The sequence below is a fragment of the Streptomyces sp. NRRL B-1140 genome, from assembly GCF_001280065.1.
Lineage (GTDB): Bacteria > Actinomycetota > Actinomycetes > Streptomycetales > Streptomycetaceae > Streptomyces.
The window spans coordinates 227,213-342,555 of record NZ_LGEA01000001.1 but is presented as its reverse complement, the minus strand read 5'-3'; the positions used below and the strand labels follow the sequence as shown (position 1 = coordinate 342,555).

Here is a 115,343-nt window from a genome sequence, read left to right as displayed (position 1 = left end):
CGCGGCCTGACCCTGCGCAACCGGGTCGTCGTCTCACCCATGGACATGTACTCGGCCGTCGACGGTGTCCCCGGCGACTTCCACCTGGTCCACCTGGGGGCCCGGGCGCTGGGCGGGGCCGGACTGGTGATGACCGAGATGGTGTGCGTCAGCGAGGAGGGCCGGATCACGCCCGGCTGCGCCGGCCTCTACACCGGCCGGCAGGCGGAGGCCTGGAAGCGGATCGCGAACTTCGTGCACGCTCGGGCGCCCGGCACCGCCCTCGGCGTGCAGCTCGGCCACAGCGGCCGCAAGGGTTCCACGAAACCGATGTGGGAGGGCATGGACGAGCCGCTGGAGGAGGGCAACTGGCCGCTCGTGGCCCCCTCGGCGCTCCCGTACAAGCCGTTCAGTCAGACGCCGCGCGAGTTGTCCCGCGCCCAACTGACGGACATCCGCGAGCAGTTCACGGCGTCCGCGGTCCGTGCCGCCCGGGCCGGCTTCGACCTGCTCGAACTGCACTGCGCGCACGGCTACCTGCTGTCCGGCTTCCTCTCCCCGCTGACCAACCGGCGCACCGACGCCTACGGCGGCTCCCTGGAGAAGCGGCTGCGCTTCCCCCTGGAGGTCTTCGACGCCGTACGGAACGTGTGGCCGGGGGAGCGGCCCATGACCGTCCGTGTCTCCGCCACCGACTGGGCCGAGGGCGGCACGAGTGCCGAGGACGCCGTCGAGATCGCCCGGGCCTTCGCCGCGCACGGCGCCGACGCCATCGACGTGTCGACGGGTCAGGTCGTGGCGGACGAACGGCCGGAGTACGGGCGGTCGTACCAGACACCGTTCGCCGACCGCATCCGCCACGCCACCGGCATCCCGGTGATCGCGGTCGGGGCGATCTCCAGCTGGGACGACGTGAACTCCCTGATCCTCGCGGGCCGCACCGACCTCTGCGCTCTCGCCCGCCCCCATCTCTACGACCCTCACTGGACCCTGCACGCCGCGGCCGAACAGGGTTACACGGGACCGGGCGCGCCCTGGCCGGCCCCGTACCGCGCGGGCAGCCGCCGCCCCCGGACGGGCCGCCTGGACGCCCCCAAACCACGACTTGATCTCGGAGGTGGTGACGCACCCGGCCGCTAGGATCCGTGGCATGCCCCTGACGCTGGACGACGTGGACCGGTTCGAAGCCTCCCGACCGCGCCTGGAGGCCGTGGCCTATCGGATGCTCGGGTCGGCGAGCGAAGCCGAGGACGCCGTCCAGGAGACGTTCCTGCGCTGGCAGGCCGCCGACACCGACCGCATCGAGGTCCCCGAGGCCTGGCTGACGAAGGTGCTCACCAACCTGTGCCTCAACCAGCTCACCTCGGCCCGGGCGCGGCGTGAGACCTATGTGGGGCAGTGGCTGCCCGAGCCGCTGCTCGCCGGGGACCCGATGCTGGGGCCCGCCGACACCGCCGAGCAGCGCGAGTCGGTCTCGTACGCGGTGCTCGTCCTGCTGGAGCGCCTCTCTCCGAACGAGCGCGCGGTGTACGTCCTGCGGGAGGCCTTCGACTACCCGCACCGCGAGATCGCGGAGATCCTCGACATCACCGAGGCCTCCAGCCAGCAGATCTTCCACCGGGCGAAGAAACACGTCGCGGACGGCAGGGCCCGCACCCGCACCGAGATCGACGAGGCCGCAGCCCGGCGGATCATCGACGAGTTCCTCGCGGCCGCCTCCAGCGGCCGGACCGAGCCGCTCGTGCAGCTGCTCACCGGGGACGCCGTCGCGGTCGGCGACGGCGGCGGGAAGGTCCCGGCCCGCGCCAGGGCGTTCGAGGGTGCTCTCGCGGTCGCGAAGTTCATGCGGGGCCTGTTCAAGCCCAGCTCCGCCAAGCGCGCCCTGGTCGGCGGCTCACCCGACGTCTACGCCTGGAGCGCCAACGGCGACCCCGCCCTCGTGGTGGTCCTCGACGGCCGGGTCATCGGCGTCATGTGCCTGGAGGTCGCCGACGACGGCATCATGGCGTTCCGCAACCAGGTCAACCCCGACAAGCTCGAACGCGCGACCCGCCTGTGGGCCGCAGGCGATCACGGGGAGCCCCTGCTCAGGGTCTTCTGATCCGACCTCTCGTGATGTGACGTGGATCACATCGCGCTTCTGTCAGGAAACGGCGGGCCGCCCGGTTCAAGAGGCGAACCCGCTGAAGACAGCCGTCATGACAGGAGTCACGCCATGCAGCACCGCATCGTCGTCCTCGGAGCCGGCTACACCGGAGCCACCGCCGCCGGGCGCCTCGCCAAGCGACTGCACCGCGAGGACGTAGCCATCACCCTCGTCAACGCCGAGCCCGACTTCGTCGAACGCGTCCGGATGCACCAGCTCGCCGCCGGCCAGGACCTCACGCCCCGGCCCTTCGGTGAGATGTTCGAGGGCACCGGCGTCGCACTCAAGCAGGGGAAGGTCGCCGCCGTCGACGTGGACCGCAGGACGGTCACCGTCGCCGCCCCCGACGCGACCGGGGAGGCGAAGGACGAGGAGCTGGGATACGACACCCTGGTCTACGCCCTCGGCAGCGGCTGGAACGACCAGGGTGTGCCCGGTACCGCCGAACACGCTTACGAGATCGCAAGCCGTCCCGGCGCGCTCCGGCTGCGCGAGCGTCTGGCCGGCCTGACCGCCGGAGAGTCCGTGGTCGTGGTCGGCGCAGGCCTCACCGGCATCGAGGCGTCGACCGAGATCGCCGAGGCCCGGCCGGACCTGGATGTCGCCCTCGCCGTCCGCGGCGGATTCGGCGACTGGCTCTCGCCCAAGGGCAGCGGACACCTGCGCAAGACCTTCGACCGGCTCGGCATCACCGTCCACGAGCACACCGCCGTGACCGCCGTCGGGGCCGACCGCGTCACCACCGCCGACGGCACGGTCCTCCCGGCCGCCGTCACCGTGTGGACCACGGGATTCGCCGTCCACCCGATCGCACAGGCCACCACCCTGGAGGTCTCCGGCACCGGCCGGATCGTCGTCGACCGGACCATGCGCTCGGTGTCGCACCCGGACGTGTACGCCGTCGGCGACGCGGCCCTGGCGATGGGCCCCGGGGACAAGCCGCTGCGGATGTCGTGCGCCTCGGGCGTCCCCTCCGCCTGGCAGGCCGCCGACGCCATCGCGGCCCGCCTGACGGGCCGGAAGGTCCCCAACGTGCCGGTGCGCTACTTCAACCAGTGCATCTCGCTGGGCCGCAAGGACGGCCTGATCCAGTACGTCACCGCCGACGACCGCGCGAAGCCCGCGGCCCTGACCGGCCGGCTCGCCGCCCTCTACAAGGAGATCATCTGCAAGGGCGCGGCCTGGGGCGTCGCCCACCCGACGGTCGTGCCGGTGCGGCGCCGCCGCGTCGTGCAGGAGACCGCCGTCGCCCCGGAGGGCGCGCCGGTCGGGACGGCGGCCTGACCCGTGGGGACGCCGGCCGTCTCAGACCGGGTAGGCGTGGGTCTGCGCCGCCTTCACGGTGGCCCAGACCTCCGCGCCCGGGTGGAGGCCGAGCTCGGCCGCCGCGACGGTCGTGAGGTCGGCCGCGAGGGGCAGTTCACCGGTGAGGTCGGCCCGGATCTGGTCGCCGTGGGTCTCCAGACCGGCCACCTCGCACCGCCACAGGTTGCGGGCGCTGGAGCCGGTGGGCCGCTCGCGGTGCAGGGTGACCGCGCTCGGCGGGAACGCCACGAAGACCGGGCCGGACAGGACCTCGGTGGTGGTGAGGGACGGCCCGTCGGCCAGCCGGACGGCGTGGCCGTCCGCCTCGCCCCGGTAGAGGTTCAGGCCGACCAGCCGCGCGATGTAGTCCGTGCGGGGGTGGCGGGCGATGTCGGCCGGAGTGCCCTCCTGCACGACCCGGCCGTGCTCCACCACCACCAGCCGGTCGGCCAGCACCATCGCGTCGAGCGGATCGTGGGTGACGAGCACGGCCACCGCCTCGAAATCGGCCAGATGGCGTCGCAGCCGGGCACGGACCTCCAGCCGGGTGCGGGCGTCCAGGGCCGCCAGCGGCTCGTCGAGCAACAGCAGCCGGGGCCGGGTCGCCAGGGCACGGGCGAGGGCGACGCGCTGGGCCTGCCCGCCGGAGAGCCTGCGCGGTTTGGCACCGCTGTGCGCCGCGAGACCCAGGCGCTCCAGCCACTCGGCGGCCTGCGCCCGGGCCTCGGCCTTGGTCGCGCCCTGGCAGCGCGGACCGAAGGCGACGTTGTCGAGGGCCGTGAGGTGGGGGAAGAGCAGATAGTCCTGGAAGACCACCCCGACCGGGCGGGCCTCCGGCGGCGTACGGTCCAGCTCCGTGCCGTCCAGCCGCAGATGGCCGTCGGTGAGCGGGGTCAGACCGGCCAGGGCCCGCAGCGCGGTGGTCTTGCCGGCGCCGTTGGGCCCGAGCAGAGCGACGACCTCGCCGGGCGCGGCGGTCAGCGCCACGTCGAGGCGGAAGCCGCCGCGGTCCACGACGAGCCGGGCGTCGAGCCCGTCCGCCACCGGGGCCGCGTGCGGGTCCTGTTCGTGGGTCTCGGTCATCCGGCACGCATCCAGCGGTCGCGCAAACCCGCCAGCACCGCGATCGACACGGCCAGCAGCACCAGGCTGAGGGCGATCGCGGCCTCCGGGTCGCTCTGCAGGGCCAGGTAGACGGCCAGGGGCATGGTCTGGGTGCGGCCGGGGAAGTTGCCCGCGAAGGTGATCGTCGCGCCGAACTCGCCCAGCGCCCGGGCCCAGGCCAGCACCGCGCCCGCCGCCACACCCGGCGCGATCAGCGGCAGCGTGACCCGGCGGAACGCGGTGAAGCGGGACGCGCCCAGCGTGGTGGCGGCCTCCTCGTAGCGCGGGTCGGCGGCCCGCAGGGTGCCCTCGACGCTGATGACGAGGAACGGCATCGCCACGAACGCCTCCGCGATCACGACGCCTGCCGTGGTGAAGGGCAGCGTGACCCCGAACCACGAGTCCAGCCACTGCCCGACGATGCCGTTGCGGCCGAGCGCCATCAGCAGCGCCACACCCCCGACGACCGGGGGCAGGACGAGGGGCAGGGTGACGAGGGCGCGCACGAGTCCGCGGCCGGGAAAGTCGACGCGGGCCAGCAGCCACGCCAGCGGCACGCCGACGACCAGGCTCACCGCGGTCGCCCCCGTGGCGCAGAGCAGGGACAGTCTGAGCGCCTGCCACACATCCGGGCTGGTCAGCTGCCCGGGCAGGCTGTGCCACGGGGTCCGCACGAGCAGGGCGACCAGCGGCACGGTCAGGAAGGCCAGGCCGGTCAGCGCGGGGATCAGCAGCGGCAGCGGGACGCCCCTGCGGACGCGCCGGCGCCGCGGGCGGCCCCGGAGGGTGCCGTCCGTGGCGCGGGGCCGGTCGGTGGGGTGGCTCACGGCTTGAGGAATCCGGCCCCGCTCAGGACCTTCTGGCCTTCGGCGGACCGCACCAGCGCGATGAACGCCTTGGCGGCCTCGGTGTTCCGCGCGTCCTTGAGCAGGGCGATCGGGTAGTCGTTGACGGCGTCGGCCGACTCGGGGAACTCCACGCCCTCCACCTTGTCACCCGCCGCCCGCACGTCCGTCCGGTAGACGACTGCGGCGTCGGCCTCCTTCAGCTCGACCTTGGTCAGCGCGGCCTTGACGTCCTGTTCGTAGGAGACGGGCGTGAGCTTCAGCCGGCTCGCGCCGAGGGCCTTCCGGGCGGCCGCGCCGCACGGCACCTCCTTGTCGCAGAGCACCACCTTCAGGTCCGGGCCGGTCAGGTCCCGGAGGCCGGTCACCTTGTGCGGGTTGCCCGGCAGGGTGGCGATCTCCAGTTTGTTGCGGACGAAGGTCGCGGGCGGCCCCGAGGCGTCTCCGGCACCGGTGACGATCTTCATCGTCTTGGGGCTGGCCGCGGCGAAGACGTCGGCCGGGGCGCCGCCGGTGATGCTCGCGGCGAGGGAGTCGCTGCCGCCGAAGCTGAAGGTGACCTTCGTGCCGGGGTGCTCCTTCTCGAACCGCTCGCCCAGCGTCGTGAAGCTCTCCTTCAGCGAGGCCGCGGCGAACACCGTCACCTCGCCGGAGAGCCTGCCCGTCCCGGAGGAGTCCGGTTTCGCCGAGGAGTCGGCACCGGAGGACGAGCAGCCACTCAGGGCCAGCAGGGCGGCGGTTCCCACGGCGGCCACCTGGAGCGGCCGTCGGGTCCGGCGCACGGTACGGGTCTTCACGGGTCTTCTCCCTCGGCTGGGCGTGCGCCGATGATAATGCCGCAGATGCGAGCCAAAACACCCCTGTCGATTCGCATGAGCGGCGGCTTGCACCCCCAGGGGCGGCATGTGCGTTTCTACGGAAGAGTGCGGTCTACCCGGTGCGGACCCGGTGCCCGTGGTGCTCCAGGGCCCAGCGGCCGAGGAGCGCCCCGCCGTAGACGACGAAGCCCACGCCGATGAGCCAGGACTCCACCACGAGGACGACGCCCATCGCTCCGTAGCTGATCGCGTTGGTGACGATGAGAGGGGTGAAGACGAAGTAGGAGAACATGCGCAGGCCGCCCAGCCCCAGCATGGTGGCCAGCGCGCCCGGGAGCAGATCGCGCCAGCGGACCTGCCCGCCCAGCAGGAAGCGCTGCCCCCACCAGAAGAACAGCACTCCGGACGCCGAGCTCAGCGCGATCCGCTCCGGTCCGGAGACGAGGCTGCGCGTCTGCACCTCCTGGTAGAGGTAGGCGGTCATCGCGATCATCCACACCGCCTGCCGCCACACGCGGTGCCAGGGACCCGAGGGCAGGCCCCAGATGCGCTCGTAGCCGTTCTGCACACTCCCGCCGAAGGCGACACCGAAGACGGCCAGCGCCACCCCGCCGAGCACGCTCGTGGTGCCGATGACCTTGCGCGGCGGGCTGATGATGTCCGTGAGCAGCCGTGCGGACCGCCCGGACAGCCCCATGCCGTCGGCCAGCCACGAGGCGAAACCGCCCCGTCCCAGGGGGTCGGCGGCGGCCACCACGATCAGCAGCGGCGCCAGCGTGACCAGCGCGAGCGTGGCGAACCCCGTGGCCCGGTGCATCAACTCCAGGTCGCGGCCCTGCCGCAGGAGGGTGTGCGCACCGGCCCGCCGCCACCCGCCGTGCACCGAGCGGCCCAGCCGTCTCACCGGAGCCGGTCCGCGCGGGCGCCCGCCGTGCCCGGTGGTGTGGTGACGGTCATGCCTCGGCCCGCCTCCCGCTCCGTGCTCCGTCCGCTCGCGGACATCGTTGACCGTTCCGTGACGGGGCAAACCCGGCGAACCGGGCGGTGCCCGCGTGGGTCAGAGCCCCACGAACCCCGCCCCGGCGTCCCGCAGCCGCTCGTGCAGCCCCCGGAACACGGCCGCCGAGCGGACCCCCGGCCAGTCGGCGGGCAGCAGCTCGGACGGCAGGCCCGGGTCGGTGTACGGGAGGTGGCGCCAGGAGTCCAGCGCGAGGAGGTAGTCCCGGTAGGCCTCCTCGGCGGGGGTGTCCTCGCGCTTCTCCCAGTCGCGCAGCACGCGCGCGTGGCGGTCGAGGAACGCCTCGTGCTCCTTGGCGATGGCCGCCAGGTCCCACCACCGGGCGACGGCCTCCGCGGTCGGGGCGAACCCGAGGTGGTCACCGCGGAAGAAGTCGACGTACCCGTCGAGCCGCAGCCGCTGGAGCGTGTGCCGGGTCTCCTCGTACAGCCGGGCCGGCGCGATCCACACCCCCGGGGCGGCGGTGCCGAAGCCGAGCCCGGCCAGCCGGGAACGCAGCACGTGCCGCTTCTGCCGCTCCGACTCCGGCACCGAGAACACCGCGAGCACCCAGCCCTCGTCCTCGGGCGGGGCCGAGGCGTAGATGCGGCGGTCGCCGTCGTCGAGCAGCTGGCGCGCGTCCGGGGACAGTTCGTAACCGGCCGCGCCCTGGGCGGTGCGGGCCGGAACGAGCAGTCCGCGTCTCTTCAGCCGCGACACTGAGGAGCGTACGGACGGGGCGTCCACGCCGGCCGCGGCCAGCAGCCGGATGAGCTCGGCCACCGGCACGGGGCCCGGCACGAAGCGGCCGTACGCGCCGTAGAGCGTGACGATGAGAGACCGTGGTGCATGCTGGTCGGACACGTTGATCATCTTAGGTCGTACGGATCATTCGCGGTCGCGTTCCGGTACCCCGGGGGCGCGCAGTCTGAACCGCTGGAGTTTGCCGGTGGGAGTGCGCGGGAGCGCGTCCAGGAAGACGATCTCACGCGGGCACTTGTACGGCGCGAGCTCGCCCTTCACGAAGGCGCGCAGCGCCTCGGCGTCGTGTTCCGCGCCCTCCTTGAGGACGGTGAAGGCCAGCACGACCTGTCCGCGGGCCTCGTCGGGCCGGCCCACGACCGCCGCCTCGACCACGTCCGGGTGCCGCAGCAACGCCTCCTCCACCTCGGGGCCGGCGATGTTGTAGCCGGCGGAGATGATCATGTCGTCGGCGCGGGCGACGTAGCGGAAGTAGCCGTCGGGATCGCGGACGTAGGTGTCGCCGGTGACGTTCCAGCCGCCGCGCACGTAGTCCCGCTGCCGCGGGTCGGCGAGGTAGCGGCAGCCGACCGGCCCGCGCACGGCGAGCAGCCCCGGCTGCCCGTCGGGCACGGGATCGCCGTCCTCGTCCTGCACGCGCGCGTGCCAGCCCGGAACCGGAACGCCCGTGGTCCCGGGCCGGATCCGGTCGTCGGCCGCGGAGATGAAGATGTGCAGCAGCTCGGTGGCGCCGATGCCGTTGATGACGCGCAGGCCCGTGCGCTCGTGCCAGGCCTGCCAGGTCGCCGCGGGCAGGTTCTCGCCGGCCGAGACGCAGCGGCGCAGCGACGAGAGGTCGTGCCCGTCGAGCTCGTCGAGCATCGCGCGGTACGCCGTCGGGGCGGTGAACAGCACGGAGACCCGGTGCCGGGCGATGGCGGGCAGCAGTTGCCGGGGCCCGGCCTGTTCGAGCAGCAGCGCGCTCGCCCCGGCCCGCAGCGGGAAGACCACCAGCCCGCCGAGGCCGAAGGTGAAGCCCAGCGGGGGACTGCCCGTGAACACGTCGTCGGGCACGGGCTTCAGGACGTGCCGCGAGAAGGTGTCGGCGATCGCCAGGACGTCCCGGTGGACGTGCAGACAGCCCTTGGGGCGGCCGGTGGTGCCGGAGGTGAAGGCGATCAGCGCCACGTCGTCGGCCGCGGTCGCGACGGCCTCGTACGGGGTGCCGGGGGCGGGGCGCTTCAAAAGGTCGTCCGGGGCGTCGCCGCCGTAGGTCGTGATCCGCAGGCCGGGGACCTCGGCCTTGGCGAGGTCGTCGACGGCCCGGATGTCGCACAGGGCGTGCCGCGCGCGGGCGATCTCGCACATCGTGCTCAGCTCGTGCGGGCGCTGCTGGGCCAGCACCGTGACCGCCACGGCCCCCGCCTTCAGCACCGCCAGCCAGCACGCCGCGAGCCAGGGGGTGGTGGGGCCGCGCAGCAGCACCCGGTTGCCGGGGACGACACCGAGTTCGCCGGTGAGCAGATGGGCGATGCGGTCCACCCGGGCGCGCAGGTCGCCGTACGTCCACGGCTCGCCGGTGCCGGTGAGGAACGCCGGGCGCTCGTCGGGCGGGCCGTTCAGCAGCTCGGCGGCGCAGTTGAGCCGTTCGGGGTAGTGCAGCTCCGGCAAGTCGAAGCGGAGCTCGGGCCATTGGTCCGGGGGTGGGAGGTGGTCCCGGGCGAAGGTGTCGACGTGGGCCGTGCCCCGTGGATTCATACGGTTCGCCCCCTTGGCGTGGTGGGCTCGCCTCTGGAGCGTATCGTGTTGGTGACGGCAGTCAACGGTCCGCGATAACCTCGGAGTGGCCCCGCCGGAACGCAGGGTGGCGGAGAAGGGACCGGCGATGACCGCATTCTCACTCGAACCGTCACAACTCGCCTGGTGCGCCGAACTGCGTGCCCTGGCCGCGGAGCGGCTCCGCCCGTCGGCCGACAAGGGTGAACCGGGGCGGGTGAACCGCGCCCTGGTGGCCGAGCTGGGCAGCCTCGGCCTGCTCGGACGGCTGTTCACCTCGGGCGCGCTCGACCTGTGCCTGATGCGCGAGTCCCTGGCCTACGCCTGCACGGAAGCCGAGACGGCCCTGGCCCTCCAGGGCCTCGGCGCCCATCCCGTCCACGCCTGCGGCACACAGGCCCAACGCGACCGCTGGCTCCCCCGGGTGACCGCCGGCACGGCGATCGCGGCCTTCGCCCTGAGCGAGCCCGGCGCGGGATCGGACGCGGTGGCGCTGCAACTCCGGGCGGAGGCGGACACGGACCTATGGGCCGGCAGGTCGTCGGACGCGGCGGGGCGGGCGCTGCGGGTGGGAGAGACGGGCGGGGATCGGGAGGGCGGCCGGTCGTCGGACGTGGTGGCGGGCGCGCAACGGGCTCAGATGGACGCCGGACTGCGGGCCGGTCCTGCGCCGGACGCGGCAGGGCGGGCGGACGCGCAGGCCGACCCGCGGGACGACCCCGCGTCGCAGGCGTCGGCGCGGGCGCTGCGGCCGGGCGCGCGAGCTGCCTCGCGGGACGGCCGCGGCTCGGAGGGCACCGCGCTCACCGCCGCCCCCGACGGCCCCGCCCGCTGGCGGCTCACCGGTGAGAAGTGCTGGATCTCCAACGCCCCCGAGGCCGACTTCTACACCGTCTTCGCCCGCACCACCCCGGGCGCCGGGGCCCGGGGGGTCACCGCCTTCCTCGTGCCCGCCGACCGCCCGGGCCTGACCGGCCGCGGTCTCGACATGCTCTCGCCGCACCCGATCGGCGCACTCGACTTCGACGCCGTGCCGGTGACCGCCGACGACGTGCTCGGCGAGCCCGACCGCGGCTTCCGCGTCGCCATGGGAACGCTCAACCTGTTCCGCCCCAGCGTCGGCGCGTTCGCCGTCGGCATGGCGCAGGCGGCCCTCGACGCGACGCTCGCCCACACCGCCGGGCGGGACGCCTTCGGAGGCAGGCTGAAGGACCTGCAAGCCGTCGCGCACCAGGTCGCCGAGATGGCCCTGCGCACGGAGGCGGCCCGGCTGATGGTCCACGCGTCGGCGTCGGCGTACGACGCGGGCGCCCCCGACGTGCCCCGGCGCTCCGCCATGGCGAAACTGCTCGCCACCGAAACCGCGCAGTACGTCGTCGACGCGGCCGTCCAGCTGCACGGCGCCCGGGCCCTGCAACGGGGCCATCTGCTCGAACACCTCTACCGCGAGGTGCGCGCCCCGCGCATCTACGAAGGGGCGAGCGAGGTGCAACGCGGCATCATCGCCAAGGACTTGTACGCCCGTCAGGAGGCCCGGTGAGCACCGAGCGCGTCAACCCGCCCGAGCTGTCCCCGCCGGCCGGCTTCTCCCACGCCGTGGTGGCCTCCGGGTCACGGGTGGTGTTCCTGGCCGGCCAGACCGCCCTCGACGCCGACGGCAAGGTCACCGGCCGCACCCTGCCCGAGCAGTTCGAAAGGGCCCTCGCCAACCTGCTGACCGCCCTCACCGCGGCCGGCGGCACCCCCTCGGACCTGGCCAGGGTCACCGTCTACGCCACGGACGTCGAGGCGTACCGCGCGCACGCCCGCGAACTCGGCCGCCTGTGGCGTGAGATGGCCGGACGCGACTATCCCGCCATGGCGGTCGTCCAGGTCGTCCGGCTGTGGGACGCGGAGGCGATGGTGGAGCTGGACGGCTTCGCGGTCCTGCCGTAGCGACACCGCCGTGCCGCCGTGAAGGGGCCTCGGGTCAGGCCGCGACGGCCAGTCCCTGCGCCGTCACCCGGCGGGGCTGCACCACGCGCCCGTCGGGGAGCAGTTCGCCGGTGTCGTCGAAGACGACCGTCCCGTCGCACAGCAGGCTCCAGCCCTGCTCGGGACGGGCCGCCACGACGTGCGCGGCGGGGGAGGGGGAGTCGGTCGCGGGGCACTGGGGCTGGTGGGCACACATGGCGCACCTCCACGTCGGTAGGGCCATCCGAAGGATTCGTATGACGCGTACAGACAGACCATCCTCCCGTCCCGGGCGCGGTGGAACGGCCCGGCGGGAAGCGTGACACGCCCCGTACATTCCCAGGACGGTTCCACGACGGCCGGTTCCCACTCGCCACCGAAGGGTGAGCATGACGGGCGCCCGGGCCGTGGGACCGGTACGAGTGGAAGCCCCGATTCCATGCTTCCCCGGAGGTTTCCCTCATGCGTGTACGTTCCCTCCTCGGCGCGGCCGCCGGTGCCGCGCTGCTCCTGCTCACGGGCGCGGGCGCGGCGCCCGCCACCGCGTCCGCCCTCGCCCCCACCGGATCCGTCACGGTCGACGCCGTGGGCCGGATCACCGCCGACGGCACCATCACCCTGTCCGGCACCTACCGCTGCTCCGGCTCCAGCGGCCCGGTCTTCGTCAGCTCCTCCGTGAGCCAGGGCTCCTCCACGACCCGTTACGGCATCGGCGGCACCCGGGCCGTGTGCGACGGCGCCGAGCACCGCTGGGTGAACTCGGGCCGGGTCGGGTCCGGCGCGCTTGCGGCCGGTCCGGCCCACGTCGAGGCCACCGTGGTGGAACTGCGCAGCTTCGGCGGCCTGCCGCTGCCCGTCTTCCACGCGGTCGACAACCAGGACATCACCCTGACCCGGAGCTGAGCACGGCGGTGGACGGAACCGGTGAGCGCCCCGGGTTCACGGGGCCTCACCGGTTCAAGAGCCAAGCGACACAGAGCAGTCGTTCATGGCGCATGTGACAACGATCTGCATGCCGGTCAGCGGCTCAGTGGTCGTCCCAGTGGCCCTCATGGGCGGCGTGGCGGTGGCCGTCGTGCACGTAGTCGGTGTGGTCGCCGTGCCGTACGGCCAGATGGCCGCAGGCGTCGCCGTGCTCGTGATCGTGGTTGCGGTGCACCGTGTGGCCGGCGTTGGCGCACTCGTCGGCGTGACCCTCGTGCATCCGGTGGATGTGGCCGTCGTGGGCGTAGTCGGTGTGGTCGCCGTGGGTGAAGGCGAGATGACCGCAGTCGTCGCCGTGGGTGTGGGCGTGGTTGTCGTGGGGGGCGTGCTCGGCGGTGGTCATGGGGGCTCCTCGCGTGTGCGCGTGGCCGCTCGCGGCGCTTCCGCCGAGACCGGCATGGGAGGTCGGCAGAGAGCGGTCTCCGCATGAAGTGTCGGAGCGCCCGCCCGCCGCCGCACCCCGTGTGGGGCGCGCGGGTGAACACGCGGCTAGCGCACCGCCACGACCACGCAGCTGTCGCCGTACTGCCACACCGGTCCGGCCTGGTCGAAGCCGGCCCGCCGGAGCAGTTCCAGGTGGGCGGGGAGCGGGAGTTCGGCGGGGCGGCCGGTGTCGGGTGCGGCGCGGCGGCGGCGCTCCGCGAGCAGGTCGGTCAGCTCCGGGTCGTCGCCGGCAGCCGCCCACCAGGAGCTCCAGTCCTCGTGGGCGAACACGCGCTGCCGCTCGGCGCGGCACCGCCCCACGTGGGCGGCGATCCCGGCCGGGCCCGTCTCGCCCTGGGGGAAGTGGTCGCCGTTGACGAGGACGCCCCCGGGGCGCAGCAGCACGGCGAGCTGCCGGTAGGTCGCCAGCAGGGTGTCGCGGTCGAGATAGTGCAGGGCCGTGGTGGAGACCGCCGCGTCCAGGGGCCGGTCCAGATCCAGGGCCCACGTCCAGCCGGGCGCGCCGATCTCGGCGTCGACGTAGCGGGCCGCGTCCGGGTGGTGGGTGCGGCCCAGCTCCAGCAGGAGGGGGTCCCGGTCGACGGCCACGATCTCCGCGTCCGGCAGCCGCCGGATCAGCCGGGCCGCGAGGGAGCCGGGCCCGCAGCCGAGGTCCACGACGAGGGGTGGAGCCGCGCACCCGGCCGTGGCGTGCTCGACGACGTCGGCGATCACCGTGAACCGCTCCTCGCGGTCGACGGCGTACCGCTGCTGCTGGAGCTCCCAGCGCTCCACCCATCGCTCCGCCGTCGCCAGACTCAGCCCCATCCGGTCGCGCCACCTCGCCGTATCGCACCTGACTCCTGCCGGTCAGAGCCTACAGGTGGAAACGGTTCCCATTACGCATAGTCGGCCATGTCAGGGGAGTGAGGCGAGAACCGACAGCAGCCGGTCGATCTCCTCCGCGGTGTTGTACACGTGCAGACTCACCCGCACCGAACCGGTCTTCTCGCCCGCGTCGCCCTGGCAGTGATGGTCCGAGCGGACCATGAACCCGTGGCTGAACAGGATGAACCCCAGGTCGCCCGAGTCGATGGCGCGGTGCCGCAGGGTCACGATGCCCCGGCGGCGCTGCACGGTCGTGCCGGCCGCCAGGCTGAGCGGGCAGCCGAGGATCTCGTAGGCGTCCAGCCGGCGCAGCCCCTCCGTGAGGCGGGTCGCGAGATCGGCCGTCCAGCGCTCGATCCGGTCGACACCGGCCGCGTCCAGCCAGTCCAGGGCCGCTTCGAGCGAGGCGATGCCCACGGTGTTCGGTGTGCCGCTCCAGCCCCCGGGCGCGAACGCCGGCCCCCGCGCCTGCCGGGCCCACACCGCCCCGGAACCGGGCAGGGCCAGCGCCTTGTGGCCCGAGAACACGACGAAGTCCACGTCCAGTTCGGCCACGGAGACGGGCAGATGGCCGACGCTTTGCGCGGCGTCCAGGCAGATGACCGCGTCCGGGCCGACGGCCTCGCGGATGCGCTGGACGTTCATGTCGCCGCCGTAGACGTGGTGCACATGGGTGGTGGCGACGAACCGGGTGCGCGGGCCCGCCCGTTCGGCCAGGGCGCGGTGGTCGTAGTCCCCGGAGCCGCTCTGGTACGGCATCGGCACCACCCGCACGTGCACGCCCTCGCGAGCGAGCAGCCGCTGGGCCTCCAGCCACGGCACGATGTTCGCCTGGTGGTCGGCGTCCGGGACGACGATCTCGTCGCCGTCGCGCAGGAAACCCGGCAGCCAGTCGCGGGCGATGGTCCGCAGCCCCTCGGTGGTGCCGGAGGTGAAGTGGACGGCGGAGCGCTCCGGCCGCGCGTCCCCGAGGAACCGGGCGACGCGCTCACGGGTCCGCTCGACGAGCTCCGTGGTCCGGTTGGCCCAGGTGTAGGTGCCACGCGCGGAGTTGGCGTTGGACGTCGTCAGGTACCTCTGCACGGCGTCCAGCACGGCCTGCGGCTTCTGCGCCGTGGCCGCGCTGTCCAGGTACGCCAGCTCCGGATGCCCGGTGACGATGGGGAACTGCGCGCGCAGCGCCCGCTGCCACGGGCGCGGATCCTCGCGGGTGAGCGGTGCGGTCATGCCGGTCAGTCCCGCACCAGGGGCGCACCCGCGTCCCGCCAGGCGATGACGCCACCGGCCAGGCTGCGCACGTCGGGGTGGCCCATCCGGGTCAGCAGTGCCGCGTAGCGCGCCGACTGCTCACCGACCGGACAGGCCAGCAGTACCGACTGCCGCTTGCTGAACGGCAGGCCGCCCCGGACCAGTTCGGCGAACAGCTCGTCGACGATGTTGACAGACCCGTCGATGTGCAGCGCCGCATACGCGTACGGGCTGCGCAGGTCCACCACGAGCGGCCGGTCGCTGTCGATCCAGCGCCGGGCGTCGGCCACGGTGACCGACGGTGCCCCGGCGACCTCGGCGTCGGACAGGTCGGCGGGCGAGTTCTTCCGGGGCGGCCGGCCCAGCAGATCGGGGCGCCGCTGCCGGACGTAGCTCATATAGCTCTCCACCCGGTCGCAGACGATGAAGACGGCCGTCCGCCGCTCCTCCGACTCCTCGTCCAGCGCCCGCAGATGACGGACCGCGCCGAAGTAGGCCGCCCCTCCGGTGGGCCCGCCGAGGATGCCGCAACGGCGGTTCAGCGTCAGCATCCCCTCGATCGCCTCGTCCGCGCCGACCGACTCCAGGGTGTCGTACGTGTCCGGGTCGAACAGGCCGACCTCCTGCACCTCGTCGATGGTGCGGATTCCCGGGATGAAGTCGGACTTGGCAGCCACGAGCCCGACCACCCGCACCGACGGGTCCTCCTCGCGCAGGGCTCGGGCGACGCCCGTGGAGGAACCGGCGGTGCCCACGCAGGCGACGAACCAGTCCGGGACCCGGCCGTCCAGGTCCTTGACGATCTCCGGCCCCGTGCCGGTGAGATGGGCCTCGGTGTTGCGCGGGTTGAAGTACTGGTCGGTGTGCAGACAGGCGCTCCCGGAGGCGGACAGTGCGCGGTGGAACAGGGTCAGCGGATCGTCCGTGGCGGTCGGGTCCAGGCACTCGCTCTGCCCGGGCAGCTCCTCGATCTCCGCGCCGAGCAGCAGAAGGAGGTCCTTGATCTCCGGCACCCGCATCCGGTTGGTGACGCTTCTGAAGCCCAGGCCGTGCATGCCCGCGATGACCGCGAGGGCCTTGGCCGTGTTGCCGCTGGACAGCTCGACCACCTGGCTGCCCTGTTGGACCGCCTCCGCCAGCAGGGGCCCCGCCATGCTCCAGGCGGCCCGGTCCTTGACCGAGCCGAACGGGTTGAGCATCTCCAGCTTGGCGTACAGGTCGATGTTCCGAAGGCCGTGCACGGCCGGGTCTATCCGCACCAGAGGGGTGTTGCCTATCGCCTCGGTGATGCTGTCGTACTTCACTGGGCTCCCCCCGAGGGCGTGATCGGCCAGAACTGGTCGTCCAGGCACCAGCGCCAGGCGTCGCCGTCCTGCCAGGCCGCGACCTTGCGGGCGGCGGGCTGGTGCTGGGCGCGCGTGGCGTGGAAGTCCATGGCGTAGCCCGCGGTGTTGGCGAAGGCCAGCAGGTCGCCGCGTTCCGGGCGACGCGGCAGGAACACCGTGCGCCGGGTGATCAGGTCGCTCTCCAGACAGAGGCTGCCGAAGAGGTGCACGGCGACGGGCCCCCCGCCCGGCCCGGCTCCGCCGCGGGGGAGGACGACCGGGTCCATCAGCACGCCGTGGTCCTCCAGGGCGATGTCGTCCGCCTTCGCCGCCAGGCGTACGAGCAGGGGCCCTTCGGCCTCCCGGCCGCGGACCTCCAGGACCCGTGCCAGCGACAGGCCGCACTGGTCCAGCAGAGCCCGGCCGGGCTCGGTGTACAGGTCGTAGAGGTGCTCCAGCAGCAGCGCGGCCAGCGGGCGCCCGCCGAGTGCGGCGGCGGGCTGGGCCAGCAGCTCCTCCAGGTAGGCGGCGCCGGCGACGGGCCGGTGGGCCGGGTAGAGGCCGAGCGTGCCGCGCAGAGTGCCCGACTCGTCGCGCAGCCCGTAGCCGTGCCCGCCCCACGTCAGCGGCGGACGCCGGCCCAGCACGGCCGCGGTGAGCCCGCTCGTGTACGCCTCCCACTGCTCCCGCTCGGCGAGATAGCCGACGCCGAACCCGCCGCCGATGTCCACGGCCCGCGGTCGCAGCCCCCGGCTCCGGCACGTCTCCAGCGCGGCCAGACACCCTTCGAGGGCGGTCGCCTTCTCCGTGACGCTCGTCGTGTCCAGATGGAAGGCCACCCCTGCCGGTTCGACGGCGTCGGCATGCCGCTCGACCGCCTCCAGCAGCGACTCCAACTCCGCTACGGGAGTGCCGAAGCGGCTGCGCCGGCTCAGCACCTTCACCCCGGAGGTCTCGAATCCCGACAGCCGCAGCAGTACCCGCACCGGCGCGAGCGCGTGCTTGCGCACCAGGGCGGCGAGCCGGTCGAGTTCGGCGGCGCCGTCGACGCCGACCGTGACGCCCGCACGGGCCGCCAGCCACAGGAACTCGGGGTTCTTCGGACCCGTGGCCATGATCCGGCCGGCGTCGAACCCGGCACCCAGCGCGTGCTGCAACTCGTCCAGCGACGCCACGTCCACGCCCGCGTCCGTCGCGGCGAGCCGCCGCAGCAGCGCACTGGACCGGTTGGCCTTGTGGGCGTAGAAGACCTGCCCCGGCAGATGGTGCGCCCGGTACACCGAGCGGAACCGCTCCAGGTTCTCGACGATCTGGTCCGGCACCACGACGTGCAGAGGTGAGCCCAGCGCGTCGACGAGCGAGTGCAGCGTGTCGTGCGCCGCCATGAGCGACCTCAGCCGGGGCTCCAGCCGCGGTTCGAGGTACAAGGGTTCCGGCTGCGGTCCGACGTGCAAGGGCCGGCCGTCCATGCGCGCTCCCTCCCCTGAAGCCGCAGCACCCGGCATCCGGGCACGTCGGACACTCCTCGCGTATCGCCGTATGACCCCTATCCATTCTTCGGTCGCTTTACGCCCTGTAAGGCCCGGGCCCGGGCCTCCGGTCGGTGTGAAGCGGATCACGGGCGGGGCAGCGGCGCGCGCCGGGCGCGAGGTGGCGGCATCCGCGGTCCGAGGCCCGTCACGGGCATCGGGTGCCGCACGCGTGTGCCTCTCGCCCCGGGGGTACTCCGGGCCGGGAACGGCAACCGACCCGCCCGAGGAGGGACGTGGACTGGCATCCGCTGCGGCTCACCACCCCCGTCAAGCAGCACGCCTTCGGCGGCCGGGCCATCGCCCGGCGGCTGGGCCGCACTGGGCTGCCCGACGGGCCGGTCGCCGAGACCTGGGAGGTCAGCGACGTCGGGGGCGATGCCTCGATCGTCCTCGACGGTCCCCTCGCCGGGAGCACCCTGCGGCAGATCATGGCCGGACACCCGGTCGAACTGCTCGGTCCACGGCTCCCGCCCGGGCCGCGTTTCCCGCTGCTCACCAAGTTCATCGACGGCCGCGGGGCGCTTCCTGTACATCTGCACGCAGACGACACCACGGCCCGCCGTCTGGAGGGCGAACCCCACGGCAAGACGGAGGCCTGGCACGTCCTGGACGCCGCACCGGGAGCCACCGCCCTGGTCGGCGTCCGCGCCGGCGTGGACCGCGACACCCTGCACCGGGCGCTGCTGGCCCAGGACTTCGACGCGGTCATGCGCCGCCTGCCGCTCCGCGCCGGGCAGACCGTCTTCGTCCCCGGCGGCACTCTGCACAGCTTCGGCCCGGACACCCTCGTGTACGAGATCGAGCAGACGTCCGACATCCAGCAGCACGCCATGCGCCACCGCATGGAGGACGGCTCGCCCGTCCCCGACCACGAGTGGCACGCCAACCTGGACCGCCTGCTCGACGAGTGGCGTCCCGGTCCCCGACCGGAGTTCCACTCCGGCCTGAGTGTGCGCCAGGACGACGGTGTCGTACGCACCGTGCTCTGCGCCGGCCCGCACTTCGCCCTCGAACGCTGGTCCGCCGGCGCGGCGACGCCCCTGTCGTACCGCTTCTCCACCGTGCGGATCCTCACCAACGCCGGCGCCCCGGTCACCGTCACCGCCGGCCCCTGGACCGGCCTCCTGGACCGCGCCCGAACCCTCCTGCTGCCCGCCGTCCTCGGCGAGGTCCGCATCCAGGGCCCGGCCGACGTCCTGATCGGCTACGTGCCCGACCTGGAGCACGACATCCGTACCCCTCTCCTCGCCGCCGGCCACGGCCCCGCCGCCGTCGCCGCGCTCGGGGAGGGGCTCGGCCCGCGTGTAGCGGAGCGGTGACAATCGGAACGGATCCGTGGCAGGCCCACAGGGCAACGGTCGCGGCGGGTGGCGGGTCATACGGGGGGCAAGGGCAAAGGCCCGCGCATCCGGCCGGGAAAGCCGGGGGAAACCGATGGGGGAGACCATGAAGATCCGTAACCGAGGCATCCGTACCACCGTGGCCGCGCTGGCAGCCGTCGCCGGTGTCGCCGCGGCCGCCGTGCCGGCCGTCGCGGCCACCGCACCGGCCTCCGACACGCCCCGGTTCCTGGAGCCGGCCGAGCTGCCGCCGCACCCGGCCTCTCCCTGGTACGCGGGGCCGGTCACCGCCGGCCAGCCCGACCCGCTGCCGATGTGCGTGGGCGACGCGCTGCCGTCCATCACCACGCACCGGGAGTACTGGACGGAGTACGACACGAACGCCCAGCAGCTCACGGTCGAGGGGCGCAGCGAGCAGTGGGCGAAGGACTTCGCGGCGCTGCTGCGCAAGGACCTCGCCGGCTGTGCGAAGAAGCTGATGCAGCAGGACCCCGACATCACGGCGACGCAGAAGTACTACGGCAAGCTGAACGTCGAGGAGGGCGCCGACGTCTACGGCATCCACACCGTCTCCGCCTGGGGCTCCTCCGACATCAACCTCTTCTCGGTCGGCCGCGACGGCGCGACCGTGACGGTCGTCCGCTGGGGCCAGATGGGCAACTTCCAGCACGCCCAGGTGGCGGACTTCAAGGCGACGACGGTGACGGCGGTGAACAAGCTGTACTGACGGGCTCAGCCCCGGGGCGGCTCGGTGGGGGCGTCGTACACGAGGAGCCCGTCGTCGCGCAGACGGGCTCCCGGTGTCGGCGCATGCGCACTCAGCCGCCCGTCGTGCATGAGGTGCCGGGCGGGGACGCCGCGGGCCAGCACCGCGAAGTCGGCGATGAGACGGCGGTGACAGCGCCACCAGACCGCCTCGCTGCACATCACGGCGGTTCGTGCGCCAGCCGCCTCCCGCAGCAGCCGGTCCATCGCGGTCACGAACTCGGGGGAGCGGGTGTGGGCGGCGTACCCGCGGAAGGACTCGTTGCGCCAGACGACGTCCGGGCTGTCCGCGGGCAGCGGGCGGAACCCGCCGAGGCCGGGTTCCCACCGGTAGGCGATGCCGGCCGCCGGCATCCACTCGGCGAGCCGCTCCCGCAGCAGATCGGGGTTGCGGCGGCTCCCGGGAGCGGTCCGCACGTCGACGACGGCGGACACACCGGCATCACGCAGCAGCTCGCCGATCCGGTCCCGGCCGGCGGTGCTGTGCCCGAAGGTCACCAGGAGCGCGTCCACAGGGGCGGACTATCCCGTTACGGCGGGGCCCACACCTGAGGGCGCGCTCCTGCCGTGTCCCGGAGGCGACAGCAGGCGCTGTGACCTGCGACGCTCCGCCGGTCAGAGCATCCGACCCGCGCGAATGCGCCTTCCGGTCGTCTCGCGGGCACGCCCCTCCACGCGGCGGCAGGTCCCAGGAAAGGCGCCTGCGGCCGGGTCGCTCCCCGGCGGACTCGACGGCGGTGCCGCATTCGCTGAGGGCGCCCTCGCCGAGCGCACAAAAAGGACGCCGATTCCTGTTCACGCCGCACCCGAACCGAACTCTTGGCAATTGCTCATCAAGTTCTTGTGCCTCCCTTTACATAGGAGGGTGATAGCTTCTCGCCCGTCCGCGGATATCGCACTGCGAAAAAGGCATGTGTACACCGCAACTGACACTGTGTCACCGACGCCGGCGTGGCGTTGGTGGGGGGAGGGGCTCATGACAGTCAAATCTGCCCGCAGCAAGCTGGCTGCGGCTGGAACGGTCCTTGCCGCGGGTGCGTCGCTCTTGTTCGGCGCCGCACCCGCCCAGGCGGCCACCTACAACGTCACCGACAACTGCGACGTTCCGTGGATCACCTGCTCGTACGGTGATTTGTGGCTGTTCTACAACTCGAAGGACATCGCCATCCAGGACGGCTACTACAAGTCGGCGTTCACGACGTTCTACGGCAACGTGTCCGACCACTGGGGCACAAGCCAGTACGAGGGTTCGTCGCTGTCGACCTACCGGTACGTCTTCGGCAACGGCGGCTATGGAAACGGCCAGTACATGAAGAACAACGCGGCGTCCGTTCAGAACTGCGCCGAAGACGACAACTACCGCGTCTACTACAACTCCGGCTACGGCGGCACCTCTCAGTACTTCGCGAAGAACGGGCCTTACGGAGACTGCAACATCACCGACCTGATCTCCGCCCTGAAGAACAACAACGCCTCCTCCCACTTCGCGTAAGAAGGAACTTCCGTGCAGAACACCAAGCGGACCGCCACCGCCGTAGCCCTGGCCGCTTCAGCTCTCCTGGTCAGCGCCTGCTCCGCCGTCACGAGTGCGCACACCACGCAGAACACGGCTGACGGCAGACCGATCGTGAACAAGGAGAACTGGCCCGAAAAGGTTCCCACCCGTGGCCTGACGAAAGGTCTGACCCTCCCGCTGGAGGCGTACATGGACTCCTACGAGGACCAGGTCGCCGTGGAGCAGGCCGCCGATGATCTTCAGCAGTCCTGTATGAAGGACTACGGCATCGACCTGACGCTGCCGCGAGCAGGCGCCAACCCGCCCCCCAGCGACAACGATGCCAACATCGAACGCCGTTACGGCATCACCGACCGGGCCGATGCCGAGAAGTACGGCTACGAGCTCCCCCCGGCGCTGCAGGAGCACACCACGCAGCCCATGCGTGATCTGTCCGATGCCGAGGTCGAGGTCCTGACCGGCCACACCAAGCCCGAACCGCCGCACACGGTCAAGGCGGGAGAGCCGGTCGCCGCGCCGAACCAGGGCACGAAGCCGGCTCGGGCGGAGTACAACGGGAAGAGGCTGAAGACGGGCGGCTGCGTCGGATGGTCCAAGGAGCAGCTCGGCGTGCAGGGAGCCGACCCGACCTTCGTGGCGCAGCTCGCCGGTGACAGCCTGGAACAGTCCCTGAAGGACGACAAGGTCGTCAAGGCCGTCGCCGCCTGGTCCTCATGCATGGACGGCAAGGGGCACTCAGGGCTCGCCGACCCTTACAAGGCCATGGACCAAGGGGTCACCGACGACGGGAAACCGACGCAGGAGTCCATCGCGCTGGCGGTCGACGACATCGACTGCAAGACGCAGACGGACCTGGTGAAGATCTGGTTCGGCGTGGAGTCGGCCATCCAGAACAAGCAGATCACCGACAACAAGAGCCGGCTGACCGGCATCAAGGAGCAGCACGACAGGGAAGTCGCCGCCGCGAGCAAGCAGATGGCGGATTCCGCCCGGTGAGAGCCGGTGCAGTGGCGCCCGGACCGTGGCTGACCCGGGCTCTGTACCTGACAGCGGCATGCCTGCTGGCCACCGGATGTACGGACGGCGCCGCCGACAAGGCCCCCGTGTCGCGGCGGCCGGTGACTCCGGGCGCTGAGCGGAGCAGTCCGCAGGCACGTCCCTCGCCTGTTCCGTCGGTGCACTCCGAAGGCCGTACGCGTGTCCTGGTGTACGGAGATCTGACCGTGCGCGCCACACCGGAGAACAGCGGTGTGCGTACCGAGATCGAGGTGGCCAACACCTACGAGCGGCGTGCGACGTACTCGGTCCAGATCAGCATTGCCGACGGTGCGGGCTGGACCGCGTACAACCGGTTCTGGCTTCAGGACGTTCCTCCGGGAAAAACCGGGCGGGATGACGCGCTGATCGGCTCGAAAGACATGGGTCCGGTTCCGCAGGTACCGAAGATCTACGTCGATGAGTTCACTCCCGTCGTCGATCGGAAGTAGGAAGCCGGCGGGACGCCCGACCGGGGTCGTCGGTCGAGTGCTGCGCGTGGGCGAGCCGGCCGTCCCCACTCACATAAGAACCGGGAAAGCAGGGGATTTGCGTCTTGAGACCTCGACGAAGAATTCACAGACCTTTGATCGTCATAGCGGCGTGCACCGCGTTGGGAAGTGGCCTGCTGAGCTCGGCCCCCGCATTCGGCACGCCGGGCGGCGCAGCCGGCGCGAAAACGAAGTCCGGTCACAACCTCTGGTCGGATATCCCTTCTTCCAAGGATTCCGCGCCCGCGTTGTCCTCCGGCCGGATCAAGGATCCGGGCAAGAAGCTCGGCAAGGGGTGGAACACTTCCCGGGACCGGGCGGTGACGGCCGCCGCGGACGCGGACGGCCTGCACATCCTGGTCGCCGACTCGAAGAACGCGTACGCGTGGAAGACCGCGGCGATCCTGGCAGAGCCGGGCCTGCCGGCCGATTCCTGGATCGGCAACCAGTGCCTGATGGACCGTGACCACGCTGCCGTCGTCTACGCGCCGCGTACGTTCACGAACAAACCCGACCTGTTCCAGGGCGGAGCCTTCACGGCCGTCGTCAACACCAGCACGGGCTCGGTCACCAAACTCGGCTTCACCGCGTCGCTCGCCTACTTCGACCCCACGTGCAACACCTCAGCGCACACGGCGGCGTTCACCACCTACCGGGACATGAACGACCCGGCCAGGACGAAGAGCCGCGTGGTCACCGTGGACACGGCGGGCAGGCAGCTGACCCAGGCGTCGGTGAAGGGCGAGGTCACCTCGGCCGCGCCGGTCACCGGCGGGGCCGTCGGCGCACTGGGCCGCAACCTGGTCCGCCTCGGCGACACGGGCAAGAGCACGTCGGGCAGGACGACGAAGGTGACGTCCGCGGACGCGGTCGCCTTCGACATCCGGCCGCTGGACGCGGACGGCAGGAGGATCGCCTTCGTCGAACGCGGCACGAAGAAGCACACGGCGAAGATCTGGCGCGGTCACGGCAAGGCGGCCACGGTGGCCTCCGGCAGGCCCGGTGCACTCGACCTGGCCGCAGGCGGGCCCGGCAAGGCGTATCTGACGGGCAGGCTGTCCGGTGCCGTGCACACCCGGGGCACGGGCATCACCCGGCTCGATGTGCCGGCCGGCACCGATGTGTCCACGCAGGGCCGACTCGCCGTCGACCCGGTCCTCACCCCCGGCATGAAGGCGGGGCTCGACCGCATCCAGAAGGCCGGACGAGGTTTCACCAAGGCCGGACAGAACAAGGCGGCGCCGGGCACGGACACGCCGGCCGTTTCGCCGAAGACGCTGGCGAAGACGGAGCCGACCACCATCACCGCCACCGCCGCCACCACGGGCACCGCGGTGACCCAGAAGGTGGCGCCGCAGGCCGCCGCGGGCACCGAGAAGCCCTCGCCCGCCCTGGGCACGGGCAGCAAGCCGGTCACGGAGAACGCACCGGCGGGCCTGCAGACACAGTTGGAGCGCACGGCGCTCGCCACCACGACGACGGCCACCGACCCGGCACACGACCCGACCGACCCGGACCGCTGGTGCTCGGTCTCCCGCAACGATGTGGGTGCACAGGCGCTGCAGCCGACGCCGAACCAGGTCGAGTGGGCCGTGGACATGGCCGTGCGCGGTGATCTGACCTCCGGTTACATCCGGCAGGGCGGCTACCGCGACCAGGCGGGCCTGGGGACGGTCGACCCGCAGGGCCTCTTCCCGAAGCCGACGCTGAACGGCGCCGCCGGTGCCCGGATCCCGGTCAACGTCATGCTCGGCATCCTGGCGCAGGAGTCGAACCTGTGGCAGGCCGAGTCCGGCGCCATCCCCGGCCAGATGGGCAGCCCGCTGGCGGCTGTGGACGGCTACTACGGCCACCAGAGCGGCGGCACGCTCGCCGACTACTGGAAGATCCACTGGGACAAGTCCGACTGCGGCTACGGAGTGGGCCAGGTCACCGACGGCATGCGGATGGCCGGGCACGAGAAGGACAACGAGACATCTCTGTCCCCGGGGAAGCAGAAGATCGTCGCCGTCGACTACGCGAGCAACATCGCAGCGTCGATGAAGATCCTCGCCGACAAGTGGAACGAGGTGCACACCGCCGGCCAGACGGTCACCGTCAACAACGACGACCCGGCCAAGGTGGAGAACTGGTTCACCGCCGCCTGGAACTACAACCTGGGCTTCAACGCCCCCGGCGCTCCCGGCACCCCCTGGGGTCTCGGCTGGTACAACAACCCCGCCAACCCGGTGTACAAGAACGACAAACCGTTCATGGACACGACGGTCGACCCGGACGCCAACCACGACGCGGCACATCCGCAGGACTGGCCGTACGAGGAGAAGGTGATGGGCTGGGCCGCCTGGTCCATAGACACCGGCTTCTCCTACGCCACCTCGGGCCGCCAGGACTGGGCGGGCGAGGCAGGCTTCTCCTCGGCGGGCTTCCGCCCCGCCTGGTGGATCAACGACGTCCAGCGCTCCCTGGTCTCCCCGCCCAAAAGCACCTTCTGCAACGTCCACAACGGCTGCGACCCGGCCAGCCCGCCGGACTGCCCGGATGCCGCCTGCTACGCGCAGTACTGGTGGAACCAGTCGAACGCGACCTGGAAGGACGACTGCGCCACCACCTGCGGCAACGAGAACATCAAGTACCAGACGCTGATCTCCGAGCCGGGCCGCGGCTACCGTCTCAAGAACGGCACCCCCGTGTGCAGCGGCGCCCCGTCCGGCTCCACCGTCGTCGCCTCCGTACCCGACGGCACACCGACCTGGAGCGACTGCGGCGCGATACAGTCCGCCGGCACCTTCCGCTTCACGTTCTACGCGGACGCCGACCAGCACTACGAGGCCAAGGCGGACCTGCACCAGATCGGCGGCGGCTACGGCGGCCACTTCTGGTACACGCACACCCGCAACGACGCCCATCTGGGCGGTACGACCTCCGGCCCGATGACGATCCGCGGCACGTGGATCCCCGACGGCACCTTCGACCTCGCCAAGGTCTACGTGCACGTACCGGACACCGGGGCGCAGACGAAGCAGGCGCATTACAGCGTCTCCGGCGTGGCGGGCGGCACCCGCGACGTGGTCGTCGACCAGGACGACAACAGCAACACGTGGGTGTCGCTCGGCGCGTACAAATTCACCGGCACCCCCAGCGTGACGCTGGTGAACTACGCCGACGACGGGAACGCCGACCAGGACGTCGCCTACGGCGCCGTCGCCTTCCAGCCGGTGCAGGGCTCGTACGTCTCGGACACCGTCGAGGCGGACGCGTTCTTCGACGAGGACCAGAACATCGACGTCCGCCCCGAGTCGAGCCTCTTCAACACCCCGCTGAAGTCGCGTCAGGCCCTGCACGACTGGGCGCTGGACGTCTCGGGGAAGATCATCGCCCTGCCTACCTGCATCGACACGGTGGGCTCCCCGACCTGCGTCAAGCCGGAGACCAAGGCCGCCGCCCAGCGGTGGCACGACGAGGTGACACAGGCCGGCACCAGCACCACCGATCACCCCGACGGCTCCAGCGTCCCCGCCTGGATGCACTTCGCCAACCCGTACACCAAGCGGCCCACGTCCGACAGCAGACCGGACTGGTTCGGCACGGACGACGGCGCGTACAAGATGTACAACAAGGCCACCGTCTCGTACGTGAAGACCGACGACGGGAAGATCATCCAGGGCAGCGAGAGCGTGTCCTACGACGACCGCACCGCCGACACACACATCCCGGACTTCGTGCGGGAGTTCTTCGCCGCGCTCCAGACGGACTACGGCATCACACCGCCGGACCTGGACTACACCACGACGAACCTGAACGTCCACGACGGAAGGACGACCACCACCGCGACCGACAGCAACGGCATCCTGCCCGGACGCGCGTACAAGTCGATCGGCGTGAAGCCCGTGATCACCGACAACGACGACAACGTGGTCACGGACGCCGGCGGCACCTGTGTCGCGGTGATGCACACCGCGGGCGGCTCGATCGGCTATCGCAGCGCCCTGGCGGACAAGGGGCTCACCGACAGCGTGCAGGACTGGGTGAACCGGGTCTCGAGCGACACCGGCTCGTCCGACAATCCCATGGCGCTGATGTCCCAGGAGATCCGGAACATGTTCTTCAAGCCGGGCGTCACCGGGTCGATCTTCGGCGAGGCCCCGCCGATCTGGCAGGAGCTGGACTTCAAGAGCTGTGCCGACGGCACCCTCAAGCAGGTCAGCGGTGCCTCGATCCTGCGCTCCAGCTACATGCCGAACCAGTACCTGTACCGCAACGACAAGGCCATCGACCTGAGCGGTGCCTTCACCGGCTCCAGCGCGCCGATCACGACGGGCGACTTCTACCACTTCAGTGGTCCGGCCTCCCCGCCGGGCACGGACGACCCGTACGCGAACTGCACCATGTCCGGCGGCCATTCCGGCAACCCGTGGGACATCGTGGTCTACGCGCCCGACCCGAACCCGGGCATCGACCCGGACACGGCGCACTTCTGCAACGCGCCGGACAAGACGCCCGACGCCCCGTACACGCGGTAGTCGCGCGACAGGACTGAGCCTGGTCGCCCATGGCGTCCATGCAGAGGCTCGATAAAGTGACGGTGGCCCCCGAGGCAGGGGGCCACCCCTCCTTGCGAGAGACGAGCGAGGTGCCCGCCATGGCCGCCGCAGTACTGCTCATAGGCTTCGCCATGTTCTTCTTCGCCCCGGTCGTCCCGTGGCTGCTGTTCCCGATGCGCCGCCGGGCAGGGGCCGCCGCCGCGACGGCATGGGGGGCGGCGCTCCTCATCCTGACCACGGTCGTCTGGGACGGGGCGTTCCTCGCGCCGGCGCTCCTGACCGCCTTCTCGTGCTGTGTCCGCCTCGTGCTCGAGGCCCTCGGCACCCTGGAGGAACCCCGTGCCCGGCGCCGCGCCCGCCACGCGGAACGCCAGGGGGCGCGTGTCGCTTGACACCCCAGCGGGCCGGACGGGGGTCGGCGGCATCCGCTCGTCAGATGTCCCGAAACGTCTCGATCTGCGCCCCCACCGAGTTCAGCCGCTCCGCCAGCTCCTCGTAACCCCGGTTGATGACGTACACGTTGCGCAGCACCGACGTGCCCTCGGCCGCCATCATCGCCAGCAGGACGACCACCGCGGGGCGCAGGGCCGGCGGGCACATCATCTCGGCGGCGCGCCAGCGCGTCGGGCCCTCGACCAGGACGCGGTGGGGGTCCAGGAGCTGGAGCCTGCCGCCGAGGCGGTTGAGGTCGGTCAGGTAGATCGCCCGGTTGTCGTAGACCCAGTCGTGGATGAGGGTCTTGCCCTGGGCGACCGCCGCGATGGCCGCGAAGAACGGGACGTTGTCGATGTTCAGGCCCGGGAACGGCATGGGGTGGATCTTGTCGATCGGCGCCTCCAGCTTGGAGGGCCGGACGGTGAGGTCCACCAGCCGGGTGCGCCCGTTGTCGGCGAAGTATTCGGGCGTGCGGTCGTGGTCGAGGCCCATCTCCTCCAGGACCGCGAGCTCGATCTCCAGGAACTCGATGGGCACGCGCCGGACCGTCAGCTGCGACTCCGTCACCACGGCCGCGGCCACCAGGCTCATCGCCTCGACCGGGTCCTCGGAGGGGGAGTAGTCGACGTCGACGTCGATGGTGGGCACGCCGTGCACGGTGAGCGTGGTCGTGCCGATGCCGTCGACCTTGACGCCGAGGGCCTCCAGGAAGAAGCAGAGGTCCTGGACCATGTAGTTGGAGGAGGCGTTGCGGATGACGGTGGTGCCGTCGTGCCGGGCGGCCGCGAGCAGGGCGTTCTCGGTGACCGTGTCGCCGCGTTCGGTCAGGACGATCGGGCGGTCCGGACTGACCGCGCGGTCGACCCGGGCGTGGTACTGGCCCTCGGTGGCGGCGATGTCCAGGCCGAAGCGGCGCAGCGCGATCATGTGCGGCTCGATCGTGCGGGTGCCGAGGTCGCAGCCGCCGGCGTAGGGCAGCTTGAAGGCGTCCACGCGGTGCAGCAGCGGGCCGAGGAACATGATGATGGAGCGGGTGCGGCGGGCCGCGTCCGCATCGATCGCCGCCAGGTTCAGCTCGGCCGGCGGCACGATCTCCAGGTCGACGCCGTCGTTGATCCACCGCGTGCGCACGCCGATGGAGCTCAGCACCTCGAGGAGGCGGTACACCTCCTCGATGCGGGCGACGCGGCGCAGCACCGTGCGCCCCTCGTTGAGCAGGGAGGCGCACAGCAGTGCCACGCACGCGTTCTTGCTCGTCTTCACGTCGATGGCACCGGACAGCCGGCGCCCGCCGACCACCCGCAGGTGCATCGGACCGGCGTAGCCGAGCGACACGATCTCGCTGTCGAGGGCCTCCCCGATGCGCGCGATCATCTCAAGGCTGATGTTCTGGTTGCCGCGCTCGATCCGGTTGACGGCACTCTGGCTGGTGCCCAGCGCCTCGGCCAGTTGCGACTGTGTCCAGCCACGGTGCTGCCTGGCGTCACGGATGAGCTTGCCGATGCGTTCGAGATAGTCGTCTGCCATGAGGCTGAGGTTATCTCAGATATGAGATGCGGCCCGACCGGGGGGTCCGAACGGGTGACGGGATGTCAACCCCGCCCGGCGCGCTCAGTGTCGACGTGTCCTCGTGGTGCGCCGCCATCCGAAGGGTCCGGGCAGATCCATCGAGGTCGTGCGGCGTCCTGTACTGCTGCGGGTGTAACGGGGGCCGTTCTTTCCGCCGCCGGTGGTGATCGACCAGGAGCGCTTGTTGATGTTCAGTCGCACCCCCGGAAGGATCCGGAAACTCTTGCGGAACGTGAGCGGCATGCCTGTCTCCTCTCCGTCATGCGTGGATACCCGGTCCGTCGTGTGCGGACCTCGTTCGGATACCCGGGAAAAGTGGGCGCATGACCGTGCGAGGGGCGCCGGGGCATGACCATCCGGCGCTCGTGTACTAGAGTTATCTCGACATCGAGATATCTGCCGAGAGAGCACCGCAAGCCGCCACCCTCGGTAAGGCATACCTAACTTAGCCTTACCTTAGCGGATCGGCCGAGATGCCGTGGCGGCAGGATCGTGGTGGTACGCGCACATCAATGAAGGAGACTGTCGTGTCGGCGAACAGCTTCGACGCCCGCAGCACGCTGCAGGTGGGCGACGAGTCGTACGAGATCTTCCGGCTGGACAAGGTGGAGGGCTCGGCCCGCCTTCCCTACAGCCTCAAGGTCCTGCTGGAGAACCTGCTCCGCACCGAGGACGGCGCGAACATCACCGCCGACCACATCCGTGCCCTCGGCGGATGGGACTCGCAGGCCCAGCCCAGCCAGGAGATCCAGTTCACGCCGGCCCGCGTGATCATGCAGGACTTCACCGGCGTTCCCTGTGTCGTGGACCTCGCGACCATGCGTGAGGCCGTCAAGGAGCTGGGCGGCGACCCGGCGAAGATCAACCCGCTGGCGCCGGCCGAGCTGGTCATCGACCACTCCGTCATCGCCGACAAGTTCGGCACCAACGACGCCTTCAAGCAGAACGTCGACCTGGAGTACGGCCGCAACAAGGAGCGCTACCAGTTCCTGCGCTGGGGCCAGACCGCCTTCGACGAGTTCAAGGTCGTCCCGCCCGGCACCGGCATCGTCCACCAGGTGAACATCGAGCACCTGGCCCGGGTCGTCATGGTCCGCGAGGGCAAGGCCTACCCGGACACCCTGGTCGGCACCGACTCGCACACCACCATGGTCAACGGCCTCGGCGTCCTCGGCTGGGGCGTCGGCGGCATCGAGGCCGAGGCCGCCATGCTCGGCCAGCCGGTCTCCATGCTCATCCCGCGCGTCGTCGGCTTCAAGCTCACCGGTGAGCTGCGGCCCGGCACCACCGCCACCGACCTCGTGCTGACCATCACCGAGATGCTGCGCAAGCACGGCGTCGTCGGCAAGTTCGTCGAGTTCTACGGCGAGGGCGTCGCCGCCACCTCGCTGGCCAACCGCGCCACCATCGGCAACATGTCGCCGGAGTTCGGCTCCACCGCCGCGATCTTCCCGATCGACGACGAGACCATCAACTACATGCGGCTCACCGGCCGCAGCGAGCAGCAGCTCGCCCTGGTCGAGGCGTACGCCAAGGAGCAGGGCCTCTGGCTCGACCCGGCCGCCGAGCCCGACTTCTCCGAGAAGCTCGAGCTCGACCTGTCGACCGTCGTGCCGTCCATCGCCGGCCCGAAGCGCCCGCAGGACCGCATCGTCCTCGCGAACGCCGCCGAGCAGTTCGCGCAGGACGTGCGCAACTACGTCAACGACGAGTACGAGGCCAGCAAGGAGTCCTTCCCCGGCTCCGACGCGCCCTCGACGATCCCGAACGGCACCCCGTCCAACCCGGTCACCGTGACCGCCCCCGACGGCACGTCGTACGAGATCGACCACGGCGCGGTGACGGTCGCGGCCATCACCTCCTGCACCAACACCTCCAACCCGTACGTCATGGTCGCCGCCGCGCTGGTGGCCAAGAAGGCGGTGGAGAAGGGCCTGACCCGCAAGCCCTGGGTCAAGACCACCCTCGCCCCGGGCTCCAAGGTCGTCACCGACTACTTCGAGAAGGCGGGCCTGACCCCCTACCTCGACAAGGTCGGCTTCAACCTCGTCGGCTACGGCTGCACCACCTGCATCGGCAACTCCGGCCCGCTGCCGGAGGAGGTCTCCAAGGCCGTCAACGACCACGACCTCGCGGTCACCTCGGTCCTCTCCGGCAACCGGAACTTCGAGGGCCGGATCAACCCCGACGTCAAGATGAACTACCTGGCGTCCCCGCCGCTGGTCGTGGCCTACGCGCTCGCCGGCTCCATGAAGGTGGACATCACCAAGGACGCCCTGGGCACCGACCAGGACGGCAACCCGGTCTTCCTGAAGGACATCTGGCCCTCCGAGGCCGAGGTGAACGACGTCGTCGCCAACGCCATCGGCGAGGACATGTTCTCCAAGTCCTACAGCGACGTCTTCGCGGGCGACGCCCAGTGGCAGGCGCTGCCCATCCCGACCGGCAACACCTTCGAGTGGGACGCCGAGTCCACCTACGTGCGCAAGCCCCCGTACTTCGAGGGCATGGCCCACGAGCCGGCCCCGGTCGAGAACATCTCCGGCGCCCGGGTGCTCGCCAAGCTGGGCGACTCGGTCACCACCGACCACATCTCCCCGGCCGGCGCCATCAAGGCCGACACCCCGGCCGGCCAGTACCTCACGGAGCACGGCGTCGAGCGCCGCGACTTCAACAGCTACGGCTCGCGCCGCGGCAACCACGAGGTCATGATCCGCGGCACGTTCGCCAACATCCGCCTGCGCAACCAGATCGCGCCGGGCACCGAGGGCGGCTACACCCGCGACTTCACCCAGGACGGCGGCCCCGTCTCCTTCATCTACGACGCCTCGCGCAACTACATCGAGCAGGGCATCCCGCTCGTCGTGCTCGCGGGCAAGGAGTACGGTTCCGGCTCGTCCCGTGACTGGGCCGCCAAGGGCACCGCGCTCCTGGGCGTCAAGGCCGTCATCGCCGAGTCCTACGAGCGCATCCACCGCTCGAACCTCATCGGCATGGGCGTCCTGCCGCTGCAGTTCCCGGAGGGCCAGACCGCCGCGTCCCTCGGCCTCACCGGTGAGGAGACCTTCGACTTCACCGGCGTCGAGGAGCTCAACAACGGCACCACCCCGCGCACGGTGAAGGTCACCACCGACACCGGCGTCGAGTTCGACGCGGTCGTCCGCATCGACACCCCCGGCGAAGCGGACTACTACCGCAACGGCGGCATCATGCAGTATGTGCTGCGCAGCCTGATCCGCAAGTAAGCGGACCACCACGGCAGTTCGAGGGCCGCGTCCCCGGGTGACCGGGGGCGCGGCCCGCGCCGTTCGCCGGATCCACCGCGCAAGCCGCTTCACTCGCCGCGGTACTTCGCCGCCGCGGCCTGGGCGAGGTCCTGCGCCTTGTCGAGGGCCGCGTCCACCGACTGCCGGCCGGCGATGGCGGCCGCGATCTGCTCGGAGACCGCCGTCCCCAGCACGGCGAACTCGGGGATGCCGAGGAAGCCGATGCCGGTGTAGGGGCGGGGGCCGACGCCCGGGTCCTTCGGGTCGGCGGAGTCCGTCGCCGCCGTGTACTCCTGCCGGTACCAGGCAGCGGCGGCCTGCTGGTACTCGGGCTTCTCGTACAGCGACCTGCGGTTCCCGGCGGGGGCCGCGGTCCAGCCCATCTCCTGGCCGACCAGCTCCTGGAACTGCTTGGAGGAGGCCCAGGAGATGAACTCCCACGCTGCGTCCTTGTGCTCCGACGCCTGCTGGATGCCCCAGGCCCAGGTCCACACCCAGCCGGCCTTGTCGGTCTTCTCGTGCGGGGCCGGGACGTAGCCCACCTTGCCCTTGACCGGGGAGCTGTCGGCCTCGATCGACGAGGCCAGCGACGTGGCGTCGTACATCATGGCGCACTTGCCCTCGACGAAACGGTCCAGGATCTCCAGCACGCCCATCCGCTCGGCGCCGGGCTGGCCGTGGGAGCGGAGCAGGCGGACGTAGAACGCGACGGCCTTCCTGAACTCCGGAGAGGTCAGCCGGGCGTTCCAGTCCATGTCGTACCAGGCGCCGCCGAAGGTGTTGACGACCGTGTTGATGGGGGCGAGGTTCTGGCCCCAGCCGGGCAGGCCGCGCAGGCAGATGCCGCTCGCGCCCTCCGAGCCGTCGACCCGGGCGGCGAGGTCGGCGACCTGCTTCCAGGTGGGTTCCGCCGGCATGGTCAGCCCGTCCTTGCGGAACAGGTCCTTGCGGTACATCAGGAAGGAGCCCTCGCCGTAGAACGGCTCGGCGTAGAGCCTGCCGTCCTCGCCGGTCAGCGAGGACGCCAGGTTCTCGAAGACGTCGTCCTGGTCGAAGTCCTCATCGGCCTTCACGTAGGAGTCCAGCGGGGCGAGCCAGCCGTTGTCCGCGTAGATCGGCACCTCGTACGCGCTGACGCTGGCCACGTCGTAGGTGCCGGCCTGGGTCGCGAACTCGCGGTTCATCTTCTGCCGCGCCTCGTTCTCCGGGAGCAGCGTGTAGTCGACGGTGATGCCGGTCTGCGCCGTGAAGTGCCTCTTGGTGAGCTTCTTCAAGGTCTGGATCTGCGGCACGTCCGTCGCGAGCACGCTGAGCTCGGCCTGCTCCTCACCGCCGGGCAGATCGGCGTCACCGCACCCGGCGAGGACCAGTCCGGCCGCGACCGCGACGGCCACGGCCGCCTGGGCGAGGCGGCTGCGTTTCATGACACCTCGGCCCCTACCCACCTTTGCTCTTTATTAGGCATTACATGGGAAAAGGCATAGACAGGTTCATTCCGGGCAGGGCGCGGTCACGGTCGGCCTCCTCGCGCCTGGGCACGTCTGGACAACGCGTCGGCCGCCACGGCGGCCAGCAGCACCCCGCCGGTGATCATGAACTGCACGGCGTCCTGGACCCCCAGCAGCCCCATCCCCGAGGCGATCGACTGGATCACCACCACACCCAGCAGCACCGACCAGGGCGAGCCCCGCCCGCCGAAGAGACTGGTCCCGCCGATGACGGCCGCCGCGATGGCGTTGATCAGCAGCATCCCCGAACCGGCGGCCCGGGCCGTCGTGGGGCTCGCCGAGGTCAGTCCCGACGCCACGAACAGCCCGCCGAAGGCGGCCAGCGTCCCCGACACCATGAACATCGCGACCCGCACCCGCTCCACCCCGATCCCGGCCCGCCGCGCCGCCTCGACCCCGCCGCCGAGCGCGTACACCCGCCGCCCGTAACGAGTGCGGCGCAACAGGTAGTCCGAGACGACCAGGACCACCAGGAAGATCAGCAGCGCCAGCGGCAGCCCCTGGAACCGGTTGAGGGTGTGGGCACCGGCGAAGGCGACCACCGCGAGCAGACCGGTGCGCATCCCGATGTCGCCCTCCGTCCGGTAGGGCATCCCGGCCGCCCGGTGGCGGCTGCGCCGGCGGTGGGCGGCCAGGAAGTACCCGGCCGTGCCGAGCGCGGCGACCGCGTACGCCACCAGGTCGTTGCCGAAGTGCCGGCTGGTCAGGGAGGCGACCAGGCCCTCCTCGTCGATGTTGATCGTGCCGCTGGCACCCAGCAGGTAGAGCGTCAGGCCGTTCCAGATCAGCAGTCCGGCCAGCGTCACCACGAACGCGGGCACACCGAGCCAGGCGTGGAAGAACCCGTGGAAGGCACCCACGGCCGTCCCCACCGCCACCGCCACGATCACCGCCAGCCACTCCGGCACCCCGTGGTTCACGTTCAGCACGGCGAACGCCGCCCCCGCCAGGCCGCTGACCGAACCGACCGACAGATCGATCTCCCGGATCAGCAGCACGAACACGATCCCGACGGCCACCAGCCCGGTCCCGACGATGTCCACGCTGAGGTTGGACAGGTTGCGCGGCGAGAGGAACTTGTCGTCCAGGCCCTGGAACACGATCCAGATCACGAGCAGCCCGGCGAGGACCAGCAGCGGCCCCCGCTCCCCGCCCCGCACGCTGCCGCGGACCTCCAGTGCGTACTGGCGCACCCCGTCGCGCCACCCTCGGGTGGCGGCCTGTTCGCGATCCGTGGTGACCGGCCCGGCGCTGCCCGGCCCCGCCGGTCCGCCGTCCGGGTGCGGCCCGCCGCCGCGGCTCACGGCCACGCCCCTTCGTCGCCCTTGGAGCGATGGGCCACCGCGTTGTCCGCCGCCCCCGTGACAGAGGAGATGATCTGCTCCTGGGTCACGGTGCTCACGTCGAACAGACCGTTGTTGCGGCCCAGCCGCAGCACCGCGACCCGGTCCGCGACGGCCTTGATGTCGCCCATGTTGTGACTGATGAGGATGATCGCCATACCGCGGTCGCGGACCTCCTCGATCAGGTCGAGCAGATGGCTGGTCTGCTCCACGCCGAGGGCGGCGGTGGGCTCGTCGAGCAGCAGCACCTTGGGGGCGCCCATCAGCGAGCGGGAGATCGCGACGGCCTGCCGCTGCCCGGCCGACAGCACGGCGACCGGCACCCGCACGTCGGGGATGCGGATCGACAGCGCCCGCATCAGGTCACGGGCCCGGCGCTCCATCTCCACCTCGTCGAGGACGCCCACCCGGTCGATCTCACGGCCGAGGAAGAGATTGCCGACGACGTCCAGGTTGTCGCACATGGCGAGGTCCTGGTAGACGGTCGCGATGCCGAGGGCGTGGGCGTCGTGCGGGCGTTTGATCTGCACGAGGCGCCCCTCCCACTCGATGACGCCCCGGTCGGCGGGGCTGACCCCGGAGATCACCTTGACCAGCGTGGACTTGCCCGCTCCGTTGTCACCGGCCAGGGCCACCACCTCACCGGCCCGGACCTGCAGGTCGACGTCCACCAGCGCCTGGACACCGCCGAACCGCTTGGTGATGCCACGCAGGGCCAGGACGGGGGGATGGGCCACGGGGACCACCTCGCTCACCGGGTGAGCCCGGCGCGGACACAGGCCGAGCGGAACTTCGGGGTGCAGATCTGGTCGAGCGTGTAGACACCGTTGCGGACGAGCGTCCGGCCGATCGTCTCGCGCGTCACGGCGGTGGGCGTGAGCAGGATCGCCGGGACGTCCTCGGTCGTGGGACTGTCCACCTTCGTCGTGACCAGGGAGTCGATGTCGTTGCCGCGGGCCAGGGCGACGGCCATCGCGGCGGCCGCCTCGGCCTCCTGCCGGAACGGTTTGTAGACGGTCATGTACTGCTCGCCCTGGACGATGCGCTGCACGGCGTCGAGGTCGGCGTCCTGCCCGGTGACCGGGGGCAGCGGCGTGACACGGGCGCTCTTGAGGGCCGAGATGACACCGGCCGCGATGGAGTCGTTGGCCGCGAGCACCCCGTCGATCGCGCCCGGGCCGAGGGCACTGATCGCGGCGGACATGTGGTCGTGCGCGTTCTCCGTGCGCCACCCCACGGTGTCGTACGACTTCAGGATGCGCACCTCGTCCTTCAGGACGGACCGCGCCCCGCCCTGGTACCAGGCGGCGTTGGGGCTGGACGGGTCGCCGTTCACCATGACGACACCGCCACCGTCGGCCCTCGCGCCCATGCCCTTCAGCAGCTCCTGGCCCTGGAGTCTGCCGACCTCGGCGCCGTCGAAACTGACGAAACCCGAGATCGGGCCCTCGGCGAGGCGGTCGTAGGCGACGACCGGGATGCCCTCGCGCTGCGCCGCGTGCACCGAGGAGCGCAGGGCCTTGGGGTCGACGACGTCCAGGAGCAGCGCCGAGACGCCCCGGGTGATCATGGAGGTCATCTGCTGCCGCTGGCTGCCCGCGTCGTTCTCGGCGTTGGCGTACACGACCCTGCACTCGGAGCACAGCTCCCCGATCCGCTTCTCGATCAGGGGCCGGTCCCACTTCTCCCAGCGGGGCACCGCCCGGCTCGGCAGCAACAGCCCGATGGTCAGCTCGCCCTCGCCCTCGCCGCCACTGTCCGCGCACGCGGTGAGGGACACGGCGAGCAGGACCGCCAGCAGCCCGGCGGCACCGCGCAGACCCAGGCCGCGCATCAGGGGCCTCCCTCGTGGGGCCGGTCCGGGTGAGGGGGCGCGGGTGGCTCCGCGGCCCCGTCACCGATGTGCTCCATGGCCCGGTCGAGACCGACGGCCTGCTCGCCCTCGCGTCCCTCCGTCCGGTCGTCGTCACGGGACCGGCCCTGGTCACGGGTCTTGCGGCGGTCCCGGTTGCGGCCCAGGCCCCAGGTCCGGTCGCGGCCCAGGCCCCAGACGCGGCCCGGTCTGCGCTCCTCCTCCGGCTCGCTCTCCGGTTCCTCGTCGGGCTCCTCACCGGGCTCGCTCTCCCGGCGCGTGACGACGATCTCGCTCCACACCTGCTTGCCGCCGCCCACCGGCACCGAACCCCAGGCCGCCGACATGGCCTCGACCAGGAAGAGGCCCCGCCCGCCCGTCGACTCCCAGTCCACGACCACCGGTTTGGCCGGTGCCCGCGGTGAGGAGTCGTTCACGGTCACCCGCAGCCGGTCCGCCGCCAGGGTCAGCTCCACCCGGACCGCGCCCTGCGTGTGCACCAGCGCGTTGGTGACCAGCTCCGACACCACCAGCAGGACGGTGTCGGCCTCGGCGGCGATGCCCCAGGAACGCAGCGTGCGCGCACTGAACCGGCGGGCGTGCATCACCGCGTCCGGCAGCCGCCACACCACCCAGCCCGCCCGCACCGGCCGTACCCGCATCCCGTCGTAGCGCAGCAGCAGCACCGCCACGTCGTCCTCACGCCGCCCGGCCTCTCCGAGCAGCTCGTCGGCCATCCGTCCCGGGTCGGCGGGATCGGCTGCGGCGAGCGCCTGGCGCACGAGCCGCATCCCCTCGTCCACCTGCAGGTCCGCCGACTCGACCAGACCGTCCGTCACCAGCGCGAGCACCGATCCCGGCGCCAGCGCGAGGGCCGTCAGCGGGAACTCCGCCTCCGCGAGGACGCCCAGCGGGAGTCCGCCCTCGACCGCGATCTCCTCGGTGCCGCCGTCGGGGTGCCGCGCCAGCGGGGCCAGGTGCCCGGCCCGGACGAACAGCGCGTTGCCCTCCTCCATGTCCAGCTCGACGTAGCAGCAGGTGGCGAACAGGTCGGTCTCCATGCCGACGAGCAGACGGTTGGCGTGCGCGACGACCACGTCGGGGGGATGGCCCTCCACGGCGTAGGCGCGCACCGCCGTACGCATCTGGCCCATGATCGTCGCGGCCCCGGCGCTGTGTCCCTGCACATCCCCGATCACCAGGGCCACCTTGCTCTCCGACAGCGCGATCACGTCGTACCAGTCGCCGCCCACCTGGAGACCGCGCCGGGCGGGCAGATAGCGGGCCACGGCCGTGCCCCCGGGCAGCTTGGGGAGCCGGCGCGGCAGCAGGCTGCGCTGGAGCATCGTCGCGAGCTCCTGCTCGGCGTCGTAGGCGTGCGCGCGTTTGAGGGCCTGCCCGACCAGGCCGGCGGTGGCGGTCAGCAGAGCCCGCTCCTCGGGCGCGAACTCGTGCGGGGTGTCCCAGCCGACCAGGCACACCCCGGCCACCCCGCTCCTGGCCGGCAGCGGCAGCACCGCGAGCCCGCCGGGGCCCACCCCGGCGAGCCCTGGTTCGAGGGCGGAACCCGCCGGCCACAGGCTCATCCGCCCGTCCCGCAGGGCCGCCTGGAGCGTGGGCAGGGCGGACACCGGCGCGTCGGGCCACTCCGAGCGCCACTCACGGCGCCACAGCTCCGGCCAGGCACCGGCACCCGGCGGGTCGAGCACGGTGACCGCCAGCCGGTCCTCCAGCAGCTCGGCGAGTGCCACCCGGTCGGCACCCAGCGGCTCGCGCAACGCGGCGACGACGACCCGGCTGACGTCCCGTACGGTCGTGGCGTCGTCGAGCGCGGCCGTCAGCCACTGGATCCGGGCGACGTCGCTGGCACTGCGGCGCAGCACCGGCGCCGCGCTCACCACGCCCAGCACCCGTTCGGGAGCGCCGTCGGGCCCTTTCAGCACCCGGCAGTTCAGCCGCAGCCAGCACAGTTCACCGGTGGGCCTGCGGATACGGAACTCCAGCTCACGACGGCCCGGCGCCTGCGCGGACGGCTCGATGACCGACATCAGCGCGGGGACGTCCTCCGGCACGCTGACCGAGAGCAGGGTGTCGGTCTTGCCGTCGAAACCGCCCTCGGGGATGCCGACGAGTTCGAGCAGCGCCGGGTCGGTCTCCACCAGCCCGGTCCCGGGCGACAGGGCGAAGGACCCGACTCCCATGGCGCGCAGGGCCGGATCCAGCAGCGGTGAGGGCGCCGTCCGGTCGGCCTCGCCGCGCAGCCGCTCGGCGACGGCCTCGGCGTACTGCTCCAGGAACTCCCGCTGCTCGGACCCGAACCCCTCCCCGGCCTCTCCCACCACGACGAGACACCCCAGCCAGCCGCCCGCGGCCCCCAGCGGCAGGGCTCCGAGCGGGACGGAGGCGGGCGCACCGTCCGTCCCTCCGGCGAGCACCACACCGGCGAGCCACACGGGCCGGCCCCGCAGATAGGCCTCGGCGACGGCCGGGCCACCGCCTTCCGTCCCCGGGCCCGCAGGGGTGCCGCCGGGACCGGCACGACTGGAAGGGGCGGGGGAGGGGGCGCCGGGGGCACCGACGTCCTGCGCCGGGCCGCTGCGACCGCTCGATGCCGGCCCGCCGGAACCGCTCGGGGCGCGATGCCCGGGTCCGGCGGGCGACGACGCGGATCCCGCGACGGGAGACTGCCCCGGAAGCGGGACCACCACCCGCCCCGGCAACCGGTACCGCTGCTCCGCCCCGGCGCCGACAGCCTCCACCAGCCGCAGCTCGGCCCCGTCTTCGACGCGTACGTACACCGCCGCCAGCGTCACCCCCGCGAACGCCAGGAGCCGCGCTCGCGCGGCCGGTTCCGTAGCGGGGCGAGGCGGACCGGGGCCCCCGTTCCCCGGCGCCCGAAGACCGGGGATCGCGGCCCGGGCATCGCCGTAGTGGGGCATGTCCGCATCCACCTCCCGTCCATGCCGCAGCCACCGGCAGGTGGGAGTCCCCGGAACTCAGGCGACGACGCGGGCACGGGAGCGGCGGCGCGGGGTCGCGCCTCCCATGGCGGATCCACGCCGCACACGAGCGGCAGGGCACCCACACACAGAATCGCACACCTGGATAATTGAGACATATGGGGCGCCCGGCCTGGTGCGCTCCGCATGCCCGGCGGGGCCGGTCGCCCGGTCGGCACTCCGGCAGCCGCTCGGCTGAGGCGGCGCCGCCCGGCCGGATCCCGCCGCCGTCACCGCCGGAGGGCGAAGCCGCGGAGTTCGTCGACCTTCATCACGCGGGACAGGGCGAGATACACGGTCGCCATCACGGCCGTTCCGGCAGCCAGGCCCAGCGCGGTGGGAAAGGTGCCGTCGCCCAGCGACGTGGCGCAGGCGCGGGCCGCCCCCCAGCCCGGCGCCGCGGCGAGGGCGGCGGCGCACAGCAGTTTCGTGTACGTCCGGCGCACCTCCCCGTCGTCGAGCCGGCCGCCGAGCCTCCCGCGCAACCGCCGCGCCGTGATCACCAGCCCTGCCAGGTACGACACCGTGTAGGCGCCGGCCATGCCGGTCACCGCCCAGCGCGCGGGCAGCAGCAGGTGGCAGCAGCCGGCCAGCGCGATGTTCACCGCGGCGATCCACGTCGCCATGAAGAACGGGGTGCGGGTGTCCCCGAAGGCGTAGAAGCCCCGCAGGAGGAGGTACTGCGCAGAGAACGGGATCAGCCCGAGCCCGAACGCCTGGAGCATCTGCCCGAGCGGCTGGGCGGTCGCGGCGTCGGCCGCACCGTGGGCGAACAGCAGCGTGGAGATCTGGGGGCCCAGAGCCAGGAAGAGGAACCCGGCCGGCACGACGACCACCCCGGTGACCCGCAGCGCCCGCGAGAGGTCGGCACGCAACTCGGGGATCCGGCCCTCGGCGGCGGCCCTGCTCATCCGCGGCAGCAGCGCGGTCACCAGGGAGACGGTCACGATCGACTGCGGCAGCATCCAGATGGTCTGCGCGTACATGTAGGCCGAGTAGCCGGCACCGGCATCCGGCAGCGCCTGGTCCGCGGCGTTGGCGAAGTTCGTCACCACGGTCAGCGCGACCTGGTTGACCAGGACGAACAGCAACGTCCACTTCGCGGCGTGGACGCTCTTGCCCAGGCCCGCGCCCCGCCAGTCGAACCGCGGCCGGAACCGGAAACCCGCGGCGCGCACGAAGGGGACCAGCGCAAGGGCCTGGAGGGCGATGCCGGCCGTCGTGCCCCATCCCAGCAGCCGCACCTGCGTCGCGGTGATGTCCGCCACCCGGTCCGGGACCGCCATCAGCCCCAGGTACACGCCGAACATGCCGATCAGCACGACGTTGTTCAGCACCGGCGTCCACATCATCGCGCCGAACTTCTCCCGGGCGTTCAGCACTTGCCCCAGGATGCCGAACAGGCCGTAGAAGAAGATCTGAGGCAGCAGGAACCGGGCGAAGACCACTGTCAGTTCGAACGCCTCATGGCCGTCGGCGGTGTCGCGCATGTACAGGCCCACGATCTGCGGTGCGGCCCACACCGCCGGCACCGTCCCCACGGCCAGGACGCACACCACGAGCGTCACCAGCCGCTGCTCGTAGGCCCTGCCGCCGTCGGCCTCGGTGGTTCGCGCCCGCACCAGTTGCGGCACCAGCACGGCGTTGAGCGCACCGCCGATGAACAACGTGTACAGGCTCGTCGGCACGGTGTTGGCCGTGTTGTACGTGCTCGCCAGCAAACCCGTGCCCAGTGCCGCCGCCTGAAGCACCTGCCGGATCAGGCCCGTCGCCCGGGACACCATCGTGCCCAGGGCCATCAGCAGGGACGAGCGGGCCGCCCCGCGCCGCTTCCCCCGGCCGCCTGTCTCCGGCCGTTGCTCTCCGGCTCGTCCGTTCGTGGCCGCCGAGTCGCTCGCGGCCTTCGCCCCCTCCATCATGGCGCCAACCTATGTCGCCGGGAACGCGGGGAGGGTACCGGCCCTCAGCCCGGCCCGCCCGGAGCGTGCCGTGGCGACGGGCCCGGTCACCGTCGCCCCGGTCACCGGGCCCGCCCGTCCGGCGGTTCAGCCCACCCTGCAGGGCAGGCTGCTCGTACTGTCACCTCCCGCCCCGGAGACGACGTATCCGAACGTCGTGCTCTTGCCCGGTGCGAGAGAGCCGTTCCAGCCCGCGTTGTGGACCATCACCGCCTGGCCGTTGTAGGTCGCGCTGCCGCTCCACAGACTGTCGACCTTCTGGCCCGCCGGGAGGGTCCAGTCGACCATCCAGCCGAGCATCGGGACCGTGCCGGTGTTGGTGACGGTCACCTCGGACTGGTGGCCGCCGTTCCAGGTGCCGGTCGTCCTGCGGGTGGCCGTGCAGGTGCCGGGGACCGGCTCGGACGGGGTGCCCGGCTGCTTGATGCCGGTCACCTCGCCGTTGCCGCCGTCGAACACGACGTCGGAGCAGGAGTAGAAGGTCTCCTGGCTGTCGGAGCGCTGCCAGACCATGTAGATGATGTGGCGGCCCGACTTGCCGGCCGGCAGCTTCCCCGTCCAGGAGTAGTTGGCCTCGACCGTGCCCGGGGAGCCCTTCAGTGCCGGGTGGTCGACGCTCAGGAACGGCCGCTCCTCCATGTCGTTCCAGGTGAGCGTCCTGGTCGGGTCGAAGCCGTCCTTGGTGATGTAGACGTAGAACCAACCCGGGTGCGCGGCCCAGGCGTTGTACGAGAAGTCGACGGTCGCGCCCGAGGTGAGATGGGTGAGCGGCCAGTCCTTGCTGGGCGTGTTGAACCCGGTGAAGTTGGTGTTGCCGCCGCTGCACAGCTCGCCGTCCGGTACGAAGCCCCGGGTGCGGCCGGCGCCGTCCGAGCGGAGCACCGAGAACCAGTTGTAGAACGGCGTGGTGCCGCTGACCTGCTGCGCGCCTCGGCAGGCGGGATTGACCGGCTTGATCTCGCCGGTGTCCGTCAGGCCGTCCTGCCAGCACAGGAAGGTGCGGCTGCCGGGCTTCATGGGGGTGCCGTGCGCCTCCGCCTCGCCGCCGGAGGTCATGACCAGGCCGATGGCCGGGACGGTCACGAGGAGGGAGAGCAGCACGAGGAAGAGGGCTCTGGCCCGGGAGGGGAGCGCCGGTCGGGGCAGCGCGGATCCCCCCGGCCTCTTTGTCGCGATCATGACAGCACCATCCGTTCGTGGGGTACGGACCTGCGGATGTGCGGGTGTTCGGATGTGCGGGGTGGGGGCGGCTCGAGGGCGGGTTCCGGTCCACCGTGATGGGAGCGCTCCCACCCCGCTGTTGCGGAAGTTAGCGCCCGGCGGCACAGATGTAAACGGCTCCGGAAGGAGGCTCTGGACCGGATGCCCCTGCCGGTGTGCCGAATGCCTTCGCCGGCGAGGGTGCGGGTGTGTGACGGCCGGCCGTCACCGGCGATCGCCCAACAGGTCTGCGCGTAAAGCGAGTTGACTTTACCTGCCCTTTGCGGTTGGCTGCGGGACTCGACCGTCGTGATCCGGGGGGATCCCTTTGAAGCGCAGCCTTCGCGCCGCCGTCTGTTCCGTCGCCGTCACCGGTCTCGCGCTCGGCCTCACCGCCTGCTCCGAGGCGGTCGACCAGGTCGACAAGGCCGTCGACGAGACGTACGAGGTCACCTACGAGGTGACGGGGGAGAACGTCGACTCGATCGAGTTCCACGGCGGCGGGGGCAAGGCCATGGATCCGAAGATCGAGTCGGTGTCGAAGCCCGAACTGCCCTGGAAGAAGACGGTCACGCTGCGCGGCATCATGCCGGCGGCGGTCATGCCGGTCGCCGCCGACCCCGAAGGTTCCCGGATCACCTGCAAGATCATCCACAAGGGCAAGGTGATCGAGGAGCAGAGTGCCGGGGGCCTGGTGACCGCCGGCGGCTGCACCGCGGAGTCTCCGGTCGCGGGGTGACCCCGGGGGATCGTCAGCCCAGCACCCCGCGCAGCCAGTCCAGTTGCCGCCGCACCTGCACCGCCTCGCCGCCTTCGTGCCCGTTGAACGGATAGGCGTGGATCTCCTTGCGCGGGTCCGTGCCGGTCAGTTCGGCGTAGCGGTTGAAGGCGGCGTATGCCCCGCTCGGCGGGCACACCGTGTCCCGCAGGCCCACCCCGAAGTGGGCCGGGGCCTGCGCGCGGCGGGCGAAGGAGACACCCTCGACATAGGACAGGGTCCGGAAGGCGGCACGCTCGGCACCCCGGTGGACGGACAGGTAGGAGGCGATCTCGCCGTAGGGCCCGGCGTCCGTGAGGGCCAGGGCGCGCCGGATCCCGCACAGCAGCGGCGCCGTGGTCAGCAGTGCCGCCAGTCCGGGCACGAGCCCCGCGACCGCCAGGGCCAGTCCGCCTCCCTGGCTGTTGCCCACGGCGGCGATCCGCCCCGGATCGACCCCCGGCAACTCCCGTACGGCCGCGACGGCACGCACCGCGTCCGTGATCAGACGCCGGTAGTGATAGTCCTCGGCGGCGAGCAGCCCGCGCACCGCCGGCCCGGGCCCGCCCGGTGCGACGGCGTGCGGATCGGGGGTGTCGCCGCCGCACCCGTACTGGTCGCCCTGGCCGCGGTTGTCCATGAGCAGGTGCGCGTACCCGGCGTTCACCCACGTCAGGCGCTCGTGCGGAAGGCCGCGACCGCGCCCGTAGCCGGCGAACTCGACCACGGCGGGCAGCGGTTCGTCCGTCCCGGCGGGCCGGCTGAACCACGCGCGCACCGGGTCGCCCGCGAAACCCCGGAACGTCACGTCCCAGGTCTGCGTCAGCCGAAGGCCCGTCTCCACGGGCCGCACCGACACCAGAGGTTCCGCCTCCCCGGCCGCCGTCAGGGTGTCCTGCCAGAACGCGTCGAAGTCGGCGGGCTCCTCGATGTCCGGGCGGTGGCGCTCCAGTTCGGTCGGTGGCAGGTCGAAAGCCGGCACAGCAGCACCTCGCAGGAGTCGGTGGTCATCCAGAAACTTGCGGACGGGCAAGGGTGAGTGACTCCGGAGTCATACCCAGCTCCGATGGGCTTCCAACGCGCCCCAAACGTCCCGCCCGAGTGGCGCAGCACCCATTGACAGCGCTTTCTCAGCCCCATAGGTTGCCGCAAGTTACCGGCAAGAGCTCGAAAGTTTCGGTTCCGCGTCCCATGTCCACGGGAGGCCCGAGCAATGAGCACGTCCACCACTTCGGCCCCACCGGGCTCCCAGGACCAGCCGCCGGCCCGGGCCGCTCCCCGGCGCGGCGAGCGGGCGCCCACCCGGAGCGCATGGCGACGAGCACTGCGCCGCGACTGGCAGTTGTACTCGCTGGCGATCCTGCCGCTGCTGTTCTTCCTGGTCTTCCGCTATCTGCCGATGATCGGCAACGTGATCGCCTTCCGGCGCTTCGAGCCCGGCGGTTCGATCTTCGGTGAGGAATGGGTGGGCCTGCGCTATGTGCGGATGTTCCTCGGTGACCCCACCTTCTGGCAGGTGTTCCGCAACACCCTGTGGCTGGGCGGGCTCACGCTCGTCTTCTGCTTCCCGATCCCGATCGTGCTCGCGCTGCTGCTGAACGAGGTGCGCCGGCGCTCCCTGAAGCGGTTCGTGCAGTCGGTGTCGTACCTCCCGCACTTCCTGTCGATCGTGATCGTCGCGGGCATCACGATGCAGATGCTCGCGAGCGACGGCCCCGTCAACCACGTCCTCGGCCTGCTCGGTCACGACCCGGTCCGCTTCATCCAGGAACCCGGGTGGTTCCGCACCGTCTACGTCGGTTCCGAGATCTGGCAGACCGCCGGCTGGGGCACGATCCTCTACCTCGCCGCGCTCACCACGATCGACGAGGACCTGTACGAAGCCGCCCGCATCGACGGCGCGGGCCGCTGGCGGCAGATCTGGCACGTCACCCTGCCCGGCATCCGCCCCACCATGATCACGCTGCTGATCCTCAACGTCGGCACGTTCATGGCGGTCGGCTTCGAGAAGGTGCTGCTGCTGTACAACCCGCTCACCTACCCCACCGCGGATGTGATCTCGACGTACGTCTACCGCGCCGGCGTGGAGTCCAACAGCTTCAGCTACGCCGCCGCCATCGGCCTGTTCGAGGCGGTCATCGGCCTGGTCCTGATCACGTCCGCCAACACGCTCTCGCGCCGCACGGTGGGGACGAGCCTGTGGTGAGGCCGAGCCGCTCCCAGCGGGTCTTCCAGGGCGTCAACGGGGTGATCCTCACGCTCGTCGTGCTGGTGACCCTCTACCCCTTCGTCAACATCCTCGCGCGGTCCTTCAGCGGGGAGCGGCAGATCCGGGCCGGTGAGGTGACGCTGCTGCCCAAGGGGTTCAACCTCACCACGTACCGGATCGTCTTCCAGGACTCGATGTTCTGGCGGAACTACGGCAACACCGTGCTCTACACGGTCGTGGCGACGGCCGTCGCCATGGTCCTGACGACCTGTTACGCCTACGTCCTGTCGAAGAAGCACCTCAAGGGCCGTGGCGTGCTCGTCGGCATCGCCGTGTTCACCATGTTCTTCACCGGCGGCCTGATCCCGAACTACATCCTGGTCACCAGCCTCGGCCTGAAGAACAGCGTGTGGGCGATCGCCCTGCCGAACGCGATCAGCGTCTTCAACCTGCTGGTGATGAAGGCCTTCTTCGAGAATCTGCCGACGGAGCTGGAGGAGGCCGCGCAGATCGACGGCCTGAGCACCTACGGCACCCTGCTGAGGATCGTGCTGCCGCTGTCCAAGGCGGTCGTGGCGACCATGGTGCTCTTCTACTCGGTGTCCTTCTGGAACTCCTGGTTCAGCGCGTTCCTCTACATGGACCGGACCGAGCTGATGCCGGTCACGGTCTACCTGCGCAACCTCATCCAGGGCGCCACCGGCGGTGGCAACGCCGGTGCCGGAACCGAGCAGCTCAGCCAGGTCGGCGCCAACATCCAGTCGGTCACCATCGTCCTCACCGCCCTGCCGATCCTGGCCGTGTACCCGTTCGTCCAGCGCTACTTCGTCTCGGGCGTGATGCTCGGCGCGGTCAAGGGCTGACCGCGTTCCGCTCCTCAACTCGACTACGGAACAAGGGGATTGTCGTGCAGAACGAAGGACGGTTGTCGCGGCGCCAGGTACTCGCCGCGGCCGGCTTCATCGGCCTCGCCACGGTCACCGGCTGCGGCGGCGGTGACGACGGCGGGGACGGCAAGGACCTGTCGAAGAAGCAGGACGGGGCCATGAAGAACTACCGGGCCGGGCAGCAGTTCAAGGCCTCCAGGCCGCTGTCCTTCGCGGTGCTGCACAACAACAACCCGGTCTACCCGATGAAGAGCGACTGGCTGTTCTGGAAGGAGCTGACCAAGCGCACCGGTGTGACCCTCGAGCCGGTCGACGTGCCGCTCGCCGACTACGAGAAGAAGCGCAGCGTGCTCATCGGCGCGGGCGACGCCCCCTCCCTGATCCCGAAGACGTACCACCCCTCGGAGGTCGCTTTCGTCTCCTCGGGCGCGATCCTCCCGGTCAGCGACTACGTGAAGCTGATGCCGAACTTCCGCGAGAAGGTGCGCAAGTGGAAGCTGGAGCCCGAGCTCGACTCGATCCGCCAGTCCGACGGCCGCTACTACCTGCTGCCCGGCCTGCACGAGAAGACCAAGGCCAACTACTCGCTGTCCTTCCGCACGGACGTCCTCGACCGGCACGGCCTGAGCCTGCCCACCACGTGGGACGAGGTGTACGACGTCCTCAAGGCGCTCAAGGAGGAGCACCCGGGCACGTACCCCCTCACCGACCGCTGGAGCACCAACACCCCGTTCCCCTGCGGCGCCCTGTTCAGCTACCTCGGCCAGGCGTACGGGGTGAAGGCGGGCTGGACGTACGACAACATCAGCTTCGACCACAAGGCGCAGAAGTACGTGTTCACCGGCGCGCAGGACGCCTACCGCCAGATGGTCGAGTACCTGCGCGGACTCGTCGCCGAGAAGCTCATGGACCCCGAGAGCTTCAGCCAGACCGACGACCAGGCGCTGCAGAAGCTGCTCGCCGAGAAGTCCTACGCGATGAGCGCCAACCCGCAGGTGCTGGTGCAGGACTACCGGTACAACCTGGAGAAGCAGGTCAAGGGCGCGAGGATCGACATGGTGCCGGTGCCGCTCGGACCCGCCGGTCCCGTGGTGCTGGGCGGCGGCCGGCTGGAGAACGGCGTCATGATCTCCAGCAAGGCGCTCAAGAGCGACGACTTCGTCGCCATGATGCAGTTCGTGGACTGGCTCTGGTACTCCGACGAAGGCCAGCGGCTGGCCCGGTGGGGCATCGAGGGCGTCACCCACACGCGCTCCGCAGGCCGGTACCGGCCGAAGCCCGGCATCAGCCTCATGGGCTCCGACCCGGACGCCCCGAAGGACATGCAGAAGGACTTCGGTTTCTACAACGGCGTCTTCGCCTACGGGGGCAGCTGGGAGCTCGTCTCCTCGATGTTCGGCCCGGACGAGAAGAAGTTCCAGGAGGCCATGGCCCAGCGCCGGCAACTGCCCGTCGACCCGGCCCACCCCCTGCAGTCCTTCGAGCAGGAGCAGGCCACCCTCTGGGAGACCCCGCTGAAGGACCACGTCATCCAGAACACGCTCCAGTTCGTCCTCGGCAAACGCCCGCTGTCCCAGTGGAACTCCTACCTCGCCGAGCTGAAGTCGAAGAACATGCAGCAGCTCGTCGACCTGCACAACAAGGCCTACGAGCGGTTCAGGAAGGAGAACGGGTGATCCGCGTCCCCGTGGCGCCGAGCGGCCGTTTCACCCGCGGAACGGCGGTGCACCGCCGCCACACGTGGCAGGGCCACCGGCACGTGCGGCGGCCGCCCGGCCGGCAGGCCGCCACATGAGCACCGTGCGCGCCTCCGGCTTCGGCACCGGAACCCTCTCCCGGGCCTGCGCCCTGATCCACACCCTCCTGACCGTCGAGGCGCTGCTCCTCCTCACCGCCTCCCCGGGCCTGGCCGCACTGCCGCTGCTCGGCCCCGACCCGGCCAACATCCCCCTGGCGGCCCTGTGCCTGCTGCCCCTCGGGCCGGCCCTGTCCGCCGCCCTCTACGCCCTCCACCACCGCAGCCGCGACCTCACCGAGCTGCACCCGGGCCGCGCCTATCTGCGCGGCTGGCGGCTCAACGCCGTACCGGCACTGAAGCTGTGGGCGCCCCTGCTGCTGTGGCTGACGGTCATCGCCTTCACCCTCACGCACTTCTCCGCCACCGGCCTGCCCGGCTGGTGGGCGCTGCTGCTCGCGCTGACCGGCACCGGCTCCCTGCTCTGGGGCGCACACGCCCTCGTCCTCACGTCCCTGTTCGCCTTCCGCGCCCGGGACACCGCCCGCCTCGCCGCGTACTTCGTGTTCCGGCACGGCCGCGCCACTCTCGCCGCCGCCTCCCTGCTGGTCCTGACGGCCGCGTCGGCGACCGTGCTGACCGAGGCCCTTCCCGCCCTGCTGGCCGCCCCGCTGCTGCTGTCCCTGCTGCACGGCAGCCGCTCGGTGATCGCCGAGACGCGGAGGGACTTCACCGCATGACGCACAAGGGGGTGGCGGCCCTTCAGAAGATTCGCCGCCCCCGCGCGTCCGGCACCCCGGACGCGCGGAAGAAGTAGCTGTTGACCTGATCGCGCCACTCGCGGGCACTGCGGAGCTGCTCCTCGTAGCGCTCCGCCACCCGGGCATGGCGTGCCGGGTCCACCAGCCCGGCCAGCGAGTCCCACACCGCCCGGGCCTCCTCGACCTCCTCGACCCCCTCGAAGTGGGTGTCGTAGATGTGCTGGACCACCGTCTTCCCGCTCTTCAGCACATGCCCGTACGGCACGTGATGGAAGAACAGCAGCAGCTCGTCCGGGCAGGTCTTCGGCGACTCGTACAGCTCGGCCCACGGCGTGCCGTACTGTCCGGCGAACCCCGTACCGCCCCGCACACCGCGGTCGACCCCGACGCCGTCCCGGTCGGCGAAGTGATAGGTCCCCCACGGGCTGTACTCGTACCCCTCCACACTCGGCCCGTAATGGTGCCCCGGCTGCACCATGAAGCCGACCCCCAGGGGAGCGGTGTACTTCTCGTACGTCCGCCACGAGCCGTCGAGCACGGCGTGCAGCCCGTCGGCCAGCCGTGCGGGGGCGTCCGGGAAGCCGAGCGCGATCCATTCGTCGAGCACCGCGCCCGGATCGGCGTCCGGCTGCCAGGCCAGCCGCCCGAAGGTGTACAGATTGGCCTGCGCCAGCGGATGCCCCGTCCAGAACGGGTCGTCACCCGCGTTGGACACGCCGACGAGCCCGCCCCGCGCCAACTCGGCGACGGTCAGGCCCGGTTGGTGCCGGAACCGCAGCACCTCGCTCCACATGGGCCCCAGCCAGCAGGTGTGCCGCTGCTGCCCGGTGTACTCCTGGGTGACCTGCAGCTCCACCGCCAGCCGGGTCCGCGGCATGGCCCCGATCAGCGGCGAGACCGGTTCGCGCACCTGGAAGTCCATCGGCCCGTGCTTCACCTGGAGCGCGGCACCGGCCTCGAACTCCCCGTCCAGCGGCACGAAATGGTCGTACGCGGCCCGGGCCCGGTCGGTCGTGCGGTCCCGCCAGTCCTGGCGGTGGTCGTAGACGAACGCCCGCCAGTGCACCGTGCCGCCGAACGGCTCCAGCGCCGCCGCGAGCAGGTTCGCACCGTCGGCGTGACTGCGGCCGTACGCGAACGGCCCCGGCTGCCCCTCCGAGTCGGCCTTCACCACGTACCCGCCGAAGTCGGGTACGGCCTCGTACACCCGCCGCGTCGCCTCGGCCCACCAGTCGCGCACCGCCTCGTCCAGCGGGTCGGCCGTGGGCAGCCCGCCGAGCGTGACCGGGGACGCGAAGGAGACCGACAGATGGGTACGGATGCCGTAGGGCCGCAACGCCCCCGCGATCTCGGCCACGTCACCGATGCGGTCGGTCAGCAGCCGCGCCTCGGCCGCGTGCACGTTGACGTTGTTCACGCTCAGCGCGTTGATCCCGCACGCCGCGAGCAGCCTGCCGTACGCCCGCACCCGCTCGAGTTCGCCCCGCGCCCCGCCGTCCCGCCAGAACAGCGAGCCGCCCGCGTACCCGCGCTCCACCTGGCCCATGACCGGGTGCACGGCCACGTTGTCCCAGTGGTCGAGCATCCGCAGCGCGAGCGCCGGGCGATGGATTTGCGGCGCCCACTCATCCAGGAACGCCGCCTCTCCGAGACGCACGACGTGGAACAGCCCGTACAGAAGCCCCCGGCCGCCCGAGGCGGTGACGGTCGTCGTGCCGCCCGCACGCGCGAGAGTGAAGCCCTCGTCACCGAGTTCGCCGGTACCGAGGCCGAGAACCAGGTCGTACGAGCCGTCCGCGACGGCGTCCCGCACGACCCGGCCCCCGAAACTCCGGCAGGCCTCGGCCACCTCCCCATGCACCGTCTCCACCAGCGGACCCGATCCCCGGATCAGCGTCCGCCGGCCACCGACCGCCCGGAAGGCGGCGGGCGGTAACCAGGCCGGATCGACACCCTCGGGAAGGACGGGCACGGGAAGCGGCATCGGACCCCCAACTCTGCTGCTCAGGAGAGCAGTTCGACCTCCGCCAGAGTGGCCTCACCGTCGAGGACCAGGCGGTACCTCTGGTACGTACCCGGCGACCTCACGGAGAACGCGCGGGTCTGTCTGTCCCACGCGAAGGACTCACCGGAGCGCCGGTCCAGCGTCCGCCAGGCCGTCCCGTCGGAGGAGCCCTGGAGCGTCCACCCGGCCGGTGCCTTCGCCCGGTCCGCCGACGACGTCAGCGTGTACTGCACCGCCTCGGCGCCCTCGGAGACCGGCAGGTCCACGGAGGTCACCCTCGCGTCCGTCGCCGACGTGTCGTCGAACAGGGCGCCGTCACCCTTCAGCACGTCCCCGCGCGGCGCCGGCACCTCGTCGTCCCGGGTGATCGACACGGGCGCCGCGTGCTCGCCCGTGCCCCAGGACGACGGCCGCGGGCCCATGTCGAACTCCAGGACACCGCCCCGGGCCACCAGCGAGTGCGGCAGCGACGTCTTCGTCCAGCTCCGGCCGTTGACCTTCAGCCCCTGCACATAGACGTTCTTCGCGCTGTTGCGGGGCGCCTTCACCACCAGCTCGCGCCCGTTCTCCAGATGCACGGTCGCCTCGGTGAACAGGGGTGAGCCGATCGCGTACTCGCCGCTGCCCAGCACCAGCGGGTAGAAGCCGAGCGCCGAGAACAGGAACCAGGCCGACTGCTCGCCGTTGTCCTCGTCGCCGTGGTAGCCCTGCCCGATCTCGCTGCCCGTGTACAGCCGCGACAGCACCTCGCGGACCTTCTCCTGCGCCTTCCAGGGCTGCCCGGCCGCGTCGTACATGTAGATCGCGTGGTGGGCGACCTGGTTGGAGTGCCCGTACATGCCCATCCGGACGTCCCGCGCCTCGGTCATCTCGTGGATGACACCGCCGTAGGAGCCGACGAACTCGGGGGAGGCCGTCTCCGGGGTGGAGAAGTAGTCGTCGAGCTTGTCCGCGAGACCCTTCCGGCCGCCGTACAGGTTCGCCAGGCCCCGGCTGTCCTGCGGCGCGGTGAATGCATACCCGTACCCGTTTGTCTCGGTGTAGTCGTACCCCCACACCCGCGGGTCGTACGTCGACGACTCCACCCGCCAGCCGCCCTTGGCGTCGCGGCCCTGGAAGAACCCTGCCTTCTCGTCGAAGAGGTTCACGTAGTCCCGGGCGCGGTTCAGGAAGTACTCCGACTCCTCCTTGTAGCGCCGTTCGCCGGTCTCCTCGTAGAGCTTTCGGCCCATGCGGGAGATGCCGTAGTCGTTGAGGTAGCCCTCCAGCGCCCAGGACAGGCCCTCGTGGGTCTCGGTGCTCGTGTAGCCGAGGAAGGGGGAGGTGGCCATGCCCTTGCGGCCGACGCCCGGGTTCGGCGGTACGACCGTGGCGTTCTTCACCGCCGCCTCGTAGGCCGCCTTCGCGTCGAAGCCGACGCCCTTGACGTAAGCGTCCGCGAACGCCACGTCCGAGGACGTGCCCGTCATAAGGTCCGCGTAGCCGGGGGAGGACCAGCGCGACGTCCAGCCGCCGTCCTTGTACTGCTGCACGAACCCGTCGACCAGCTCGCCCGCCCGGGACGGGGTCAGCAGCGAGTAGGCGGGCCAGGTCGTCCGGTAGGTGTCCCAGAACCCGTTGTTGACGTACACCTCGCCCTCGACGATCTTCGCGCCGGTGTGCGTCGGGGTGTCCGGGTTCGGCATGGGGGAGAAGGGCGAGGCGTACTGGTGCTTCCCGCCGACCTTCTCGAAACCGGAGTTCGGGTACAGGTAGAGCCGGTACAGGCTGGAGTACAGCGTCGTCAGCTGGTCGGGGGTCGCGCCCTCGACCTCGACCCTGCCGAGCAGCCGGTCCCACTGCCGCTGGGCGCTCTTCTTCACCGCTTCGAAGGACCGGCCCCGGGGGATCTCCTGGCGGAGGTTGTCCTCGGCCTGGTCGAGGCTGATGAGCGAGGTCGCCAGGCGCAGGGTGACGGTCCGGTTCTCGGCCTTGAAGCGCAGGTGGCCCTTGACGCCGCTGGAGGCGCCTTCGGTCACCGGCTGGTCGAACTCGCCGTGGACGAACAGCCGCGTCGCGCCCGTCGACAGACCGGACTTCACGTCCGAGTAGCCGGTGACGATCCCGTTCTCCTCGTCGAGCGTCAGGCCCGCCTGGTCCGTCACGTTGTCGAAGAGGACGTTCGCGTCGTCGCCGGGGTAGGTGAAGCGCAGCACCGCCGCGTGGTCGGCCGGCGCCATCTCGGCCTTCAGGCCGTTCTCGAACCGCACCCCGTAGTAGTACGGGCGCGCCGTCTCGTTCTCGTGCCGGAAGGCCAGCTCCCTGGCCTCCCGCCCGTACTCCGGGGTCCCGGCGGCCGCGGACGGCATGACCTGGAAGGTCTGCCGGTCACCCATCCAGGGGCTCGGTTCGTGGCTGGCGCTGAACGCCTGGATGGTCGGCAGGTTGTCCGCGTTGTTCGCCCGCGCGTAGTCGTACAGCCAGCTGAGCGAACCCGCGTTGGTCACCGGCGTCCAGAAGTTGAAGCCGTGCGGCACCGCCGTCGCCGGGAAGTTGTTGCCCCGTGAGAAGCCGCCGCTGGAGTGGGTGCCCCGGGTCGTCACCGCGTAGTCGGACAGGTGCGCCTTCGGCCGCTCGGGCGCGACGGACTCGATTGCGATGTCGTCCAGCCAGCCCCGGAACCGCGCCGGTCCCTTGGGGGAGTCGTACGCCACGAGGATCCGGTCCACGGTCTTCCCGGCCGCGACCGACCCGATCCGCGAGGCCACGTGGTTCCACTGGTTGACGTAGAGGATCTTGGCCGCGCCCTGCCCCCGCGGGGTCAGCGGGAAGCCGTGCTGGTCGGTGGCGCGCAGGTCGCTCAGATGGGTGCCGTCGGTGAAGGCGAGGTCGACGGAGACGTGGGTGGCGTCGTAGTCGAGGTCGCCGTCCGCCATCGACGGGAAGACGCGGTAGGCCAGCCGCGTGTTCCGGCCGACGGCCACGTTCACGTCGAAGATCTTGTTGTACGAGTACGCCCGCCCCGCGGCGGTGTGCCGGCCGGCGTACCGCAGGGCCCGCTTCCCGGTGAACCCGGCGCCCGCCTTGGCGGTGGGGGAGCCGCTGGGCCCGCGGTCGACCAGGGAGAGCATGTCCTGCGGGACGGGCCCGCCGGTGCCGCCCGTGGACAGCTGGAGGTCGGCGAGCTGGAGGATGTCACCCCCGTTGTTGCCGGTGACGTCCAGCCGGAAGTGCCGGTACTCACCGGGTTCGACGAGGTCGTACGTCTGCGTCCGGAACCGCTCGGGGAAGGTCTCGCCGGAGCGGGTGTCCAGGGTCTTCCACTCCTTGCCGTCGGCGGAGCCCTTCAGGGCCCAGTCCTTCGGGTCACGCTCGGCGTGGTCGTTGGCCGACGTCAGCGCATAACGTGCCAATGTGGCCGGCTTGTCCAGGTCGAACTCGACCCAGCCGGAGGCCTCGAAGGTGAGCCACTTGGTGCTCGGTTCGCCGTCGGCGAGGTTCTCCTTCACCTCGCCGCCGCCCGTGTTCTCCGCACTGGCCCGGACGTCCGTGACGCGGTCGGTCACGTTGCCCGGTATGCCGCTGCTGTAGCCGCCGTCGACGCCCGAGGCCCGCTTGCCGCCGTCGGGGGCGGTGTCGACGGTGTTCAACCAGTCCGGAACCGGGTCGTCCGCCTCGAAGGAGGAGGTGAACCCCCGATCGGGCTCGCCCGGGTCCTGTGGCAGTGCGACTGCAACGCCCTGTGAGGCAAGGGCCAAAGCGAAGGCGGTCGCCGACACGACCGCCGAACCCCATCTGTGCCGAGCTTTCCGTTGCGTCAACGGGTACCCTCCCTGCGCAGTGGACAACGTTGTCACCTTCGTTGCGCAAGGACCAGTAGCCGCCCAAGTGGCAGGGAGTGTCAAGGGTGTTGCCTGTGGCATTCGGGCGCCGTGGCCGGGATTTTTCCGGCGGAGCACCCACAGGCCGTCCATACTTCCGCGAGGTCTCAACTCGGATAAGACCCGCGGCCAACTCTGTGTTCGATGTTGATCCGCTGGCGGGAAGTGGACTATACCTGTCGCACGCTTCACCCGATCTGCACATCACCACCCGCACGTTCCTGCACGACCCAGCGTGACCCGATCGCGGTGCCGGGAGGATCCGGTTCACCGCCTGAGTCCTGGAGAAGGCGAGGACTTGAGCATGGGATCCACTTCCGCCGAGAACCACGGCACCGAGGGTGTCGGCCGCCGTGATCTGATCAAGAGGTCCGCCGCGCTCGGGCTGATCTCCGTCCCCACCGTGAGCTTCCTGTCCGCCTGTGCGAGCAGCGGCGGCGACGACAGTGGCGACAAGGCCAAGGCCGGCAAGAAGACCGCGAAGAACCCGCTCGCCGTCAACGACACGGCCGGCATGGAATTCGTCCTGTTCGACGGCGGTTTCGGCAAGGAATACGCCGAGGACGCCGTGAAGATCTACGAGAAGAACTTCCCCGAGGTCCAGGTGAAGTTCTCCGCCACCCAGAAGATCCAGTCCACCCTGCAGCCCCGCTTCAACCAGGGCACCCCGCCGGACCTCATCGACAACTCCGGCGCCGAGCAGATGGACATGGGCGTCCTGGTCGGCAAGAACCAGCTCACCGACCTCACCCCGCTGCTGGACGCGCCCTCCTACGACGACCCGGGCAAGAAGGTCCGCGACACGCTGCGCCCCGGCATCGTGGAGATGGGCCAGTTCGACGGCGAGAAGGTCTGGATCCTCTACTACGCCTACACGGTGTACGGCGTCTGGTACTCGCAGAAGGCCCTGGACTCGCTCGACGAGCAGTACCCCGAGACCTGGGACCAGATGCTCGCGGTCTGCGCGAAGGCCAAGAAGAAGGGCATGGCGGGCTGGACGTACGCGGGCAAATACCCGTATTACATCCCCTTCTCGCTCTACCCGATGATCGGGAAGGTCGGCGGCCGCGAGGTCCTCGACGCGATCGACAACCTGGAGCCGAACGCCTGGAAGCACCCGGCCGTCAAGGCCTGCTTCGAGGCGTACTACGAGCTCTACAAGAAGGGCTACGTCCTCAAGGGCACCCCCGGCCTGGACCACATCCAGTCGCAGACGGCCTGGGCCGAGGGCAAGGCGCTGTTCATCCCGAACGGCTCCTGGGTGGAGAACGAGTCGGCGAACGTCATCCCGGAGGACTTCGACCTGGCCGTGTCCGCGCCCACCGGCATCGACTCCTCCGACAAGATGCCGTTCGGCACCATCTGGGCCTCCGGCGGCGAGCCCTTCATCGTCCCGGCCAAGGCGAAGAACGCTCCCGGCGGCATGGAGCAGCTGCGCATCATGCTCAGCGAGGCCTCCTCGAAGAACTTCACCGGCAAGGTGAAGTCGCTGACCGCGTACAACGGCGGCACCGACGGCATCGCCCTCACCCCCGGTCTGAAATCCGGCGTCGCGGCACTGGACAAGGCCGGCGAGAACGTGGTGAATCCCCGTATGCAGGACTGGTACGTGCAGCTGCAGAAGGAGAAGATCGGCGTTTCCGGCCTGGGCGAGATGATGGCCGGCCGCCTGACCCCGGCCGAGGCCATCAAGAAGATCCAGGGCTTTGCCGACGAGGCCGCCAAGGACGACTCCATCAAGCACTACAAGCACCAGTAACGGCACCGGAAAACCCATATTCCGCACACGGCACCGGAGTGGCGATGCAGCACGGCAAGTACCGGTTCATCGTGGGCTTCCTCGCGTTGCCCCTGGGACTGTACGCGCTCTTCGTGGTCTGGCCGTTCATCCAGTCCATCTATTACTCGTTCACGGACTGGACCGGTCTGAGCCCCGAATTCAAGATGGTCGGTTTCGACAACTACAGCCGGATGCTCGACGACGACATCTTCTGGAAGTCGTTGCAGCACAGCCTGCTGTTCGCCCTCCTGCTGCCGGTGGTGACGATCGGCCTCGCGCTGTTCTTCGCCTTCATGATCAACGTGGGCGGCAGAAAGAGAAGGAACGGCCCGGTGGTCACCGGTGTCCGGGGCTCCTCGTTCTACAAGATCGTCTACTTCTTCCCGCAGGTCCTCTCGATCGCCATCGTCGCGCTGCTGTTCGCGTTCGCGTACAACCCGGACAGCGGCGCGATCAACTCGCTGCTGCGCGGCATCGGCCTCGACAACCTCCAGCCGCTCTGGCTGGGCGACCCCGACCTGGCCCTCTGGGCCGTGATGGGGGTCCTCGTCTGGTCCACGGTCGGCTTCTTCGTGGTCCTCTTCTCCGCCGGGATGGCCTCCATCCCCTCGGACATGTACGAGGCGGCCCTGCTGGACGGCGCCAACCGCTTCACCACGTTCTTCCGGATCACCCTGCCCCTCCTGTGGGACACGGTGCAGTCCGGCTGGGTCTACATGGGCATCCTCGCCCTGGGCGCCGAGTCGTTCGCGGTCGTGCAGATCATGACTACCGGGCCGGGCGGTCCCGACTACTCGACCACCGTCATGGTCCTGTACGTGTACCAGAAGGCGTTCCGTGACGGGCAGGCCGCCTACGCCACCACCATCGGTGTCGCCCTGCTCGTCGTCACGCTGGCCTTCGCCGCCGTGGTGATGCGGCTGGGCCGTCGCGAGCGGCTGGAGTACTGACCCATGAAGACGACCGAAACCCCCGCGCCGCTCCCGGCCGAGTCCGGAGCCCCGATCACCAAGGCGGACCTCGCGCCGCCGCCTCCCGCGAAGGAGAAGAAGGAGGGCACGGTCCTCAACGTCTTCTCCCACGGCGTCCTGGTCATCTGGGCGGTCATGGTGGTCATGCCGCTGCTCTGGGCGGTCATGACGTCCTTCAAGGACGACCGCTCCATCTTCAGCTCCCCCTGGTCGCTCCCGGACTCCCTGCACTTCGACAACTGGTCACGGGCGTGGACCCAGGCCAACATGAGCGACTACTTCCTCAACACGGTCCTCGTGGTGGGCGGTTCACTCATCGGCACGCTGGTCCTCGGCTCCATGGCGGCCTACGTCCTGGCCCGGTTCGACTTCCCGGGCAACCGCTTCATCTACTTCCTGTTCATCGGCGGCATGAGCTTCCCGATCATGCTCGCGCTGGTCCCGCTGTTCTACGTCGTGAACAACATGGGCCTGCTGAACACCATCCACGGCCTGATCCTGGTCTACATCGCCTACTCGTTGCCGTTCACGGTGTTCTTCCTCACGGCGTTCTTCCGCACCCTGCCGACGTCCATCGCCGAAGCGGCCTTCGTGGACGGCGCTTCCCACAGCCGCACGTTCTTCCAGATCATGCTGCCCATGGCCAAGCCGGGCCTGATCAGTGTCGGCATCTTCAACTTCCTGGGCCAGTGGAACCAGTACATGCTCCCCACGGTCCTCAACACCGACCCCGACAAGCGGGTCCTCACTCAGGGCCTGGTCCAGCTGGCGGTCAGCCAGGGCTACAAGGGCGACTGGTCGGGCCTCTTCGCGGGCCTGGTGATGGCGATGCTGCCGGTGCTCGCCGCGTACATCGTCTTCCAGCGGCAGGTGGTGCAGGGGCTTACTGCGGGGGCGTTGAAGTAGCCCGGGCCGTGCCGCCCCCAGCGGCACGCATGCCCGCAGCTAGGACGGGAGCCCCATGCACCCGCACCCGCCGTCGTACGCAAGGGGTCGTGTCGGGGGGTGTCCGCCCGCAGCGGTTGTCGCGTCAACGCACAGTCAGTCGGCGTCCGAGCCCATCGCGACGTTCCGAGGACGGACACCCCCCGGCGCGGCCCCGACCCACCACCCGGCGATCGGCGCAGCCACCCGCACCCCCACCCCGCCGCACAAGCGCCGCAGGCAGAAAGCGCGTACCCCCACATAGCGCTCCGCAACGACTCGTACACACCCCGGAATCAGTTCAACCTCTTGACGGGAGGCAACCCGAACGGCTCAGCTTAGAGTTCACTAGTTGGACATAGACGGGGCCTCATCGATGCGGCCCCGCGCGCAGGAGGTCGTCGTGGAGACTCCGGGGTCGCAGTCATCGCTGCACCGAGCCAACCTCGAGCGGGTCGTACGGGCCGTGCGCTTGGCGGGTTCCCTCACCCAGGCCGAGATCGCGCGGACGACAGGCCTGTCCGCGGCCACGGTCTCCAACATCGTCCGGGAGTTGAAGGACGGCGGCACCGTCGAGGTCACACCGACCTCCGCGGGCGGCCGCCGCGCCCGCAGCGTGTCGCTGAGCGGCGACGCCGGCATCGTCATCGGCGTCGACTTCGGCCACACCCACCTCCGCGTCGCCATCGGCAACCTCGCCCACCAGGTCCTGGCGGAGGAGTCCGAGCCCCTCGACGTCGACGCCTCGTCCACCCAGGGCTTCGACCGCGCGGAACAACTGGTCACCCGCCTGATGGAAGCCACCGGCGTCGACCGCACCAAGATCGCCGGCGTCGGCCTCGGCGTCCCCGGCCCCATCGACGTCGAGTCCGGCACCCTCGGCTCGACCGCCATCCTCCCCGGCTGGACCGGCACCAAGCCCGCCGAGGAGCTGGGCGGCCGCCTCGGCGTCCCCGTGCACGTGGACAACGACGCCAACCTCGGCGCCCTCGGCGAGATGGTCTGGGGCAGCGGACGAGGCGTGCGCGACCTGGCGTACATCAAGGTCGCCAGCGGCGTCGGCGCCGGCCTGGTGATCAGCGGCAGGATCTACCGCGGCCCCGGCGGCACCGCCGGAGAAATCGGACATATTACACTCGATGAGTCCGGCCCGGTCTGCCGTTGCGGCAACCGCGGCTGCCTGGAGACCTTCGCGGCCGCGCGCTACGTGCTCCCGCTCCTCCAGTCCAGTCACGGCACCGATCTGACCATGGAAGGCGTCGTACGGCTCGCACGGGACGGAGACCCGGGCTGCCGTCGGGTGATCGCCGACGTCGGCCGCCACATCGGCAGTGGAGTGGCCAATCTCTGCAACTTGCTGAACCCGAGCCGGGTGGTCCTCGGCGGTGATCTCGCCGAGGCCGGTGAGCTGGTGCTCGGGCCGATCCGGGAGTCCGTCGGCCGCTACGCGATCCCCAGTGCGGCACGCCATTTGTCCGTTCTCCCCGGTGCCCTCGGAGGCCGTGCGGAGGTGCTCGGAGCGCTCGCTCTCGCCCTCAGCGAGATGGGCGATTCGACCCTTCTGGACGGAACCGCACCCGGCGCGCTGCGGGCAGCCACCCCTGCCTTCACTTAGAGAACGGATGGCACCGTTGCCATCTCGTTAAGGATTTACTTCTTGACGTCGCACGTGTGGCCGAGTTGACTTCCAGCCACCTCGGCCGCAATGTCGCGGCCTCGTCAGGGAGGTTTCTGAAGTGAACACGCGTATGCGTCGCGCCGCTGTTGCTGTTGCCGCCGGTGCGATGGCCGTTTCGCTTGCTGCCTGTGGCAGCGCCAAGGAGTCGGGCGACAAGGCCGACTCCTCCGGGTCCGCCAAGAAGGGCGACGACATCAAGGTCGGCCTGCTCCTTCCCGAGAACGCGACCGCCCGTTACGAGAAGTTCGACCGGGTTCTCATCGAGAAGAAGGTCAAGGAGCTCACCGACGGCAAGGGCAAGGTCGAGTACGCCAACGCCAAGCAGGACGCCAGCACGCAGAACCAGCAGGTCGACGCGATGGTGACCAACAAGGTCGACGTGCTGATCGTGGACGCCGTGGACTCCAAGGCCATCGCCGGTTCGGTGAAGAAGGCCAAGGACGCGGGCATCCCCGTCGTCGCCTACGACCGCCTGGCCGAGGGCCCGATCGACGCCTACACCTCGTTCGACAACGTCACCGTCGGCAAGACCCAGGGCGAGGCCCTGCTGAAGGCCCTCGGCGACAAGGCCAAGGACGGCCAGATCGTCATGATGAACGGGTCCTCCACCGACCCGAACGCCGCCCAGTTCAAGCAGGGCGCCCACTCCGTGCTCGACGGCAAGGTCAAGATCGGCCGCGAGTACGACACCAAGGAGTGGAAGCCGGAGAACGCCAACTCCAACATGGAGGGTGCCATCTCCGCCCTCGGCAAGGACAAGATCGTCGGCGTCTACTCCGCCAACGACGGCATGGCGGGCGGCATCATCACCGCCCTGAAGGGCGCCGGCATCGCCGACATCCCCGTCACCGGCCAGGACGCCGAGCTCGCGGGTGTGCAGCGCATCGTCACCGGTGAGCAGTACATGAGCGTCTACAAGCCCTACCCGCAGGAGGCGGACGTCGCGGCTGAGATGGCCGTCGCCCTCGCCCAGGGCAAGTCGCTCGACTCGATCGCCAAGGACAAGGTCGACAGCCCGACCACCAAGGCCGTCCCGTCCGTCCTCGTCCCGGTCGTCTCGCTGACGAAGGACAACATCAAGGACACCGTCATCAAGGACGGCATCTACACCGTGAACGAGATCTGCACGGGCAAGTACAAGGCCGCCTGCGACAAGATCGGTCTCAAGTAGGCAACCGCCACGTCCCTGCGAGCACGGGAGTCCGAGCCGGACTCCCGTGACTCCATGCGGGGACCGGTTCGCCCCCCGAGTTCCTCCGGTGCCCCGCCACATCAGCCCCGCAAGCTATTCGGGGCGCCGGAGTGATCACTCCTCCCACCCTTCTGCACAACCTCCCGCCGGGTCAGGCGGCGAAGGAGATGGTTCACGTGTCCGCTACGCCCGTGCTGGCGTTGCGCGGGGTCTCCAAGCGGTTCGGTGCCGTTCAGGCGCTCACCGACGTAGAGCTTGAGGTCCACGCCGGTGAAGTGGTCGCCCTGGTGGGCGACAACGGCGCCGGAAAGTCCACGCTGGTCAAGACGATCGCCGGCGTGCACCCCATCGATGAGGGCGTCATCGAATGGGACGGCAGGTCCGTCCAGATCAACAAGCCGCACGACGCCCAGAACCTGGGCATCGCGACCGTCTACCAGGACCTCGCGCTCTGCGACAACATCGACGTCGTCGGCAACCTCTACCTGGGCCGGGAGATCCGCAAGCGCGGCGTCCTGGACGAGGTGGAGATGGAGCGCCGCTCCCGCGAGCTCCTCGACACGCTGTCGATCCGCATCCCCAGCGTGCGCATCCCGATCGCCTCGCTCTCCGGCGGTCAGCGCCAGACCGTGGCCATCGCCCGCTCCATGCTCGGCGAGCCCAAGCTGGTCATCCTCGACGAGCCCACCGCCGCCCTCGGCGTCGAGCAGACCGCCCAGGTCCTCGACCTGGTCGAGCGGCTGCGCGAGCGCGGCCACGCCGTGATCCTCATCAGCCACAACATGGCCGACGTGAAGGCCGTCGCGGACAAGGTCGCCGTGCTGCGCCTCGGCCGCAACAACGGCGTCTTCGAGGTCAAGTCGACCTCGCAGGAAGAGATCATCTCCGCCATCACCGGCGCCACCGACAACGCCGTGACCCGCCGTGCGGCGCGCACGAACGGGGAGGTTTCCAAGTGAGCATCGACAAGACCTCCACGGCTCCCGACGACCACGTCGTGGAGAACCCCGAGGCGGCCAAGGCCGCCGTCACGGTCGTCGACCCCCGGCTGCTGGTGCGCGAGCAGGGCCTCAAGGGCTACGTCACCGAATTCAAGCGGAAGATGAAGTCCGGTGACCTGGGCTCCATCCCGGTCGTCATCGGCCTGGCGATCATCTGGCTCATCTTCACGAGCCTGAACTCCAACTTCCTCACCGCGGGCAACCTGTCCGACATGTCCGTCGCCATGGTCGGCACGGGCATGATCGCCGTCGGCATCGTCTTCGTGCTGCTGCTCGGCGAGATCGACCTGTCGGTCGGCTCGGTGTCCGGTGTCGCGGGTGCGAGTTTCGCGGTGCTGAACGTCACCAACGGCATGAACGAGTGGCTCGCCTTCGTGCTGGCCATCCTCACCGGCACCGTCGCCGGTGTGCTGCACGGCTTCTTCTTCGCGAAGATCGGCGTCCCCGCATTCGCCGTCACCCTGGCCGGTCTGCTGTTCTGGAACGGCCTCATGCTCCAGATCCTCGGCGACAACGGCACGATCAACCTCGACCCGGACGGGGTCGTGGTTCAGCTGACCAGCTACTACTTCTCCGACGTGGCCGCCGCTTACGGCCTGGCCGCGGTCGTGACCGCCGGGTTCTTCGTCAGTTCCTTCCTCGGCAACCGGCGCCGCGAGGCCGCGGGCGTGCCGTCGCGGCCGCTGAGCGAGACCATCGTGCGGACCGTGCTGCTGGCGGTGCTCGCCTTCACCGCCGCCATCGTCTTCAACCAGTACAAGGGCCTGCCGCTCGCCGTGGTGATCTTCATCGTGGTGCTGCTGGTCACGGACTTCGTGCTGCGCCGCACGGCCTACGGCCGCAAGGTGTTCGCGCTCGGCGGCAGCGTGGAGGCGTCCCGCCGGGCCGGTATCAACGTGGAGCGGGTCCGGATCTCCGTGTTCGCCATCTCCGGCACCTTCGCCGCGGTCGGCGGCCTGTTCATCGCGTCCAAGATCGCCGCCGCCAACCAGGGCGCCGGTGGCGGTGACCTGCTGATGAACGCGATCGCCGCGGCGGTCATCGGCGGTACGTCGCTGTTCGGCGGCCGTGGACGCACCTGGAACGCGCTGCTCGGTGTCCTGGTGATCGTGTCCATCCAGTACGGCCTCGCCCTGGAGGGCATCGCCTCCCCGGTGCAGTACATGATCACCGGTGGTGTGCTGCTGGCCACGGTCGTCATCGACGCCGTGACGCGCAGGACGCAGAAGACCGCCGGGCGCGCGTAGCACCCGCGCAAACCCGTCTGTGCCCGGCACCTTCGAGGTGCCGGGCACAGTTGTGTCGTAGGCGTGGCGCACCATGGGTAGGGCCGAACGCGTGACGTACGACGCACAGCCTCGGCGCCGCCCGCGAAGGCGGAACATTAGACTCGACAAGCCCGGCAACAGCTCTACTGCAAGGAGGCACGGGTGCCGCTGCTGACCCGTATCAGGGGACCGCGCGATCTGGACCGGCTCAACCTGGAGGAGCTGAACCAGCTGGCGGAGGAGATCCGGAGCTTCCTCGTCGAAGCGGTCTCCAAGACCGGCGGTCACCTCGGCCCCAACCTCGGCGTGGTGGAGCTCACCATCGCCCTGCACCGGGTCTTCGACTCGCCCAAGGACAAGGTGCTCTGGGACACCGGCCACCAGTCCTATGTCCACAAGCTGCTCACCGGCCGCCAGGACTTCTCGAAGCTGAAGATGAAGGGCGGCCTGTCCGGCTACCCCTCCCAGGCCGAGTCCGAGCACGACGTCATCGAGAACTCGCACGCCTCGACCGTCCTCGGCTGGGCCGACGGCATCGCCAAGGCCAACCAGATCATGGAGCGCGACGACCACGTCGTGGCCGTGATCGGTGACGGCGCCCTGACCGGCGGCATGGCCTGGGAGGCGCTGAACAACATCGCCGACGCCAAGGACCGCCCGCTCGTCATCGTCGTCAACGACAACGAGCGCTCCTACGCGCCGACCATCGGCGGTCTCGCCAACCACCTGGCGACCCTGCGCACCACCGACGGCTACGAGCGCTTCCTCGCCCGCACCAAGGAGGTCCTGGAGCGCACGCCCGTCGTCGGACGGCCGCTCTACGACACCCTGCACGGCGCCAAGAAGGGGCTGAAGGACTTCATCGCCCCGCAGGGCATGTTCGAGGACCTCGGCCTGAAGTACGTCGGCCCGATCGACGGGCACGACCTGGAGGCCCTGGAGTCCGCGCTCGCCAAGGCCAAGCGGTTCGGCGGGCCGGTCATCGTGCACTGCCTCACCGAGAAGGGCCGCGGCTACCAGCCCGCCCTCCAGGACGAGGCGGACCGTTTCCACGCCGTCGGCAAGATCCACCCCGACACGGGCCTGCCGATCGCCAGCTCCGGCGCCGACTGGACCTCCGTGTTCGGCGAGGAGATGGTCAAGCTCGGCGAGGAGCGCGAGGACATCGTCGCCATCACGGCCGCGATGCTCCAGCCGGTCGGCCTGGACAAGTTCGCCAAGCGCTTCCCCCAGCGGGTCTACGACGTCGGCATCGCCGAACAGCACGGCGCCGTCTCCGCGGCCGGCCTGGCCACGGGCGGCGTGCACCCGGTGTTCGCCGTCTACGCCACGTTCCTCAACCGCGCCTTCGACCAGGTCCTGATGGATGTGGCGCTGCACAAGTGCGGCGTGACCTTCGTCCTGGACCGGGCCGGTGTCACCGGCACCGACGGCGCCTCCCACAACGGCATGTGGGACATGTCCATCCTCCAGGTCGTCCCGGGGCTGCGGCTGGCCGCCCCGCGCGACGCCGACCAGGTGCGCGCCCAGCTGCGTGAGGCCGTCGCCGTCGACGACGCGCCGACCGTGGTCCGCTTCTCCAAGGGGGCCGTCGGTCCCGCCGTGCCCGCCGTGCGGCGCGTCGGCGGCATGGACGTCCTGCGCGAGCCCGGCACCGACCGTCCGGACGTGCTGCTGGTCTCCGTCGGCGCCCTCGCGCCGATGTGCCTGGAGATCGCCGCCCTGCTCGACCGGCAGGGCATCTCCACGACCGTCGTCGACCCGCGCTGGGTCAAGCCCGTCGACGAGGCCATGGCCCCGCTCGCCGAGCAGCACCGCGTGGTCGTCACCGTCGAGGACAACAGCCGTGTCGGCGGCGTCGGCTCGGCGATCGCGCAGGCGCTGCGTGACGCGGGTGTGGATGTCCCGCTGCGCGACTTCGGCATCCCGCCGCGCTTCCTCGACCACGCCTCGCGTGCGGAGGTACTGGCCGAGATCGGTCTGACCGCGCCGGACATCGCCCGGCAGGTGACCGGGCTGGTCGCCAAGCTGGACGGGCGCTTCGAGCGCAGTGCGGCGGACGCCGTGGACGCCGCGCGCGACTGAGCGGGTTCGAGATGGGCCGGTTCCACCACCGTGAGGGTGGTGGAACCGGCCCATTGGCGTGAATCGGTCCGTGCCGGGGCATACGGATGGTGCCACCTCTCGATCATGTCGAGGACGACAAGCGTGGGAGGTACCCCGTGAGCAGCACCCTCTTCCGGACGAAGAAGGTCGAGCAGTCCATCCTCGACACCGAGGAGCCAGAGCACGCGCTCAAGAAGTCCTTGTCCGCGCTGGATCTGACCGTCTTCGGCGTCGGTGTGATCATCGGTACCGGCATCTTCGTACTCACCGGCACAGTCGCCAAGGACAACGCGGGGCCCGCGGTCGCCCTGGCGTTCGTGGCCGCCGGCGTCGCCTGTGCGCTGGCCGCGCTGTGCTACGCCGAGTTCGCCTCCACGGTTCCGGTCGCCGGGTCCGCCTACACGTTCTCGTACGCCTCCCTCGGGGAGCTTCCCGCCTGGATCATCGGCTGGGACCTGGTCCTCGAGTTCGCGCTGGGGACGGCGGTGGTGGCCGTCGGCTGGTCCGGCTACATCCAGTCGCTCATGGAGAACGCGGGCTGGACGATGCCCGCGGGGCTGGGCAGCCGTGAGGGCTCCGATGTCTTCGGCTTCGACATCCTCGCCGCCGTGCTGGTCCTCGTTCTCACGGCCATTCTCGTGATCGGCATGAAGCTGTCCGCGCGGATCACCTCGCTCGTCGTCGCCATCAAGGTGACGGTCGTCCTCGTGGTGATCGTCGCGGGCGCGTTCCTCATCGAGGGGAAGAACTACGACCCGTTCATCCCCAAGGCGAAGCCCGTGGAGGCCGGGTCCAGTCTGGACTCGCCGCTGATCCAGCTGATGTTCGGCTGGGCACCCTCCAACTTCGGAGTGATGGGCATCTTCACCGCCGCCTCGGTCGTGTTCTTCGCCTTCATCGGATTCGACGTCGTGGCCACGGCCGCGGAGGAGACGAAGAACCCGCAGCGGGACATGCCGCGCGGCATCATCGGCTCCCTCATCATCTGCACGACGCTGTACGTCCTCGTGTCGATCGTCGTCACCGGTATGCAGCACTACACCAAGCTGGACGTGGACGCGCCGCTCGCCGACGCGTTCAAGGCCACCGGGCATCCGTGGTTCGCGGGCTTCATCAGCTTCGGCGCCGCGGTCGGCCTGACGACGGTGTGCATGATCCTGCTGCTCGGGCAGACCCGGGTGTTCTTCGCGATGAGCCGGGACGGGCTGCTCCCGCGGTTCTTCTCGCACGTGCACCCGCGGTTCAAGACGCCGCACCGGCCGACCATCCTGCTCGGCGTGATCATCGCCGTCCTCGCCGGGTTCACGCCACTGACCGAGCTCGCCGCCCTGGTGAACATCGGCACGCTGTTCGCCTTCGTGGTCGTCGCGATCGGCGTGATCATCCTGCGCAAGACCCGGCCCGACCTGCCCCGGGCGTTCCGCACGCCGTGGGTGCCGGTCATCCCGATCCTGTCGGTGTGCGCGTCGCTGTGGTTGATGATCAACCTCCCGGCCGAGACGTGGGTCCGCTTCGCCATCTGGATGGCCGTCGGCTTCCTCGTCTACTTCCTGTACGGCCGCAATCACAGCCGCCTCGCCCGCCGCGAGGCGGGGGAGGAGCAGCCGAGCGTGGGGGGTGGCACGCCGTAGCCTCCGTCCGACCGCCGGGTGGTGGTTCGGGGCCGTGTCCTACGGACGAACAGACCGCGGCCCCGCCACCTCCGCCCCCAGCTCCCCGACCCTCCGCCGCAGCTCCCGGTCCGCCGTGACGACAAGGACGGGACGGGTGCCGGCCGACGCGACCACCTCCACGATGTGATCGTCCCCACTGCCCGGCGCCGTCGACACCCGCACCCCGGGCACGGACTCCACGCCCCGCGCGGCCCCCTCCACCACCAGGACGATCTCCACCGGGCCGGACACGGCGGGAACTCCCTCCGCGGCCAACCGGTCCCGCAGCCGTTCCGCCGCGCCCCGGCGGTCCCGCCACCAGCCGTCCGGTACCGACCCGACGACATTCGCGGCGTCGACCACGACGAGGAGAGGCGAAGGCTCGTTCATGCGGCCAGGGTCGCACGGCGGGGGTGGGCCGCGCGCCGAGCCGTGGGGCCCGCATAAAGTGAACTGGTGAACGGCGACTGGCTCATCCGCGGCCGCGACGGCCGCCTCACCGTGTATCTGCCCTCCCGCGACGCCGTCCTGTGCCGGGCCGAGCGCGGCCCCGGCGGCCCTTGGGAGGACGAACCGCGAACCGTCGGCGGTGCCCAGAAGCTGCACCCGGAGGCAGCGGTCGGACAAGGCGCCGACCGTTACGCCCACCTGGCGGCCTGGCGGCCCACCGCCCCGGGCGAGTCAGGGCTCGTGCACACCACGCACTTCCGCCCCCACCTCGCGCCCCTGGACTGGACTCCCATCGGTCACCCGGACAAGAAGGGCGACCGTACGGGGCCGCCCGCCGTGACCGTGGACGGGGCGGGGCGCGGTTATGTCTTCGTCCGCAACGGCAAGGGCGGCGTCAGCCTGCGCAACCAGAAGGTGAAGGGCGGCTGGGGAGGCTGGCTGGACCTCGAAGGGCAGGATGTCGAGGGTGAGTTGGCCGCCGTCACGGGCGAGTCGGGGCTGGTCGAGCTGTACGCCGCCGTACCCGGCGGGATCCTGCGCTGGCGGCAGGAGTCGGACGGCAAGAAGCCGGTGCGGGCCGAGGGCGTGGACGCTTCCGTACGTCCGGGTACGCTGCGCGCTCTGGCCACGTCCGCCGAGCACACCACCCTCTTCTTCACCGACGGCTCCGGCGACCTGTGCGCCTGGCGTCCCGGTGAGAAGCCGGTGACCCTGCTGCCCTCCGCCGGCCCGGGGCCCGTCTCCGCCGTGCGGTGTGTCATCGAGGGGTACGACTGCACCGTGCTCGCCCAGCGGTCGGCGAGCGGCCGGGTCGCCTTCGCCGCGTATCCGACCGAGCAGGAGTCGGCCGGCGCCTGGTGGACCGAGTCCGGCCCCCGGCTGTCCGCCGACGCCGTCGTGTCGGTGGCGCTCGACGAGCACGAGGAGGCCGTAGCGGCCTCCCTGTCGCCCTCGACGGGGACCGTGCTGCTCACCCGCCGCAAGGACGAGCCCGGGCTGGCGCTGGAGGCCTGGCGGGAGATCTGACCGCTTGCAGAAAGTGGAACCAGCTACTTCCTCTTGAGCCTGCGAAAGGGGGCGGGTGCACGGATTGCCACCGTGCGCCCGCCCCCCTCAGGGGTTACGCGTTACGCCGGGACGCTCGCGACGCCCTGCGCCAGGAACCTCTTGCCGTTCACGCGCTCGGAGACACCCTCGCGGTCCAGGTACGGCGTGATGCCGCCCAGGTGGAAGGGCCAGCCGGCGCCCGTGATGAGGCACAGGTCGATGTCCTGGGCCTCGGCGACGACGCCCTCGTCGAGCATGATGCCGATCTCCTGCGCCACCGCGTCGAGCACGCGGTCGCGGACCTGCTCCTCCGTCAGGACCGTGTCGCCCTGCTTCAGCAGCGCGGCGACCTCGGGGTCCAGCTCCGGCTTGCCGGAGTCGTAGACGTAGAAGCCGCGCTTGCCCGCCTTGACGACGGCCGCGAGGTTCGGGGAGACCGTGAAGCGGTCCGGGAACGCCCGGTTGAGCGTCTCCGAGACGTGCAGGCCGATCGCCGGGCCGACCAGCTCCAGCAGGACCAGCGGCGACATCGGCAGACCGAGCGGCTCGACGCCCTTCTCGGCGACCTCGACGGGGGTGCCCTCGTCGATGATGTTCTGGATCTCGCCCATGAAGCGGGTCAGGATGCGGTTCACGACGAACGCCGGGGCGTCCTTGGTGAGCACCGCGGTCTTCTTCAGCTTCTTGGCGACGGCGAAGGCCGTGGCCAGCGAGGCGTCGTCGGTCTTCTCGCCGCGCACGATCTCCAGCAGCGGCAGGACCGCGACCGGGTTGAAGAAGTGGAAGCCCACGACCCGCTCGGGGTGCTTCAGCTTCGACGCCATCTCCGAGACCGAGAGGGACGAGGTGTTGGTCGCGAAGATCGCGTGCGCCGGGGCGACCGCCTCGACCTCGGCGAACACCTGCTGCTTGACGCCGATCTCCTCGAAGACCGCTTCGATGACGAAGTCGGCGTCCGAGAAGCCCTCGGCCTTGTCCAGCACACCGGACACCAGCGCCTTGAGGCGGTTGGCCTTGTCCTGGTTGATGCGGCCCTTGCCGAGCAGCTTGTCGATCTCGGCGTGGACGTAGCCCACGCCCTTGTCGACGCGCTCCTGGTCGATGTCGGTCAGCACGACCGGCACCTCCAGGCGGCGCAGGAACAGCAGCGCGAGCTGGCTGGCCATCAGACCGGCGCCGACGACGCCGACCTTGGTGACCGGGCGGGCCAGGTTCTTGTCCGGGGCACCGGCCGGGCGCTTGCCGCGCTTCTGCACCAGGTTGAAGGCGTAGATGCCGGAGCGCAGTTCGCCGCCCATGATCAGGTCGGCGAGGGCCTTGTCCTCGGCGTCGTAGCCCTGCTGGAGGTCGCCGTCCTTGGCGGCGGCGATGATGTCCAGCGCGCGGTAGGCGGCCGGGGCCGCGCCGTGCACCTTGGAGTCCGCGATGAAGCGGCCCTTGGCGACGGCCTGGTCCCAGCCTTCGCCGCGGTCGATCACCGGGCGCTCGATCTTCAGCTCGCCCTTGAGGACGGTCGCGGTCCAGATCAGCGACTGCTCCAGGAAGTCCGCGCCCTCGAAGATCGCGTCGGCGATCCCGAGCTCGTAGACCTGCTTGCCCTTGAGCTGCTTGTTCTGGTTGAGGCTGTTCTCGATGATGACCGAGACGGCCTTCTCCGGGCCGATCAGGTTCGGCAGGATCGTGCAGCCGCCCCAGCCCGGGACGAGGCCGAGGAAGACCTCGGGCAGCGAGAACGCCGGCACGGCCGCGGAGACGGTGCGGTAGGTGCAGTGCAGACCCACCTCGACACCGCCGCCCATCGCGGCGCCGTTGTAGTACGCGAAGGTCGGCACGGCCAGCTGGGACAGCCGCTTGAAGACCTCGTGGCCGCCCTTGCCGATGGCGAGTGCGTGCTCGTACTCCTTGAGGATCTCCACGCCCTTGAGGTCGGCGCCGACCGCGAAGATGAACGGCTTGCCGGTGATGCCGACGCCGGTGATCTCGCCGTCCGCCGCCTCCTTCTCGACCTGGTCGATCGCGGCGTTGAGGTTCGCCAGCGAGGCCGGGCCGAAGGTGGTCGGCTTGGTGTGGTCGTGGCTGTTGTCCAGGGTGATCAGGGCGAAGCGCCCGGCACCGAGGGGGAGGTCGAAGTGGCGTACGTGCGCACTCGTGACGACCTCGTCCGGGAACAGCTCGGAAGCCTGCTTGAGAAGCTCGGCGGTGGTGCTCACTTGTCCCCCTCGAAGTGCGGGTTCTCCCAGATGACCGTCGCGCCCATGCCGAAGCCGACGCACATGGTGGTCAGGCCGTAGCGGACGTGCGGCTGCTCCTCGAACTGGCGGGCCAGCTGCGTCATCAGGCGGACGCCGGAGGAGGCCAGCGGGTGGCCGAAGGCGATGGCGCCGCCGTACTGGTTGACGCGCTCGTCGTCGTCGGCGATGCCGTAGTGGTCCAGGAAGGCCAGCACCTGGACGGCGAAGGCCTCGTTGATCTCGAACAGGCCGATGTCGGAGATCGACAGACCGGCCTGGGCCAGTGCCTTCTCCGTGGCCGGGATCGGGCCGTAGCCCATGACCTCGGGCTCCACGCCCGCGAAGGAGTAGGAGACCAGGCGCATCTTCACGGGGAGGTCGTGCTCGCGCGCGAAGTCCTCGGAGGCGATGAGGGAGGCGGTGGCGCCGTCATTCAGACCGGCCGCGTTACCGGCGGTGACCCGGCCGTGCACACGGAACGGGGTCTTCAGGCCGGAGAGGTTCTCCAGGGTCGTGCCCGGGCGCATCGGCTCGTCGGCGGTGACCAGGCCCCAGCCCGTCTCACCGGCCTCGGGGGAGGTGCGGCGTACCGAGACCGGCACCAGGTCGGCCTGGATCTTGCCGTTGGCGTACGCCTTGGCGGCCTTCTCCTGGGAGCGCACGGCGTACTCGTCGGCGCGCTGCTTGGTGATCTGCGGGTAGCGGTCGTGGAGGTTCTCCGCGGTCATGCCCATGAAGAGGGCCGACTCGTCGACCAGCTTCTCGGAGACGAACCGCGGGTTCGGGTCCACGCCCTCGCCCATGGGGTGGCGGCCCATGTGCTCGACACCGCCCGCGATGGCGATGTCGTAGGCGCCGAAGGCGACGGAACCGGCGACCGAGGTGACGGCGGTCAGGGCGCCGGCGCACATGCGGTCGATGGAGTAACCGGGCACGGACTGCGGCAGCCCGGCGAGAATGCCCGCCGTGCGGCCGATGGTCAGGCCCTGGTCACCGATCTGCGTGGTCGCGGCGATGGCGACCTCGTCGATCTTCTTCGGGTCGAGACCGGGGTTGCGGCGCAGCAGCTCCCGGATCGCCTTCACGACGAGGTCGTCGGCACGGGTCTCGTGGTAGATGCCCTTCGGGCCCGCCTTGCCGAACGGGGTGCGGACGCCGTCGACGAAGACGACGTCCCTGACGGTACGAGGCACGATGGCTCTCCTCCAGGGTCAGGATCTGCATTGCTGCTGCGATGCGCTGAGCGCGCGCTCAGGCCCATGCTACTTATGGGTAACGTAGCTGCACACCCCTGACAGGCGGAGCGGCGAAGGTCACATCTCATCTCCGGGTGGTGCGGTGCCCTTGGGGGCGCGGGGAACTGCGCGAACAGCCACGACGCACCCGCACTCCCATTTGGCGCTCACCGAGGCGGCGCTGTGGACCCCCGGGGCGTCAGCACCGGTGTCGGCACAGGATGGGACCCACCCTCACCTCCGGCGATCACCGAGAACAACGTCCTGGCCACCTCCGCCCCGAACCCGTGCACGTCATGGCTCATAGCCGAAAGCGTCGGATGCGTCAGCCGGCACAGCTGCGAGTCGTCCCAGGCCAGCAGCGACACGTCCTCCGGTACCCGAAGCCCCATCTCCGCCGCCACCGACAGGCCCGCCACCGCCATGATGTCGTTGTCGTACACGATCGCCGTCGGCCGGTCGGCCGACGGCGCGGCCAGCAGCGAGCGCGTCGCCCGCGCCCCCGCGTCCCCCGAGAAGTCCGTCGCGACCTGCCAAGCCCCGGCCAGGGCCAGCACCCCCGCCGCCTCGTCGAACGCCGTCGTCCGGATCGCCGTGTGCCCGAGGTCCGCCGCTCCGCCCACCCGGGCGATCCGGCGGTGCCCCAGGGCGGCCAGATACCGCACCGCCTCCGTCACGGCCGTGGCGTCGTCCGTCCATACCGACGTGAGCCCCCCGGTGAGCGAGGGATGGCCGACGGCGACCGCCGGCATCCCCAGGCGCTGCGTCAGGGCCGCCCGCGGATCGTCCGCGCGGAAGTCGACCAGGATCGACCCGCCGATCTGCCGCGCCCGCCACCACGCCTCCTGGACGTCCACCTCCTCGTCCATGTTCCGCACCAGCCTCAGCAGCAGCGAGCTGGCGTGCTCGGCCAGCACGCTCTCCACGCCGGAGACGAACTCCATGTACCAGGGTTCGAGGCCCAGGACCCGGGCCGGCCGGCACACCGCCAGGCCCACCACGTCGACCCGTGATCCGGCCAGGGTCCGCGCCGTGAGGCTCGGCGCCCAGCCCAGTTCGCGCGCCGCCCGGAAGATCCGGTCCCGGGTGGCTCCCGAGAGGCCGGGCTTGTGGTTGAAGGCGAGGGACACGGCACCCTTCGACACGCCGGCGCGCGCGGCGACGTCCTTGATGGTGACGCGAGGGGGTGGCGTTGCCGTCATCGGGTGGGCTCCACGCAGTACAGGGCCGAACGGGCTCTCTCCGCGTCCGGAGTCTTCCAGCCGCGCACCCCGATGGTCACCTCTTCGCCCGGCAGCAGGGTGACGAGCCCCCGGTCGGCCCGCGCCCCCGGCGCCAGCCGGTCCGCCTGGAGCAGCAGGTCCCGGACCAGGGTGCGAGCGGTCACGGTGATGCCGTCCGGGGCGAGTTCGACATCGAACTCGGGTCGCGGATAGGCGACTTCGATGTCCGGCAGCGGGAAGTGCACCGCCCGCAGCCCGTCCACGTCGGCGACCAGGTACTCCTTCGGCCCGGCGGGCGTCAGCTCGCGCGGCACCTCGACCCGGGCCACGGTCCGTGGCCCGGCTGTGAACCTCACACCCCTGTGCCCCAGCACCTCACCCGTCACCGACATCCGGCGCAGGGTGAGCGCCCCCGTCCAGTCCCCGGCCGCCTGGTTGACGGCGGCCAGCTCCAAGCCGCCGTCCCCCGCCAGGAACGCCGGCAACCGGTCCGCGTACAGCCGCCGCAGCTCGTGGTACAGCGGCTTCTCCCGGCCGTCCCCGTCGATCGCCGCCCAGGACGTCACCGGCCAGCAGTCGTTGAGCTGCCAGACGATCGTCCCCGCGCACACCGGCCAGTGCGCACGCCAGTGTTCGATCCCGGCCGCGATCGCCCGCGCCTGGTTGAGCTGCATGAGGTAGTGCCACCGGCCGAAGTCGTCCTCCGGCACGGCGAAATGCCGCGCGAGGCCCCGCTCCAGCTTGCCGTTGCCGTCGTCGGCCTTCTGGTGGTGCAGCATGCCGGGGGAGTCCGGCGCGAGCTCCTCCCCGGGCAGGGCCCGGCGCAGCGTGCCGTACGCGGGCGGCGCCTGCCAGCCGAACTCGGCGACGAAGCGCGGCACGCTCAGCCGGTAGTCCGCGTAGTCCTCCCGGTTCCACACCTCCCACGAGTGGTGGGTGCCGTGCGCCGGGTCGTTCGGATGGTGGTCCCACGACCCCGACCAGGGGCTGCCCGCGGTGTAGGGCCGGGTCGGGTCCAGCTCCGCCACCACCCGCGGCAGCAGGCCCAGGTAGTACCCCTCGCCCCAGGAGTCCCCGGCCAGCCGCGGCTCCCACTCCCAGTCCCTGAAGCCCCACAGGTTCTCGTTGTTGCCGTTCCACAGCACGAGACAGGGGTGTGGCATCAGACGTACGACGTTCTCCCGCGCCTCGGCCTCCACCTCGCCGCGCAGCGGCTGCTCCTCCGGGTAGGCGGCGCAGGCGAACGGGAAGTCCTGCCACACCAGCAGCCCGAGCTCGTCGCAGGCGTCGTAGAAGTCCTCGCTCTCGTAGATCCCGCCGCCCCAGACCCGTACGAGATCCACCCCCGCGCCGGCCGCCTGCTCCAGGCGCTCCCGGTAGCGCTCGCGGGTGATCCGGGAGGGGAGGACGTCGTCGGGGATCCAGTTGACGCCCCGCGCGAAGAGCCGTTCGCCGTTGACGACGAAGGTGAAGCCGGTGCCGTGCCCGTCGGCTCCCCGGTCCAGCTCCACCGTCCGGAAGCCGATGCGCCGCCGCCACACGTCCAGGGCGTCCTCGCCGTGCAGCAGCGTCAACTCGACCTCGTACAGCGGCTGTTCGCCGTACCCCCGCGGCCACCACAACTCCGCGTCCGGCACCCGCAGCCGTACGATCCCGCCCGCGCCCTCGATCTCGGCGCGCGCCCGCACCCCCGCCACGGTCGCCTCCACGGCGAGCGGTGCCTCGACCCGGGTCCGCTCGACGTCCACGTTCAGCTCGACGACGCCCGTGCCCTCGTCGACGGTGACCAGCGGACGTACCCGGGCGATCCGTGCCGTCGACCAGTGCTCCAGGCGCACCGGCCGCCAGATCCCGGCCGTCACCAGGGTGGGCCCCCAGTCCCAGCCGAACGAGCAGGCCATCTTGCGCAGGTACTGGTAGGGCTCGGCGTAGGCCGCCGGCCGCTCGCCCAGCCGGCCGCGTACGGCCTCCGCCTCCGCGTACGCCGAGACGAACCGCACGGACAACCGCCCGGACAGGCCCGTCACGTCGAACCGGTACGAGCGGTGCATGTTGCGGACCTTCCCCAGCGTCCGCCCGTCCAGGGAGATCTCGGCGACGGTGTCGAGCCCCTCGAAGACCAGGTCGGTCTGCTCCTGCGCGGACGAGCCGCCGAGATCCCGCTCGTAGGTCCAGTCGCGGCGCCCCACCCAGGCCACCTCGGTCTCGTTCCGGCCGAGGAACGGGTCCGGGATCACCCCGGCCGCCATCAGGTCGGTGTGCACGCACCCCGGCACGGTGGCCGGCAGCCTGTCCGAGTCGTGCCGCAGGATCCATCCGTCGCCGAGCGGTGTGGCCTCCAGCATGCGCACTCCCTTAACCGGTTCAGTGAAGAGTCGGATGTCGTTTTCGCATCGTTGGCGGGATTGGGACTTTACCGGTTGAGTAAGCGCTGTCAGAGTTCCGAACCAGCCATACCGCACGTGCTCGTCCGTCCCGAGTTCCCCTCAGCGAACGGAGCTGACGCACATGAACCGCCGTACCCTCCTCGCCCTCGCCGCGGGCGCCGCCCTGCTGGCCTCCGGCTGCACCGGCACCGGAAGCTCCACGAAGGGTGCCGACGCCGAGGCTCCCGACGACCCCGCGAAGGTCAGCGGAACCATCACAGTCCTCACCCACCGCACCGACCTCGTGCAGGACGGGACGATGAAGAAGTACGCCGCCGAGTTCAACGAGACGTACCCCAAGGTGAAGGTCGAGTTCGACGGCATCACCGACTACGAGGGCGAAGTCAAGATCCGTATGAACACGGAGAACTACGGGGACGTCCTGATGATCCCCTCGGTGATCGAGAAGAAGGACTACCCCAGGTTCTTCGCCTCGCTGGGCAGCGAGGCCGAGCGGAGCAAGAAGTACCGCTTCACCGACTTCACGACGGTCGACGGCAAGGTCTACGGCCAGAGCCCGCTCGGCGCCCTTCCGGGGTTCATCTACAACAAGAAGGTGTGGAGACAGGCCGGGGTCACCGAATGGCCCACGACACCGGCCGAGTTCCTCGCCGGCCTGAAGGCGATCAAGTCGAAGACCGACGCGATCCCCTACTACACCAACTTCAAGGACAAGTGGCCGCTCAGCCAGTGGACGGACGCCAAGGGCTCGGTCAGCTGTGACGAGCAGGCCACGACCAGGCTCGCCGAGGGCAACCCCTGGGCCGAGGGCGCCGACCTGCGCGTGGCGGACACCCTGCTGCACGACATCGTGCACGAGGGGCTCGTCGAGAAGGACCCGACGACCACCAACTGGGAGGCGTCCAAGCCGAAGCTGGCCAAGGGCGAGATCGCCACCATGTGGCTCGGCTCCTGGGCGGTCATCCAGATGCAGGGCGCGGCGAAGCAGGCCGGCGCCGACCCGGACGACATCGGGTTCATGCCCTTCCCCGCCCAGAAGGGCGGCACGTTCTGCGCGGTGACGTCACCCGACTACAACCAGGCCGTCAACGTCAACTCCTCGCACAAGGAGGCCGCCCGGGCCTGGATCGACTGGTTCACCGAGAAGTCCGGCTACGCGCAGGACAACCTGGCGCTGTCCCCGCTCAAGGACGCCCCGCTGCCCGGTGTCCTGAAGCCCTACGAGGAGGCGGGCGTCAAGCTCCTCGAACTCGACGACAGCAAGGGCGCCGAGGTGAAGAGCATCGACAACCGGTCCGAGGTCGGCATCTACAAGCCCGACTACCGCCAGGAACTCGTCGACCTGGCCCGCGGCGCCAGGAAGGGCGACGTGGACGACTTCCTGGACGGCCTCGGCGAGAAGTGGACCGAGACGCAGAAGTCACTGGGGTCCTGATGCCGGGCGCCACCGAGACGGCGGCCGTCCAGGCCGCCGCGAAGGCGACCGCCGCCCCGGCCCCCACCCCGCGCCCGGCACGCCGGTGGCGCGGGGCCACCCCCTGGCTCTTCCTGCTCGCCCCGCTCACTCTCCTGGTGGTCTTCACCTACGCCCCGATCGCGAACATGGTCGCGTACAGCTTCACCGACTGGGACGGAGTGAGCCCCGAACTGCACTACACGGGCGCGGAGAACTACTCCGAACTCTTCACCCGGTCCGAGCTGTTCGAGGTCTTCTGGGTCAGCGGCTACTACCTGGCGGCCTCCGTCGTCCAGATCGTCGCCGCCCTCTACTTCGCCACGATCCTCAGCTTCGACGTCCGCTTCCGGAACTTCTTCAAGGGCGTGCTGTTCTTCCCGTACCTGATCAACGGGGTGGCGATCGGTTTCGTCTTCCTCTACTTCTTCCAGGACGGCGGCACCCTCGACTCGGTGCTGAGCCTGTTCGGCGTGGAGAGCGACCGGGCCTGGCTCGGCACCCCGGAGTCGGCGAACACCTCCCTGGCCGGTGTCTCCGTCTGGCGCTACCTGGGCCTGAACTTCGTGCTGTTCCTCGGCGCGATCCAGTCGATCCCCGGGGAGCTGTACGAGGCGGCCGAGCTGGACGGCGCGAACCGCTGGCACCAGTTCCGGTACATCATCGCGCCGGGCATCAAGCCGGTGCTGTCCCTCACCGTGATCCTCTCGATCTCGGGCTCGCTGTCGGTCTTCGAGATCCCGTACATCATGACGGGCGGCGCGACCGGCACCGAGACGTTCGTGATCCAGACCGTGAAGCTGGCGTTCCAGTTCAACAAGACGGGGCTCGCCTCGGCGGCCGCGGTCGTGCTGTTGCTGATCGTCCTGGCGGTGACCTGGGTGCAGCGGCGTCTGGCCCCCGACGACAAGGTGGACCTCGTATGAACCGCCGCGCGGTGACCCGCGTCCTCGTGTACCTGTCGCTGATCGCCGCGACCGCGGTGGTCCTGCTCCCGCTCGCCGCGGTGTTCCTGACGTCCCTCAAGTCCGAGCGGGAGATGGCCGGCGGCAGCGGAGCGCTAGCGCTGCCCGACGACCCGACGAACGTTCACAACTACGTGACGGCGTTCCAGGACGGCCGGATGCTCTCGGCCTTCGGCAACACGGCGATCATCCTGGTCGTCGCCATCGGCGGCACGGTCCTCATCGGCTCGATGACGGCGTACGCCGTCGACCGGTTCCGGTTCCGCTTCCGCAAGGCGGTCCTGGCCCTGTTCCTGGTCGCCGCACTGGTCCCCGGCGTGACCACGCAGGTGGCCACCTTCCAGATCGTCAACAGCTTCGGCCTGTTCGACAGCCTGTGGGCGCCGATCGCCCTCTACATGGGCACGGACATCGTCTCGATCTACATCTTCCTGCAGTTCGTCCGGTCCATCCCCACGTCCCTGGACGAGGCGGCCCGCCTGGACGGCGCGAACGCCTTCACGGTCTACCGCAAGATCATCTTCCCGTTGCTGAAGCCGGCGATCGCGACGGTCGTGATCGTGAAGGGGATCACCGTCTACAACGACTTCTACATCCCCTTCCTCTACATGCCCTCCGAAGATCTTGGCGTGATCTCGACGTCGCTGTTCCGCTTCAAGGGCCCCTTCGGCGCCCACTGGGAGACGATCTCGGCGGGCGCGATCCTGGTGATCGTCCCGACCCTGATCGTCTTCCTGTTCCTCCAGCGGTTCATCTACAACGGCTTCACCAGGGGAGCGACCAGGTGAGGAGGCCCCCAGGGGGCGCGGGGAACTGCGCGAACAGCCACGGACAGCCCGCAGCCGCCCGTCCGGGAAGGCCCTCTACGGCGCTTTGGCGGACAACGCGGTCACCAACACCGGCGTCACCTGCTCCACCTGCCACGGCCGAGCCCCGTGCCCGGCCAGGGCGGTGGCCACCGACTCGGCGTCGACCACCGCCGGAGGCTCCCAGCACACCCGCCGCACCGTGTCCGGCGTGATCAGGTTCTCCTGCGGCATGCCCAGCTGCTCGGCCAGCGCCGACACCCCGGCCCGGGCGGCGGACAACCGTGCCGCGGCCGCGGGGTCCTTGTCGGCCCAGGCGCGCGGCGGCGGAGGCCCGGCCACCGGCTGCCCCGGCTGCGGCAGCTGCGCCTCGCTCAGCGCCTTCGCCCTGTCCACGGCCGCCTGCCACTGCTCCAGCTGCCGCTTGCCCACGCGGTGGCCGAAACCGTTCAGCGCGGCCAGCGCGTGCACATTGGCCGGAACCGCCAGCGCGGCCTCGACGATGGCCGCGTCCCCGAGCACCTTGCCCGGCGAGACGTCCCGCCGCTGCGCGATCCGGTCCCGGGTCTGCCACAGCTCGCGCACGACGGCCAGCTGCCGCCGGCGGCGCACCTTGTGCATGCCGGACGTGCGCCGCCAGGGATCCTTGCGGGGCTCGGCGGGCGGGGCCGAGGCGATCGCGTCGAACTCCTGGCGGGCCCACTCCAGCTTGCCCTGCCGGTCCAGCTCCTTCTCCAGCGCGTCGCGCAGGTCGACGAGGAGTTCCACGTCCAGCGCCGCGTACCGCAGCCAGGGCTCGGGCAGGGGCCGGGTCGACCAGTCGACGGCGGAGTGTCCCTTCTCCAGGACGAAGCCCAGCACGCTCTCGACCATCGCGCCGAGGCCGACCCGGGGGAACCCCGCGAGCCGCCCGGCCAGCTCCGTGTCGAACAGCCGCGTCGGCACCATGCCTATCTCGCGCAGGCAGGGCAGATCCTGGGTGGCGGCGTGCAGTACCCACTCGGTGCCGGACAGGGCGTCGCCGAGGGCGGACAGGTCGGGGCAGGCGACGGGGTCGATGAGGGCCGTTCCGGCGCCCTCGCGGCGCAGCTGCACGAGGTAGGCGCGCTGCCCGTAGCGGTAGCCGGACGCGCGTTCGGCGTCGACGGCGACGGGCCCGGACCCCGCCTCGAAGGCGGCGACCACCCGGGCCAGGGCGGTCTCGTCCGCGATGACGGGCGGAATGCCCTCACGCGGCTCCAGCAGAGGGATCGGCGCCTCCGTAGCAGAAGATCCGCCGTCGTCCGGAGGGGCGCCTCCGGTGGTTCGCAGTGAGCTGTCTGCTGCGGTGTCGTGGGCGTCGGTCACATGTCAAGGGTATCCATGTGTGGACAGCGCCCGCCGACGGAACGTTCCGGCGGCGGGCGCTCGAGGGTCGCAAACCAGTCATGTCGGGGAAGCAGCGGGTTCACGAACCGTGAGTGACGTGGACGGGGCCGACGGCCGGTCCCGTGTCACGTGAGGGGTGATCACCGAGGGGCCACGGCGGAGCGGGTCAGTGGATGATCCCGGTCCGCAGCGCCACGGCGACCATGCCGGCGCGGTCGCCCGTGCCGAGCTTGCGGGCGATGCGGGCGAGGTGGCTCTTGACGGTCAGGGCGGACAGGCCCATCGAGACGCCGATCGCCTTGTTCGACTGACCCTCCGCGACCAGCCTCAGCACCTCGACCTCACGACCGGACAGCTCGCGGTAGCCGCCCGGGTGGCTCGGGGCACCCGGGGGGCGGCGGTGCAGTCGTGCGGCGGCGGCGCCGATCGGGGCGGCGCCCGGCCGGGTGGGGAGCCCGACGTTGGTACGGGTGCCGGTGACGACGTAGCCCTTCACGCCGCCGGCGAGTGCGTTGCGCACGGCGCCGATGTCGTCGGCGGCGGAGAGGGCGAGCCCGTTGGGCCAGCCCGCGGCGCGGGTCTCCGACAGCAGCGTGAGGCCGGAGCCGTCCGGCAGGTGGACGTCTGCGACACAGATGTCGCGGGGGTTGCCGATGCGGGGACGAGCCTCCGCGATGGACGAGGCCTCGATGACATCGCGCACACCGAGCGCCCACAGGTGGCGGGTGACGGTGGAGCGGACGCGGGGGTCGGCCACGACCACCATGGCGGTCGGCTTGTTCGGGCGGTAGGCGACCAGGCTTGCGGGCTGCTCGAGGAGAACGGACACCAGGCCTCCTGGGGTGCGGGACGGGGCCGGCTCGTGGGGGGTGAAGCCGGGACGAACCGTGCTTTCAAGGTCACAGTCGTCTTCGGCACCGAACCCGTCCGCCTTTAGAGAATGATCACGAATCGGTGATAACAATCCGTGCAATTCGGACACGCGGTCGATCATTCGAAGGTCGAACGGTTTCGGTCTGTGTCGATACGCGGTTGAAAGTGGCCGTATCGACAAAGTGATTCGGCCAAGAGGGGTACTCAGGTGTGATCGTCGACCGGACATGGTTGACCGCCCCGCACAAGGTCGATCAGTGCGGGGCGGTCAGAGGGCTGTCAGGGGCCGATCAGAGGCCGGTAAGGGGCCGGTCAGCGGGACTGAGGGCCTCGCCGCTGGGGCAGCGTCACCACCGACGCGTCCCCGGGAACGGCCGGGGGCAGTCCCGCGATCTGGGCGAGCAGATCGCACCAGCCCGCCAGGTGCGCGGCCGTGTCCGGGACGCCGCCCAGACCCTCGCGCGGCGTCCACGACGCGCGGATCTCGATCTGCGAGGCGGCCGGGCGCGCGGAGAGCCCGCCGAAGTAGTGGGAACTCGCGCGCGTGACCGTGCCGCTCGGCTCCCCGTAGGCCAGCCCGCGCGCCTGGAGCGCGCCGGTCAGCCAGGACCAGCACACCTCCGGCAGCAGCGGGTCCGCCGCCATCTCCGGCTCAAGCTCCGCGCGCACCAGCGTCACCAGCCGGAACGTGCCGCGCCAGGCGTCGTGTCCGGCCGGGTCGTGCAGCAGCACCAGCCGGCCGTCGGCCAGATCCTGGTCGCCGTCGACGACCGCGGCCTCCAGCGCGTAACTGTGAGGAGCGAGCCGCCTGGGCGGGGGCGTCGGCTCGACCTCGATCTGGGGCCGCAGCCGCGCCGCCCTGAGCGCGTCGACGGCGGCCCGGAAGGGCAGCGGGGCGGAGTCCTCCTCCCGCCGGTGGTTCTCGGTGTCCTTCGCTTCGTCCATTCCGCCGGCGCCGTCCGACGGTCGTCCCTGAGCCGCAGCCATGCGGGAAGATTACGGGGACCGGAGCCCGGGTGCGGGGCTAGACACCCCGCGCCTCTCCAGGGGCTGAATCACGCCGTTCGGCGGCGTGCGAAACTTGGCCCCGTGAGTGCCAACGACGCCCCTCGGGCCCAGCAGCCGTCCGCCGCATACGACTCCGCCTTCCTCAAGGCCTGCCGGCGCGAGCCCGTGCCGCACACACCGGTGTGGTTCATGCGGCAGGCCGGGCGCTCACTGCCGGAGTACCGCAAGGTGCGCGAGGGCATCGGGATGCTCGAGTCCTGCATGCGGCCCGACCTGGTCACCGAGATCACGCTCCAGCCGGTGCGCCGGCACGGCGTGGACGCGGCGATCTACTTCAGCGACATCGTCGTCCCGCTCAAGGCCATCGGCATCGACCTGGACATCAAGCCCGGCGTCGGCCCGGTCGTCGAGCGCCCGATCCGCACCCGGGAGGACCTGGCGCAGCTGCGCGACCTGACCCCCGAGGACGTCTCCTACGTGACCGAGGCCATCGGCCTGCTCACCCGCGAGCTCGGCGCCACGCCCCTCATCGGCTTCGCCGGCGCCCCCTTCACTCTCGCCAGCTACCTCGTCGAGGGCGGCCCCTCGCGTACGTACGAGAACGCCAAGGCGATGATGTACGGCGACCCCGGGCTGTGGAGCGATCTGCTCGACCGCCTCGCGGACATCACCGCCGCGTTCCTCCGGGTGCAGATCGAGGCGGGCGCCTCGGCGGTCCAGCTGTTCGACTCCTGGGCCGGTGCGCTGGCCCCCGTCGACTACCGCCGCTCGGTGCTGCCGGCCTCCGCGAAGGTCTTCGATGCGGTCGCCGGGTACGGCGTGCCGCGCATCCACTTCGGTGTCGGCACCGGCGAGCTGCTGGGCCTCATGGGCGAGGCCGGCGCGGACGTCGTGGGCGTCGACTGGCGCGTCCCGATGGACGAGGCCGCCCGCCGGGTCGGCCCCGGCAAGGCGCTCCAGGGCAACCTCGACCCGACCGTGCTGTTCGCCCCGACGGAGGCAGTCGAGGCCAAGACCCGCGAGGTCCTGGACTCGGCGAAGGACCTCGAGGGGCACGTCTTCAACCTCGGCCACGGCGTCATGCCGTCCACGGACCCGGACGCCCTGACGCGGCTCGTGGAGCATGTGCACACGCTGACCGCGCGCTGACGCGCCCGATCGGCCGCTTCGGTGAACGCGGCCGCCCGGGCGTGCGTATGTGTCGGCAACCGCCCGCGGCGCGGGGAAGGCGGGTCGCGGGGCCGACGTGAGGAACAGGCGATGAACGACCGAGTGACCCCCGCGATGCACGCCCTGCCCGACGGGGAGGCGGAGCTGACGCTGGTGGTGCGGCTGCCCTGGGAGGATGTGGCCCGCCTCGGCCAGGACGCGGGGCGGCTGGCGACCCAGTTGCGGCGGCCCGTGACCCTGGAGGAGGCGGTGAGCCACCGGTTGCGGTCGACCCGGGTGGCGTCGCACGCGAAGCCGGCGGGGGAGCAGCCGCCGGCGGTGACGGCCGGTGCGGCGTCGGTGTCCTCTTTGCCGTCGCGGCCGCCGGCGGAGCAGGCGCGGCAGGCGATCGACCGGATCACCGGTACGGCGGGGACGGCGTGAGGAACGCCCCGTAGGGGTGCGGGGACGTTGCCGGCAGCGGGCTCGTTGTGGCTTGTCGCGCAGTTCCCCGCGCCCCTGAGGGGCGTGGCCGCCCCCCACCTCACAACGAACCGCGGACTTTCGCCGACGCCTTGCGGGCCGCCACCAGGACCGGGTCCCAGACCGGGGAGAAGGGTGGGGCGTAGCCGAGGTCCAGGGCTGTCATCTGTTCCACCGTCATGCCTGCCGTGAGGGCGACGGCCGCGATGTCGACGCGCTTGCCCGCGCCCTCCCGGCCGACGATCTGGACGCCGAGGAGGCGGCCCGTGCGGTGCTCGGCGAGCATCTTGACCGTCATGGGAGAGGCGTTCGGGTAGTAGCCCGCCCGGCTCGTCGACTCGATGGTGACGGACTCGAAGCGGAACCCGACGCGGTGGGCGTCCTTCTCGCGCAGGCCCGTGCGGGCGATCTCCAGGTCGCAGACCTTGCTGACCGCCGTACCGACCACGCCCGGGAAGGTGGCGTAGCCGCCGCCGGCGTTGGTCCCGATGACCTGGCCGTGCTTGTTGGCGTGCGTGCCGAGCGGGATGTGCCGCTCCTGGCCCGAGACCAGGTCCAGGACCTCGACGCAGTCTCCGCCGGCCCAGACGTTCCCCTGTCCGCGCACCCGCATCGAGCGGTCCGTGAGCAGACCGCCGTGCGGGCCGAGGGGGAGACCGGCGGCCTTCGCGAGGGCCGTCTCGGGGCGGACGCCGATGCCGAGCACGACGACGTCCGCCGGGAACTCGCCCTCCTGCGTGGCCACCGCCCTGACCCGCCCGTCGTCACCGGTGAGGATCTTCGTGACCTCGGCGTCGTTCACCATCGTGATGCCCAGGCCCTCCATGGCCTCGTGCACCAGACGGCCCATGTCGGGGTCGAGGGTCGACATGGGCTCGCTGCCGCGGTTGACGACCGTCACCTCGTAGCCGCGCTTGATGAGCGCCTCGGCCATCTCCACGCCGATGTAGCCGGCCCCGACCACCACCGCGCGGCGGCCACGCGTGCCCTCCAGGGTGTCGAGGAGCGCCTGGCCGTCGTCCAGTGTCTGCACCCCGTGCACCCCGGCCGCGTCCGCTCCGGGCATGTCCGGCCGGATCGGCCGGGCGCCGGTCGCGATGACGAGCTTGTCGTACGACGTCCAGGACTCCTCGCCCGAGTCGACGTCACGCGCGCGCACCCGCTGCCCGTCGAGGTCGAGTTCCGTCACCTCGGTGCGCAGGCGCAGGCCGATGTCCCGGGCCCGGTGCTCCTCGGGGGTGCGGGCGACGAGCTCGTCCCGGTCGGTGACGTCGCCACCGACCCAGTAGGGGATGCCGCACGCCGAGTACGACGTGAAGTGGCCCCGTTCGAACGCCACGATCTCCAGCTCGCCGGGACCCTTCAGGCGGCGCGCCTGGGACGCCGCGGACATGCCCGCGGCGTCACCGCCGATGACGACCAGTCGCTCCCGTGCACGGCTCATGTTCATGCGAACACGCTACGGGAGCAGGGCATTTCAGTCCCGCTCACCCGGCGTTCCCGGCTGCGCGGACTCCGGCGCGGGCCGGGCCGTGGGCAGCGGGCCCAGCGCGGTCGCCGTGGGCGCGGGCGCGGGGCGGCGCGGCAGCCGGGGGCGTACCACGCGCAGCCACAGCCAGACGACCAGTGCGGCCAAGGCCGCGAACGGCAGGACCGCGCCGAAGGCCACCGCGAGCCAGCGCAGCATGGCCACGAAGGCGCTCCAGCCGCCCGCCAGCGCGTCCACGAACCCCGGGTCGTCGTCCTTCGCCTCCTTCTTCACCGGGGTCTCGGACAGCGACAGGGTGATGGTGGCCAGGCTGGTGCGGTCCTTCAGGGACTTCTGCCGGGCGAGCAGTGCCTCCAGGTCGGCCTGGCGGGTGCTCAGCTCGCCCTCCAGGGTCACCACGTCACTGAGCCTGGTGGCCTGGTCCATCAGTTCGCGGATCCGGGCCACGCTGGCGCGCTGCGTCCTGATCCGGCTCTCCACGTCCACGACCTGGTCGGTGACGTCCTCGGCCTTCGCGCTGCGGTCGAGGAGCTTGCCGGAGCCCTCCAGTCCGGCGAGGACCTCGTCGTACTTCTCGGCGGGCACGCGCAGCACGACCCGGGTGCGCTCGTGGCCCTCGGCGTCCCGGGTGGTCGTCTCGTTGCCGACGTAGCCGCCCGCGTTCTCCACACCGGTGCGGGCCTGGTCCAGGGCTTTGGGGACGTCCTTGACCTGCACGGTCAGGGAGGCCGTGCGGATGATGTGGTTCGGGGTGAGCTTCGGCGGCGCCGTGGCCTTGGCGCCGCTTCCGGTGCCGCCCGGGGCGGCCTCGCCCGAGACGGCACTGTCGCCCGCCGCCTTGTCGGCGGTGGAGTTGCTGCCGCCCGAGGCGTCGTCCCCGGCGCTGCACCCCGTGAGGGCGAGGGCGGCCGCGAGCAGGAGCGCGGCCAGGGCCGGGACGGGGTGTCGTACGGATCGTCGTGTGCGCATGCGGGCATCCCCCGGGGGTCGATTCTGCTGACGCTTCTTCGACGCCCGGACGGTGCCGATCGTTTGGTCCGGGACGGTTCCGATGCGGTCACGGTCGGGACTCGTGCCGGACACCGGGGCGCGGCGGCGCTGTCGGTGGGGTCTGAGAGGCTGGGGGCATGCGCGAATTCCATGGGCGGGTCGTCGTCATCGGGGCGGGTGTCGCGGGGCTGGCCGCCGCACACCGGCTGCTGGACCGGGGGGCGCGGGTGACCGTGCTGGAGACCTCCGGCCGGGTGGGCGGCAAGCTGCTGCCCGGCGAGGTCGCCGGCGCCCGCGTGGACCTCGGCGCCGAGTCGCTGCTGGCCCGCCGCCCCGAGGCGGTGGACCTCGCGCGCGAGGTGGGCCTCGCCGACCGCCTCCAGCCCCCGGCCACGGCGACGGCCTCGCTGTGGACCCGCGGAGCCCTGCGCCCCTTCCCAAAGGGGCATGTGATGGGCGTGCCCGGCACCGCGTCCGCCCTGGCCGGTGTGCTGTCCGAGGAGGGACTCGCCCGCATCGAGCGGGACGCCGAGCTGCCCCGCACCGAGGTGGGCGACGACGTGGCGGTCGGGGAGTACGTGGCGCAGCGCCTCGGCCGGGAGGTCGTCGACCGCCTGCTGGAGCCCATGCTCGGCGGGGTGTACGCGGGTGACGCGTACCGCATCTCCATGCGTGCGGCCGTTCCGCAGCTCTTCCAGGTGGCCCGGACCCACACCTCCCTGACGGCAGGGGTCCGCGAGCTCCAGGCCAGGGCGGCGGCGGCCCGGCAGACCGGCCCGGTCTTCACGGGCATCCGGGGCGGCGTCGGCACCCTGCCCCTCGCGGTGGCGGACTCGGTCCGGGCCCGCGGGGGCGAGATCCTCACGGGGACGGCAGTGACCGGGCTGCGGCGCACCCCGGAGGGCGGCTGGCACGTGTTCTCCGGTGAGCGCGAGTGGCTCGCGGACGCCGTGATCGTCGCCGCGCCCGCCCCGGCGGCCGCCCGGCTGCTGCGTGCGGAGAGCCCCGGGGCCGCCGCCGAACTCGACGCCGTCGAGTACGCCTCGATGGCCCTGGTCACCCTGGCCTACCGCCGCGGTGAGACGGCCCTGCCCGACGGCAGCGGCTTCCTCGTACCGCCCGTCGACGGCCACACCATCAAGGCGTCCACGTTCGCCTCGCAGAAGTGGGGCTGGATCGCCGACGAGAACCCCGGCCTGGTCGTCCTGCGCACCTCCGTCGGGCGGTACGGCGAGACGGAGATCCTCGAGCGTGACGACAGCGAGCTGGCCGACGTCTCCCGGCAGGACCTGAAGGCGGCGACGGGCCTCGACGCCACCCCGGTCGCCACCCGCGTCACCCGCTGGGACGACGGCCTGCCCCAGTACCCCGTTGGCCACCACGCGCGCGTGGCCCGCATCCGCGAGCACATCGCCCGCCTCCCCGGCCTCGCCGTCTGCGGCGCCGCCTACGACGGCGTCGGCGTCCCCGCGTGCATCGCGAGCGCGTACGCCGCCGTCGACCAGGTCCACGGTGACCCGGCCGCTGTGCAGGAGCTCACCGCCCACCCGGTGCAGAGCCTGCACGGCGGAGCGGGAGAATGAGGCCATGAGCAACGACGCCCCCACCCCCGAGTCCGGCAGGATCCCGAACAAGGGCAAGCTGGCCAAGGACCTCAACGAGGTCATCCGCTACACGCTCTGGTCCGTCTTCAAGCTGAAGGACGTCCTCCCCGAGGACCGCGCCGGGTACGCCGACGAGGTCCAGGAGCTGTTCGACCAGCTCGCCGCCAAGGACGTCACGGTCCGCGGTACCTACGACGTCTCGGGCCTGCGCGCCGACGCCGACCTCATGATCTGGTGGCACGCGGAGACCAGCGACGCGCTGCAGGAGGCGTACAACCTCTTCCGCCGGACCAGGCTGGGCCGCGCCCTGGAGCCCGTCTGGTCGAACATGGCGCTGCACCGCCCCGCCGAGTTCAACCGCGCGCACATCCCGGCGTTCCTCGCCGACGAGACGCCCCGCGACTACGTCAGCGTCTACCCCTTCGTGCGCTCCTACGACTGGTACCTGCTGCCCGACGAGGACCGCCGCCGCATGCTCGCCGACCACGGCAAGATGGCCCGCGGCTACCCCGACGTGCGCGCCAACACCGTCGCCTCGTTCTCCCTCGGCGACTACGAGTGGATCCTCGCCTTCGAGGCCGACGAGCTGTACCGCATCGTCGACCTCATGCGTCACCTGCGCGCCTCGGAGGCCCGTATGCACGTCCGCGAGGAGGTGCCGTTCTACACGGGCCGCCGCAAGGACGTCGCCGAACTGGTCGCCTCGCTGGCCTGACTCAGCGGACGCCTCTGAGAGCCGAGGCCCCGGGCCTGTCCGGGGCCGCCGGTTCCGGCTCGGCGTGCGGGGCGCAGTCCGTACGCCGTCCCGGCAGCCGCCCCTCCAGCAGATACGCCTCCATGTGGCCGTTGACGCAGGCGTTCGGGCCGCCCGCCAGCCCGTGGGCTCCGGCGTCCCGCTCCGTCACCAGCACCGAGCCCGCGAGACGGTGGTGGAGGTCGAGGGCACCGTCGTACGGGGTGGCGGCGTCCCGCTCGGCGGCCAGGATCAGCGTCGGCGGCAGCTGGCCCGGACCGGTGCCGACGTCGAGCGGCCGCTGCCGGGGCGCCCGCCAGTAGGCGCACGGCAGGTTCGTCCAGACGTTGTCCCAGGTCTCGAAGGGTGCCATCCGCGCGAGCCGGGTGTTGTCCCGGTCCCACACCGTGAAGTCCGTGGGCCAGGGGGCGTCGTTGCACTCGACGGCGAGATACACCGCGCGTGCGTTCTCCGCCTCGGCCGCCGCCTCCGGCTGCTGTTCCGCCTGCTCGATCAGGGGCTTCGGATCACCCTTGAGGTACGCCGAGAGCGCGTGCGCGCGGTGCGGCCACTGGTCGTCGTAGTACCCGGCCTGCAGGAACGCCCCCTGCAACTGGCCCGGTCCGACCTTTCCGCCCGCCGGTTCGGCGGCCAGCCGCGCGCTCGCCCGCCGGTAGCTGCGCAGCACCTCCCGCGCGGTCGCCCCCAGCCCGTACACGTCGTGGTGCCGGGCCACCCAGGACCGGAAGTCCGCCCAGCGGCGCTCGAACGCCGCCGACTGGGCGAGGTTGTTGCGGTACCAGATCCGGTGGGGGCCGGGGTGGGCCACCGAGTCGAAGACCATCCGCCGCACATGCCCCGGGAACATCGTGGCGTACAGGGCACCGAAGTACGTCCCGTACGACGAGCCCATGAAGGTCAGCCGCTCCTCGCCGAGCGCGGCGCGCAGCACGTCGAGGTCGCGGGCGTTGTTGAGGGAGTGGTAGTGCCGCAGGGAGTCACCGGTGCGCTCGGCGCAGCCACGCGCGTACGCCTTCGCCCGTGCGATCCGTTCCTCCTTGTACGACGTCGAGGGGTGGGCCGGTGACGGCGAGGGGCCCGTGAAGTACCGCTTCGGGTCCGTGCACGACAGCGGCGCCGAACGGCCGACCCCGCGCGGGGCGTAGCCGACGAGGTCGTACGCGGCCGCGATCCGCTTCCACTCGGGGAGCAGGCCGATCAGCGGGAAGTACAGGCCGGTGGCGCCCGGCCCGCCCGGGTTGTAGACCAGGGCGCCCTGCCGCCCGACGGGCTGCCCGCCGCGGCGGGGGGCCTTCCGCGTGGCCCGGGCCCTGCTGACGGAGAGTTCGATCTGCTCGCCGTCGGGGCGGGCGTAGTCCAGCGGGACGCGGACCGTGCCGCACCGCATGCTGCCGGGCAGATCCTGCGCGTCGGGGCAGGGGCCGAAGTCGACACCGGCCTCCTTCGCCCGTTCGGCCGCCACGGCGGTGCCGCGCCGCTCCGCCGCCCCCGTCGGCTCCTGGGTGTCCGGGGGCGTGACGAGGGTGCTCAGCAGCAGGGATCCGGCGGCCGAATAGAGGAGAGCGGCTCTCATGCGTATCCCTTCGATGCACGGTGGCGACGAAAGGGATGTTTCGTCCGGTGAGGGGGGAAGGCAAGCACCGTTCGCCGGTGTCGGGCTGTGTGCCCCGTGTGCACCCCGTCCGGTCAGTCGTGCGACTCGCGGTGCGCGAACGCGGCGCGCAGGTCCGGTTCGCCGATGGCGCTGACGCCGCGCACGGCCACCGAGGTGAGGTACGTGCGGTCGTCGGCGGTGCCGTCCGCCGTCCGGGTCAGCGTGCCGAGCAACTGCCGCCCGGCCGGGGAGGCCCAGCGGGAGTAAGGGTGGATCTCGATCCGGGCGACGGCCAGGCAGCTCAGGGCCAGGGCGAGCGGCAGCGCGAACCACAGGGCGACCAGATGCCGCGGCATGTCCGGTGGAGCGGGCGTCAGCAGCGCGGCCACGCCCAGCCCGAGGACGGCGACGGCGGCCACGCGGACCTGCCGGACGGCCGCCGCGACCGTCGTACGGGCGCTGTCCGGCACCGCGAGCCCCGCGCGCACCAGCCCCTCGGCGATCCCGCGCACCGCGTCGGCCGCGGCGGCCGTGGACCGCACCGGCGCGATCCGGGACTGTCCCTCGGGACCGATGGCCCCTATCACCGACCGCTCCATCTCGTCCCGCCCGCGCGGGTCGACCACCGTCGCCCAGCCGGTGTGCGCCAGGAGCAGCCGGCGCTGACGGGCCATCGCGACCAGCGTGACGTCGGCGACCCGGCGGGGGCCGCCGGAGAGGAACGCGGCCTCGTACAGCGTGAGTTCACGACCGGAGCCGGTGTCCGCCGCCACGGCTGCGGCGCGTACGGCGGCCAGGCACAGGCGCGTGCACGCCGTGCCGGCCACGGCCCAGGCCGCCAGCAGGAAAAGAACCCAGAGCATATGTTGTTTGTATGTGACACGGTCCCGAAAACACCATGCCTTGTTCACAATCCGGACCGAGCGTTGTCGGTATGTGACGTTCCGCTTCAGCTCGGTGGCGGACTGCCGGGTGACTAGCCCACCCGGGTCCTCTGGGCCGCCCGGACGCCGTCGTGGCGGTGTGCCCCGTGGCCGCCGCCCGTCCGATGGGCCATGTTGCTGACCGTCGAGCCGATCGGGCTCCGGCCGGACGCGAAGGAGGCCCCGCGGTGGGTGAGCTGTACATCGACGGCCAGTGGACGCAGGCGGCGGCCGGGGGCCGACGTGAGGTGGTCAACCCCTACGACGCCTCGGTCGTCACCACCGTCGACGAGGCCGACGCCGGCGACGTCGACCGCGCCGTGCGCGCCGCCCGGCGCGCCTTCGCCGAGGAGGACTGGGCGAACGCCCCCTCCCGCCGCCGCGCCGACCTCCTGCTGCGCGTCCACGACCTGCTGCTGCGCGACCGGGAGGACATCGCCCGCACCGAGACCCTCGACACCGGCAAGACGCTCACCGAGGCCCGCATCGACGTGGAGGACGTGGCGAACGCCTTCCGCTACTACGCCGAACTCGCGGGCAAGGACGGCGGCCGGGTCGTCGACGTCGGCCCGGACGTCCTCAGCCGCGTCGTCTACCAGCCGGTCGGCGTGTGCGCGCTCATCGCCCCCTGGAACTACCCACTGCTGCAGGCCTCCTGGAAGGTCGCCCCGGCCCTCGCCGCAGGCAACACCTTCGTCCTGAAACCCAGTGAGACCACACCCCTCACCACGATCGCCATGATCCGGCTCATCGAGGAAGCCGGGGCCCCGCCCGGCGTCGCCAACCTCGTGCTGGGCTCCGGGGCGACCGTCGGCGCGGCCCTGACCAGCCACCCGGACGTCGATCTGGTCTCGTTCACCGGCGGCCTGCACACCGGCCGGGCCATCATGGCGAGCGCCGCCGAGGGGCCGCGGAACATCGCCCTGGAACTGGGCGGCAAGAACCCCAACATCGTCTTCGCCGACGCCGACTTCGACGCCGCCGTCGACTACGCCCTCGACGCCGCCTTCCTGCACTCCGGGCAGGTCTGCTCCGCCGGTTCGCGCCTGCTCGTCGAGGACACGCTGCACGACCGGTTCGTCGAGGCCTACGCCGGGCGCGCCCGCGCGATCCGGCTCGGCAACGGCATGGAGGAGGGCACCGAGAGCGGCCCGCTCAGTTCCGCCGAGCACCGCGAAAAGGTCGAGGGCTACATCGCCGTCGCCAAGGAGGAGGGCGCCCGGCTCGTCACCGGAGGCACCCGCCCCGACGACCCCGCCCTCGCCGACGGCTTCTTCCTGCTGCCGACGATCTTCGCCGACTGCGACCGGTCCATGCGCATCGTCCAGGAGGAGGTCTTCGGCCCGGTGGTCACCGTCGAGCGCTTCCGCGGCGAGGACGAGGCGGTGGAGCTGGCCAACGACACCCGCTACGGCCTGGCCGGCGGCGTGTGGACCTCGGATGCGAGCCGCGCCCAGCGCGTCGCCCAGCGGCTGCGGCACGGAACCGTGTGGATCAACGACTTCCACCCCTACGTACCGCAGGCCGAGTGGGGCGGCTTCGGCCGCTCCGGCGTCGGACGCGAACTCGGCCCCACGGGGCTGCGCGAGTACCAGGAGGCCAAGCACATCTACCAGAACCTCGCCCCCGCCCCCTCCGGCTGGTTCAAGGGCTGACCGGCCACCGAAGAAAGGCACCGCATGGCCACCACTCCCGCGCACGGCGACGAGTCCGCCTACGACTACGTCATCGTCGGCGGCGGCACCGCCGGCTGTGTGCTCGCCGCCCGGCTGAGCGAGGACCCCGACTGCCGCGTCTGCGTCATCGAGGGCGGCCCCAGTGATGTCGGCGACGAGCGCATCCTGCGCCTGCGCAACTGGATCAACCTGCTCGGCTCGGAGTTCGACTACGGCTACACCACCGTCGAGCAGCCGCGCGGCAACTCACACATCCTGCACTCCCGGGCCCGTGTGCTCGGCGGCTGCTCCTCGCACAACACCCTGATCAGCTTCCTGCCGCTGCCGCAGGACCTCGACGACTGGGTGAGCCGCGGCTGCTCCGGCTGGGACCCGGCCACGATCCTGCCCTACCGCGACCGGCTGCTCACCGAGATCGTCCCGGTGGCCGAGGCCGACCGCAATCCGATCGCCCGGGACTTCGTCACCGCGGCCTCCCGCGCCCTCGGCGTCCCCGTCGTCGACGACTTCAACGCCGAACCCTTCGCCGACGGCACCGGCTTCTTCTCGCTGGCCTACCAGCCGGAGGGCAACCTGCGCTCCTCCGCCTCCGTCGCCTACCTCCACCCGGTGCTGCACCGGACCAACCTCACGCTGAAGCTGGAGACCTGGGCCCACCGGCTGATCCCCGACGCCTCCGGCCGTCTCACCCGGGTCGCGGTCCGGGGCGCCGACGGCGAACCCGCCACCGTGCGCGCCGAGCGCGAACTCCTGCTCTGCGCGGGCGCCATCGACACCCCGCGCCTGCTGCTGCTCTCCGGCATCGGCCCGGCCGACGACCTGCGCGCCCTGGGCATCGCCGTACGGGCCGACCTGCCCGGCGTCGGGGAGAACCTGCTGGACCACCCCGAGTCCGTGATCGTCTGGGAGACCGCCGGGCCGCTGCCGCCCAACTCCGCGATGGACTCCGACGCCGGTCTGTTCCTGCGCCGCGACAAGAACCAGCCGCGCCCCGACCTGATGTTCCACTTCTACCAGGTGCCGTTCACCGTCAACACCGAACGCCTCGGCTATCCCGTACCGCGGCACGGGGTGTGCATGACGCCGAACGTGCCGCGGGCCCGCTCCACCGGCCGCATGTGGCTGCGCAGCAACAACCCCGCCGAGCACCCCGCCCTGGACTTCCGGTACTTCACCGACCCCGAGGGCCACGACGAGCGCACCATCGTGGACGGTCTGAAGGTGGCGCGTGAGGTCGCCGCGACCGCCCCGCTGCGCGACTGGCTCGTCCGCGAGGTAGCGCCCGGCCCGGACGTCGTCTCCGACGCCGACCTGTCGGAGTACGGCCGCCGCGTGGCCCACACCGTCTACCACCCGGCCGGCACCTGCCGCATGGGTGCCGCGGACGACCCCCTGGCCGTCTGCGACCCCGAGTTGAGACTGCGCGGGTTCGACGGCGTGCGGATCGTCGACGCGTCGGTGTTCCCGACGATGCCCACCATCAACCCGATGGTGACCGTGCTGCTCGCCGCCGAACGGGCCGCCGATCTGATCACCGAGGGACGGAAGGCGCAGCGGTGACCGGTACACAGCCTCCCGCGCCGGCCTCCGGCACCCCCGGCGGCGAGCCGGGCTCCGAGTTCCGCAAGGACATGGGCCCCTGGGCCAACTTCGCCCTCGGGTTCACCTACCTCTCCCCGGTGGTGAGCACCTACACCCTCTTCGGCATCGCGATCGTCGACGGCGGGCCGCCGATGATCTGGGCGTTCGTGCTGGCCGGCTGCGGCCAGTTCCTCGTCGCACTGATCTTCGGAGAGATCGTCGCGCAGTACCCCATCGCCGGTGGTGTCTACCCGTGGGCCCGGCGGCTGTGGGGCAAGCGCTGGGCGTGGATGACCGGCTGGGTGTACATGTGGGCGCTGCTGGTGACCATCACCTCGGTCGCCTACGGCGCAGGGCCCTACATCGCCATCCTGTTCGGCTTCGACGCCACCGTGCACACCACCGTGCTGTGCACCGCCGTGCTCATCGTGGTCGCCATCCTCATCAACTACATGGGCACCAAAGCCCTGTCGGCGGCGGCCATCATCGGTTTCGGCGGCGAGCTCATCGGCGCCCTCGTCGTCGGTATCTACCTGCTGTCCACCCACCGCCACCACAACGTCGGCATCATCTTCGACACCTACGGAATCGAGGAGAACGGCTCCTACCTGCCGGCGTTCCTGGCGGCCGCCATCATCGGCTTCTACCAGTACTACGGCTTCGAGGCGTGCGGAGACACCGCGGAGGAGGTCGCCCACCCGGGGCGCGTCATCCCCCGCGCGATGCGGCGCACCATCTACATCGGGGGCGCCGCGGCCACGTTCACCTGTATGTCGCTGCTGCTGTCGGTCACGGACTTCAACGCGGTCATCTCGGGCGAGGTGGCCGACCCGGTCGTGGACGTGCTGTACGACGCCATGGGCGAGACCGGGGCCCGGCTGGTGATGGCCGTGGTGCTCATCTCCTTCCTGTCCTGCACGATCAGCCTCCAGGCCGCGGCCGGGCGGCTCATCTACTCGTACGCCCGGGACGAGATGATCGTCGGGCACGGGCTGCTGCGGCGGTTCGTCCACGCCCGCGCGGTGCCGAGCTGGGCGCTGTTCGTGTCGGCGGCGGTGCCGCTGATCATCGCCTTCGCGTCGCTGCTCTCCGAGGACGCCCTCACCAACATCGTCTCGTTCGCGATCCTCGGCATCTACGGATCGTTCCAGATGGTGGTCCTGGCGGCGCTGCGCGCCCGGCTCAAGGGCTGGCGTCCGGCGGGGGAGTTCACCCTGGGCCGCTGGGGTCTCGCCGTGAACATCGCCGCACTGGCCTACGGCATCTTCGCCATCGTCAACATCTGCTGGGCGCGCACGCCGGAGAAGCCGTGGTGGGAGAACTGGATCGTGCTGCTCTGCGGCGCGGTCGTGCTGGGCACCGGCCTGCTCTACATGTTCACCACGCACCACTACGGCCGCGGTGACGCCCCCGCGGGTGACGCCGTGCCGGAGAAGGCCGGTGCGACGCCCGGGGGGCCTCCTCCCGGAGCCGGGCAGAAGTGAGAGGGGGGTGAGGGGCCCGGGGGCGGGGCCCTCGCCCCTCACGGCGCGGGGGAGTTCAACGCCGCAGCAGCACCCGGCGCGTGGCGCGGACGAGGCGCTGCCCGGGCAGCAGGGAGCGCGGGGCCGGGCCCGACCGCTCCAGCCACCACTCCCGCAGCTCCCGCCGCGCCCGCGCGTCCCCGGGGCGCCCGGCGGACAGCAGGTGCTCGGCGAAGGTGAGGGCGTCGCGCCGGTACCCGGCGGTCATCGGGCGGGTCTGGGCGTAGCCGAGGAACGCCGTGCGGTACCCGTCCCCGAGGATCACCGGCAACTCGGGAGCGACCTTCGCCACCACGTCCGCCCGCTTCGCGGCGAGCGCCCGCGCCTGGACACCCACCCGCACCCGGTCGAACCCCTCGGGCACGGGCGTGCCCGCGACCAGCGCCGACAGCAACGCGGCCTGCGCCAGCCCGAGCCGCTGCCGCGCGTCCGCGACCCCTTCCGGATGGGGCGGGCCGGAGGCGCCCCGTGTCGCCCCGGCCGCCCCGGTCTCATGGCCGTGCCCCCCGGCACGGCTCCCATGGGCAACGGCTGCCCCCACCAGCCGACCGACGGCAGCCGCTTCCCGCCGTCCGGCGGCGGTTGCCGCGAGGACCGGTTCGTCGTCGACCGCGCCAGTCCCCCTCTGCCGTGTGGCGGCGAGCGCGGCCGAGCGGAGTTCTGTCTTCACGCGTTCGACCGCGCCTGCCTCCAGCGCCCGGCGGATCGCGGTCAACTCGGCCTCCAGTTCCGCCGGTTCCGGGAAGTTCTCGTCCCGTTCCAGGAGGACGCCCGGGGGACTGACGCGGGAGGCGAGGTCCGTCAGGATGTCGAGCACCGGCCGGGGGACGGGGTGGGCGTGGCTGTCGTGCCAGACGCCGTCGCGTTCGAAGCCGCCGGCGACGTGGACGTAGGCGATGGCCTCCAGGGGCAGCTCGGCGAGGGCCTTGGACGGGTCCTCGCCGCGGTTGACGTGGTTGGTGTGCAGGTTGGCCACGTCGATCAGGAGACGGACGCCCGTGCGGTCGGCGAGGTCGTACAGGAACTGGCCCTCCGTCATCTCCTCGCCCGGCCAGCAGACCAGCGCGGCGATGTTCTCGACGGCCAGGGGCACCGGAAGCGCGTCCTGCGCGATGCGCACGTTCTCGCACAGGACGTCCAGGGCGTCCCGGGTCCGGGGCACGGGCAGCAGATGGCCCGCCTCCAGGTGCGCAGAGGCGGTCAGCGGCCCACCCGCCCGTACGAACGCGATGTGCTCGGTGACGAGCGGGGATCCCAGTGCCTCCACGCGCTCGGCCAGTGCGCTCAGCCGTCCCGCGTCGGGCCGGTCCGCGCCGCCGAGGCCGAGCGAGACGCCGTGCGGCACCACGGTGACGCCGCGCTCGCGCAGCCGCCGCAGGGAGTCGGGCAGGTGCCCCGGGCAGACGTTCTCGGCCACCGTCTCGACCCAGTCGATGCGCGGCATGCGCTCCACGGCGTCCGCGATCTCCGGCCGCCACCCGATGCCCGTCCCCAGTCGCTCCATCGTCCCCTCCTCCACCCGGCCCGTTCCTCGAACGTGAGGGGGGTATGGCCCAGCCGCTCGCCCCCGAACCCCGCACGGCCCGGCTTCAGAGCAACATTTGAGGTTTGGGCCGTACCCCCGGCTCCCACTGACGGAGGTGCAAGGGTCGCGTCCCACGCCGATCCGTCGTAGACCGGACCTATGCCCGATGGCAGCGAGCAGCCCCACCGCCCCGCGCGGAAGCGGGAGAAGGAGTCGGGGAGGCCGCCGTCCGCCGGCTGCGGATCGGGGCCGCAGCGGTGCTCCTGGCGGGCGGCACGGCCTACTTCCTGCTGCCGCTGGAGGGCCTGGGCGCCGACCGCCCCTGGCTGGGCTGGCCGCTGTTCGTGCTGTGCCTGACATGCGTCGCCGTCCTGCTGCTGCGTCACGTGCGCGACGTCGTGCTGGAGAAGCCGCAGGCCCGGTCGGGCATCATGATCTCGCTGCTGATGTGCCTGGCCGTGCTGGTCTTCTCGTCCGGGTACTACGCCCTCGCCCGGCAGCCGGGGCAGTTCACCGGCCTGAGCACCCGCGTCGACGCGCTGTACTTCACCGTCATCACGCTCGCGACCGTCGGCTACGGCGACATCACCCCGCGCGGGCAGGAGGCCCGCATGGTGACCGTCGTCCAGATCGTCTACACCTTCGTCTTCCTCACGGCGGCGGCCACCGCCCTGACGCGCCGCATGCACACGGTGGTCGCGGAGCGCGAGCGGCGCCCGCCGCCGCCCTGAGCGGGCCCTACACCGGGCGGGAGGAGCGGAAGCTGAACACCGACCAGAGGACGAACAGGCCGGTCACGATCATGATGATCGACCAGAACGGCTGGTAGGGCAGCCAGAGGAAGTTCGCGATGAGCGCCAGGCCGACCACGACCGCGCTCACCACCCGGGCCCAGGCGGCTCCGACGAACAGACCGAGCCCGGCGGCCACCACGAGCACCCCGACGATCAGGTGGATCCAGCCCCACGCGGTCAGGTCGAACGCGAAGGAGTACTGGCCGAAGCTCGTGTACACCTCGTCGCCGGCGATCGCCGCGATGCCCTGGAGCACCGCGAAGAGGCCGTAGACGACCATCAGGACGCCGCCGAGGACGAGACCCCCGGCCGCCCACGGGTCGCCGGAACCGCCCGCGCCGGAGCCGTCGGGCCTCCGGTCGCCTGGGGCGGGCGGAGCGGGGGGAGGGGGCGCGGCGCTGGTCATGGCTGCCTCCTGGGGTCGGCCGGCTGGTAACCCCACTGGAGCACTCGTCCCAGGCCGCCGCGCCCGCGGCTACTCCGAACGGGTGGGAGCCGCGCGGCCGCTCCGCTGCGGCTCGCGGCGCAGCGCAGGGTGGTCCGCGACCACCGTGCAGGAGCCGGGCGCGATCTCCGTGAACCCCGCGTCGCGCACCAACGGCAGCCCACCACCGGTGAGTCCGGGCCAGCGTGCCGCGTCGGCCGTCCGGACGGCGAGCGGGAAACCCGCGTCGTGCCAGGCGGCCCGCTCCTCGCCGGAGAGCTCCCACCAGGCCAGTTGGGCGGCGTGGCCGGCCTGTGCCATGGCCTTGCCGGCCGACATGCCGAGGCCGGGGTTCAGCCACAGCACGGGGGCGGACGGATCCGCGTCCACCGGCGGCTGCGGGTCGTCCAGGTCGGTGCCGGAGACCTGGAGCCTGGCCAGATCCTTCGGCCAGCCGTCCAGCGGGACGGGCGGGAAGACCCGCACCTCGGCAGACTTGCCGGTGACCGTGATGCCGGGCAGCGCCTCGGCCCGCCGCCACTCGGCGCCGCGCGCCCGCCGCACGACCTTGCGGATCCTGGCGTCCTGCCAGTCCCGCATCGCCCCGGCCCACTCGCCCTCGCCGGCCGACCGCTCGTCGGCCAGGATCGTCAGCACCGCCCGCGCGGCCGTCTCCAGTGCGTCCGTGCGCGCCGGCGGGTCCGCCCGCTCGATCCGCACGACCAGCGGCAGCACGAACTGCCGAGCCTCGTCGCGCGCCGAGGGCTCGGACCGGAAGGGACTGCCGCTCTCGCTCACGGGCGTCGGGTTTTCGCTCACGAACCCCAGTGTGCCAGCCGGAAGATCGTGCAGGATGGCCGCATGCGACCCGACCTGTGTCTGCGCAACGCGGGCCGCCGCTACGGTCTGCGGGGCCCCTGGGTACTGCGCGGGATCGACCTGGCGGTGGCTCCGGGCCGGCTCGTCCGCGTGGAGGGCGCCAACGGCAGCGGCAAGTCCACGCTGCTGCGGCTGCTCGCCGGCATCGACGCGCCGAGCGAGGGCCGGATCACCGGCAGGCCACGCACGGCCTACGTTCCCGAGCGGTTCCCGCCTGCCCTGCCCTTCACCGCCACCGGCTACCTCACCCACCTCGGCGCCGTGCACGGCCTGACCCGCGCGGCGGCGGCCCGGGCCGCCGGGGAGTGGCTGGAGCGCCTCGGGGCCCTCGCGTACGCCGAGACGCCCATGGCCCGGCTGTCGAAGGGGAGCAGTCAGAAGGTGGCGGTGGCCCAGGCCATGCTGGCGGAGCCGGAGCTGCTGGTGCTGGACGAGGCGTGGACCGGTCTGGACACCGCTGCCCGCGCCGAGTTGGAGCGCGCGGTCGCCGAACGCACGGCGGCCGGCGGCTCCGTTGTCTTCGTCGACCACGACCCGCGCCGCCTCGCCGGCCTGGCCGACGCTACGTACGCCGTGCGCGACGCGGGTGTGGTCCGGCAGGGGCCGGCGCACGCTCCTGCCGTGTCCGGTCCGCAGGTGCTGGTCGAGGCTCAGGGCCCGCCGGACGGACGGCTGCCGGAGGAGGTGCGCCGGACGGTCTCCTCGGCCGAGGAAACCGGGCCCGGCACCTATCGCCTGTCCGTGCCCGCCCCGCATTCCGACGTCGTGCTCCGCACCCTGCTTGCGGCCCGCCCGCCCTGGCACGTGGTGAGCGTGGCCTCTGCGGAGACCGGCCCGGGGAGGCGCGGATGACCGCCCTGACGCGCTACCACGCCGCCCTGCTGCTGCGCTCGCAGCGCTGGCTGCCGCCCTTCCTGCTGTACGCGGCCTTCCTCGCGATCAGCATCCAGGCCGGGCAGCCGGTGCTCGACTCGCTCGGGTACACGGCCGCCGCCCTGCTGCCCGTCGCCGCGTGGCTGGCGCGGATCTGCGTCACCGGCGAACCCGACGCCGCCCGCGGATGCGTGGCCGCGGCCGCCGGGCCCGCGCGGGCTCACATGGCCTGCCTGCTGGTGGCCCTGGCCGGTGCCGCCGCGCTCGGCACGCTCGCGACCCTCGTCGTGACGCTGCTCAGTGACCCGGTGGCCTCCGACCACCGCACCCGGGTGCCACTCGCCGCCTCCTGCGGTGCCGGGCTGCTCGCCGCTCTGGCCTGCGCCCTGCTCGGCACCGCCGTCGGCGCGCTCACCAGCCGGCCCCTGGTGCGGTCGCCGGGCCGGGCGGTCCCCGCCCTGCTGCTCGCGGCGCTGCTGTCCCTGGTGGCCACCGGCTCGCCGGCTCAGGCCGCGGTGCAGGGCCTGGTCACCGGGTCTCAGCGGGGCACCGTCCCACTGCCGCTGCTGCCTCTGGGGGCGGCAGCCCTGGTCACGGCCGGGGCGCTGGCCCTGGCCGGTGCTCTCGCCTCCCGCAGATCACCCTGAACGGGCGGACACCCTGAGCCGGCAGATCACCCCGAGCAGGCCGTACGCTGCGCCTCCTGCCACTCGCAGGCGGGGCAGAGCGTGATGCCCTTGTACGACTCGGGGTACTCCGTCGGCTCCCGGCACAGCACGCACTCCGCGAACGGCGGCCCCTCCGCCCGGGGCGGCCTGGTCGCGTCGATCAGGCAGTAGTCGTCCTCGCTCATACGTCCAGCGTAGGCCGGGGGCGTGGCGTCAGAGGTCCCGCTGCTCCAGCGGCTTGGTCGCCGGGCCCTGGATCACCTTGCCGTCCGTGTCGAAACGGGACCCGTGGCAGGGGCACTCCCAGGCGCGTTCGGCCGCGTTGAAGTCGACCAGGCAGCCCAGGTGGGTGCAGCGGGCGGAGACGGCGTGCAGCCCGCCGTCGTCGTCCCGGTACACCGCGAGGCGGTGGCCGTTCGCGCGGACCACGGCGCCCTCGCCGGGCGGCAGGGACTCCACCGGCGGGGAGGGCCGCAGCCGGTCTCCCACGAAGTGCCCGGCGACCTTGGCCTGCGTCTTGAGGAACGCCGGCGCCTCACGCAGCGCGGGCTTGACCCGGCGCGGGTCGTACAGCGCGCTCCACTCGCACTCCTCGCCGGTGATCTGCGCGGTCAGCAGCCGGCCCGCCATGATGCCGCCGGTCATGCCCCAGCCGCCGAAGCCGGTGGCCACGTACGTGTGCCGGGCGCCCGGGTGCAGGGGGCCGATCATCGGCACCGTGTCCGTGGGCTCGGTGTCCTGGGTCGCCCACCGGTGGGTGACCTCCAGGTCTTGGAAGTGGCCGGTGGCCCATGCGGTGAGGCGTTCGAAACGGGCCCGGGGGTCGCCCGTGCCCGGCGTGAAGTGCTCACCGGTGACGATGAGCAGCCGCCGCCCGTCCTCGTGGGGCGCGGTACGCACCGAACGGGTCTCCTCGTCGGGCGTGATGAACATGCCGTCCGGGTCCTGTTCCGCGGGGATCGTCCCGGCGACGACGAGCTCGCGGCGTGTGGAGAGGCGGGCGAACAGCAGGGCACGGTCGAAGATCGGGTAGTGCGTGGCGACGACGACGTCCCGGGCCCGGACCGTCGCCCCACTCGTGGTCGACAGCCTGCACGGCTCGCCCTCGTCCAGGCCGAGGACGGTGGTGTCCTCGTAGATGCGCCCGCCCCGCCCGGCCAGGTCGGCGGCGAGTGCCAAGAGGTACTTGCGGGGGTGGAACTGGGCCTGCCCCGTGACCTCGACCGCACCCGCCACCGGGAAGGGCAGTCCGGTCTCCGTCACGAACGACGCGGGCAGCCCGGCCTCGGCCGCGGCCCGGGCCTCGGCGCGCAGCTCCTCCACCCGGCCGGTGTCACGGGCGTAGGTGTAGGCGCTCCTCGTCTCCCACTCGCAGTCGACGCCCAGCTCCTCGGCGATCCGGGCCGCGTGCTCGATCGCCTCCGACTGGGATCGCGCGTACAGCCGGGCGCCCTCGGGGCCGCGGGTGCGCCGCAGCTTGTCGTAGACGAGCGTGTGCAGGGCGGTGACCTTGGCGGTGGTGTGGCCGGTGACGCCGGCCGCGACCCGGCCGGCCTCCAGGACGGCCACGCTCCGCCCGGCCCGCACCAGCTCCCACGCCGTGCTCAGCCCGGCGATCCCCGCGCCGATCACCGCCACGTCGACGTCCAGGTCCTCCGTCAGCGGCGGGTGGTGGCCGTCCGGCGCCGTCTGAAGCCAGTAAGAGCTGCTGACCTGCTGGTTCTCGCTCATGAGCCGCCGAGTACCCCCGTCCGACGGCTTCAGTGTCCCGGCGCCCCGCCGACCGCCCGAACGGGCGGATCAGGGCTGCTCCAGCAGCCGCTTCCGGCACTCGGCCACGTCGAAGTCCGCCTCCGGGTACCGCGGATCAAGCTCCTCGAAGTGCTCGAGGAGCAGCGTGCTGACCGCCCAGTTGCGGTACCACTTGTGGTCGGCGGGGATCAGGTACCAGGGCGCGTCGGAAGTGCCGCAGCGCTCCAGGGCGATCTCGTAGGCCTCCTGGAACGCCGGCCACAGGGCACGGTCGTCGATGTCGGAGGCGGCGAACTTCCAGCGCTTCTCCGGCTTGTCGAGGCGCTTGAGCAGCCGGCGGCGCTGCTCCTCGTAGGAGATGTGCAGGAAGCACTTGACCAGGGTCACGCCGTCGTCGGTGAGGGACCGCTCGAAGCGGTTGATCTGCTCGTAGCGCCGGGCGATCTCGGGGGCGGGCGCGAGCTGGCGGACGCGGGCGACCAGGACGTCCTCGTAGTGCGAGCGGTCGAAGATGCCCAGTTCGCCGCGGATCGGGAGCGCCTGCTCCACGCGCCACAGGAACGGGTGCGCGCGCTCCTCGTCGGTGGGTGCCTTGAACGCGGTGATCCGGCAGCCGGACGGGTTGAGCAGGCCGATGACGTGCTTGACCGTGCCGCCCTTGCCGCTGGTGTCCATGCCCTGCAGCACCAGCAGCACCCGGCGCCGGTCACCCCCGGTGCTCGCCGCCCACAGCCGTTCCTGGAGGACGGCGAGCCGCTCGCCGACCCGGGTCGTGGCGGCCCTGCCCGCCGCCTTGCCGTGGGGCCCGCCCACCGTGGCGGCGGCGTCGTACCGGCTCAGATCGACCGGCCGGCCCGGGGGCAGCCGCAGCCGCTCCCGCAACGAGGTGCCGTCCTTGTGCGTCATCGGGCCCCCTTCGCGTCCTGTGCCTCGATGGTCCGGCGGGGCACCGGGCTTCGCACCCGGCGCCCGGGTCGGGAGCGGAGCGCCGGCTAGCGCCGCCAGGGGCCCGTCACCGCGAACGTGGTGCCGGGCGTGTAGCAGTTGACGTACATCGTGTCGCCGTCCGGAGAGAACGTCACCCCGGCGAACTCGCCCCATTCGGGCTCCTGCTCGGTGCCGATGTTCTGCCGGTTGCGGGCCATCGCGTAGACCTCGCCGCGCCGGGTGACACCGAAGACGTGCTGGGCGCCGTTGCCGTCCTCGCAGACCATGAGGCCGCCGCCGGCCGCCAGGCAGATGTTGTCCGGCGACTCGCCCGGCAGCTGCACATCGGTGTCCGGGCCGAAGACGATCACCAGGGTGAGCCGGCGGCGCTCGGGGTCGTAGCGCCAGACCTGCCCGTAGTGGTCGGCGGCCGAACCGTCCGAGCGGCGCGCGAACGACGACACGAAGTACACCGAACGGCCGCCCCAGTAGCAGCCCTCCAGCTTCTGCGCGTGCGTGATGCCGCCGCGGCCGAAGTCCTGGAACCGGATCGGCGTCTGCGCGGCCTGCGGGTCGGGTACGTCCACCCACTCGATGTGGTCGAACTCGGCGCCGACCTCCTGGATGGAGGACAGGTCCGGCACCCCGGGCACGCGCATGGCCTGCAGCCGGCCGCCCGCGCGCAGTGAACCCCTGCCGCCCAGCGGCCGGTTCGGCAGGAAGCGGTAGAAGAGGCCGAAGGGCTTCTCGAAGGCGTCCTCGGTCTCGTACACCACCCCCCGCCGCGGGTCCACGGCGATCGCCTCGTGCGCGAAGCGGCCCATCGCGGTCAGCGGCACGGCCCCGGTGCGGTGCGGATCGACAGGGTCGACCTCGAAGATGAAGCCGTGGTCCTTGGTGTAGCCGTTGGTGCCGGCCCGGTCCTCGGTCTCCTCGCAGGTCAGCCAGGTGTCCCAGGGGGTGGGGCCGCCCGCGCAGTTGACCGCGGTGCCGGCGATCGCGACCCGCTCCGACCGGACCCTGCCCCGGGAATCCAGCGTCAGCGCCGTACAGCCGCCCTTGCCGGCCGGGTCGTAGGTGAGGCCCTCGACGGTCGGGACCGGGACTCTGCCGCTCACGCGGTTCTCGTGGTTGCGGACCAGGTGGACCCGGCCGCCTCTGCCGCCGAAGGCCGACATGCCGTCGTGGTTGGAGGGGACCTTGCCCTCGCCGGAGCGCAGTTCGTCCCCCTCGCGGGAGAGGATCCGGTAGTGGAACCCTTCCGGCAGGTCGAGGACGCCCTTCGGGTCGGGGACGAGCGGGCCGTAGCCGGTGTGGCCGAGGCCCTCTGCGGCGGCGGTGCCGGCGAAGAGCTCGGAGAGGGCGCCGGAGAACGCGATTCCGACGCCCAGGGCGCCCGTTTTGGCGAGCATCCGACGTCGGGTGGCGAAGCGACCGGATTCGGTCATGGGGAAACCTTCCTGCTGGCGGACAGGAACTGTGATCCCGCTGTGTCTATCACCTGGTGCGGGCCTCGGGAACCACGCGCGTAGCGCGCGTCACTGCTCCACGGCCCGCCGCAGCCGCTCCATGGCCTCCCCGGCCTGCTCCGTCAGGTCGACGGCGCGCTGCTCCGTCAGGTCGGCGGCACGCTCCTCGATCTCCGCACGGTCCGTGGTCCGCGCGCGGTCCTCGGTCCGCGCGTCCTCCGCGCCCCCCGACTGTCCCGCGCCCTCCGCCGCGGGCTGTGCGCCCCGCTCCAGGAACCGCAGAAGTTCCACCGGAATGGGCAGGACGAGCGTGGAGTTCTTCTCCGCCGCCACCGCCATGACGGTCTGCAGCAGCCGAAGCTGCAGCGCCGAGGGCGTGTCGGCCATCTGGTGGGCGGCCTGGGCCAGCTTCTTGGAGGCCTGGTACTCGGCGTCGGCGTTGATGAGCCGGGCGCGCCGCTCCCGGTCGGCCTCCGCCTGGCGGGCCATGGAGCGCTTCATGGTGTCCGGCAGGGAGACGTCCTTGATCTCCACACGGTCGATGGTCACGCCCCACTCCACGGCCGGGCTGTCGATCATCAGCTCCAGGCCCTGGTTGAGCTTCTCCCGGTTGGACAGCAGGTCGTCCAGCTCGCTCTTGCCGATGATCGAGCGCAGCGAGGTCTGCGCCATCTGCGAGACGGCGAAGCGGTAGTCCTCCACGTTGACGACGGCGGCCGACGGGTCCACGACCTTGAAGTACACGACGGCGTCGACCCGCACGGTCACGTTGTCGCGGGTGATGCCCTCCTGGGCCGGGATGGGCATGGTCACGATCTGCAGATTGACCTTGCGCATCCGGTCCACCGCGGGGATGACGAGGTTGAACCCGGGCCGCCGCACGTCCCCGTGCAGACGCCCGAGCCGGAAGACGACCCCGCGCTCGTACTGCTTGACGACCCGTGCCGCGGAGGCCACGTACACCAGCGCCCCGGCTCCGACCGCGGCCACCACGCCGACCAGCTCTTCGACCATGCCGACCTCCCGGTTCAGAGGTCCGAATTCGTCCGTTTCTGTAACGATATGCCCGAACCGGGGCGGGGGGCCATGGCCGCGGGCCGGGACCGAAGCGGGTGGACGCGCAAGGTCCGGGGCGCGCAGCCGGCGCGCCCCGGACCAAGGGGTGGGTGATCGGTCCGCCGGCTAGGCGACGGTGACCTTCTCCGCCGGGGCCTCCTCGGGCTCCGTGACCTTCACCGGTTCGGTGCCCGTCGCGCTGTGGCGTGCGGCCCAGTTCTCCAGGGCCGTGCGGCAGGCGTGGTCGAGGTGGTGCAGGCCCGAGAGGTCCAGTTCGACCGGGCGGTCCTGCGGCAGGCTCTCCAGGCTGTCGAGGATCTTCGGCAGCCGCAGGAAGGTCGCGTTGCCGGACAGGTACGCCTGGATCGGGCCGGCGCCCTTGTCGATGATGTCGAGCTTGATGTGCGAGGCCTCCCAGGCGGTCTTGACGACCGACAGGGCCAGACCGATGAGCACACCCTCGAACATGTTCACCGCGACGATCGACACCGCGGTGGCGACCAGGATGAGCGCCTCACCCTTGTGGGCCCGCCACAGCGCCCGGATCTGGCCGAACGGGATCAGCTTCCAGCCGGCGTGCACGAGGATGCCGGCGAGGGCGGGGATCGGGATCAGGGCCAGGGCCCACGGCATCGCGGCGGCGAACAGCAGCAGCCACACGCCGTGCAGCACCCGGGAGGCCTTGGTCTTGGCACCCGCGTTGACGTTGGCCGAGCTGCGCACGATGACGGCGGTCATCGGCAGCGCGCCGAGCAGACCGCACAGGGTGTTGCCCGCGCCCTGGGCGATCATCTCCTTGTTGTACTCGGTGCGCGGGCCGTTGTGCAGCCGGTCCACGGCGGCCGCGCTGAACAGGCTCTCCGCGGAGGCGATCAGCGCGAAGGCGATGATGGTGCCCCAGATGGCCGGGTTCGCCAGTTCACCGAAGGCCTCCGCCCCGGGCGGCTGGATGACGCCCAGCAGACCCTCCACCTGGACGGTGGCGACCGGCAGGCTGAAGGCGAGCGTGGCGACCGTGGCCAGGACGACCGCGGCGAGGGCGCCGGGCACGGTCTGGACCGCCTTCGGGAGCTTCTTCCAGAACACGATGACGGCGATGGTGCCCGCGCCGATCGCGAGGGAGATCAGGGCCTCCGTGCTGCCGAGCGTGTCGGCGAACATCCCGGGCAGGCCGGCTATCTTGCCGAGTCCGGACTCCGGGGCCTTCAGGCCCGCCGCCGCGTAGATCTGCCCGGCGATGATCACCAGTCCGATGCCGCAGAGCATGCCCTCGACGACGGAGACGGATATCGCCCGGAACCAGCGGCCGATCCCCAGGAAGCCCATGGCGAGCTGGAGCAGCCCGGCGAGCAGCACGATCACGCCGAGCGTGGCCACTCCGAACTGGCTGACGGCCTCGAAGACCAGCACGGTGAGCCCGGCGGCGGGTCCGGACACCTGGAGGCTGCTGCCGCGCATCAGCCCGGTGACGAGCCCGCCCACGATGCCCGTGATGAGGCCCAGCTCCGCGGGAACGCCGGAGGCGACCGCCACGCCCACGCACAGCGGGACCGCGACAAGGAAGACGACGATGGAGGCGAGGAAGTCCTGCTTGAGGTAGGGGAACTTGGTCATGGTCGCCCTCACACCTTCTCGAAGGAGTCGGTGTCCGCGCGGTGTTCGCGCACGGTGCCGGTGTGCACTTCGTAGAACCAGGGGCGCAGCCGGAGCCGGCCGTCCGTCAGGCGGCTCTCCACGCAGGGGTAGGAGCGCAGCCGCAACACCTGGGTCAGGACGTGGTGCTGCACGGCCTCGGTGACCGTCTTGTCGGCCGGGTCCGCGCACTTGGGCTCGTCACAGGCGTGTGCGAGCCAGTCGCGCACGGCGGGGACGCCGGAGAGGTCGTCGCCGCGTACCACCGCGCCCACGGCGCCGCAGTGCGAGTGTCCGCAGACCACGATCTCCTTGACGCCGAGGACCTCCACGGCGTACTCGATCGTGGCCGCCTCCGAGGTGGGGTGCTCGAGGGAGTGCGGGGGGACGACGTTGCCCGCGGTGCGCAGCTCGAAGAGCTCGCCGGGACGGGCGCCCGTGATCAGGGCCGGTACGACCCTGGAGTCGGAGCAGGTGATGAACAGGACGTCGGGGGACTGACCCTCGGCGAGGTGGGCGAACTCCTCAGGGCGCTGTCCGAAGATGCGGGCGTTGTCGATGAGGGGTTGCATGATGTGTTGACTCCTCCTGGCGCGCAGTGGGGGCGCGTCGGACGGGCATGGCAAGGGTGGGGGGAAGTGCTGTGCCGCTCAGCAGCGAAAGACCTGAAGTGCCGCCGGCGTGTGCGACGTCGAGGATCTCGACGTGCGGTCGTGCGCGGCGCCGGGTCTGACCGGTTCGGGTCCCGTGGGCCGGATGTGCCGTTGCAGCGGCCGCTCGGGACCCGAGGGTGCGAGGTCCGCGGAGTGGGACCGGTCGCGGGTCCGCAGGGGACCGGTCGGGTCCCCGTGGTGCCCGGCGCGACAGGCCGCCGTCTCGTCGCGCAGCGCCTTCCCCAGGGGCTTGTGCTTGGGGCGCGAGGACGTGCCGGAAGGCTTCGTTCCGTGCTGAGCCTTGGCCTCGGCTTGACTGTGCGTATATGCGGACGCGAAGGACGCGGTCGGTGCGAAGAACTGGAGGGAGAGCAGGACGGCGGCGAGGATCGAAACCACGGTCCGTGCCGTCGTACCTCGGTACATGTGCCCCCCTTCCGGTGCTTCGCGCGTCTAGTACTGACCAACAGTTGGTCAACGGCCGGTCAAGAAACACGTTAACCCTGCAAAGTCGTTTGCAGGGTTAACTTAACGTTTCAAGCTGAAGAGAGCCTGAAAACCGCAGGTGGGCTGGCTTGAACGAGCCCTACCCGCGGTGCGGTTGACGCGCTATGGGGGATGTGGTCAGCGGGGGTCCGTGAGTGAACCCGCGTCGCGGGCGAGGGCGGTGAGCCGGGAGATGGCCCGGAAGTACTTCTTGCGGTAGCCGCCGTTCAGCATCTCGTCGCTGAACAGCCGGTCGAAGGGCAGGCCCGAGGCGAGCACGGGCACCTCGCGGTCGTAGAGCCGGTCCGCCAGGACCACCAGCCGGAGGGCCGTCGACTGGTCGGGAACCGGGTGCACTCCAGTGAGGCACACGGCCTTGATCCCGTCGGTCAGAGCGCCGTACCGGCTGGGGTGGACGCGGGCCAGGTGTTCCAGGAGGGGCGAGAACGAGTCGAGGGAGGCGCCCTCGGTGGCGTGCGCCGCGCGGGTCACCTGTTCGTCGGAGTACGGCGGCGGCGCCTCCGGCAGACCGCGGTGGCGGTAGTCCTCGCCGTCGATGCGCAGGGCGCGGAAGTGGGCCGACAGACCCTGGATCTCGCGCAGGAAGTCGGCCGCGGCGAACCGGCCCTCGCCGAGCTTGCCGGGCAGCGTGTTGGAGGTGGCGGCCAGCGCCACACCCGCGTCGACCAGCTTGCCGAGCAGGGTGGAGACCAGAACGGTGTCGCCCGGGTCGTCGAGTTCGAACTCGTCGATGCACAGCAGGCGGTGCCCGGACAGCGTCTGGACGGTCTTCTGGAACCCGAGGGCGCCGACCAGGTTGGTCAGTTCCACGAACGTGCCGAAGGCCTTGAGCGCGGGCTCGGCCGGGGTGGCATGCCACAGGGACGCCAGCAGGTGGGTCTTGCCGACGCCGTAACCGCCGTCGAGATAGACGCCGCGCGGTCCGGCCGGCGCCTTCTTCGGTGCCTTGCCGAAACCGAACAGCCGCCGCTTGCCGGCTCCCGGCGACCCTCCCGCATCGAGGCCCGCCGCGAAACCCTCCAGGACCCGGACGGCCTCCGTCTGGCTGGGCTGGTTCGGGTCGGGGATGTACGTGCTGAAGCGGACGGAGTCGAACCGCGGCGGCGGCACCATCTCGGCGACCAGCCGGTCCGCGGGTACGTGCGGCTCACGGGCGCACAGGGACAGCGGGGCCGGGTCGGTTATGGGGCCGCTACCGGAGGGGGCCAGGGGAGAAGACACGGTTCACCATGCTACGGCGCGTGGAACACTGCACGGCATGCGACGTCTGTTCCCTGTGACCGATGAAACAGCAGCTCCGGCGCCGGACGGCGCGTCCGGTGAGGACGCCGGGCGGGAGTGGAGCCTTCAGGAGCTGGCCGCCGCCTACGCCTATCCGGAGCCCGGGCCCGGGGGGCCGGTGCCGTGGCTGCGCGCCAACATGGTGTCCACGCTGGACGGGGCCGCCCAGCACGACGGCCGTTCGCAGCCGATCTCCAGCGCGACCGACATGCGGATCTTCGGCACGCTGCGGGCACTGGCCGACGTCGTGGTCGTCGGCGCCGAGACGGTGCGGAAGGAGGGCTACCGGCCCGCACGCGCGCGGGAGGACTTCGCGGCCATGCGGGAGGCGGCCGGGCAGCGGCCCGCGCCCGCGATCGCGGTGGTCACGGCCAGTCTCGACCTGGACTTCTCGCTGCCGCTGTTCACCTCTCCCCTGGTCCCCACCCTGATCCTCACGGGCGCGGCGGCCGCCGCGGACCGCGTCGCCGCCGCCGAGAAGGCGGGCGCCCGGGTGGTGACCGCCGGGGACGGCATCGGAGTGGACCCCGCCCTGGCCGTCCGGGCCCTCGCCGACCTCGGCCACACCCGGCTGCTCACCGAGGGCGGCCCGCGACTGCTCGGGCAGATGGTCGCGGCCGGTGTGCTCGACGAGCTGTGCCTGACCGTCTCCCCGATGCTCACGGCCGGCGAGGCGCAGCGCATCGCCGGAGGGCCGGCGGTCACCGTCCCGCACCGCTTCGGGCTGGTGTCGATGCTGGAGGAGGACGGCTTCCTGTTCACGCGGTACGGGCGCACCCGTGCCGCGTGATGAAACGCCGGGCCCGGGGTACAAGGTGTCGGCGGCCGGGGAATCCGGCCGACCGGTACGCCGTCGAAGCGGGGTGACCCGCCGCCGGTCCGTTCATCGACGGAATATGCCGTTCTGTTCGGTTTCGGAGGGCACACTGGATCCGGCAGTACCTGTGTGAAGGATGGTTTCCGCAGGGCCCGGCACGGCCGGCCCGCGGCGAAGTGGGGCCTTGGGCCCCCGGAGCAGAAGGGGCGCCTGGTGTTCACCAGCGTATTGATGATCGAGAAGGCGCTGACGTCGGCCGACGTGGAGTTCGTCACCACCTTGCACGGTGAGGAGCAGGTCTCCTTCGAGGTGCTGCTGCAGCCGCGGGGCGAGCAGGCGGACCGCCTGCTGCGGGCCATCGACGACGTGGCGCTCGGCGAACTGGACGAGGCCGTCCGCGAAGGGGAGACCCCGGAGGGTGAGGAGGCACTCAGCGTGGGGCAGCGGGCGCTGGAGGTGTCACTCGCCGCGCTGCGCGCCTCGGGCAGTCCGGCGCAGGGGCGGCTGATCGAGGACCATCCGCTGGACGCGCTGAAGTCCCTCGTGGAGGAGGCCGGTGCGGACGAGGTCATCGTGCTGACCGATCCCCATTACGTGGAGGAGTTCTTCCACCGGGACTGGGCGTCGCGGGCCCGGCACAAGGTGGGGGTCCCGGTGCTGAAGCTGTTCTCGCACAGCAAGGCGTAGGGGCGGACCGCGGGGTGTGCCGGGTGCGGGCCGTTCGTGGCCGTTCGCGCGGTCGTCCGCGCCCCTGATGGGCAGGCCGGGCCCGCGCACGCAATAGGCTTGGCCCCCTGACCCTCGTCACCCGAACTTGGAGACACGCATGGCAGCCGGCCTTCCTCCCGCCATGGACCGACCGCACTTCATCGGGATCGGTGGGGCCGGGATGTCCGGGATCGCGAAGATCCTCGCCCAGCGCGGGGCCGTGGTCGCGGGCAGTGACGCCAAGGAGTCGGCGACGGCCGAGGCGCTGCGGGCGCTGGGCGCGACCGTGCACATCGGGCACGCCGCGGAGCACCTCGCCGACGACGCCAGCTGTGTGGTCGTGTCGTCGGCGATCCGGCAGGACAACCCCGAGCTGGCCCGCGCCGCCGAGCTCGGCATCCCCGTCGTGCACCGCTCCGACGCGCTCGCCGCCCTGATGGACGGGCTGCGGCCGATCGCCGTCGCCGGTACGCACGGCAAGACGACCACGACGTCGATGCTGGCCGTGTCGCTGAGCGAGCTGGGCCTGAAGCCCTCCTACGCGATCGGCGGGGACCTGGACGCCCCCGGCTCCAACGCGCTGCACGGCGAGGGCGAGATCTTCGTCGCCGAGGCGGACGAATCGGACCGCAGCTTCCACAAGTACGCGCCCGAGGTCGCGATCGTCCTCAACGTCGAACTCGACCACCACGCCAACTACGCGTCGATGGACGAGATCTACGCGTCGTTCGAGACGTTCGTGGACCGGATCACCGGGGGCGGCACGCTGGTGATCGCCGCCGACCACGAGGGCGCGCGGGAGCTGACCCGCCGCGTCGCCGGACGGGGTGTCCGCGTGGTGACCTACGGCGAGTCCGAGGACGCCGGCGTGCGCATCCTGTCGGTCGTGCCGCAGGGGCTCAAGAGCGAGGTCACCGTGGTGCTGGAGGGCGAGGAGCTGACCTTCACGGTCTCCGTCCCCGGCCGGCACTACGCGCACAACGCCGTCGCCGCGCTGGCGGCCGGTGCGGCCCTCGGAATCCCGGCGGCCGAGCTGGCCCCGGCGATCGCCGCGTACACGGGCGTGAAGCGGCGGCTCCAGCTGAAAGGCGAGGCCGCGGGCGTCCAGGTCATCGACTCCTACGCCCACCACCCCACCGAGATGACCGCCGACCTGGAGGCCATGCGCGCGGCGGCCGGGGACGCCCGGATCCTGGTGGTCTTCCAGCCGCACCTCTTCTCCAGGACCCAGGAGCTCGGCAAGGAGATGGGGCGCTCCCTGGCCCTCGCGGACGCCTCCGTCGTGCTGGACATCTACCCGGCGCGCGAGGACCCGATCCCGGGCATCACGAGCGAGCTGATCGTCGAGGCGGCCCGGGCCGCGGGCGCGGACGTGACACCGCTGCACGACAAGGCCGACGTCCCGTCGGTCGTCGCGGGAATGGCGAAGCCCGGGGATCTCGTTCTCACCATGGGAGCGGGCGACGTCACCGACCTCGGCCCGCACATCCTGGACCGTCTGTCGAACTGAGGGGCTGGAGGCTCATGCCGTACGACGTGGAGAAGCCGGACGAGCAGTGGCGCGTGGAGCTGAGCCCGGGCGAGTACGCGGTGCTGCGCCAGGCGGCCACCGAGCCCGCCTTCACCGGCGAGTACACCGATACCAGGACCCCGGGCGTCTACTCGTGCCGCGCCTGTGGAGCGGACCTGTTCACCTCGGACACCAAGTTCGAGTCGCACTGCGGCTGGCCGTCCTTCTTCGACCCGAAGGACACCGACGCGGTGGAGCTGATCGAGGACCGCTCGCACGGCATGGTGCGCACCGAGGTGCGCTGCGCACGCTGCGGCTCGCACCTCGGGCACGTCTTCGAGGGCGAGGGGTATCCCACGCCCACCGACCAGCGGTACTGCATCAACTC

95 protein-coding genes (2 of these 95 running past the window's edge) are annotated in these 115,343 nt (G+C 71.3%); 46 read left to right on the top strand and 49 right to left on the bottom strand.

Going from position 1 to position 115,343, the window contains the following annotated elements:
* The 3 genes from ADK65_RS01475 to ADK65_RS01465 all read left to right on the top strand — a co-directional run.
* Positions 1 to 1,119 carry the final stretch of a bifunctional salicylyl-CoA 5-hydroxylase/oxidoreductase gene (locus tag ADK65_RS01475; protein ID WP_053667908.1) on the top strand. It extends 1,257 nt beyond the left edge of the window, so only the last 1,119 of its 2,376 coding nucleotides appear in the window; its start codon lies beyond the left edge, outside the window; its stop codon occupies positions 1,117 to 1,119.
* 10 nt (positions 1,120 to 1,129) lie between these two features.
* The gene (gene sigJ, locus ADK65_RS01470) at positions 1,130 to 2,080 is read left to right on the top strand and encodes an RNA polymerase sigma factor SigJ (protein WP_053667907.1); all 951 of its coding nucleotides are present in this window, start codon (positions 1,130 to 1,132) and stop codon (positions 2,078 to 2,080) included.
* A gap of 114 nt (positions 2,081 to 2,194) precedes the next feature.
* On the top strand, positions 2,195 to 3,409 hold the full coding sequence (locus ADK65_RS01465) for an NAD(P)/FAD-dependent oxidoreductase (protein ID WP_053667906.1): 1,215 nt from the start codon (positions 2,195 to 2,197) through the stop codon (positions 3,407 to 3,409).
* 21 nt (positions 3,410 to 3,430) lie between these two features.
* Here the strand turns inward: ADK65_RS01465 and ADK65_RS01460 are convergent, their stop codons facing one another.
* From ADK65_RS01460 to ADK65_RS01435, 6 genes are all read right to left on the bottom strand, one after another.
* On the bottom strand, positions 3,431 to 4,513 hold the full coding sequence (locus ADK65_RS01460) for an ABC transporter ATP-binding protein (RefSeq protein ID WP_053667905.1): 1,083 nt from the start codon (positions 4,511 to 4,513) through the stop codon (positions 3,431 to 3,433).
* A complete protein-coding gene (gene modB, locus ADK65_RS01455) occupies positions 4,510 to 5,361 on the bottom strand; it encodes a molybdate ABC transporter permease subunit (protein ID WP_053667904.1) in 852 nt (283 codons plus the stop codon). Before modB ends, ADK65_RS01460 begins: the two co-directional genes overlap by 4 nt.
* Complete coding sequence (gene modA / locus ADK65_RS01450; protein WP_053667903.1) at positions 5,358 to 6,176, bottom strand: molybdate ABC transporter substrate-binding protein; 819 nt, start codon at positions 6,174 to 6,176, stop codon at positions 5,358 to 5,360. The genes modB and modA overlap by 4 nt, the downstream gene beginning before the upstream one ends.
* A gap of 133 nt (positions 6,177 to 6,309) precedes the next feature.
* Positions 6,310 to 7,101 (bottom strand): ribonuclease BN, encoded by a 792-nt coding sequence (locus ADK65_RS01445; protein ID WP_420708938.1) that lies wholly within the window; start codon positions 7,099 to 7,101, stop codon positions 6,310 to 6,312.
* Between the two features lie 153 nt (positions 7,102 to 7,254).
* A complete protein-coding gene (locus ADK65_RS01440) occupies positions 7,255 to 8,067 on the bottom strand; it encodes a PaaX family transcriptional regulator C-terminal domain-containing protein (RefSeq protein ID WP_053667902.1) in 813 nt (270 codons plus the stop codon).
* Between the two features lie 15 nt (positions 8,068 to 8,082).
* Positions 8,083 to 9,693 (bottom strand): AMP-binding protein, encoded by a 1,611-nt coding sequence (locus ADK65_RS01435; RefSeq protein ID WP_053667901.1) that lies wholly within the window; start codon positions 9,691 to 9,693, stop codon positions 8,083 to 8,085.
* A 127-nt stretch (positions 9,694 to 9,820) separates the two neighbouring features.
* Here ADK65_RS01435 and ADK65_RS39050 point away from each other — a divergent pair, with 127 nt between their 5' ends.
* On the top strand, positions 9,821 to 11,251 hold the full coding sequence (locus ADK65_RS39050) for an acyl-CoA dehydrogenase family protein (protein WP_053668009.1): 1,431 nt from the start codon (positions 9,821 to 9,823) through the stop codon (positions 11,249 to 11,251).
* A complete protein-coding gene (locus tag ADK65_RS01425; RefSeq protein WP_053667900.1) occupies positions 11,248 to 11,646 on the top strand; it encodes a RidA family protein in 399 nt (132 codons plus the stop codon). Before ADK65_RS39050 ends, ADK65_RS01425 begins: the two co-directional genes overlap by 4 nt.
* Before the next feature lie 34 nt (positions 11,647 to 11,680).
* Here the strand turns inward: ADK65_RS01425 and ADK65_RS01420 are convergent, their stop codons facing one another.
* Positions 11,681 to 11,881 carry a DUF5999 family protein gene (locus ADK65_RS01420; RefSeq protein WP_033308433.1) on the bottom strand — a complete coding sequence of 67 codons (201 nt, stop codon included), beginning with the start codon at positions 11,879 to 11,881 and terminating at the stop codon, positions 11,681 to 11,683.
* A gap of 245 nt (positions 11,882 to 12,126) precedes the next feature.
* Between ADK65_RS01420 and ADK65_RS01415 the strand changes: the two genes are divergently transcribed.
* Complete coding sequence (locus ADK65_RS01415; protein WP_053667899.1) at positions 12,127 to 12,567, top strand: DUF6299 family protein; 441 nt, start codon at positions 12,127 to 12,129, stop codon at positions 12,565 to 12,567.
* Positions 12,568 to 12,691: 124 nt separating this feature from the next.
* Here the strand turns inward: ADK65_RS01415 and ADK65_RS01410 are convergent, their stop codons facing one another.
* The 5 genes from ADK65_RS01410 to ADK65_RS01390 form a co-directional block, all read right to left on the bottom strand.
* Positions 12,692 to 12,991 (bottom strand): hypothetical protein, encoded by a 300-nt coding sequence (locus ADK65_RS01410; protein ID WP_053667898.1) that lies wholly within the window; start codon positions 12,989 to 12,991, stop codon positions 12,692 to 12,694.
* A gap of 146 nt (positions 12,992 to 13,137) precedes the next feature.
* A complete protein-coding gene (locus ADK65_RS01405; RefSeq protein ID WP_053667897.1) occupies positions 13,138 to 13,899 on the bottom strand; it encodes a class I SAM-dependent methyltransferase in 762 nt (253 codons plus the stop codon).
* A gap of 90 nt (positions 13,900 to 13,989) precedes the next feature.
* Positions 13,990 to 15,186: an aminotransferase class V-fold PLP-dependent enzyme gene (locus ADK65_RS01400; RefSeq protein WP_053667896.1), complete on the bottom strand. Its 1,197-nt coding sequence runs from the start codon at positions 15,184 to 15,186 to the stop codon at positions 13,990 to 13,992.
* A gap of 5 nt (positions 15,187 to 15,191) precedes the next feature.
* Entirely contained in the window at positions 15,192 to 16,511 is a 1,320-nt protein-coding gene (locus ADK65_RS01395) for a pyridoxal-phosphate dependent enzyme (RefSeq protein WP_053667895.1), read from the bottom strand.
* Positions 16,508 to 18,001, bottom strand: a complete 1,494-nt coding sequence (locus ADK65_RS01390) for an alanine racemase (RefSeq protein WP_053667894.1) — start codon at positions 17,999 to 18,001, stop codon at positions 16,508 to 16,510. Before ADK65_RS01390 ends, ADK65_RS01395 begins: the two co-directional genes overlap by 4 nt.
* A gap of 296 nt (positions 18,002 to 18,297) precedes the next feature.
* Here ADK65_RS01390 and ADK65_RS01385 point away from each other — a divergent pair, with 296 nt between their 5' ends.
* Positions 18,298 to 19,383 (top strand): class I mannose-6-phosphate isomerase, encoded by a 1,086-nt coding sequence (locus ADK65_RS01385; protein ID WP_053667893.1) that lies wholly within the window; start codon positions 18,298 to 18,300, stop codon positions 19,381 to 19,383.
* Positions 19,384 to 19,498: 115 nt separating this feature from the next.
* The gene (locus ADK65_RS01380) at positions 19,499 to 20,131 is read left to right on the top strand and encodes a hypothetical protein (RefSeq protein ID WP_199825547.1); all 633 of its coding nucleotides are present in this window, start codon (positions 19,499 to 19,501) and stop codon (positions 20,129 to 20,131) included.
* Positions 20,132 to 20,136: 5 nt separating this feature from the next.
* Here ADK65_RS01380 and ADK65_RS01375 read toward each other — a convergent pair whose 3' ends face one another.
* A complete protein-coding gene (locus ADK65_RS01375) occupies positions 20,137 to 20,682 on the bottom strand; it encodes a DUF488 family protein (RefSeq protein ID WP_053667892.1) in 546 nt (181 codons plus the stop codon).
* A 463-nt stretch (positions 20,683 to 21,145) separates the two neighbouring features.
* Here ADK65_RS01375 and ADK65_RS01370 point away from each other — a divergent pair, with 463 nt between their 5' ends.
* From ADK65_RS01370 to ADK65_RS01350, 5 genes are all read left to right on the top strand, one after another.
* Positions 21,146 to 21,661, top strand: coding sequence for a hypothetical protein (locus ADK65_RS01370; RefSeq protein ID WP_063787978.1), 516 nt, complete (start codon positions 21,146 to 21,148; stop codon positions 21,659 to 21,661).
* Positions 21,662 to 21,673: 12 nt separating this feature from the next.
* On the top strand, positions 21,674 to 22,681 hold the full coding sequence (locus ADK65_RS01365; protein ID WP_053667890.1) for a hypothetical protein: 1,008 nt from the start codon (positions 21,674 to 21,676) through the stop codon (positions 22,679 to 22,681).
* A 227-nt stretch (positions 22,682 to 22,908) separates the two neighbouring features.
* Positions 22,909 to 23,172, top strand: a complete 264-nt coding sequence (locus ADK65_RS01360; protein WP_159038698.1) for a hypothetical protein — start codon at positions 22,909 to 22,911, stop codon at positions 23,170 to 23,172.
* 287 nt (positions 23,173 to 23,459) lie between these two features.
* Positions 23,460 to 27,731, top strand: coding sequence for a hypothetical protein (locus ADK65_RS38390; protein WP_053667888.1), 4,272 nt, complete (start codon positions 23,460 to 23,462; stop codon positions 27,729 to 27,731).
* A 119-nt stretch (positions 27,732 to 27,850) separates the two neighbouring features.
* Positions 27,851 to 28,144, top strand: a complete 294-nt coding sequence (locus ADK65_RS01350; RefSeq protein WP_159038697.1) for a hypothetical protein — start codon at positions 27,851 to 27,853, stop codon at positions 28,142 to 28,144.
* A gap of 40 nt (positions 28,145 to 28,184) precedes the next feature.
* On the opposite strand, the gene ADK65_RS01345 is transcribed toward ADK65_RS01350, so the two are convergent.
* Both ADK65_RS01345 and ADK65_RS01340 read right to left on the bottom strand, forming a co-directional pair.
* Positions 28,185 to 29,714: a helix-turn-helix domain-containing protein gene (locus ADK65_RS01345; protein WP_053667886.1), complete on the bottom strand. Its 1,530-nt coding sequence runs from the start codon at positions 29,712 to 29,714 to the stop codon at positions 28,185 to 28,187.
* An 84-nt stretch (positions 29,715 to 29,798) separates the two neighbouring features.
* On the bottom strand, positions 29,799 to 29,999 hold the full coding sequence (locus ADK65_RS01340; protein WP_053667885.1) for a DUF4236 domain-containing protein: 201 nt from the start codon (positions 29,997 to 29,999) through the stop codon (positions 29,799 to 29,801).
* 284 nt (positions 30,000 to 30,283) lie between these two features.
* On the opposite strand from ADK65_RS01340, the gene acnA reads away from it, so the two are divergent.
* Entirely contained in the window at positions 30,284 to 33,001 is a 2,718-nt protein-coding gene (gene acnA, locus ADK65_RS01335; RefSeq protein WP_053667884.1) for an aconitate hydratase AcnA, read from the top strand.
* A gap of 89 nt (positions 33,002 to 33,090) precedes the next feature.
* Here acnA and ADK65_RS01330 read toward each other — a convergent pair whose 3' ends face one another.
* The 7 genes from ADK65_RS01330 to ADK65_RS01300 all read right to left on the bottom strand — a co-directional run bounded on the left by ADK65_RS01330 (position 33,091) and on the right by ADK65_RS01300 (position 43,861).
* The gene (locus ADK65_RS01330) at positions 33,091 to 34,446 is read right to left on the bottom strand and encodes an ABC transporter substrate-binding protein (RefSeq protein WP_053667883.1); all 1,356 of its coding nucleotides are present in this window, start codon (positions 34,444 to 34,446) and stop codon (positions 33,091 to 33,093) included.
* An 86-nt stretch (positions 34,447 to 34,532) separates the two neighbouring features.
* A complete protein-coding gene (locus ADK65_RS01325) occupies positions 34,533 to 35,834 on the bottom strand; it encodes a sugar ABC transporter permease (RefSeq protein WP_107092195.1) in 1,302 nt (433 codons plus the stop codon).
* Positions 35,831 to 36,610, bottom strand: a complete 780-nt coding sequence (locus ADK65_RS01320) for an ATP-binding cassette domain-containing protein (RefSeq protein WP_053667881.1) — start codon at positions 36,608 to 36,610, stop codon at positions 35,831 to 35,833. The genes ADK65_RS01325 and ADK65_RS01320 overlap by 4 nt, the downstream gene beginning before the upstream one ends.
* A 14-nt stretch (positions 36,611 to 36,624) precedes the next feature.
* Complete coding sequence (locus ADK65_RS01315; protein WP_053667880.1) at positions 36,625 to 37,707, bottom strand: substrate-binding domain-containing protein; 1,083 nt, start codon at positions 37,705 to 37,707, stop codon at positions 36,625 to 36,627.
* Positions 37,707 to 40,523, bottom strand: coding sequence for a SpoIIE family protein phosphatase (locus ADK65_RS01310; protein WP_234352763.1), 2,817 nt, complete (start codon positions 40,521 to 40,523; stop codon positions 37,707 to 37,709). Before ADK65_RS01310 ends, ADK65_RS01315 begins: the two co-directional genes overlap by 1 nt.
* Positions 40,524 to 40,954: 431 nt before the next feature.
* The gene (gene murJ / locus ADK65_RS01305) at positions 40,955 to 42,643 is read right to left on the bottom strand and encodes a murein biosynthesis integral membrane protein MurJ (protein WP_053667879.1); all 1,689 of its coding nucleotides are present in this window, start codon (positions 42,641 to 42,643) and stop codon (positions 40,955 to 40,957) included.
* A 126-nt stretch (positions 42,644 to 42,769) separates the two neighbouring features.
* A complete protein-coding gene (locus tag ADK65_RS01300) occupies positions 42,770 to 43,861 on the bottom strand; it encodes a lytic polysaccharide monooxygenase auxiliary activity family 9 protein (RefSeq protein ID WP_078955746.1) in 1,092 nt (363 codons plus the stop codon).
* Between the two features lie 349 nt (positions 43,862 to 44,210).
* Here ADK65_RS01300 and ADK65_RS01295 point away from each other — a divergent pair, with 349 nt between their 5' ends.
* Positions 44,211 to 44,621 (top strand): MmpS family transport accessory protein, encoded by a 411-nt coding sequence (locus ADK65_RS01295; RefSeq protein WP_053667878.1) that lies wholly within the window; start codon positions 44,211 to 44,213, stop codon positions 44,619 to 44,621.
* A gap of 13 nt (positions 44,622 to 44,634) precedes the next feature.
* Here the strand turns inward: ADK65_RS01295 and ADK65_RS01290 are convergent, their stop codons facing one another.
* The gene (locus tag ADK65_RS01290; protein ID WP_053667877.1) at positions 44,635 to 45,621 is read right to left on the bottom strand and encodes an acetylxylan esterase; all 987 of its coding nucleotides are present in this window, start codon (positions 45,619 to 45,621) and stop codon (positions 44,635 to 44,637) included.
* Between the two features lie 231 nt (positions 45,622 to 45,852).
* Here ADK65_RS01290 and ADK65_RS01285 point away from each other — a divergent pair, with 231 nt between their 5' ends.
* The 4 genes from ADK65_RS01285 (at position 45,853) to ADK65_RS01270 (ending at position 50,210) form a co-directional block, all read left to right on the top strand.
* A complete protein-coding gene (locus ADK65_RS01285; RefSeq protein ID WP_053667876.1) occupies positions 45,853 to 46,845 on the top strand; it encodes an ABC transporter permease in 993 nt (330 codons plus the stop codon).
* Complete coding sequence (locus ADK65_RS01280) at positions 46,839 to 47,711, top strand: carbohydrate ABC transporter permease (RefSeq protein WP_053667875.1); 873 nt, start codon at positions 46,839 to 46,841, stop codon at positions 47,709 to 47,711. The genes ADK65_RS01285 and ADK65_RS01280 overlap by 7 nt, the downstream gene beginning before the upstream one ends.
* Before the next feature lie 44 nt (positions 47,712 to 47,755).
* A complete protein-coding gene (locus ADK65_RS01275; protein WP_053667874.1) occupies positions 47,756 to 49,411 on the top strand; it encodes an extracellular solute-binding protein in 1,656 nt (551 codons plus the stop codon).
* Positions 49,412 to 49,526: 115 nt separating this feature from the next.
* Positions 49,527 to 50,210, top strand: a complete 684-nt coding sequence (locus tag ADK65_RS01270) for a hypothetical protein (protein ID WP_053667873.1) — start codon at positions 49,527 to 49,529, stop codon at positions 50,208 to 50,210.
* A 22-nt stretch (positions 50,211 to 50,232) separates the two neighbouring features.
* Here the strand turns inward: ADK65_RS01270 and ADK65_RS01265 are convergent, their stop codons facing one another.
* A complete protein-coding gene (locus tag ADK65_RS01265) occupies positions 50,233 to 52,215 on the bottom strand; it encodes an alpha-glucuronidase (RefSeq protein ID WP_053667872.1) in 1,983 nt (660 codons plus the stop codon).
* Between the two features lie 20 nt (positions 52,216 to 52,235).
* Positions 52,236 to 55,973 carry a GH92 family glycosyl hydrolase gene (locus tag ADK65_RS01260; protein ID WP_053668006.1) on the bottom strand — a complete coding sequence of 1,246 codons (3,738 nt, stop codon included), beginning with the start codon at positions 55,971 to 55,973 and terminating at the stop codon, positions 52,236 to 52,238.
* A 427-nt stretch (positions 55,974 to 56,400) separates the two neighbouring features.
* Here ADK65_RS01260 and ngcE point away from each other — a divergent pair, with 427 nt between their 5' ends.
* The 9 genes from ngcE (at position 56,401) to ADK65_RS01215 (ending at position 68,647) form a co-directional block, all read left to right on the top strand.
* A complete protein-coding gene (gene ngcE, locus ADK65_RS01255) occupies positions 56,401 to 57,855 on the top strand; it encodes an N-acetylglucosamine/diacetylchitobiose ABC transporter substrate-binding protein (protein ID WP_053667871.1) in 1,455 nt (484 codons plus the stop codon).
* Positions 57,856 to 57,899: 44 nt separating this feature from the next.
* Positions 57,900 to 58,826 carry a carbohydrate ABC transporter permease gene (locus ADK65_RS01250; protein WP_053667870.1) on the top strand — a complete coding sequence of 309 codons (927 nt, stop codon included), beginning with the start codon at positions 57,900 to 57,902 and terminating at the stop codon, positions 58,824 to 58,826.
* 3 nt (positions 58,827 to 58,829) lie between these two features.
* Positions 58,830 to 59,753 carry a carbohydrate ABC transporter permease gene (locus ADK65_RS01245; RefSeq protein ID WP_053667869.1) on the top strand — a complete coding sequence of 308 codons (924 nt, stop codon included), beginning with the start codon at positions 58,830 to 58,832 and terminating at the stop codon, positions 59,751 to 59,753.
* 421 nt (positions 59,754 to 60,174) lie between these two features.
* Entirely contained in the window at positions 60,175 to 61,386 is a 1,212-nt protein-coding gene (locus tag ADK65_RS01240; protein ID WP_053668005.1) for an ROK family transcriptional regulator, read from the top strand.
* Between the two features lie 133 nt (positions 61,387 to 61,519).
* Positions 61,520 to 62,620: a sugar ABC transporter substrate-binding protein gene (locus ADK65_RS01235; protein ID WP_053667868.1), complete on the top strand. Its 1,101-nt coding sequence runs from the start codon at positions 61,520 to 61,522 to the stop codon at positions 62,618 to 62,620.
* A gap of 188 nt (positions 62,621 to 62,808) precedes the next feature.
* Positions 62,809 to 63,600, top strand: coding sequence for an ATP-binding cassette domain-containing protein (locus ADK65_RS01230; RefSeq protein WP_010033972.1), 792 nt, complete (start codon positions 62,809 to 62,811; stop codon positions 63,598 to 63,600).
* A complete protein-coding gene (locus ADK65_RS01225) occupies positions 63,597 to 64,889 on the top strand; it encodes a sugar ABC transporter permease (protein WP_053667867.1) in 1,293 nt (430 codons plus the stop codon). The genes ADK65_RS01230 and ADK65_RS01225 overlap by 4 nt, the downstream gene beginning before the upstream one ends.
* Before the next feature lie 183 nt (positions 64,890 to 65,072).
* Positions 65,073 to 66,995, top strand: a complete 1,923-nt coding sequence (gene dxs / locus ADK65_RS01220; RefSeq protein WP_053667866.1) for a 1-deoxy-D-xylulose-5-phosphate synthase — start codon at positions 65,073 to 65,075, stop codon at positions 66,993 to 66,995.
* Positions 66,996 to 67,132: 137 nt separating this feature from the next.
* Positions 67,133 to 68,647 (top strand): amino acid permease, encoded by a 1,515-nt coding sequence (locus ADK65_RS01215; RefSeq protein WP_053667865.1) that lies wholly within the window; start codon positions 67,133 to 67,135, stop codon positions 68,645 to 68,647.
* Positions 68,648 to 68,686: 39 nt separating this feature from the next.
* On the opposite strand, the gene ADK65_RS01210 is transcribed toward ADK65_RS01215, so the two are convergent.
* Positions 68,687 to 69,058: an NTP pyrophosphohydrolase gene (locus tag ADK65_RS01210; protein WP_053667864.1), complete on the bottom strand. Its 372-nt coding sequence runs from the start codon at positions 69,056 to 69,058 to the stop codon at positions 68,687 to 68,689.
* 66 nt (positions 69,059 to 69,124) lie between these two features.
* Here ADK65_RS01210 and ADK65_RS01205 point away from each other — a divergent pair, with 66 nt between their 5' ends.
* On the top strand, positions 69,125 to 70,144 hold the full coding sequence (locus tag ADK65_RS01205; protein ID WP_053667863.1) for a hypothetical protein: 1,020 nt from the start codon (positions 69,125 to 69,127) through the stop codon (positions 70,142 to 70,144).
* 101 nt (positions 70,145 to 70,245) lie between these two features.
* Here ADK65_RS01205 and ADK65_RS01200 read toward each other — a convergent pair whose 3' ends face one another.
* From ADK65_RS01200 to ADK65_RS01185, 4 genes are all read right to left on the bottom strand, one after another.
* The gene (locus ADK65_RS01200) at positions 70,246 to 72,375 is read right to left on the bottom strand and encodes a 3-hydroxyacyl-CoA dehydrogenase NAD-binding domain-containing protein (RefSeq protein WP_053667862.1); all 2,130 of its coding nucleotides are present in this window, start codon (positions 72,373 to 72,375) and stop codon (positions 70,246 to 70,248) included.
* On the bottom strand, positions 72,372 to 73,589 hold the full coding sequence (locus ADK65_RS01195) for a thiolase family protein (protein ID WP_030838745.1): 1,218 nt from the start codon (positions 73,587 to 73,589) through the stop codon (positions 72,372 to 72,374). The genes ADK65_RS01200 and ADK65_RS01195 overlap by 4 nt, the downstream gene beginning before the upstream one ends.
* A 209-nt stretch (positions 73,590 to 73,798) precedes the next feature.
* Entirely contained in the window at positions 73,799 to 74,833 is a 1,035-nt protein-coding gene (locus ADK65_RS01190) for a LacI family DNA-binding transcriptional regulator (RefSeq protein WP_053667861.1), read from the bottom strand.
* Positions 74,830 to 77,199: a glycoside hydrolase family 2 protein gene (locus tag ADK65_RS01185; protein WP_053667860.1), complete on the bottom strand. Its 2,370-nt coding sequence runs from the start codon at positions 77,197 to 77,199 to the stop codon at positions 74,830 to 74,832. Before ADK65_RS01185 ends, ADK65_RS01190 begins: the two co-directional genes overlap by 4 nt.
* Before the next feature lie 163 nt (positions 77,200 to 77,362).
* Here ADK65_RS01185 and ADK65_RS01180 point away from each other — a divergent pair, with 163 nt between their 5' ends.
* The 3 genes from ADK65_RS01180 to ADK65_RS01170 are packed head-to-tail and all read left to right on the top strand — an operon-like array spanning position 77,363 to position 80,447.
* On the top strand, positions 77,363 to 78,676 hold the full coding sequence (locus tag ADK65_RS01180) for an ABC transporter substrate-binding protein (RefSeq protein ID WP_053667859.1): 1,314 nt from the start codon (positions 77,363 to 77,365) through the stop codon (positions 78,674 to 78,676).
* Positions 78,676 to 79,620 carry a carbohydrate ABC transporter permease gene (locus tag ADK65_RS01175; protein ID WP_053667858.1) on the top strand — a complete coding sequence of 315 codons (945 nt, stop codon included), beginning with the start codon at positions 78,676 to 78,678 and terminating at the stop codon, positions 79,618 to 79,620. The genes ADK65_RS01180 and ADK65_RS01175 overlap by 1 nt, the downstream gene beginning before the upstream one ends.
* Positions 79,617 to 80,447, top strand: a complete 831-nt coding sequence (locus ADK65_RS01170) for a carbohydrate ABC transporter permease (protein ID WP_053667857.1) — start codon at positions 79,617 to 79,619, stop codon at positions 80,445 to 80,447. Before ADK65_RS01175 ends, ADK65_RS01170 begins: the two co-directional genes overlap by 4 nt.
* Positions 80,448 to 80,522: 75 nt before the next feature.
* On the opposite strand, the gene ADK65_RS01165 is transcribed toward ADK65_RS01170, so the two are convergent.
* From ADK65_RS01165 to ADK65_RS01155, 3 genes are all read right to left on the bottom strand, one after another.
* Positions 80,523 to 81,812, bottom strand: coding sequence for a ribonuclease D (locus tag ADK65_RS01165; RefSeq protein ID WP_053667856.1), 1,290 nt, complete (start codon positions 81,810 to 81,812; stop codon positions 80,523 to 80,525).
* A gap of 187 nt (positions 81,813 to 81,999) precedes the next feature.
* Entirely contained in the window at positions 82,000 to 82,662 is a 663-nt protein-coding gene (locus ADK65_RS01160; protein ID WP_003993737.1) for a response regulator transcription factor, read from the bottom strand.
* 356 nt (positions 82,663 to 83,018) lie between these two features.
* Entirely contained in the window at positions 83,019 to 83,693 is a 675-nt protein-coding gene (locus tag ADK65_RS01155; protein WP_053667855.1) for a DUF3000 domain-containing protein, read from the bottom strand.
* A 102-nt stretch (positions 83,694 to 83,795) separates the two neighbouring features.
* Between ADK65_RS01155 and hemE the strand changes: the two genes are divergently transcribed.
* Together hemE and ADK65_RS01145 are read left to right on the top strand one after the other, a co-directional pair.
* Complete coding sequence (hemE, locus tag ADK65_RS01150; RefSeq protein ID WP_053667854.1) at positions 83,796 to 84,863, top strand: uroporphyrinogen decarboxylase; 1,068 nt, start codon at positions 83,796 to 83,798, stop codon at positions 84,861 to 84,863.
* A gap of 111 nt (positions 84,864 to 84,974) precedes the next feature.
* The gene (locus ADK65_RS01145) at positions 84,975 to 85,307 is read left to right on the top strand and encodes a hypothetical protein (RefSeq protein WP_053667853.1); all 333 of its coding nucleotides are present in this window, start codon (positions 84,975 to 84,977) and stop codon (positions 85,305 to 85,307) included.
* A 100-nt stretch (positions 85,308 to 85,407) separates the two neighbouring features.
* Here ADK65_RS01145 and ADK65_RS01140 read toward each other — a convergent pair whose 3' ends face one another.
* On the bottom strand, positions 85,408 to 86,796 hold the full coding sequence (locus ADK65_RS01140) for an FAD-dependent oxidoreductase (protein WP_053667852.1): 1,389 nt from the start codon (positions 86,794 to 86,796) through the stop codon (positions 85,408 to 85,410).
* Between the two features lie 27 nt (positions 86,797 to 86,823).
* Positions 86,824 to 87,804, bottom strand: coding sequence for a DUF4349 domain-containing protein (locus ADK65_RS01135; RefSeq protein ID WP_053667851.1), 981 nt, complete (start codon positions 87,802 to 87,804; stop codon positions 86,824 to 86,826).
* Between the two features lie 158 nt (positions 87,805 to 87,962).
* On the opposite strand from ADK65_RS01135, the gene hemG reads away from it, so the two are divergent.
* The gene (gene hemG, locus ADK65_RS01130) at positions 87,963 to 89,408 is read left to right on the top strand and encodes a protoporphyrinogen oxidase (RefSeq protein WP_053667850.1); all 1,446 of its coding nucleotides are present in this window, start codon (positions 87,963 to 87,965) and stop codon (positions 89,406 to 89,408) included.
* 4 nt (positions 89,409 to 89,412) lie between these two features.
* On the top strand, positions 89,413 to 90,144 hold the full coding sequence (gene hemQ / locus ADK65_RS01125) for a hydrogen peroxide-dependent heme synthase (protein ID WP_053667849.1): 732 nt from the start codon (positions 89,413 to 89,415) through the stop codon (positions 90,142 to 90,144).
* Position 90,145: 1 nt separating this feature from the next.
* Here the strand turns inward: hemQ and ADK65_RS01120 are convergent, their stop codons facing one another.
* Positions 90,146 to 91,756, bottom strand: coding sequence for an alpha/beta hydrolase (locus tag ADK65_RS01120; RefSeq protein ID WP_053667848.1), 1,611 nt, complete (start codon positions 91,754 to 91,756; stop codon positions 90,146 to 90,148).
* Between the two features lie 113 nt (positions 91,757 to 91,869).
* Positions 91,870 to 92,640: a TIGR04222 domain-containing membrane protein gene (locus ADK65_RS01115; RefSeq protein ID WP_053667847.1), complete on the bottom strand. Its 771-nt coding sequence runs from the start codon at positions 92,638 to 92,640 to the stop codon at positions 91,870 to 91,872.
* Positions 92,641 to 92,888: 248 nt separating this feature from the next.
* Here ADK65_RS01115 and ADK65_RS01110 point away from each other — a divergent pair, with 248 nt between their 5' ends.
* From ADK65_RS01110 to ADK65_RS01100, 3 genes are read left to right on the top strand one after another with little or no spacing between them, the layout of a single operon-like run.
* The gene (locus ADK65_RS01110) at positions 92,889 to 94,355 is read left to right on the top strand and encodes an aldehyde dehydrogenase family protein (RefSeq protein WP_053667846.1); all 1,467 of its coding nucleotides are present in this window, start codon (positions 92,889 to 92,891) and stop codon (positions 94,353 to 94,355) included.
* A 24-nt stretch (positions 94,356 to 94,379) separates the two neighbouring features.
* Entirely contained in the window at positions 94,380 to 95,936 is a 1,557-nt protein-coding gene (locus ADK65_RS01105) for a GMC family oxidoreductase (RefSeq protein WP_053667845.1), read from the top strand.
* Positions 95,933 to 97,441, top strand: coding sequence for an APC family permease (locus ADK65_RS01100; RefSeq protein WP_053667844.1), 1,509 nt, complete (start codon positions 95,933 to 95,935; stop codon positions 97,439 to 97,441). The genes ADK65_RS01105 and ADK65_RS01100 overlap by 4 nt, the downstream gene beginning before the upstream one ends.
* Before the next feature lie 55 nt (positions 97,442 to 97,496).
* Here the strand turns inward: ADK65_RS01100 and ADK65_RS01095 are convergent, their stop codons facing one another.
* Positions 97,497 to 98,984, bottom strand: coding sequence for a DUF692 domain-containing protein (locus tag ADK65_RS01095; RefSeq protein ID WP_053668004.1), 1,488 nt, complete (start codon positions 98,982 to 98,984; stop codon positions 97,497 to 97,499).
* 278 nt (positions 98,985 to 99,262) lie between these two features.
* On the opposite strand from ADK65_RS01095, the gene ADK65_RS01090 reads away from it, so the two are divergent.
* Complete coding sequence (locus ADK65_RS01090; RefSeq protein WP_324614228.1) at positions 99,263 to 99,736, top strand: potassium channel family protein; 474 nt, start codon at positions 99,263 to 99,265, stop codon at positions 99,734 to 99,736.
* A gap of 7 nt (positions 99,737 to 99,743) precedes the next feature.
* Here the strand turns inward: ADK65_RS01090 and ADK65_RS01085 are convergent, their stop codons facing one another.
* Complete coding sequence (locus ADK65_RS01085) at positions 99,744 to 100,205, bottom strand: DUF7144 family membrane protein (RefSeq protein WP_053667842.1); 462 nt, start codon at positions 100,203 to 100,205, stop codon at positions 99,744 to 99,746.
* Between the two features lie 69 nt (positions 100,206 to 100,274).
* Positions 100,275 to 101,042 carry an aminoacyl-tRNA hydrolase gene (locus ADK65_RS01080; protein WP_053667841.1) on the bottom strand — a complete coding sequence of 256 codons (768 nt, stop codon included), beginning with the start codon at positions 101,040 to 101,042 and terminating at the stop codon, positions 100,275 to 100,277.
* A gap of 42 nt (positions 101,043 to 101,084) precedes the next feature.
* Here ADK65_RS01080 and ADK65_RS01075 point away from each other — a divergent pair, with 42 nt between their 5' ends.
* Together ADK65_RS01075 and ADK65_RS01070 are read left to right on the top strand one after the other, a co-directional pair.
* The gene (locus tag ADK65_RS01075) at positions 101,085 to 101,954 is read left to right on the top strand and encodes an ABC transporter ATP-binding protein (RefSeq protein WP_053667840.1); all 870 of its coding nucleotides are present in this window, start codon (positions 101,085 to 101,087) and stop codon (positions 101,952 to 101,954) included.
* Positions 101,951 to 102,622, top strand: coding sequence for a hypothetical protein (locus ADK65_RS01070; protein WP_053667839.1), 672 nt, complete (start codon positions 101,951 to 101,953; stop codon positions 102,620 to 102,622). The genes ADK65_RS01075 and ADK65_RS01070 overlap by 4 nt, the downstream gene beginning before the upstream one ends.
* 26 nt (positions 102,623 to 102,648) lie before the next feature.
* Here ADK65_RS01070 and ADK65_RS01065 read toward each other — a convergent pair whose 3' ends face one another.
* From ADK65_RS01065 to zapE, 9 genes are all read right to left on the bottom strand, one after another.
* Positions 102,649 to 102,828 (bottom strand): hypothetical protein, encoded by a 180-nt coding sequence (locus ADK65_RS01065; RefSeq protein WP_053667838.1) that lies wholly within the window; start codon positions 102,826 to 102,828, stop codon positions 102,649 to 102,651.
* A gap of 28 nt (positions 102,829 to 102,856) precedes the next feature.
* Complete coding sequence (locus tag ADK65_RS01060; protein WP_053667837.1) at positions 102,857 to 104,374, bottom strand: FAD-dependent oxidoreductase; 1,518 nt, start codon at positions 104,372 to 104,374, stop codon at positions 102,857 to 102,859.
* Positions 104,375 to 104,443: 69 nt separating this feature from the next.
* A complete protein-coding gene (locus ADK65_RS01055; protein ID WP_053667836.1) occupies positions 104,444 to 105,301 on the bottom strand; it encodes a PPK2 family polyphosphate kinase in 858 nt (285 codons plus the stop codon).
* Between the two features lie 86 nt (positions 105,302 to 105,387).
* Positions 105,388 to 106,770 carry a PhoX family protein gene (locus ADK65_RS01050; protein WP_053667835.1) on the bottom strand — a complete coding sequence of 461 codons (1,383 nt, stop codon included), beginning with the start codon at positions 106,768 to 106,770 and terminating at the stop codon, positions 105,388 to 105,390.
* 90 nt (positions 106,771 to 106,860) lie between these two features.
* Entirely contained in the window at positions 106,861 to 107,805 is a 945-nt protein-coding gene (locus ADK65_RS01045; protein ID WP_053667834.1) for a slipin family protein, read from the bottom strand.
* A 168-nt stretch (positions 107,806 to 107,973) separates the two neighbouring features.
* Positions 107,974 to 109,461, bottom strand: a complete 1,488-nt coding sequence (locus ADK65_RS01040) for a SulP family inorganic anion transporter (RefSeq protein WP_053667833.1) — start codon at positions 109,459 to 109,461, stop codon at positions 107,974 to 107,976.
* Positions 109,462 to 109,469: 8 nt separating this feature from the next.
* Complete coding sequence (locus tag ADK65_RS01035) at positions 109,470 to 110,051, bottom strand: carbonic anhydrase (RefSeq protein WP_053667832.1); 582 nt, start codon at positions 110,049 to 110,051, stop codon at positions 109,470 to 109,472.
* A gap of 78 nt (positions 110,052 to 110,129) precedes the next feature.
* Positions 110,130 to 110,558, bottom strand: coding sequence for a hypothetical protein (locus tag ADK65_RS01030; protein ID WP_053667831.1), 429 nt, complete (start codon positions 110,556 to 110,558; stop codon positions 110,130 to 110,132).
* Between the two features lie 198 nt (positions 110,559 to 110,756).
* Positions 110,757 to 111,860 (bottom strand): cell division protein ZapE, encoded by a 1,104-nt coding sequence (gene zapE / locus ADK65_RS01025; RefSeq protein WP_053667830.1) that lies wholly within the window; start codon positions 111,858 to 111,860, stop codon positions 110,757 to 110,759.
* 37 nt (positions 111,861 to 111,897) lie between these two features.
* Between zapE and ADK65_RS01020 the strand changes: the two genes are divergently transcribed.
* The 4 genes from ADK65_RS01020 to msrB form a co-directional block, all read left to right on the top strand.
* Complete coding sequence (locus ADK65_RS01020; protein WP_053667829.1) at positions 111,898 to 112,710, top strand: pyrimidine reductase family protein; 813 nt, start codon at positions 111,898 to 111,900, stop codon at positions 112,708 to 112,710.
* 240 nt (positions 112,711 to 112,950) lie between these two features.
* On the top strand, positions 112,951 to 113,424 hold the full coding sequence (locus ADK65_RS01015; protein ID WP_199825545.1) for an indole-3-glycerol phosphate synthase: 474 nt from the start codon (positions 112,951 to 112,953) through the stop codon (positions 113,422 to 113,424).
* Positions 113,425 to 113,563: 139 nt separating this feature from the next.
* The gene (gene murC, locus ADK65_RS01010; RefSeq protein WP_053667827.1) at positions 113,564 to 114,955 is read left to right on the top strand and encodes a UDP-N-acetylmuramate--L-alanine ligase; all 1,392 of its coding nucleotides are present in this window, start codon (positions 113,564 to 113,566) and stop codon (positions 114,953 to 114,955) included.
* 14 nt (positions 114,956 to 114,969) lie between these two features.
* Positions 114,970 to 115,343: the 5' portion of a peptide-methionine (R)-S-oxide reductase MsrB gene (gene msrB / locus ADK65_RS01005; protein ID WP_053667826.1), read on the top strand. The gene runs 34 nt beyond the window's last position; 374 of the gene's 408 nt are visible here — the first part of the coding sequence; its start codon is at positions 114,970 to 114,972; the stop codon falls past the right edge of the window.

What these genes read in the sequence shown, in the direction of transcription:
- ADK65_RS01155 (WP_053667855.1), bottom strand. Translation starts at nt 83,693, where the DNA reads ATGGCTGCGGCTCAGGGACGACCGTCGGACGGCGCCGGCGGAATGGAC.
- ADK65_RS01115 (WP_053667847.1), bottom strand. Translation starts at nt 92,640, where the DNA reads ATGCTCTGGGTTCTTTTCCTGCTGGCGGCCTGGGCCGTGGCCGGCACG.
- ADK65_RS01440 (WP_053667902.1), bottom strand. Translation starts at nt 8,067, where the DNA reads ATGATCAACGTGTCCGACCAGCATGCACCACGGTCTCTCATCGTCACG.
- ADK65_RS01040 (WP_053667833.1), bottom strand. Translation starts at nt 109,461, where the DNA reads ATGACCAAGTTCCCCTACCTCAAGCAGGACTTCCTCGCCTCCATCGTC.
- ADK65_RS01140 (WP_053667852.1), bottom strand. Translation starts at nt 86,796, where the DNA reads ATGAACATGAGCCGTGCACGGGAGCGACTGGTCGTCATCGGCGGTGAC.
- ADK65_RS01020 (WP_053667829.1), top strand. Translation starts at nt 111,898, where the DNA reads ATGCGACGTCTGTTCCCTGTGACCGATGAAACAGCAGCTCCGGCGCCG.
- ADK65_RS01245 (WP_053667869.1), top strand. Translation starts at nt 58,830, where the DNA reads ATGAAGACGACCGAAACCCCCGCGCCGCTCCCGGCCGAGTCCGGAGCC.
- ADK65_RS01230 (WP_010033972.1), top strand. Translation starts at nt 62,809, where the DNA reads ATGGTTCACGTGTCCGCTACGCCCGTGCTGGCGTTGCGCGGGGTCTCC.
- ADK65_RS01190 (WP_053667861.1), bottom strand. Translation starts at nt 74,833, where the DNA reads ATGACGGCAACGCCACCCCCTCGCGTCACCATCAAGGACGTCGCCGCG.
- ADK65_RS01340 (WP_053667885.1), bottom strand. Translation starts at nt 29,999, where the DNA reads ATGCCGCTCACGTTCCGCAAGAGTTTCCGGATCCTTCCGGGGGTGCGA.
- ADK65_RS01030 (WP_053667831.1), bottom strand. Translation starts at nt 110,558, where the DNA reads ATGTACCGAGGTACGACGGCACGGACCGTGGTTTCGATCCTCGCCGCC.
- ADK65_RS01250 (WP_053667870.1), top strand. Translation starts at nt 57,900, where the DNA reads ATGCAGCACGGCAAGTACCGGTTCATCGTGGGCTTCCTCGCGTTGCCC.
- ADK65_RS01370 (WP_063787978.1), top strand. Translation starts at nt 21,146, where the DNA reads ATGACAGTCAAATCTGCCCGCAGCAAGCTGGCTGCGGCTGGAACGGTC.
- ADK65_RS01330 (WP_053667883.1), bottom strand. Translation starts at nt 34,446, where the DNA reads ATGAAACGCAGCCGCCTCGCCCAGGCGGCCGTGGCCGTCGCGGTCGCG.
- ADK65_RS01105 (WP_053667845.1), top strand. Translation starts at nt 94,380, where the DNA reads ATGGCCACCACTCCCGCGCACGGCGACGAGTCCGCCTACGACTACGTC.
- ADK65_RS01135 (WP_053667851.1), bottom strand. Translation starts at nt 87,804, where the DNA reads ATGCGCACACGACGATCCGTACGACACCCCGTCCCGGCCCTGGCCGCG.
- ADK65_RS01210 (WP_053667864.1), bottom strand. Translation starts at nt 69,058, where the DNA reads ATGAACGAGCCTTCGCCTCTCCTCGTCGTGGTCGACGCCGCGAATGTC.
- ADK65_RS01415 (WP_053667899.1), top strand. Translation starts at nt 12,127, where the DNA reads ATGCGTGTACGTTCCCTCCTCGGCGCGGCCGCCGGTGCCGCGCTGCTC.
- ADK65_RS01420 (WP_033308433.1), bottom strand. Translation starts at nt 11,881, where the DNA reads ATGTGTGCCCACCAGCCCCAGTGCCCCGCGACCGACTCCCCCTCCCCC.
- ADK65_RS01345 (WP_053667886.1), bottom strand. Translation starts at nt 29,714, where the DNA reads ATGGCAGACGACTATCTCGAACGCATCGGCAAGCTCATCCGTGACGCC.
- ADK65_RS01095 (WP_053668004.1), bottom strand. Translation starts at nt 98,984, where the DNA reads ATGGAGCGACTGGGGACGGGCATCGGGTGGCGGCCGGAGATCGCGGAC.
- ADK65_RS01120 (WP_053667848.1), bottom strand. Translation starts at nt 91,756, where the DNA reads ATGAGAGCCGCTCTCCTCTATTCGGCCGCCGGATCCCTGCTGCTGAGC.
- ADK65_RS01050 (WP_053667835.1), bottom strand. Translation starts at nt 106,770, where the DNA reads ATGACCGAATCCGGTCGCTTCGCCACCCGACGTCGGATGCTCGCCAAA.
- ADK65_RS01065 (WP_053667838.1), bottom strand. Translation starts at nt 102,828, where the DNA reads ATGAGCGAGGACGACTACTGCCTGATCGACGCGACCAGGCCGCCCCGG.
- ADK65_RS01075 (WP_053667840.1), top strand. Translation starts at nt 101,085, where the DNA reads ATGCGACCCGACCTGTGTCTGCGCAACGCGGGCCGCCGCTACGGTCTG.
- ADK65_RS01405 (WP_053667897.1), bottom strand. Translation starts at nt 13,899, where the DNA reads ATGGGGCTGAGTCTGGCGACGGCGGAGCGATGGGTGGAGCGCTGGGAG.
- hemQ (WP_053667849.1), top strand. Translation starts at nt 89,413, where the DNA reads ATGAGCAACGACGCCCCCACCCCCGAGTCCGGCAGGATCCCGAACAAG.
- ngcE (WP_053667871.1), top strand. Translation starts at nt 56,401, where the DNA reads ATGGGATCCACTTCCGCCGAGAACCACGGCACCGAGGGTGTCGGCCGC.
- ADK65_RS01085 (WP_053667842.1), bottom strand. Translation starts at nt 100,205, where the DNA reads ATGACCAGCGCCGCGCCCCCTCCCCCCGCTCCGCCCGCCCCAGGCGAC.
- murJ (WP_053667879.1), bottom strand. Translation starts at nt 42,643, where the DNA reads ATGATGGAGGGGGCGAAGGCCGCGAGCGACTCGGCGGCCACGAACGGA.
- ADK65_RS01410 (WP_053667898.1), bottom strand. Translation starts at nt 12,991, where the DNA reads ATGACCACCGCCGAGCACGCCCCCCACGACAACCACGCCCACACCCAC.
- sigJ (WP_053667907.1), top strand. Translation starts at nt 1,130, where the DNA reads ATGCCCCTGACGCTGGACGACGTGGACCGGTTCGAAGCCTCCCGACCG.
- ADK65_RS01175 (WP_053667858.1), top strand. Translation starts at nt 78,676, where the DNA reads ATGCCGGGCGCCACCGAGACGGCGGCCGTCCAGGCCGCCGCGAAGGCG.
- ADK65_RS01180 (WP_053667859.1), top strand. Translation starts at nt 77,363, where the DNA reads ATGAACCGCCGTACCCTCCTCGCCCTCGCCGCGGGCGCCGCCCTGCTG.
- ADK65_RS01035 (WP_053667832.1), bottom strand. Translation starts at nt 110,051, where the DNA reads ATGCAACCCCTCATCGACAACGCCCGCATCTTCGGACAGCGCCCTGAG.
- ADK65_RS01185 (WP_053667860.1), bottom strand. Translation starts at nt 77,199, where the DNA reads ATGCTGGAGGCCACACCGCTCGGCGACGGATGGATCCTGCGGCACGAC.
- ADK65_RS01315 (WP_053667880.1), bottom strand. Translation starts at nt 37,707, where the DNA reads ATGCGCGGCCTGGGTCTGCGCGGTGCCGCCGGGCTGCTGGCGGTCCTG.
- ADK65_RS01070 (WP_053667839.1), top strand. Translation starts at nt 101,951, where the DNA reads ATGACCGCCCTGACGCGCTACCACGCCGCCCTGCTGCTGCGCTCGCAG.
- ADK65_RS01045 (WP_053667834.1), bottom strand. Translation starts at nt 107,805, where the DNA reads ATGGTCGAAGAGCTGGTCGGCGTGGTGGCCGCGGTCGGAGCCGGGGCG.
- ADK65_RS01350 (WP_159038697.1), top strand. Translation starts at nt 27,851, where the DNA reads ATGGCCGCCGCAGTACTGCTCATAGGCTTCGCCATGTTCTTCTTCGCC.
- ADK65_RS01400 (WP_053667896.1), bottom strand. Translation starts at nt 15,186, where the DNA reads ATGACCGCACCGCTCACCCGCGAGGATCCGCGCCCGTGGCAGCGGGCG.
- ADK65_RS01390 (WP_053667894.1), bottom strand. Translation starts at nt 18,001, where the DNA reads ATGGACGGCCGGCCCTTGCACGTCGGACCGCAGCCGGAACCCTTGTAC.
- ADK65_RS01055 (WP_053667836.1), bottom strand. Translation starts at nt 105,301, where the DNA reads ATGACGCACAAGGACGGCACCTCGTTGCGGGAGCGGCTGCGGCTGCCC.
- ADK65_RS01300 (WP_078955746.1), bottom strand. Translation starts at nt 43,861, where the DNA reads ATGATCGCGACAAAGAGGCCGGGGGGATCCGCGCTGCCCCGACCGGCG.
- ADK65_RS01145 (WP_053667853.1), top strand. Translation starts at nt 84,975, where the DNA reads ATGAACGACCGAGTGACCCCCGCGATGCACGCCCTGCCCGACGGGGAG.
- ADK65_RS01460 (WP_053667905.1), bottom strand. Translation starts at nt 4,513, where the DNA reads ATGACCGAGACCCACGAACAGGACCCGCACGCGGCCCCGGTGGCGGAC.
- ADK65_RS01170 (WP_053667857.1), top strand. Translation starts at nt 79,617, where the DNA reads ATGAACCGCCGCGCGGTGACCCGCGTCCTCGTGTACCTGTCGCTGATC.
- ADK65_RS01465 (WP_053667906.1), top strand. Translation starts at nt 2,195, where the DNA reads ATGCAGCACCGCATCGTCGTCCTCGGAGCCGGCTACACCGGAGCCACC.
- ADK65_RS01285 (WP_053667876.1), top strand. Translation starts at nt 45,853, where the DNA reads ATGAGCACGTCCACCACTTCGGCCCCACCGGGCTCCCAGGACCAGCCG.
- ADK65_RS01270 (WP_053667873.1), top strand. Translation starts at nt 49,527, where the DNA reads ATGAGCACCGTGCGCGCCTCCGGCTTCGGCACCGGAACCCTCTCCCGG.
- ADK65_RS39050 (WP_053668009.1), top strand. Translation starts at nt 9,821, where the DNA reads ATGACCGCATTCTCACTCGAACCGTCACAACTCGCCTGGTGCGCCGAA.
- murC (WP_053667827.1), top strand. Translation starts at nt 113,564, where the DNA reads ATGGCAGCCGGCCTTCCTCCCGCCATGGACCGACCGCACTTCATCGGG.
- ADK65_RS01235 (WP_053667868.1), top strand. Translation starts at nt 61,520, where the DNA reads ATGCGTCGCGCCGCTGTTGCTGTTGCCGCCGGTGCGATGGCCGTTTCG.
- ADK65_RS01380 (WP_199825547.1), top strand. Translation starts at nt 19,499, where the DNA reads ATGGGGGAGACCATGAAGATCCGTAACCGAGGCATCCGTACCACCGTG.
- ADK65_RS01060 (WP_053667837.1), bottom strand. Translation starts at nt 104,374, where the DNA reads ATGAGCGAGAACCAGCAGGTCAGCAGCTCTTACTGGCTTCAGACGGCG.
- ADK65_RS01265 (WP_053667872.1), bottom strand. Translation starts at nt 52,215, where the DNA reads ATGCCGCTTCCCGTGCCCGTCCTTCCCGAGGGTGTCGATCCGGCCTGG.
- ADK65_RS01435 (WP_053667901.1), bottom strand. Translation starts at nt 9,693, where the DNA reads ATGAATCCACGGGGCACGGCCCACGTCGACACCTTCGCCCGGGACCAC.
- hemG (WP_053667850.1), top strand. Translation starts at nt 87,963, where the DNA reads ATGCGCGAATTCCATGGGCGGGTCGTCGTCATCGGGGCGGGTGTCGCG.